The sequence below is a fragment of the Niveibacterium sp. COAC-50 genome (assembly GCF_013184235.1).
Taxonomy (GTDB): domain Bacteria; phylum Pseudomonadota; class Gammaproteobacteria; order Burkholderiales; family Rhodocyclaceae; genus Niveibacterium; species Niveibacterium microcysteis.
The window spans coordinates 1,487,441-1,602,783 of record NZ_JABCJM010000001.1; the positions used below are offsets into that span (position 1 = coordinate 1,487,441).

98 protein-coding genes (1 of these 98 cut by a window edge) are annotated in these 115,343 nt (G+C 63.5%); 47 read left to right on the top strand and 51 right to left on the bottom strand.

What is annotated here, in order from left to right; genetic code table 11:
* Positions 1–77 precede the first annotated feature (77 nt).
* Complete coding sequence (gene asd / locus HH302_RS06605) at positions 78–923, top strand: archaetidylserine decarboxylase (protein ID WP_172200004.1); 846 nt, start codon at positions 78–80, stop codon at positions 921–923.
* Between the two features lie 15 nt (positions 924–938).
* On the opposite strand, the gene HH302_RS06610 is transcribed toward asd, so the two are convergent.
* From HH302_RS06610 to HH302_RS22715, 6 genes are all read right to left on the bottom strand, one after another.
* Positions 939–2,150, bottom strand: a complete 1,212-nt coding sequence (locus HH302_RS06610) for an ABC transporter permease (RefSeq protein WP_172200007.1) — start codon at positions 2,148–2,150, stop codon at positions 939–941.
* Entirely contained in the window at positions 2,150–2,869 is a 720-nt protein-coding gene (locus HH302_RS06615) for an ABC transporter ATP-binding protein (RefSeq protein WP_253945999.1), read from the bottom strand. Before HH302_RS06615 ends, HH302_RS06610 begins: the two co-directional genes overlap by 1 nt.
* On the bottom strand, positions 2,866–4,158 hold the full coding sequence (locus HH302_RS06620; RefSeq protein ID WP_172200010.1) for an efflux RND transporter periplasmic adaptor subunit: 1,293 nt from the start codon (positions 4,156–4,158) through the stop codon (positions 2,866–2,868). Before HH302_RS06620 ends, HH302_RS06615 begins: the two co-directional genes overlap by 4 nt.
* Positions 4,151–5,662 (bottom strand): efflux transporter outer membrane subunit, encoded by a 1,512-nt coding sequence (locus HH302_RS06625; protein WP_172200013.1) that lies wholly within the window; start codon positions 5,660–5,662, stop codon positions 4,151–4,153. The genes HH302_RS06620 and HH302_RS06625 overlap by 8 nt, the downstream gene beginning before the upstream one ends.
* Before the next feature lie 228 nt (positions 5,663–5,890).
* A complete protein-coding gene (locus HH302_RS06630; protein ID WP_172200016.1) occupies positions 5,891–6,784 on the bottom strand; it encodes a DNA-binding response regulator in 894 nt (297 codons plus the stop codon).
* Positions 6,771–10,148 carry an ATP-binding protein gene (locus tag HH302_RS22715; RefSeq protein ID WP_216661768.1) on the bottom strand — a complete coding sequence of 1,126 codons (3,378 nt, stop codon included), beginning with the start codon at positions 10,146–10,148 and terminating at the stop codon, positions 6,771–6,773. The genes HH302_RS06630 and HH302_RS22715 overlap by 14 nt, the downstream gene beginning before the upstream one ends.
* Positions 10,149–10,417: 269 nt before the next feature.
* On the opposite strand from HH302_RS22715, the gene urtA reads away from it, so the two are divergent.
* From urtA to HH302_RS06670, 7 genes are all read left to right on the top strand, one after another.
* Entirely contained in the window at positions 10,418–11,677 is a 1,260-nt protein-coding gene (gene urtA / locus HH302_RS06640; RefSeq protein ID WP_172200018.1) for an urea ABC transporter substrate-binding protein, read from the top strand.
* Between the two features lie 96 nt (positions 11,678–11,773).
* Positions 11,774–12,688, top strand: a complete 915-nt coding sequence (gene urtB / locus HH302_RS06645) for an urea ABC transporter permease subunit UrtB (RefSeq protein WP_172200020.1) — start codon at positions 11,774–11,776, stop codon at positions 12,686–12,688.
* 60 nt (positions 12,689–12,748) lie between these two features.
* Positions 12,749–13,924, top strand: coding sequence for an urea ABC transporter permease subunit UrtC (urtC, locus tag HH302_RS06650; RefSeq protein WP_172200022.1), 1,176 nt, complete (start codon positions 12,749–12,751; stop codon positions 13,922–13,924).
* A 31-nt stretch (positions 13,925–13,955) separates the two neighbouring features.
* The gene (gene urtD / locus HH302_RS06655) at positions 13,956–14,699 is read left to right on the top strand and encodes an urea ABC transporter ATP-binding protein UrtD (RefSeq protein ID WP_172200024.1); all 744 of its coding nucleotides are present in this window, start codon (positions 13,956–13,958) and stop codon (positions 14,697–14,699) included.
* Between the two features lie 15 nt (positions 14,700–14,714).
* Positions 14,715–15,404, top strand: coding sequence for an urea ABC transporter ATP-binding subunit UrtE (gene urtE / locus HH302_RS06660; RefSeq protein WP_172200027.1), 690 nt, complete (start codon positions 14,715–14,717; stop codon positions 15,402–15,404).
* 89 nt (positions 15,405–15,493) lie between these two features.
* Positions 15,494–16,723: a formamidase gene (gene fmdA / locus HH302_RS06665; RefSeq protein ID WP_172200029.1), complete on the top strand. Its 1,230-nt coding sequence runs from the start codon at positions 15,494–15,496 to the stop codon at positions 16,721–16,723.
* A gap of 60 nt (positions 16,724–16,783) precedes the next feature.
* On the top strand, positions 16,784–17,110 hold the full coding sequence (locus HH302_RS06670) for a zinc ribbon domain-containing protein (RefSeq protein ID WP_172200031.1): 327 nt from the start codon (positions 16,784–16,786) through the stop codon (positions 17,108–17,110).
* A gap of 386 nt (positions 17,111–17,496) precedes the next feature.
* Here the strand turns inward: HH302_RS06670 and HH302_RS06675 are convergent, their stop codons facing one another.
* Together HH302_RS06675 and HH302_RS06680 are read right to left on the bottom strand one after the other, a co-directional pair.
* Positions 17,497–18,000: a nucleoside deaminase gene (locus tag HH302_RS06675; RefSeq protein ID WP_172200033.1), complete on the bottom strand. Its 504-nt coding sequence runs from the start codon at positions 17,998–18,000 to the stop codon at positions 17,497–17,499.
* An 81-nt stretch (positions 18,001–18,081) separates the two neighbouring features.
* Entirely contained in the window at positions 18,082–19,155 is a 1,074-nt protein-coding gene (locus HH302_RS06680; protein WP_172200036.1) for a BMP family ABC transporter substrate-binding protein, read from the bottom strand.
* Positions 19,156–19,425: 270 nt separating this feature from the next.
* Here HH302_RS06680 and xdhA point away from each other — a divergent pair, with 270 nt between their 5' ends.
* Genes xdhA through guaD form a run of 8 tightly spaced genes read left to right on the top strand, consistent with a single transcriptional unit; the run spans position 19,426 to position 30,537 of the window.
* Entirely contained in the window at positions 19,426–20,889 is a 1,464-nt protein-coding gene (gene xdhA / locus HH302_RS06685) for a xanthine dehydrogenase small subunit (RefSeq protein WP_172200039.1), read from the top strand.
* On the top strand, positions 20,886–23,198 hold the full coding sequence (gene xdhB / locus HH302_RS06690) for a xanthine dehydrogenase molybdopterin binding subunit (protein ID WP_172200042.1): 2,313 nt from the start codon (positions 20,886–20,888) through the stop codon (positions 23,196–23,198). Before xdhA ends, xdhB begins: the two co-directional genes overlap by 4 nt.
* Positions 23,195–24,217, top strand: coding sequence for a xanthine dehydrogenase accessory protein XdhC (xdhC, locus tag HH302_RS06695; protein WP_172200045.1), 1,023 nt, complete (start codon positions 23,195–23,197; stop codon positions 24,215–24,217). The genes xdhB and xdhC overlap by 4 nt, the downstream gene beginning before the upstream one ends.
* Positions 24,214–25,776, top strand: a complete 1,563-nt coding sequence (locus tag HH302_RS06700) for an ABC transporter ATP-binding protein (RefSeq protein WP_172200048.1) — start codon at positions 24,214–24,216, stop codon at positions 25,774–25,776. Before xdhC ends, HH302_RS06700 begins: the two co-directional genes overlap by 4 nt.
* The gene (locus HH302_RS06705; protein WP_172200051.1) at positions 25,766–26,860 is read left to right on the top strand and encodes an ABC transporter permease; all 1,095 of its coding nucleotides are present in this window, start codon (positions 25,766–25,768) and stop codon (positions 26,858–26,860) included. The genes HH302_RS06700 and HH302_RS06705 overlap by 11 nt, the downstream gene beginning before the upstream one ends.
* A complete protein-coding gene (locus HH302_RS06710; RefSeq protein ID WP_172200054.1) occupies positions 26,857–27,783 on the top strand; it encodes an ABC transporter permease in 927 nt (308 codons plus the stop codon). Before HH302_RS06705 ends, HH302_RS06710 begins: the two co-directional genes overlap by 4 nt.
* Before the next feature lie 55 nt (positions 27,784–27,838).
* Complete coding sequence (locus HH302_RS06715; RefSeq protein WP_172200057.1) at positions 27,839–29,221, top strand: 8-oxoguanine deaminase; 1,383 nt, start codon at positions 27,839–27,841, stop codon at positions 29,219–29,221.
* A complete protein-coding gene (guaD, locus tag HH302_RS06720; RefSeq protein WP_172200060.1) occupies positions 29,218–30,537 on the top strand; it encodes a guanine deaminase in 1,320 nt (439 codons plus the stop codon). Before HH302_RS06715 ends, guaD begins: the two co-directional genes overlap by 4 nt.
* A 33-nt stretch (positions 30,538–30,570) precedes the next feature.
* Here guaD and HH302_RS06725 read toward each other — a convergent pair whose 3' ends face one another.
* From HH302_RS06725 to HH302_RS06735, 3 genes are read right to left on the bottom strand one after another with little or no spacing between them, the layout of a single operon-like run.
* A complete protein-coding gene (locus HH302_RS06725; RefSeq protein WP_172200063.1) occupies positions 30,571–31,347 on the bottom strand; it encodes an ABC transporter permease in 777 nt (258 codons plus the stop codon).
* A gap of 9 nt (positions 31,348–31,356) precedes the next feature.
* The gene (locus HH302_RS06730; RefSeq protein WP_172200066.1) at positions 31,357–32,136 is read right to left on the bottom strand and encodes an ABC transporter ATP-binding protein; all 780 of its coding nucleotides are present in this window, start codon (positions 32,134–32,136) and stop codon (positions 31,357–31,359) included.
* 7 nt (positions 32,137–32,143) lie between these two features.
* Positions 32,144–33,178, bottom strand: a complete 1,035-nt coding sequence (locus tag HH302_RS06735; RefSeq protein WP_172200069.1) for an ABC transporter substrate-binding protein — start codon at positions 33,176–33,178, stop codon at positions 32,144–32,146.
* Between the two features lie 497 nt (positions 33,179–33,675).
* On the opposite strand from HH302_RS06735, the gene HH302_RS06740 reads away from it, so the two are divergent.
* On the top strand, positions 33,676–34,512 hold the full coding sequence (locus HH302_RS06740) for a hypothetical protein (RefSeq protein ID WP_172200072.1): 837 nt from the start codon (positions 33,676–33,678) through the stop codon (positions 34,510–34,512).
* Positions 34,513–34,661: 149 nt separating this feature from the next.
* On the opposite strand, the gene atzF is transcribed toward HH302_RS06740, so the two are convergent.
* The 9 genes from atzF to HH302_RS06785 all read right to left on the bottom strand — a co-directional run bounded on the left by atzF (position 34,662) and on the right by HH302_RS06785 (position 44,281).
* Positions 34,662–36,476 carry an allophanate hydrolase gene (atzF, locus tag HH302_RS06745; RefSeq protein WP_172200075.1) on the bottom strand — a complete coding sequence of 605 codons (1,815 nt, stop codon included), beginning with the start codon at positions 36,474–36,476 and terminating at the stop codon, positions 34,662–34,664.
* Entirely contained in the window at positions 36,473–37,162 is a 690-nt protein-coding gene (locus HH302_RS06750) for a cysteine hydrolase family protein (RefSeq protein ID WP_172200078.1), read from the bottom strand. Before HH302_RS06750 ends, atzF begins: the two co-directional genes overlap by 4 nt.
* 8 nt (positions 37,163–37,170) lie before the next feature.
* Positions 37,171–38,751 carry an ABC transporter ATP-binding protein gene (locus HH302_RS06755; protein WP_172200081.1) on the bottom strand — a complete coding sequence of 527 codons (1,581 nt, stop codon included), beginning with the start codon at positions 38,749–38,751 and terminating at the stop codon, positions 37,171–37,173.
* Positions 38,752–38,761: 10 nt separating this feature from the next.
* Positions 38,762–39,457 (bottom strand): cysteine hydrolase family protein, encoded by a 696-nt coding sequence (locus tag HH302_RS06760; RefSeq protein ID WP_172200084.1) that lies wholly within the window; start codon positions 39,455–39,457, stop codon positions 38,762–38,764.
* A 16-nt stretch (positions 39,458–39,473) separates the two neighbouring features.
* Positions 39,474–40,394: an ABC transporter permease gene (locus HH302_RS06765; protein ID WP_172200087.1), complete on the bottom strand. Its 921-nt coding sequence runs from the start codon at positions 40,392–40,394 to the stop codon at positions 39,474–39,476.
* 10 nt (positions 40,395–40,404) lie between these two features.
* Entirely contained in the window at positions 40,405–41,511 is a 1,107-nt protein-coding gene (locus HH302_RS06770; RefSeq protein ID WP_172200091.1) for an ABC transporter permease, read from the bottom strand.
* A gap of 10 nt (positions 41,512–41,521) precedes the next feature.
* Positions 41,522–42,643 (bottom strand): BMP family ABC transporter substrate-binding protein, encoded by a 1,122-nt coding sequence (locus HH302_RS06775; RefSeq protein WP_172200094.1) that lies wholly within the window; start codon positions 42,641–42,643, stop codon positions 41,522–41,524.
* A gap of 475 nt (positions 42,644–43,118) precedes the next feature.
* Positions 43,119–43,871: a GntR family transcriptional regulator gene (locus HH302_RS06780; protein ID WP_172200097.1), complete on the bottom strand. Its 753-nt coding sequence runs from the start codon at positions 43,869–43,871 to the stop codon at positions 43,119–43,121.
* Positions 43,868–44,281, bottom strand: a complete 414-nt coding sequence (locus tag HH302_RS06785) for an AtzH-like domain-containing protein (protein ID WP_172200100.1) — start codon at positions 44,279–44,281, stop codon at positions 43,868–43,870. The genes HH302_RS06780 and HH302_RS06785 overlap by 4 nt, the downstream gene beginning before the upstream one ends.
* Before the next feature lie 332 nt (positions 44,282–44,613).
* Here HH302_RS06785 and HH302_RS06790 point away from each other — a divergent pair, with 332 nt between their 5' ends.
* Entirely contained in the window at positions 44,614–45,561 is a 948-nt protein-coding gene (locus HH302_RS06790) for a LysR substrate-binding domain-containing protein (RefSeq protein ID WP_172200103.1), read from the top strand.
* A gap of 84 nt (positions 45,562–45,645) precedes the next feature.
* Here the strand turns inward: HH302_RS06790 and uraD are convergent, their stop codons facing one another.
* Positions 45,646–46,164 (bottom strand): 2-oxo-4-hydroxy-4-carboxy-5-ureidoimidazoline decarboxylase, encoded by a 519-nt coding sequence (uraD, locus tag HH302_RS06795; RefSeq protein ID WP_172200106.1) that lies wholly within the window; start codon positions 46,162–46,164, stop codon positions 45,646–45,648.
* A gap of 269 nt (positions 46,165–46,433) precedes the next feature.
* Here uraD and uraH point away from each other — a divergent pair, with 269 nt between their 5' ends.
* Genes uraH through HH302_RS06820 form a run of 5 tightly spaced genes read left to right on the top strand, consistent with a single transcriptional unit; the run spans position 46,434 to position 50,445 of the window.
* Positions 46,434–46,781, top strand: coding sequence for a hydroxyisourate hydrolase (gene uraH / locus HH302_RS06800; protein WP_172200124.1), 348 nt, complete (start codon positions 46,434–46,436; stop codon positions 46,779–46,781).
* Positions 46,782–46,783: 2 nt separating this feature from the next.
* Positions 46,784–47,971 (top strand): urate hydroxylase PuuD, encoded by a 1,188-nt coding sequence (locus HH302_RS06805; protein WP_172200127.1) that lies wholly within the window; start codon positions 46,784–46,786, stop codon positions 47,969–47,971.
* Positions 47,972–47,984: 13 nt separating this feature from the next.
* Entirely contained in the window at positions 47,985–48,935 is a 951-nt protein-coding gene (gene puuE, locus HH302_RS06810) for an allantoinase PuuE (RefSeq protein ID WP_172200130.1), read from the top strand.
* A gap of 2 nt (positions 48,936–48,937) precedes the next feature.
* Positions 48,938–49,942 (top strand): allantoicase, encoded by a 1,005-nt coding sequence (alc, locus tag HH302_RS06815; protein ID WP_172200133.1) that lies wholly within the window; start codon positions 48,938–48,940, stop codon positions 49,940–49,942.
* Positions 49,939–50,445: an ureidoglycolate lyase gene (locus HH302_RS06820; RefSeq protein ID WP_172200136.1), complete on the top strand. Its 507-nt coding sequence runs from the start codon at positions 49,939–49,941 to the stop codon at positions 50,443–50,445. The genes alc and HH302_RS06820 overlap by 4 nt, the downstream gene beginning before the upstream one ends.
* Positions 50,446–51,031: 586 nt before the next feature.
* Here the strand turns inward: HH302_RS06820 and HH302_RS22720 are convergent.
* The 6 genes from HH302_RS22720 to HH302_RS06850 form a co-directional block, all read right to left on the bottom strand.
* Positions 51,032–53,038: a VWA domain-containing protein gene (locus HH302_RS22720; protein ID WP_172200139.1), complete on the bottom strand. Its 2,007-nt coding sequence runs from the start codon at positions 53,036–53,038 to the stop codon at positions 51,032–51,034.
* Positions 53,039–53,043: 5 nt separating this feature from the next.
* On the bottom strand, positions 53,044–53,850 hold the full coding sequence (locus tag HH302_RS06830) for an AAA family ATPase (protein ID WP_172200142.1): 807 nt from the start codon (positions 53,848–53,850) through the stop codon (positions 53,044–53,046).
* A gap of 12 nt (positions 53,851–53,862) precedes the next feature.
* Positions 53,863–55,257, bottom strand: a complete 1,395-nt coding sequence (locus HH302_RS06835) for a cbb3-type cytochrome c oxidase subunit I (RefSeq protein WP_172200145.1) — start codon at positions 55,255–55,257, stop codon at positions 53,863–53,865.
* A gap of 27 nt (positions 55,258–55,284) precedes the next feature.
* Complete coding sequence (locus HH302_RS06840; RefSeq protein ID WP_172200148.1) at positions 55,285–56,133, bottom strand: c-type cytochrome; 849 nt, start codon at positions 56,131–56,133, stop codon at positions 55,285–55,287.
* A gap of 215 nt (positions 56,134–56,348) precedes the next feature.
* Positions 56,349–56,681: a cupin domain-containing protein gene (locus HH302_RS06845; protein WP_172200151.1), complete on the bottom strand. Its 333-nt coding sequence runs from the start codon at positions 56,679–56,681 to the stop codon at positions 56,349–56,351.
* 57 nt (positions 56,682–56,738) lie between these two features.
* A complete protein-coding gene (locus HH302_RS06850; protein WP_216661769.1) occupies positions 56,739–57,194 on the bottom strand; it encodes a MarR family winged helix-turn-helix transcriptional regulator in 456 nt (151 codons plus the stop codon).
* A gap of 634 nt (positions 57,195–57,828) precedes the next feature.
* On the opposite strand from HH302_RS06850, the gene HH302_RS06855 reads away from it, so the two are divergent.
* From HH302_RS06855 to HH302_RS06865, 3 genes are all read left to right on the top strand, one after another.
* Complete coding sequence (locus tag HH302_RS06855) at positions 57,829–58,239, top strand: hypothetical protein (RefSeq protein WP_172200154.1); 411 nt, start codon at positions 57,829–57,831, stop codon at positions 58,237–58,239.
* A gap of 609 nt (positions 58,240–58,848) precedes the next feature.
* Positions 58,849–59,463, top strand: a complete 615-nt coding sequence (locus tag HH302_RS06860) for an HD-GYP domain-containing protein (protein ID WP_172200157.1) — start codon at positions 58,849–58,851, stop codon at positions 59,461–59,463.
* Between the two features lie 405 nt (positions 59,464–59,868).
* Positions 59,869–61,551 (top strand): ABC-F family ATP-binding cassette domain-containing protein, encoded by a 1,683-nt coding sequence (locus HH302_RS06865; protein ID WP_172200176.1) that lies wholly within the window; start codon positions 59,869–59,871, stop codon positions 61,549–61,551.
* 330 nt (positions 61,552–61,881) lie between these two features.
* Here HH302_RS06865 and HH302_RS06870 read toward each other — a convergent pair whose 3' ends face one another.
* Positions 61,882–62,370, bottom strand: a complete 489-nt coding sequence (locus HH302_RS06870; protein ID WP_172200180.1) for a GNAT family N-acetyltransferase — start codon at positions 62,368–62,370, stop codon at positions 61,882–61,884.
* Between the two features lie 169 nt (positions 62,371–62,539).
* Here HH302_RS06870 and HH302_RS06875 point away from each other — a divergent pair, with 169 nt between their 5' ends.
* Positions 62,540–62,983, top strand: coding sequence for a YciI family protein (locus HH302_RS06875; RefSeq protein ID WP_172200184.1), 444 nt, complete (start codon positions 62,540–62,542; stop codon positions 62,981–62,983).
* Positions 62,984–63,240: 257 nt separating this feature from the next.
* Positions 63,241–63,651 (top strand): ProQ/FINO family protein, encoded by a 411-nt coding sequence (locus HH302_RS06880; RefSeq protein ID WP_172200187.1) that lies wholly within the window; start codon positions 63,241–63,243, stop codon positions 63,649–63,651.
* A 141-nt stretch (positions 63,652–63,792) separates the two neighbouring features.
* On the opposite strand, the gene HH302_RS06885 is transcribed toward HH302_RS06880, so the two are convergent.
* Positions 63,793–64,311, bottom strand: a complete 519-nt coding sequence (locus HH302_RS06885) for a cupin domain-containing protein (protein WP_172200190.1) — start codon at positions 64,309–64,311, stop codon at positions 63,793–63,795.
* Between the two features lie 477 nt (positions 64,312–64,788).
* On the opposite strand from HH302_RS06885, the gene HH302_RS06890 reads away from it, so the two are divergent.
* Positions 64,789–66,042: a nitronate monooxygenase gene (locus HH302_RS06890; protein WP_172200193.1), complete on the top strand. Its 1,254-nt coding sequence runs from the start codon at positions 64,789–64,791 to the stop codon at positions 66,040–66,042.
* Positions 66,043–66,169: 127 nt separating this feature from the next.
* Complete coding sequence (locus HH302_RS06895; protein ID WP_172200196.1) at positions 66,170–66,508, top strand: hypothetical protein; 339 nt, start codon at positions 66,170–66,172, stop codon at positions 66,506–66,508.
* Between the two features lie 65 nt (positions 66,509–66,573).
* Here HH302_RS06895 and HH302_RS06900 read toward each other — a convergent pair whose 3' ends face one another.
* Genes HH302_RS06900 through HH302_RS06915 form a run of 4 tightly spaced genes read right to left on the bottom strand, consistent with a single transcriptional unit; the run spans position 66,574 to position 70,801 of the window.
* A complete protein-coding gene (locus HH302_RS06900) occupies positions 66,574–68,382 on the bottom strand; it encodes an acyl-CoA dehydrogenase (protein ID WP_172200199.1) in 1,809 nt (602 codons plus the stop codon).
* A 44-nt stretch (positions 68,383–68,426) separates the two neighbouring features.
* The gene (locus HH302_RS06905; RefSeq protein WP_172200202.1) at positions 68,427–69,089 is read right to left on the bottom strand and encodes an energy-coupling factor ABC transporter permease; all 663 of its coding nucleotides are present in this window, start codon (positions 69,087–69,089) and stop codon (positions 68,427–68,429) included.
* A gap of 18 nt (positions 69,090–69,107) precedes the next feature.
* Positions 69,108–70,040: an electron transfer flavoprotein subunit alpha/FixB family protein gene (locus tag HH302_RS06910; RefSeq protein ID WP_172200205.1), complete on the bottom strand. Its 933-nt coding sequence runs from the start codon at positions 70,038–70,040 to the stop codon at positions 69,108–69,110.
* Between the two features lie 11 nt (positions 70,041–70,051).
* Positions 70,052–70,801, bottom strand: a complete 750-nt coding sequence (locus HH302_RS06915; protein ID WP_172200208.1) for an electron transfer flavoprotein subunit beta/FixA family protein — start codon at positions 70,799–70,801, stop codon at positions 70,052–70,054.
* 177 nt (positions 70,802–70,978) lie between these two features.
* On the opposite strand from HH302_RS06915, the gene HH302_RS06920 reads away from it, so the two are divergent.
* The gene (locus tag HH302_RS06920; protein ID WP_172200211.1) at positions 70,979–71,584 is read left to right on the top strand and encodes a TetR/AcrR family transcriptional regulator; all 606 of its coding nucleotides are present in this window, start codon (positions 70,979–70,981) and stop codon (positions 71,582–71,584) included.
* Here HH302_RS06920 and HH302_RS06925 read toward each other — a convergent pair.
* From HH302_RS06925 to ppx, 8 genes are all read right to left on the bottom strand, one after another.
* Positions 71,571–72,353 (bottom strand): TatD family hydrolase, encoded by a 783-nt coding sequence (locus HH302_RS06925; RefSeq protein ID WP_172200214.1) that lies wholly within the window; start codon positions 72,351–72,353, stop codon positions 71,571–71,573. The two genes, HH302_RS06920 and HH302_RS06925, sit on opposite strands and share 14 nt — an antisense overlap.
* A gap of 7 nt (positions 72,354–72,360) precedes the next feature.
* Entirely contained in the window at positions 72,361–73,149 is a 789-nt protein-coding gene (locus HH302_RS06930) for an enoyl-CoA hydratase (protein WP_172200217.1), read from the bottom strand.
* Between the two features lie 81 nt (positions 73,150–73,230).
* Positions 73,231–74,880, bottom strand: a complete 1,650-nt coding sequence (locus HH302_RS06935; protein WP_172200220.1) for an acyl-CoA synthetase — start codon at positions 74,878–74,880, stop codon at positions 73,231–73,233.
* 51 nt (positions 74,881–74,931) lie between these two features.
* Positions 74,932–75,534 (bottom strand): hypothetical protein, encoded by a 603-nt coding sequence (locus tag HH302_RS06940; RefSeq protein ID WP_172200224.1) that lies wholly within the window; start codon positions 75,532–75,534, stop codon positions 74,932–74,934.
* Complete coding sequence (locus HH302_RS06945; RefSeq protein WP_172200227.1) at positions 75,531–76,475, bottom strand: MlaD family protein; 945 nt, start codon at positions 76,473–76,475, stop codon at positions 75,531–75,533. Before HH302_RS06945 ends, HH302_RS06940 begins: the two co-directional genes overlap by 4 nt.
* Positions 76,475–77,254, bottom strand: a complete 780-nt coding sequence (locus tag HH302_RS06950; RefSeq protein ID WP_172200230.1) for an ABC transporter ATP-binding protein — start codon at positions 77,252–77,254, stop codon at positions 76,475–76,477. The genes HH302_RS06945 and HH302_RS06950 overlap by 1 nt, the downstream gene beginning before the upstream one ends.
* Positions 77,251–78,366, bottom strand: a complete 1,116-nt coding sequence (locus tag HH302_RS06955) for an ABC transporter permease (protein WP_172200233.1) — start codon at positions 78,364–78,366, stop codon at positions 77,251–77,253. The genes HH302_RS06950 and HH302_RS06955 overlap by 4 nt, the downstream gene beginning before the upstream one ends.
* Positions 78,359–79,867, bottom strand: a complete 1,509-nt coding sequence (ppx, locus tag HH302_RS06960) for an exopolyphosphatase (protein WP_172200236.1) — start codon at positions 79,865–79,867, stop codon at positions 78,359–78,361. The genes HH302_RS06955 and ppx overlap by 8 nt, the downstream gene beginning before the upstream one ends.
* A 158-nt stretch (positions 79,868–80,025) precedes the next feature.
* On the opposite strand from ppx, the gene ppk1 reads away from it, so the two are divergent.
* Positions 80,026–82,143 carry a polyphosphate kinase 1 gene (gene ppk1, locus HH302_RS06965; RefSeq protein ID WP_172200239.1) on the top strand — a complete coding sequence of 706 codons (2,118 nt, stop codon included), beginning with the start codon at positions 80,026–80,028 and terminating at the stop codon, positions 82,141–82,143.
* 16 nt (positions 82,144–82,159) lie between these two features.
* On the opposite strand, the gene HH302_RS06970 is transcribed toward ppk1, so the two are convergent.
* On the bottom strand, positions 82,160–84,361 hold the full coding sequence (locus HH302_RS06970) for a bifunctional (p)ppGpp synthetase/guanosine-3',5'-bis(diphosphate) 3'-pyrophosphohydrolase (protein ID WP_172200242.1): 2,202 nt from the start codon (positions 84,359–84,361) through the stop codon (positions 82,160–82,162).
* Positions 84,362–84,424: 63 nt separating this feature from the next.
* On the opposite strand from HH302_RS06970, the gene HH302_RS06975 reads away from it, so the two are divergent.
* On the top strand, positions 84,425–85,195 hold the full coding sequence (locus HH302_RS06975; protein ID WP_172200245.1) for a zinc-dependent peptidase: 771 nt from the start codon (positions 84,425–84,427) through the stop codon (positions 85,193–85,195).
* Between the two features lie 26 nt (positions 85,196–85,221).
* Here the strand turns inward: HH302_RS06975 and malQ are convergent, their stop codons facing one another.
* Genes malQ through HH302_RS06995 form a run of 4 tightly spaced genes read right to left on the bottom strand, consistent with a single transcriptional unit; the run spans position 85,222 to position 93,528 of the window.
* Complete coding sequence (gene malQ / locus HH302_RS06980) at positions 85,222–86,766, bottom strand: 4-alpha-glucanotransferase (RefSeq protein ID WP_172200248.1); 1,545 nt, start codon at positions 86,764–86,766, stop codon at positions 85,222–85,224.
* Between the two features lie 51 nt (positions 86,767–86,817).
* Positions 86,818–88,902 carry a glycogen debranching protein GlgX gene (gene glgX, locus HH302_RS06985; RefSeq protein ID WP_172200251.1) on the bottom strand — a complete coding sequence of 695 codons (2,085 nt, stop codon included), beginning with the start codon at positions 88,900–88,902 and terminating at the stop codon, positions 86,818–86,820.
* The gene (gene glgB / locus HH302_RS06990; RefSeq protein ID WP_172200254.1) at positions 88,902–91,085 is read right to left on the bottom strand and encodes a 1,4-alpha-glucan branching protein GlgB; all 2,184 of its coding nucleotides are present in this window, start codon (positions 91,083–91,085) and stop codon (positions 88,902–88,904) included. The genes glgX and glgB overlap by 1 nt, the downstream gene beginning before the upstream one ends.
* A 1-nt stretch (position 91,086) precedes the next feature.
* The gene (locus HH302_RS06995; protein WP_216661770.1) at positions 91,087–93,528 is read right to left on the bottom strand and encodes a glycogen/starch/alpha-glucan phosphorylase; all 2,442 of its coding nucleotides are present in this window, start codon (positions 93,526–93,528) and stop codon (positions 91,087–91,089) included.
* Between the two features lie 400 nt (positions 93,529–93,928).
* On the opposite strand from HH302_RS06995, the gene HH302_RS07000 reads away from it, so the two are divergent.
* Positions 93,929–94,342 carry a host attachment protein gene (locus HH302_RS07000; RefSeq protein ID WP_172200257.1) on the top strand — a complete coding sequence of 138 codons (414 nt, stop codon included), beginning with the start codon at positions 93,929–93,931 and terminating at the stop codon, positions 94,340–94,342.
* Positions 94,343–94,350: 8 nt separating this feature from the next.
* On the opposite strand, the gene thpR is transcribed toward HH302_RS07000, so the two are convergent.
* From thpR to ispD, 3 genes are read right to left on the bottom strand one after another with little or no spacing between them, the layout of a single operon-like run.
* On the bottom strand, positions 94,351–94,899 hold the full coding sequence (gene thpR, locus HH302_RS07005) for an RNA 2',3'-cyclic phosphodiesterase (protein ID WP_172200260.1): 549 nt from the start codon (positions 94,897–94,899) through the stop codon (positions 94,351–94,353).
* Positions 94,886–95,377: a 2-C-methyl-D-erythritol 2,4-cyclodiphosphate synthase gene (ispF, locus tag HH302_RS07010; protein ID WP_172200263.1), complete on the bottom strand. Its 492-nt coding sequence runs from the start codon at positions 95,375–95,377 to the stop codon at positions 94,886–94,888. Before ispF ends, thpR begins: the two co-directional genes overlap by 14 nt.
* Positions 95,374–96,090, bottom strand: a complete 717-nt coding sequence (gene ispD, locus HH302_RS07015) for a 2-C-methyl-D-erythritol 4-phosphate cytidylyltransferase (protein WP_172200266.1) — start codon at positions 96,088–96,090, stop codon at positions 95,374–95,376. The genes ispF and ispD overlap by 4 nt, the downstream gene beginning before the upstream one ends.
* A gap of 72 nt (positions 96,091–96,162) precedes the next feature.
* Between ispD and HH302_RS07020 the strand changes: the two genes are divergently transcribed.
* The 12 genes from HH302_RS07020 (at position 96,163) to serB (ending at position 110,270) form a co-directional block, all read left to right on the top strand.
* Positions 96,163–97,428, top strand: a complete 1,266-nt coding sequence (locus HH302_RS07020) for a DUF4010 domain-containing protein (RefSeq protein WP_172200269.1) — start codon at positions 96,163–96,165, stop codon at positions 97,426–97,428.
* Positions 97,429–97,491: 63 nt separating this feature from the next.
* Positions 97,492–98,307 (top strand): AmmeMemoRadiSam system protein B, encoded by an 816-nt coding sequence (amrB, locus tag HH302_RS07025; RefSeq protein ID WP_172200272.1) that lies wholly within the window; start codon positions 97,492–97,494, stop codon positions 98,305–98,307.
* Positions 98,297–98,842, top strand: a complete 546-nt coding sequence (gene amrA / locus HH302_RS07030; protein ID WP_172200275.1) for an AmmeMemoRadiSam system protein A — start codon at positions 98,297–98,299, stop codon at positions 98,840–98,842. The genes amrB and amrA overlap by 11 nt, the downstream gene beginning before the upstream one ends.
* Entirely contained in the window at positions 98,835–99,935 is a 1,101-nt protein-coding gene (gene amrS / locus HH302_RS07035; protein ID WP_172200814.1) for an AmmeMemoRadiSam system radical SAM enzyme, read from the top strand. The genes amrA and amrS overlap by 8 nt, the downstream gene beginning before the upstream one ends.
* Positions 99,936–99,989: 54 nt before the next feature.
* Positions 99,990–100,670, top strand: coding sequence for an alpha/beta hydrolase (locus HH302_RS07040; protein ID WP_172200278.1), 681 nt, complete (start codon positions 99,990–99,992; stop codon positions 100,668–100,670).
* 78 nt (positions 100,671–100,748) lie between these two features.
* On the top strand, positions 100,749–101,315 hold the full coding sequence (locus tag HH302_RS07045; RefSeq protein WP_172200281.1) for a putative metalloprotease CJM1_0395 family protein: 567 nt from the start codon (positions 100,749–100,751) through the stop codon (positions 101,313–101,315).
* An 84-nt stretch (positions 101,316–101,399) separates the two neighbouring features.
* On the top strand, positions 101,400–104,834 hold the full coding sequence (gene mfd / locus HH302_RS07050; RefSeq protein WP_172200284.1) for a transcription-repair coupling factor: 3,435 nt from the start codon (positions 101,400–101,402) through the stop codon (positions 104,832–104,834).
* Positions 104,835–105,035: 201 nt separating this feature from the next.
* Positions 105,036–105,755 (top strand): rhodoquinone biosynthesis methyltransferase RquA, encoded by a 720-nt coding sequence (gene rquA, locus HH302_RS07055; protein WP_172200287.1) that lies wholly within the window; start codon positions 105,036–105,038, stop codon positions 105,753–105,755.
* Between the two features lie 134 nt (positions 105,756–105,889).
* Positions 105,890–107,221, top strand: a complete 1,332-nt coding sequence (locus HH302_RS07060) for an HD-GYP domain-containing protein (protein WP_172200290.1) — start codon at positions 105,890–105,892, stop codon at positions 107,219–107,221.
* 93 nt (positions 107,222–107,314) lie between these two features.
* Positions 107,315–108,250, top strand: a complete 936-nt coding sequence (locus HH302_RS07065; RefSeq protein ID WP_172200293.1) for an acyltransferase — start codon at positions 107,315–107,317, stop codon at positions 108,248–108,250.
* A 110-nt stretch (positions 108,251–108,360) separates the two neighbouring features.
* Positions 108,361–109,434, top strand: coding sequence for a 3-deoxy-7-phosphoheptulonate synthase (locus HH302_RS07070; protein ID WP_172200296.1), 1,074 nt, complete (start codon positions 108,361–108,363; stop codon positions 109,432–109,434).
* Entirely contained in the window at positions 109,431–110,270 is an 840-nt protein-coding gene (gene serB, locus HH302_RS07075; RefSeq protein WP_371814598.1) for a phosphoserine phosphatase SerB, read from the top strand. The genes HH302_RS07070 and serB overlap by 4 nt, the downstream gene beginning before the upstream one ends.
* 56 nt (positions 110,271–110,326) lie before the next feature.
* Here the strand turns inward: serB and clpB are convergent, their stop codons facing one another.
* A complete protein-coding gene (gene clpB, locus HH302_RS07080) occupies positions 110,327–112,909 on the bottom strand; it encodes an ATP-dependent chaperone ClpB (protein ID WP_172200299.1) in 2,583 nt (860 codons plus the stop codon).
* Between the two features lie 169 nt (positions 112,910–113,078).
* Here clpB and HH302_RS07085 point away from each other — a divergent pair, with 169 nt between their 5' ends.
* Positions 113,079–113,585 (top strand): phasin family protein, encoded by a 507-nt coding sequence (locus tag HH302_RS07085; protein WP_172200302.1) that lies wholly within the window; start codon positions 113,079–113,081, stop codon positions 113,583–113,585.
* A gap of 17 nt (positions 113,586–113,602) precedes the next feature.
* Here the strand turns inward: HH302_RS07085 and HH302_RS07090 are convergent, their stop codons facing one another.
* Positions 113,603–115,343, bottom strand: the 3' portion of a protein-coding gene (locus HH302_RS07090; RefSeq protein WP_172200305.1) for a diguanylate cyclase. The gene runs 107 nt beyond the window's last position; 1,741 of the gene's 1,848 nt are visible here — the last part of the coding sequence; its start codon lies beyond the right edge, outside the window — the gene reads right to left on this strand; its stop codon occupies positions 113,603–113,605.

Below are 115,343 nucleotides of genomic sequence, written 5' to 3' on the forward strand. Positions count from 1 at the left end.
AGATCTGCGACGCGCGGTGTGACTCCGCGCGCTTCGGCCCGATACAATTGCCAGCTTTACCGAATTCGAGAGCCACCGTGTCTGATCGCCTTGCCGTGTTGCCGCAGTACCTTTTGCCGAAGCAGGCGCTGACGTCGCTCGCGGGGCGCTTTGCTTCGTGGCATGGCGGCAGTGTGACGCAAGCCGTTATTCGTCGTTTCGTCGCACGCTACGGGGTCAACATGGCGGAAGCCGCCAACCCCAATATTTCGAGCTACGCGAGCTTCAATGACTTCTTCACCCGCGCACTGAAGGCTGACGCGCGGCCACTAGCTGAAGCCGACCTGATCTGCCCGGTGGATGGTGCGATCAGCCAGTTTGGCGCCGTCGAGCGCGACCAGATCTTCCAGGCCAAGGGGCACAGCTACAGCACGACGGCACTGGTTGGCGGTGACGCGGCGCTTGCGGCCGAGTTTCAGGACGGCCATTTCGCAACGCTGTATCTGAGCCCGCGCGACTATCACCGCATCCACATGCCCTGCGCCGGTCGGCTGACGCGGATGATCCATGTGCCGGGCGATCTGTTCTCGGTGAACCCGACGACGGCGCGCGGCGTCCCCGGGCTCTTCGCTCGCAACGAACGCGTCGTCTGCGTCTTTGAGTCGGAGCAAGGTCCGTTCGTGCTGACGCTGGTCGGCGCCACCATCGTGGGCAGCATGGCCACCGTTTGGCACGGCGTGGTGAATCCGCCACGCCCCGGCGTAGTCCGTGAGTGGACCTACGCCGACACGCCGGTGGTGCTGGAGCAGGGCGCCGAGATGGGGCGATTCCTGCTGGGCTCTACGGTCGTGATGCTGTTCCCGAAAGGCCCCTTGCACTTCAACCCCGCTTGGGCGCCGGGCGGCGCGCTGCGCATGGGCGAGGCGATGGCCAGCCGGGGTTGAGCCCGGCTGTCGGTCCTACTCGTGGCGCAGCGCTTCGATCGGATCGAGCTGCGCCGCACGCCGCGCCGGCATGAAGCCAAACACCACGCCAACGGCCGCCGCGAAACCAAACGCGATCAGGTTGATGCTCGTGTCGAAATTGAAGGGCACGTTCATCGCGCCGGCCATGGCTGCTGACGCCACCAGCGCCAGCAGCACACCGACCAGGCCGCCGAGCGAAGACAGCGTCACCGCTTCGACCAGGAACTGCCACAGCACTTCGCGTGGCAGTGCGCCGATTGCAAGGCGGATGCCGATTTCCCGCGTACGCTCGGTGACTGACACCAGCATGATGTTCATGATGCCGATCCCACCCACCAGCAAACTCACGCCCGCCACAGCGCCGAGCAGTGATGTCATGACCCGGGTGGTGGAACTGAGCGCCTGAGCGATCTGGCGCGTATCCATCACCGAGAAGTCATCAGATTCATTGGCAGCGAGATTGCGCAGTTCGCGCATCACCGCGCTGATCTCCGCAACCAGCACATCACCATCGACACCGTCCTTGCCGGACACATAGATCTGCCCGACTTGCTGCGTGCCCTGGCGGCCTGCCAAGCGGCGCTGCAGCGTAGTGATCGGAAGAATGATCGTGTCGTCCTGATCCATCCCGAACGAAGACTGGCCCTTCGTCGCAAGGACGCCGATCACCTCGCAGGCCATCGTGTTGACGCGCAATTTGGCACCGACCGGATCTTCGTTTCCGAACAACTCCTTGCGCACCGTGTTGCCGATTGCACACACCGCACGTCCGCTGCGCACATCGGCGGCATTGAAGGCGCGGCCACTGGCGATTTCGCGATTGGCGATCGGGAAGTACTCGGGCGTCGTGCCAATGACGCTGGTCGTCCAGTTCTTCTGCTGGTAGACGATGCTGACGGAGCGGTTCGTGACCGGGGCGACCGATTCGATGCTCGATACGCGATCCGCCAGCGCGCTTGCATCGGTCATCTTGAAGCGCGCCACGCCCCCCTGAGGCATGCCGATGGCGGCACCCGGACGCACGATGATCAGGTTGCTGCCGAGGCTCGCCACCTGTGCCGTCACCGCATCGGTGGCACCTTGGCCAACGGTCACCATCGTAATCACTGCGGCAACGCCGATCACAATGCCAAGCACCGTCAGGAAGGCGCGCATCAGGTTGCGGCGGATCTCGCGTAGCGCAAGAAGTAGGGCGTTCAGTAGCATCACGCGGCCCCTGGCGGCAGTGAGTCCGCGTCGATGCGGCCGTCTTTCACACGAACGACGCGCTGCGCGTGCGCCGCAATGTCCGTTTCGTGTGTCACCATCAGCACGGTGATGCCGCGCTCGGTGTTCAGGCGGGTGATCAACGCCATCACGTCTTCACTCGTTTGCGTATCGAGATTGCCGGTGGGTTCGTCGGCAAACAAAACCAAGGGGTTCGTCACGATCGCGCGGGCAATCGCCACTCGCTGCTGCTGCCCACCCGAAAGCTCTGATGGCGTGTTACGGAGTTTGCCTTCCAAACCCACCGCGGCCAGGGCCTCGGCGGCCAAAGCATCGCGCTCCTTGCGCGGCATGCCTCGGTAAAGCAGCGGCAACTCGACGTTTTCCAGCGCTGAGGTGCGGGCAAGCAGGTTGAAGCCCTGAAAGATGAAGCCGTGATGGTGCCGCCGCAGCAACGAGCGCTGAATGCTGTCGAAGCGCTCGACATGCTGGCCATCGAAAACGTATTCGCCCGTCGTCGGCGTATCAAGGCAACCGAGAATGTTCATCAAGGTGGATTTGCCTGAACCGCTCGGGCCCATGACCGCGACGAACTGCCCGCGCGGGATTTCCAGATCGATACCGCGAAGCGCTTCAAAACGCGCCTCGCCCTGGCCGTAGTTCTTGGTGATGCCGGACAGGCGGAACAGCGGCTCGGGCGCCATGCTGGATTCCGTCATTTCTTGCGAGTCTCCGCGCGCTGCTCGGTAATCACTTCGAGACCATCCTCAATGCCAGCGCCGCTGACTTCGACCATACGGCCGTCGGTGAGTCCCACGGTCACTTTGATCGGCTGCGGGCGCTCATCGCGCAAGACCCATAGGGTTTGCTCACTGCCTTGCGCGAGCGGCCGGTTGCGCGAGGCAGCGTTCGCTGCGGGGCGAGGCGGGCGGGGCGGTTTGGGGATCAGGCTTGAGAGCAGCCCGCCGCCCTCGGTAGCGGCAGCCTCGGTGCGCGGCTTGAAACGCAGCGCCGTGCCAGGCACGAGCAGCACACCTTTGCGCTCGGCGATGCGGATATCCGCAGTGGCGGTCATGCCTGGGCGCAGGGTGAGATCCTTGTTGCTGACTTGCAGTTCGGTCTTGTAGCTCACAACGTTCTCGACCAAGGTCGAGCCGTACTGAACCTTGGTGACCTTTGCCGCGTAGTTGCGATCCGGCCAGGCGTCGACCGTGAACGAGGCGGGCTGATCGTCGTGCACCTTGCCGACGTCAGCTTCGGCCACATCCACTTTCAGACGCATTTGCGCGAGGTCCTCGGCCAGCACGAACAACTCCGGCGCAGTGAACGAGGCCGCTACGGTCTGGCCCGGGTCGATCTTGCGCGTCAGCACCACGCCATCGATCGGCGAGCGGATTGCAGCCTTGCCAAGATCGGTCTCGTTGGTGCGCAGGGCTGCTTCGGTTTCGGCAACACTAGCTCGGGCCGAAGCCACATCCGCCCGAGCACGCGCCGCCGTAGCACGCGCCGTATCCAACTCGCTCTTGGACGGCACCTTGCCGCCCGAGAGTTTCGCCACTTCCTCTTGCCGTGCGAGCGTCGCTTCGCTTTCCACTTGGGTCGCCTGCGCCTGTTCCAGCTTGGCGCGCGCCGCAGCGAGCACGGCGCGGGCCTTTTCGGTCTGATCGCGCAGCTTTGAGATATCGAGCACGGCGAGTGTTTGCCCCTTGCGCACCCGATCATTCGTATCGACGAGCACCTGCGCGACCGTGCCAGAGAGTTCGGAACCCACGGTCACCTGATTCGTAGGCTCCAACTTGCCTGTGGCCGTAACGGTCACCACGAGATCGCCACGCTTGATGGCGACGGTGTTGAACTTTGGCGCGCCATTGCCGGCGACCAGAGCCCGAATCCCAAAGCCGATAGCGCCAAGCACAACGAGCGCGATTGCTGCGACCACGATCACACGGCGGCGCGACCATGCGCCATCCTTGGCGGCGATGTGAAGGATCTTGCGGGTATCAACCATTGCTTGAATCTCCAACGGCGGGCGTCTTGCCCGCTGCTTCGGGCGACCATCCGCCACCCAGTGCCTTGTATAGATTGACCAGCGCTTTGGCGCGCTCGCCTTGTGCCGAGGTCTGCTGATCCTGCAGCGACAGGAGGGTGCGCTGGGTGTCGAGCAGAATCGACAGATCGATCAAGCCCGCCTTGTAGCGTTGCGATGCAAGTTGTTCCGCCTCACGAGCGGCCGCGGTCGCGGTGTCCAGACTCGCCAAACGCGTGTTGGTCGTGCGCCATGCCACGAGCGCGTTCTCGACCTCACTCAGGGCTGTCAGGACCGATGCCTGCCAGGCAATCAGCGCCTGCTGCTGCAAGGCATTCTGAATTGCGATGCTTTGCTTGATTCGGCCCGCATCAAAGATCGGGGCGCTCAGCCCGCCCGCAATGCTGGCCAACACGGCTTCGGGGCGGAACAGATCGCCTGCACTGAGTGCATCGACACCTATCGAGCCACTCAAGACCAGTTTCGGATAGCGGGCCGCCTCCGCTTCGCCAACACGTGCCGTCGCAGCGGCCAATTGGCGCTCGGCAGCGACAAGATCGGGGCGTTGTTGCAGGGTCTGTGCCGGAATACCAAGCCCGAGCGCAAACTGGAAGTCGGGCAGGGCGCGGCACGGCCCCACGAGGCCATCAATTGCACCCGGAGGCTTGCCTGCCAGCAGCGCCAACTGATTCCGAGCCTCCGAAATGCTGCGCTCAACACTCGGCAAAGCCGCTCGCGCCTGCTCGAGGCTGCTCTTGGATTGAGCGACGTCGAGGGTGGAGGTCAGTCCAGCCTGTTCGCGCCAGCGGGTGATCTGGTCGGTTTCATCACGGCTGGCGAGTGTCGCCTGGAGCACCGCCAGCCGATTCTCGGCCGTACGGAGATCGATGTAGGCACTCGCTACGGCCGCCACCAGACTTACCCGGGCTGCATACAGATCCGCCTGGGCCGCATCGACGTCGGCCTCAGCAGCCTCCACAGCACGACGTTTGCCACCGAAGAGATCAATCTCCCAGCTCAAGTCGGCTGAGGCCGAATAGCTGCGAGTGGTGAGCGTCTGATCGTTCGGGCGTGACGCCTGATTCCGCGCATTCGCTGAAGCATCGATTTCCGGCAGTTGCCCGGCCTTGGTCAGCCCGCGTCGCGCACGTACTTCCTCAAGCCGCGCTAGCGCGCTTTGAAGGTCCGTACTGCCCGAAAGCGCAGCGTCCACCAATGCGTTGAGGCTCGGATCATCGAATTGCTGCCACCAACGCGCCAGCAGCGCCGGTGTCGCCGGGCGGCTAACCGAATCGGCAGCTTGCGATTGCCAGGACGGATATTCGAAAGGCGTAGGCGTACGGTAGTCCGGTCCCACGCTGGCGCAGGCAGACAAGCCAAGTGTAAGAATGGCGGCGCAAACACTGCGCGGATTGAACGGTGGCAGACCGGATGCACGTGGCACAAACGGTGCCACGCGAGTACTGCGGTTCTTCAGTAAAGGCATGAATCAAGAATAGCCTTTACGCCCAATCAGAATGCTTCCCGCGCGTAGCAAACGCGAACTCAGTATGGCCAGTTGCGACTGATCGGGTGGGCGCTAACAAACCGATACATCCCAACCACACAGACTGCAATTGACATAATACAGATTATGCGGCTTTTACCTACCGTGGGCAGAGCGTGTACCGGCCATCTGATCCTGTATGCGATTTGGCCCCGCATCGTCCAAACATCACACCTTACCCAAGGCTCGGGCCGCTGCTGACGCTGCCGCCGTTCGCGTTTCCACGCCCAGCTTTTCGAAGATGTGTTCGAGATGCTTGTTTACCGTACGCGGGCTCATGCCGAGGATTTCGCCGATATCGCGATTGGTTTTGCCACGCGCCACCCACAGCAGAACTTCGCTCTCCCGCGCAGTCAGCTCGGCAGCGGCACGCTTGCTCGCGCCTGTGCCCGCGGCGGTAAGCGCGAAGACCGTGATGGCCTGTGCCGACTCGCTCACTCGCCGCGCTTGCAGGTTGCCATTAGAAAGCGATAGCGACGTGCTGGTCTGCTCGCCCGGCCCAGTCAGGAACCCCGCCAGATGAGGCGGCATTCTGAGCCCTTCGGTGAGGTTCAAGCCCGGCTCCAGCGCGCTGAGCAGCTGCCGCGCAGCGTCGTTGCACCACAGAAGTTGCGAGGTTTCGTCCACCGCCAGCATGGCATTGCTGCTGGCGTTCACCGCCTCGCGCGTGGCGCGCACCAGGCGCGCGGTGCGGGTGTGGGCCTGCAGCCGCGCGATCACTTCGGGCGGCGACACCGGCTTGGTGACGTAATCATTACCGCCCACCGCAAAGCCCCGCACGATGTGTTCGGTTTCGCCCAGGCCGGTCATGAAGATCACCGGAACGTCTTCACTCTGGTCGCGGATCCGCTCGCAGGCTTCAAAGCCATCCATGCCGGGCATCTGCACGTCGAGCAGGATCGCTCCCGGAAGGTGTTTGGCCAGATATGCAAGCGCCAGCTCCCCGCTGGCGGCAGTGTGCACCCGAAGGCCAACGGCCCCCAGTTCGAGCGACAGCAGTGCCAACGCATCAGCACTGTCATCGACAAGCAGTACGTCACAGGCTTCTTCAACTGAATGCATGGTCTTGCAAGGTCTGGCTGAGGGTTGCGGTAAGCGCGGCATCATCAGTGCCGATCAGCGCCAGGGAGCGCGCGGCCCAGGGTGCGAGGTCAGGGCTGTCGTCGCCCAATTCTTCAAGCCGCGCCCGCAACGCTCGCGGGTAGCCGCCAGCGGCCAGCGCCAGCAGTTCTCGCAGCACGTCGGGGCCGGGCGGGACGAGGCGTGGCGCTGCCGCCGGCGCGGCGTGCAACCACTCGATGCCCAGCGCACTGCGCACCTGTTCAAGCAGATCCGCCTCGGTCACCGGTTTGGTGACAAAGCCATTGCAACCGCTCTGCGCCCGCGCCTGCTCGGTGTTGTCGTGCGCGTTGGCCGACACCATCACGATCGCGAGTGTGCTGTGCCCGGCTTCGCGCAGTTGGCGGCAGATCACCCATCCGGTCGTGTCACGCAGGCTGATGTCGAGCAGCAGAAGATCCGGCGTGCGCTCGGCCAGCACCGCAAGGCAAGCGGCGCCGCTATCGACTTCTTCGATGAGAAAGCCGAGCGGCTGCAGCATCGCGCGCAGCACGCCACGATGCGCGGCTTCATCGTCCACGATCAGCACATGCTGCCGCCGCCCAAGGTAGCCACAGACCGGCGCCGCCAGCGCACTGACCTCGACACTCGGCAAGGTCGGCAAGGTCGGCAGGTAGAGCCGCACGACGAAACGGCTCCCTTCGCCCCGCTTGCTGTAGAGCTGAATGTCACCGCCCATCAATTCAACGAGCAGACGCGTGATGGTGAGCCCGAGCCCGGTGCCCTCCGCCCCCACCCGGCCGGCGCCACGTTCGAAGGGCTGGAAGATGCGCTCATGCTCGGCCGCATCGATGCCGACCCCGGTGTCGATCACCTCGATGTGCGCAATCTCGCGGCGGTAACGCACACGCAGGCAGACCTGGCCGTGCTCGGTGAATTTGACCGCGTTGCCCAGCAGGTTGATGAGGATCTGGCGCAAGCGCTTGGGGTCGGCATGCACGCGCTGCGGCAAGTGGCCGCGCGCCTCGTAGTGAAAGCTGAGGCCGGAACTCTCGGCGAGCGGGCGGAACATCTTGACGATCTCGGTGAAGAACTCCTCCAGGTGCAGCCCTTCCTGTTCCAACCGCAGCTTGCCCGCCTCGATGCGCGACAGATCGAGCAAGCCATCGACCAGGCTGGCGAGGTGTTCGCCGCTGCGGTGGATGGTGCTCACCGCATCACGCAAGCCGCCGGCCAGCGCCTGCTGGCGCAGGAGCACCTGCGAATAGCCGAGGATGCTGTTGAGCGGCGCGCGCATCTCGTGGCTCATGCCGGTGACGAAGCGGCTCTTGGCAAGGTTGCCGCTTTCGGCGACTTCCTTCGCTTTCTGCAGCGCGGCGTCGGTCTGGCGGTGGGCATCGATCTCACGCTGCAAGAGCTGGTTCTGCCGATCCGATTCTTCCTGCGCGACCACCCTGCTCTCGTTCGCCAGCACCAGCCACCAAGCCGCCACCGCGGTAAGCAGGAAGATCCCGGCGAACACTTTCCAGAACAGCGGCGCGAGGTCGGCCGACACCGGGCCACCGGGATGCAGCAACTCCTGTGCATACAAGAGCCAGAGCATGGCGCCGAACACGCAGACCATGCCGCCAAGCACGAGCGCAAACTGCCCGACGCGACGCGCCATCGGCAGCGACACGCGATGCGGTAGCCAACCGGCCAACAGATCGGCGAGTTGTTCGTGCACCCGCGCGCCGGTCTTGCAGCGGTCGCCACAACGCGCGTCCAGCGTGCAGCATAGCGAACAGATCGAGCCACCGTAGGCCGGACAGTGCGCCATGTCGTCCGATTCGAACTTGTTGCGGCATATCGCGCAGCGCATCACGCGGTGCCGCGGCCCGAAGTCCACCGGCGTGCGCGCAATCGTGTAGCGCTGCCGCGTGAGCAGCGAAATCAGCGGCGCGGCGAGCAGCGACACCAGCAAGGCGATACCTGTGGAGGCCGGGCGCAGGCCCTCGCCGAACAGCCCCACGTAGACCGCCACAGACAGCACCGACGCAATCAACATGGCGCCGAAACCGGAGGGGTTGATGTCGTACAGGTAGGCGCGGCGGAATTCGATGGTTCTGGGCGAGAGGCCCAGCGGTTTGCTGATCACCAGATCGGCCACCACCGCGCCGACCCAGGCCACTGCAAGGTGTGCGTAGAGGCCCAGCACCTGCTCGATCGCTTCGAACACGCCCATCACCATCAGCAGCACCGCGATCAGCACGTTGAAGGCCAGCCAGACCACACGCCCCGGATGGCTGTGCGTCAGCCGCGCGAAGAAGTTGGACCAGGCGAGCGACCCGGCGTAGGCGTTGGTGATGTTGATCTTCAGCTGCGACACGATGACGAACACGCCGGCAAGGAAGATTGCCCCCCCGTGATCGCCAACCACCTCGCGGAAGCCGATCAAGTACATCTGCATCGGTTCGAGCGCACGCAACAGTGGCATTTCGTGCTGCAAGACAAGGAAGGCCAGGAACGCGCCGCCGACCATCTTGGCCGCGCCCATCAGGATCCAGCCCGGCCCGGCCACGATCACCGCCAGCCACCAGCGCAGCTTGCGACCGGGCGTGGGCTCTGGCATGAAACGCAGGAAGTCCACCTGCTCGCCAATCTGCGCGATCAGCGATGCCGCCACCGTGGCTGCCGCACCGAACGCAGCCCATGAGAATTCATCGCTGCCGGCGCTACTGCCGTTGAGCGAACTGAAGGCGACGAAGGCATCCGGATTCTTGATTGCCACCGCGATGAAAGGCAGAACCAGCAGCAGCAGCCACACCGGCTGGGTCCATATCTGCAGACGGCTGATCAGGGTGACGCCGTGGGTCACCAACGGCACCACGATCAGTGCACTGAGCAGGTAGCCCACGCCGCGTGGCAGGCCGAACCAGAGCTCGAAGGCCTGCGCCATGATCGCCGCTTCGATGGCGAAGAAGATGAAGGTGAAGCTGGCGTAGATCAGCGAGGTGATCGTGGACCCGAGATAACCAAAGCCGGCGCCGCGCGCGAGCAGATCCATGTCGAGCCCGTGGCGTGCCGCGCGATACGCGATCGGCAGGCCGGTGAGGAAGATCACCAGGCTGACCACGGCGATCGCCCACATCGCATTGGTAAAACCGTAGCTCAGGGTGATGGCTGCACCAATCGCTTCCAGCGCGAGGAAGGACACTGCACCAAAAGCGGTATTCGCGACGCGGAACTCGCTCCATTTGCGGAAGCTACGCGGCGTGAAACGCAGCGCGTAGTCCTCCAGTGTTTCGTCCGACACCCAGCGGTTGTAGTCCCGCCGCACCTTCATGATGCGCTGTACCGGCTGCGCTTTGGCGACTTCCTGGTCCACCCGTAATCCCTCTGAAACGCGCGCGTCGACGCCAATGTTCACGCCGGAAGCACGCAAGCGGCGTGCCCGATTGCGTGCAGTCTGTGGCGCCGATTCTGGTGTGCGCAGTGCGTATGTGCAGTACGTCAAATGACTTATTTCGCGTCTCCGCCCCTGATCCCAAAGTGCATTCCAACAACGCAGCACATCACGACCGCCGCGGCGGCCAGTGCGGAACAAGAAGTCCGGCTGCGTTGCTTTGAAGCCCGCGTTCATCAGGAGAGACCATCATGCGTGACCACGCTTCGCCCAAGCCCCGATCCCCCCTCCGCCGCCATCTCTTGCAGGGCATCGTCACCCTGCCGCTGATTGGTCTGTCTGCCGTAGGCCAAGCAGCGCCGCCGGCCACCGCAGTGGTGAACACGACCAAGCTGGCGGTGACCGATACCGAAGTCACCGTGGGTCAGTTGCACTCGGCAACCGGCACCATGGCGATCTCGGAGACCGGCTCGATCCAGGCCGAACAACTGGCAATCGACCAGATCAACGCGATGGGCGGCGTGCTCGGCCGCAAGATCAAGGTGATCAAGGAAGACGGCGCCTCTGACTGGCCGACCTTCGCCGAAAAGTCGAAGAAGCTGCTGATCAACGACCGCGTCGCAGCAGTGTTCGGCTGCTGGACATCGGCCTCGCGCAAGGCGGTGCTGCCGATCTTCGAGAAGGAAAACGGGATGCTCTACTACCCCACCTTCTACGAGGGCCTGGAGCAATCCAAGAACGTGATCTACACCGGCCAGGAAGCGACCCAGCAGATTCTTTGGGGCCTCGACTGGGTGTCGAAGGAAAAGAAGGCAAAGACCTACTTCCTCGTCGGCTCTGATTACATCTGGCCGCGCACCTCGATGAAGATCGCGCGCAAGCACATCGAGGGCCACCTTGCCGACAGCAAGGTCGTGGGCGAGGAGTACTACCCGCTCGGTCACACCCAGTTCAACTCGCTGATCAACAAGATCAAGGCCGCCAAGCCAGACGTCATCTTCATCGCGGTGGTGGGTGGCTCGAACGTGTCCTTCTACAAGCAGCTCAAGGCTGCGGGCGTGACGGCCGCGAAGCAGACGCTGCTGACGATCTCGGTCACCGAAGACGAAGTGCTGGGTATCGGTGGCGAGAACATGGCCGGCTTCTATGCCTCGATGAAGTACTTCCAGTCGCTCGACAACGCCAACAACAAGGCCTTCGTGCAGGCCTTCAAGGCCAAATACGGCGCCAAGGCGGTGATTGGCGATGTGACGCAGGCGGCCTACCTGGGCCCGTGGTTGTGGAAGGCAACCGTCGAGAAAGCGGGCAGCTTCGATGTCGACAAGGTCGCCGCAGCGTCCAAGGACATCGAGTTCAAGGGCGCGCCTGAAGGCTACGTGAAGATCCACGCCAACCATCACCTGTGGAGCAAGACACGTATCGGCCAGGCACAGGCTGACGGCCAGTTCAAGGTGGTCGCCGAGTCGCCGGACCTGATCGAGCCGAATCCTTTCCCCAAGGGTTACCAGTAACAGCCTGACCCGTCACCCCGGCCCACGCGGCTCGGGGTGACGGCCGCCTCGCGGCAACGCAAACGCACTTCACTCTGTACTTGGGAGGTAAGCACCATGGCATTCGCCGACATGCTCAACATCGGAATGATGCAAGGCTTCGCAGGGCTTAGCCTGTTCGCGGTGCTACTGCTGATGGGCCTTGGCCTGGCGATCATCTTCGGCCAGATGGGGGTGATCAACATGGCGCATGGCGAGTTCATGACGCTGGGCGCCTACACCATCTTCCTGTTCTCCTCGCTCTCCGAGAGCTTCTTCCCCCAATTCACACAAACGTATTTTCTGGTCGCCATCGTCGCGGCCTTCTTTGTCACTTTCCTGGCGGGCTGGTTCGTCGAATGGGCCTTGATCCGTCACCTTTACAAGCGCCCGCTCGATACGCTGCTGGCCACCTGGGGCGTCTCGCTCGGGATGCAGCAGTGCTTCCGCAGCTTCATCGGCCCCAAGGAAGTCAGCCCTACCCTGCCCGACTGGCTGATGGGTTCCTGGTCGCCGCATGAGGGGCTCGACATCCCGATCAACGGCCTCTTCGTGATGGCCCTGACGCTCGTCGTTACCGGCGGCGTACTGCTGGCCCTCTACAAATCCCGCTGGGGCCTGCGCGTACGGGCCACGGTTGCCAACCGCGCGATGGCCAACGCGATCGGCATCAATACCAAGAAGACCGACCGCCTGACCTATGCCATCGGCTGCGGGATCGCAGGCGTTGCGGGTGCAGCCTTCACCACGATCGGTTCGACCGGCCCCACCAGTGGATCGCTCTACATCGTCGATGCCTTCCTCGTGGTCACCTTCGGGGGTGCTGCCAGTCTGCTTGGCACGGTGGCCTCGGCCTTCGGCATCGCGCAGATGCAATCGATCAGCGAATTCTTCATGACCGGCTCGATGGCCAAGGTGCTCACGCTGATGACCATCGTGGTGATCCTGATGATGCGGCCGCAGGGGCTGTTCGCCTCAAAGATCCGCCGCTAGTCATCGCCCCATGTATCCACCTGGCGCCCGACCTGCACAGCACTTCCGGAGAAACGCATCATGAACAAGATCAAGGCATTCATCGATCAACGTGGCCTCGGCAGTTTCCTCATACTCGCCGCACTGATCCTGGTGGTGTTCCCGCTTGCGATGGACATCTTCCGGCTCAATCTCGTCGGCAAATACCTCACCTACGGCTTCGTCGCCATTGGCCTTGTGATGTGCTGGGGTTACGGCGGCGTGCTGAGCCTCGGGCAGGGGGTGTTCTTTGGCCTCGGGGGCTACGCGATGGCGATGTTCCTCAAGCTCGAAGCCTCTGACCCGATCAGCACGAAGATCCAGTCCACACCGGGCATCCCCGACTTCATGGACTGGAACCAGCTGACCGCGCTGCCGCTGTGGTGGGCACCGTTCAAGTACCTGCCGTTTGCGCTGATCGCGGTGCTGCTGGTGCCCACGCTACTCGCCTTCGTGATCAGCTTTGCGATGTTCAAGCGCCGCGTCGGCGGGGTGTACTTCGCCATCATCACGCAGGCGGTGGCATTGATCCTCTCGGTGCTGATCATCGGCCAGCAGGGTTACACCGGCGGGGTAAACGGCATCACCGATCTGAAGACCCTGCTCGGCTGGGACATCCGCACCAACAGCGCCAAGTACATCCTCTACTTCGCCAACGCCGCGTTGCTGCTCGGCTGCATCTACCTTTGCCTGTGGGTGCAGAAAAGCAAACTCGGCACGCTGTTGCTCGCGATGCGCGACAAGGAAGACCGGGTTCGTTTCTCCGGTTACGACGTGTCGATGTTCAAGGTGTTCGCCTTCTGCCTCGCCGCGATGCTCTCGGCGATTGGCGGCGCGATGTTCACGCTGCAGGTCGGCTTCATGTCACCGAGCTTCGTCGGCATCGTCCCGAGCATCGAGATGGTGATCTTCGCCGCAGTGGGTGGGCGCATGTCACTGATCGGCGCGGTGTACGGCGCCTTGCTGGTGAACTTCGGCAAGACCTATTTCTCCGAGAGCTTCCCCGACCTCTGGCTCTTCCTCATGGCGAGCCTCTTCATCGGCGTCGTGATGGCGTTCCCGAACGGTCTGGCCGGTGTCTACGCCAGCCACGTCAAGCCCTGGCTCGCGCGCCGCAAGGCCACTCAAATCAGATCACAGGCCCTTGCGGTGCCGCCGGCAGACAGCGCGCCGCAAACCGAAGAGGCCGAAATCCCCGGCCTGATCCGCGCCACCTGATCGCATACCTGCTCGTTGAAGGGAGCCTCACATGAGCAATACCGACTTCGTACTCGCGGTGGAAGACCTGACCGTGTCCTTCGATGGTTTCAGGGCGATCGACGCGCTGAACCTGTATGTCGACAAGGGTGAGCTGCGCGTGATCATCGGCCCCAACGGCGCCGGCAAGACCACACTGCTCGACCTGATCTGCGGCCGCACCGCGGTCAGCGCCGGCAGCATCAAGTTCAAGAACGTGGAGATGACGCGGCTGGCCGAATACAAGCGGGTGCGCTCAGGCATCGGTCGCAAGTTCCAGACGCCTTCGATCTACGAAAACCTCAGCGTGTTCCAGAACCTTGAGGTGTCCTTCCCGCGTGGCCGCGGGGTGTTTGGCGCACTCGCCTTCAAGTGCGATCAGGAAGTGCGCGACCAGGTGCAGAGCGTGGCCAACGAGATCGGCCTGGGCGACCTACTCGACATGGAAGCCGGCCTGCTCTCGCACGGCCAGAAGCAGTGGCTGGAGATCGGCATGTTGCTGATGCAGGACCCGGAACTACTGATGCTCGACGAGCCGATCGCGGGCATGAGCGCACGCGAGCGCGAACTGACCGCAGACCTGCTCAAACGCATCTGCAAGAACCGCTCGATGATCGTGATCGAGCACGACATGGCCTTCGTTGCGCAGATCGCCCACAAGGTCACCGTGATGCACCAGGGAAAGATCCTCGCCGAGGGCTCGATGGAGAAAGTCCAGCAAGACCCCAAGGTCATCGACGTCTATCTGGGCCACTGAGAAAGGAACCCCAGCATGCTCAACGTATCCGATCTCGTCGTGTGTTACGGCCAGAGCGAAGCCCTGCATGGCATCTCGTTCGAGGCGAACAAGAACGAAACCGTGGCGATCATGGGCCGCAACGGCATGGGCAAGACCACGCTGTTCAAATCGCTGATGGGCGTGCTGCCCACCCGCAGCGGCTCGATCCAGGTGGCGGGGAAGGAAGTCTCGAAAGACGAGAGCTATCGCCGGGTCGCCAAGGGCATCGCCTATGTGCCGCAAGGCCGGATGATCTTCCCTACCCTCTCGGTCGAAGAAAACATCCAGACCGGGCTGGAGAACGCCGCCATCAAGAAGGTGCCGGACGAGATCTATGCGCTCTTCCCGGTGTTGTGGGAGATGCGCCGCCGCAAGGGCGGCAACCTTTCCGGCGGCCAGCAGCAACAGCTGGCGATCGCACGCGCGCTCGTCACCGATCCGAAGGTGCTGCTGCTCGATGAGCCCACCGAGGGGATCCAGCCTTCGATCATCAAGGACATCGCCAAGGCGCTCAACGAGATCCGCAAGATGCGCGAAATCACGATCGTCGTTTCGGAGCAGGTACTGAGCTTCGCGATGGACGTGGCCGACCGCCTCTTCGTCATCGAAGGCGGGCACCTGGTTCACGAGAGCCCGCGCGCCAGCACCGACGTTGCCCACATCAAACAGTTCCTGTCGGTGTAGCCCGCAGGGCCGCGCAGTCAATCAAGCGTTTTCATCGGGAGTTCCGGGGGCGGCCCCAGCGCCGCGCCCGCTTATCAAGGAGGTGTGCCATGCCTGAAACACTCATCAAAGTCGACCTGAAGCAGTCGCCCTACGAGAACGAGAACATCCACAACCGCTGGCATCCGGATATCCCGATGGCCTGCTGGGTCAAGCCCGGAGACGACTTCGTGCTGGAGACCTACGACTGGACCGGTGGCTACATCCAGAACAACGACAGCGCAGACGACGTGCGCGATGTGGATCTTTCCACGGTGCACTTCCTCTCTGGCCCGGTCGGGGTGCACGGCGCCGAGCCAGGCGATCTGCTGGTGGTCGAGCTGCTCGACATCGGCGCCAAGCAGGACAGCCTGTGGGGCTTCAACGGCTTCTTCTCGAAGAACAACGGCGGAGGCTTCCTCGTCGATCACTTTCCGCAGGCGCAGAAGTCGATCTGGGACATCGAGGGCATGTTCACCAAGAGCCGCCATGTGCCCGGTGTGCGCTACGCGGGCCTGATCCACCCTGGCCTGATCGGCTGCCTGCCCGACCCGAAGATGCTGGAAACCTGGAACACGCGCGAAGTGGACTTCATCGCCACCCAGCCCGATCGCGTGCCGCCGCTCGCCAACCCGCCGTTCGCCAAGACCGCGCACGCCGGCAAGGCCAAGGGCGAGGTGGCCGCGAAGATTGCCGCCGAAGGCGCGCGCACCGTGCCGCCGCGCGAACACGGCGGCAACTGCGACATCAAGGATCTGTCGCGTGGCTCGAAGATCTTCTTCCCGGTCTACGTTGAAGGCGCGGGCCTCTCGGTCGGCGACCTGCACTTCTCGCAGGGCGATGGCGAGATCAGTTTCTGCGGCGCGATCGAAATGGCCGGTTGGGTGCACATGAAGGTCTCGCTGATCAAGGGTGGCATGGCCAAGTACGGCATCAAGAACCCGATCTTCAAGCCCAGCCCGATCACGCCCAAGTACGACGACTACCTGATCTTCGAAGGCATCTCGGTCGACGAGCAAGGCAAACAGCACTACCTCGATGTGCATGTTGCCTACCGCCAGGCCTGCCTCAACGCGATCGAGTACCTGAAGAAGTTCGGCTACTCCGGCGCGCAGGCGTACTCGATCCTCGGCACCGCGCCCTGCCAGGGCCACATCAGCGGCGTCGTCGATATCCCCAACGCCTGCGCCACGCTGTGGCTGCCGACCGACATCTTCGAGTTCGACATCAACCCGAGCGCGGCCGGGCCGGTGAAGTATCTCGACGGTTCGATCGACATGCCGATCTCGCCCGACCTTTAAGCGCATGAGGCCCTCTCCGCGCCGCGGAGAGGGCAAGTCCCACGGATCAGGAGTTGAGCCATGCCTCTCTACGACTACGAGTGCCCGGACTGCGGCGGCTTCGAGACCCTGCGCAGCATCGCCAGCCGCGACGCACCCACCTTCTGTCCGCGCTGCGGTACACGCGCCTCACGGGTGCAGACCATTTCCGCGCTATCGCTGATGGACGGCAATACCCGCAGCGCCCACGCCACCAACGAGCGCGCGCGCCACGAACCCAAGCGATCCAGTACGCATGTTCACGGGCCGGGCTGCGGCTGTGGTAGCGGCATCAGCAAGAGCACCGCAAAAGCGCCCGACGGTAGTAAATCATTCCCGGGAAAACGCCCTTGGATGATCAGCCACTAGAACGCGCTCACCGATAGCAAAAGACCGAATCGCGGTGGGTTCTGAGGACGCACCCACGCTTGAGAACATGGAGGCATGGAGAAATCCCCTAGCTTTCCCTTGGTGCGTACCGCAGACGCTGCATGCCGCGGTCGGGCAGCATGAGGCCGATGCCAGCCTGTGTAATGGCGTCACGACCGACGAGCCTCAGCACATCATGGACCTAGAGCGCAAGTTGCGCGAGCTGCGCAAGGCGAACGAGATCCTCAAGCCGGCCAGCTCGTTTCTTGCGCAGGCGGAACATTGGCGCCAGAGCAGTTCAACGCACATCGAGTGCGTATTCGAAAAATCACGCCCCCAATCGAGCTTGCATGGCTCCGAGTGTACGACCGACGCTACGGTCAGGCCTATCGCGTGCTCCAGAAAAGCCGCTGCATTGCGATGGTCTCGGCGGCAATCTCGAAGACGGGGCCAATCAGCTTCACCGGCTTCTGTGAGTGCGCGAATACGTAGGCGGACGACACGCTGAGGGTCGGGTTTTCGGCGTGGTCGCCGGTCGCAGAAAGCAGCTGGGCTTCGGTCATGCCGAAGACGACACGGCCGATGTTGGCCCAATAGGCGGTGCCAGCGCACATGCAGCACGGCTCGACAGCGGTGTAGAGCGTGCAGCCCCACAGGTAATCCGCGCTGAAGTTCGTCGCCGCTATTCGAGCCAGCGTCGATTCCGCGTGATTCACGGTGTCGATATTGCACTGTTCGAGCAGCACGGTTTCCTGATCGGGCCCGACCAGGATTGCGCCGAAAGGGTGGTGACCCAGGCTTACAGCTCGTTCGGCCACAGCGTTGGAACGCCGAAGATGCCGCAGGATCTGCTCCTGGGTGGGCTCAAGGCCTTGGGCGGGATAGCGCATCGCGACTCCTTTGGGTGATCCAGCGAAAACGCCCGGCAGCACCGGGCGTTTCGTGTCAATGGTGCGAATACAGCCAGCGGCTTACTTCGGCACTGAGCCTTCGACGCCTTCAACGTAGAAGTTCATCTTCGCCAACTCGCTATCCGGCAACGACTTGCCGGCAGCAACGAACTCCTTGCCAGACTGGTCCTTCAGCGGGCCGGTGAAGGGGTGCAACGTACCGCCCTTGATGCCGTCGCGGCGATCTTCGGCGAGCTTCTTGACGTCCGCCGGCACGGCCGGGCCAAACGCTTCGATGTTCACCGCACCCTGCTTCACGCCGTACCAGATCGGCGTCGGCTTCCAGGTGCCAGCCATGACCTTCTCGACCGTCTCGTTGTAGATCGTGCCCCAGTGCAGTACCGAGGCAGCCAGATGCGCCTTGTCGCCGAACTTGGTCATATCCGAGTCCCAGCCGAAGGCATAAACGCCCTTCTCTTTCGCAGCCTGCACGATGGCCGGCGAGTCGGTGTTCTGCATCAGCACATCCACGCCTTGCGCGATCAAGGTCAGTGCTGCTTCACGCTCCTTGCCCGGATCGAACCAGGTGTTCACCCACACCACGCGGGTGGTCACGTTGGGGTTCACGCTGCGCGCGCCGATGGTGTACGCGTTGATGTTGCGGATCACTTCCGGGATCGGGAACGAGCCCACCACACCCAGCTTGCCGTTCTTGGTCATCTTGCCGGCCACCACACCCAGCATGTAGGCCCCTTCATAGGTGCGCACATCGTAGGTGCCGAGGTTCTTTCCGGTCTTGTAGCCCGTCGCATGCATGAAGACCGTCTTCGGGAAGGCCTTCGAGACTTTCTCCATCTGGTTCATGTACCCGAACGACGTGGCAAAGATCACCTTGGTGCCCTTGCTCGCCAAATCGCGGAACACGCGCTCCGAGTCGGCCGTTTCAGGCACGTTTTCGATTCCCTGCGTCTTCACCTTGTCGCCGAACTTGGCATCGACTTCCTTGCGGCCCACGTCATGCGAATAGGTCCAGCCGTGATCGCCGGTCGGGCCGATGTAGACGAAGCCGGCCTGCAAAGGCTCGGCCGCCTGCGCAGCACTACTGATACCCAGGGCCAGCGTGACGCCAGCCACAAGACACTTGAATCGGGACATTGAACGCTCTCCTGTTGGAATTTCGCCGCCGGTCCCGTGACCGGATCGCGGACTGGAATCGACTGTATCGACTCGTCGCCGCGCAACCCATCCCGCAGCGCTTATGAGCGGTATTCGTCCAACGCAGGTCGCACGCTCGAAGCGCTGCCGCCAGACCTTCATAAGCGCAGGCGGATAACCCCTATCCGCCTTGCCCGGCTTCGCACAGCCAGCGCACCTGATAACTTCGAATCACCCCGGCGCACATGAGCTTGCGCGAGAGAAGACACAATGACCGCACGACCGATCCAGTTCTATTTCCGCGGCGCTGTCCAACAAATCAGCGGCAAACCCACCACCCGCAGCGTGCTGCAGTGGCTGCGTGAAGACGCCTGTGCCACGGGCACCAAGGAAGGTTGCGCGGAAGGCGACTGCGGTGCCTGCACCGTGGTGATCGGCGAACGTGATGACAGCGCGCCCAGTGGGCTGAAGGTCACCGCCGTTAACGCCTGCATCCAGTTTCTGCCCACGCTGGACGGGAAGGCCCTGTTCACCGTGGAAGACCTCGCCGACGGCGGCGAACTGCACCCGGTTCAGCAAGCCATGGTTGATTGCCACGCGTCGCAGTGCGGTTTCTGCACGCCCGGCTTTGCAATGAGCCTGTGGGCCGATTACGAAACGCGCTCCGGCACGCCGACCCGCGAACAGACGCTCAGCGTGCTCTCGGGCAACTTGTGCCGATGCACCGGCTACCGGCCAATCATCGACGCCGCGACAGCTGCCCATGCGAGGCCGCGCGTAGCCATGGACCGCGCCCCGGTGCGCGCTGCGCTCGACTTGCTCGCCGCCCTGCCCGCACTTGAATACCAGAGCGACCACACGCGCTTCTTCGCCCCGCGCACCGTCGATGAACTTGCAAGCACCTATCTCGCTCGACCGAGCGCGAGGCTGCTCGCCGGCTCCACCGACATCGGGCTCTGGGTCACCAAGCAAATGCGCGACTTGCCGGATCTGATCTACCTCGGTGCCGTAACCGAGCTGCGCACGATCACGCGCGACGATGATCAACTGGTGATCGGCGCAGGCGCGACGCTGACGGAGGCCTTCGCCGCACTGGTCGCGGCGAATCCCGCCTGGCAAGAACTGGCCGAGCGATTCGCGTCGATGCCGATTCGCAATGCCGGCACCTTGGGCGGCAACATCGCCAATGGCTCGCCCATCGGCGATTCGATGCCCGGCTTGATCGCGCTCGGCGCGAGCGTGTTGCTGCAACGTGGCGACGCGACGCGTGAGATCGCGCTGGAAGACCTCTACCTCGGTTACCAGAAGTCAGCGCTGCAGGCGGGCGAATTTGTGCGCGCGATTCGCGTGCCCTGCGGCCCTGCAGCACCCACGATGTTCCGTACCTGGAAGGTCAGCAAGCGCGCCGATCAGGACATCTCCGCCGTCTGTGCCGGCATCGCCGTAAGCGTGCGCGACGGCCTGATCGAGTCCGCCCGTGTCGCCTTCGGCGGCATGGCCGCGACCCCCAGCCGTGCACCGCGTTGCGAAGCCGCACTGCTTGGCCAGCCCTGGTCGGCCGAGTCGGTACGCGCAGCAATGCTGGCCCTCAGCGCCGACTACATGCCGCTCACCGACATGCGCGCCACCGCCAGTTATCGCAACGCCACCGCACGCAACCTGCTGTGGAGGTTCTGGCTGGAGACCGCAGCCCCAGCGAACGCACCAACCCGACTCGCGGAGGTTTCAGCATGATGGTTCCGCGTGGCGTCATCGGCGCCTCTCTGCCGCACGAAAGCGCGAAGCTCCATGTCAGCGGTCGCGCGCAGTACACCGACGATATGCCGCTACCCGCCGGCGCGCTGCACGCAGCGTTCGGCAGCGCCCCGGTCGCGCACGGGCAAATCACTGCGATGGATCTGGCGGCCGTGCGTGCCGCGCCCGGCGTGGTCAAGGTGCTCACCGCCGCCGACATTCCCGGCGAGAACAACTGCGGGCCGGTGCTGCACGACGACCCCATCCTCGCCGATGGGCTGGTGCAGTACTGGGGCCAACCGCTGTTCCTTGTCGTCGCCACAAGCCATGACGCCGCACGCCGTGCTGCGCGCCTCGCGAAATTCGAGTTCGAGCCCCTGCCTGCGGTGCTGACCGCTGAAGCAGCGATGGCGGCCGAATCCTGGGTATTGCCGCCGGTGGAAGTACGCCGTGGCGATGTGGTCACCGCACTGGCCGCCGCCAAGTACCGGCTGCAAGGCGCGGTGGATCTGGGCGGACAGGAGCACTTCTACCTCGAAGGCCAGATCGCGATCGCGACGCTGCGCGAAGACGACTCGATACACCTGAACGTTTCGACCCAGCACCCGACCGAGATGCAGCACATGGTGGCCCATGCGCTTGGCTGGCGGGCGCACCAGGTCAGCGTTGAATGCCGGCGCATGGGCGGCGGCTTTGGCGGCAAGGAATCGCAATCGTCGCAGATCAGTTGCGCCGCCGCGCTCGCTGCCTGGCACACCAAGCGCCCGGTGAAGTTGCGGCTGGATCGCGACGACGACATGACGATCACCGGCAAGCGCCACGACTTCCGCATCGAGTGGAACGTGGGATTCGATGCCGAAGGTCGGATCGAAGGCCTGGCGTTGACGCTGGCCTCGCGCTGCGGTTTCTCGGCCGACCTTTCCGGCCCGATCAACGACCGAACGATCTTTCACGCCGACAACTGCTACTACCTCGATGCGGTCGCCATCCGTAGCCTGCGCTGCAAAACCAACACGGTATCGAACACCGCCTTCCGCGGCTTCGGCGGCCCGCAGGGCATGTTCGCAATCGAGACCATCATCGACGATATCGCGCGCCACCTCGGTTGCGATCCGCTCGATGTGCGGCGGGTGAACTTCTACGGCGACAGCCGCGGCACGCAGCGCAACGTCACCCACTACGGCATGAAGGTGGAAGACAACATCGCCCCCGCGCTGGTCGAGCAACTGGTGCGCGACTGCGACTACGCCGCGCGGCGGGTGGATATTGCCCGCTTCAACGCCAGTAGCCCCATCATCAAGCGCGGGCTGGCGCTCACGCCGGTGAAGTTCGGCATCTCCTTCACGGCGACGATGTATAACCAGGCCGGCGCGCAGGTGGCGGTGTATTCGGATGGCACGGTGCTGCTCACCCACGGCGGCACCGAGATGGGCCAGGGGCTCTACACCAAGATCCGCCAGATCGTCGCCCATGAGTTCGGCCTGCAGGTGGAGGATGTGCGCCTCTCGCCCACCGACACCAGCCGCGTGCCCAACACCTCGGCTACCGCTGCTTCGAGCGGCACCGATCTGAACGGCAAGGCAGCACAGGCCGCCGCACAGGCGATCCGCGCGCGCCTTTCGGCCTTCATCGCGGCGCGCAACGCGGTCCCCCCGGAGCATGTGCTGTTCACGGGCGGTCGCGTCATCGCGGGCAGCGAGATCATCCCCTTCGTCGATCTCGTCGGGCAGGCCTACCGCGCCCGCATCCAGCTATGGGACGCCGGCTTCTACGCCACGCCCAAGATCCACTACGACCCGCACACGATGATGGGCCGGCCGTTCTACTACTTCGCCTACGGCGCAGCCTGTGCCGAAGTGGCGCTGGACACCCTCACCGGCGAGAGCCGCGTGCTGCGCGCAGACATCCTGCACGACGTCGGCCGCAGTCTGAATCCGGCCATCGACATCGGTCAGATCGAAGGCGGATTCATCCAGGGCATGGGCTGGCTCACCAGCGAAGAACTGTGGTGGAAGCCGGATGGCCGGCTGATGACGCACGCGCCATCCACCTACAAGATCCCGGCGGTGTCCGACTGCCCGCCTGTCTTCAACGTGAAGCTGTTCGAAGGCGAGAACGTGGAAGACGCGATCCACAAGTCAAAAGCGGTAGGGGAACCGCCGCTCATGCTGGGCTTGTCCGTGTTCTTCGCGCTGCGCGATGCCTGTGCGGCTGCGACCGGCGGCCCGGTCGAGCTCTCTGCCCCTGCCACGCCGGAAGCGCTGCTGCGCGCTATCGGCGGCCTCGCCATACCCGCGGAGGCGGCATGAACGAGTGGCTCACGCAAATAGCCCCCCTGCTCGGCGCCGAGGGGCCGCTGGTGTTGGTCACCGTGGCGCAGACCTTGGGCTCGACGCCCCGCGAGGCGGGCGCGACCATGCTCGTGGGTGCGACACAGACGGCTGACACGATCGGCGGCGGTCACCTGGAGTGGGAGGCCACCGCAATCGCACGCGCCCTGCTGCGGGACGGCACCCGCCTGCGCACCGTTCGCTTCTCGCTCGGCGCAAGCCTCGGGCAATGCTGCGGCGGTGCAGTGTGGTTGCTGTTCGAACGCATCGACGCAGACAGCGCGCTCATGTGGCGCCACCGCGCCGCCGCCGTGGCGCGCGGCGAACACCTCGCACGCGCGGTCGCGAGCAGCGATGCCCACTCAGTCTGGTCGCTATGCCCCGCGGGGCGAACCGGCACCGACTTCTCACGCGAGCCCGACGGCCACTGGCAGTTCGAACAACACATCGGCGAGCCGCCGTTCCCGATCAGCATCTTCGGAGCCGGCCACGTAGGCGAGGCACTGGTGCGGGTGCTCGCTCCGCTCGGCGCCCGGATCGCGTGGATAGACACCCGCGAGGATGTGTTCCCCGCTGAACTGCCCGCCAACGTCCGAGCGATCAGCACCGATGTGCCCGAGCAAGCAGTGGTCGACGCGCCGCCCGGCACCTGCTTTCTCGTACTGACGCACAGCCACGCACTGGACTTCGAGCTGTGCATGGCGATCTACCGCCGCAAGGACTTCGCCTACTTCGGCCTGATCGGCTCCGACACCAAGCGTGCCCGCTTCGAGCATCGCTTCACCGAGCGCGGCATTGCCGCGGAGCGCCTCGAAGAACTCACCTGCCCGATCGGTATCGCCGGCATTCAGAGCAAGCTGCCGCAGTCGATCGCCATCGGCGTTGCCGCGCAACTACTGCAACTGCGCGAAACGCGGCTGCTGTTGCAGCACGCTTCGCAACATGCAGCGTCGGCCCTCGCCGACATCCATTGCAAATCCACCGGAAGCCCGCGATGAACCCTGAGCCAGCGTCTCCAATCCCGCTTCACGGCGAGCCGCGTTTGCAGTTGCTCCACATCTCGAAACGCTACCCGTCGGTATTGGCGAATGACGACGTCAGCCTGGTTGTGCGACCGGGCGAGATCCACGCGGTGCTGGGTGAAAACGGCGCCGGCAAGAGCACCTTGATGAAGGTGATCTACGGTGCGGTGAAAGCCGACATGGGCGAGATCATGTGGAACGGCCGTCAGGTCGATATCCCCGACCCCGCCGCGGCTCGCGCGCTGGGCATCGGCATGGTGTTCCAGCATTTCTCGCTGTTCGAAACGCTGACCGTGGTCGAGAACATCGCGCTCTCACTCGGCGGTGAGTTCGATCTCGCAAGCCTTGCGGTCAAGGTCAAGGAAGTGTCGCAGCGCTATGGCCTGCCGCTCGATCCGCTGCGCCATGTGCACAGCCTTTCGGTGGGCGAGCGGCAGCGGGTGGAGATCGTTCGCTGCCTGCTGCAGAACCCGCAATTGCTGATTCTCGACGAGCCCACTTCGGTGCTCACGCCGCAAGCCGTGCGCAAGCTGTTCGAAACGCTGCGCCAGCTTGCCAGCGAGGGCGTCAGCATCCTCTACATCAGCCACAAGCTCGACGAGATCCGCGAGCTGTGCGAACGCGCCACCGTGATGCGCGGCGGCCGTGTCACGGGCGAAGCCGACCCGCGCCAGGAGAGTTCGGCCAGCCTCGCCCGCATGATGATCGGCCGCGAACTACCGCATTGCGAAGCGCCAACTTACGAGGGCGAACGCAAGCCGCTGCTGGAGATCCGCGCGCTATCACGCGAGCCGGACGATGCCTTTGGCACACGCCTCACCGACATTGCGCTCACCGTTCACAGCGGCGAGGTGGTCGGCATCGCCGGCATCTCAGGCAACGGCCAGGCCGAACTGCTCGCTGCGCTATCGGGCGAAACGCCGGTCGCGCGCGACATGGTGCAGCTGTGCGGCGAGGCCGTGGGCCACCGCGATGCCGGCGCGCGGCGCGATCGCGGGCTCTCGTTCGTGCCGGAAGAGCGGCTCGGGCGCGGCGCGGTGCCGGCGATGTCGCTCGCCGACAACGCGCTGCTCACCGCACACCGGCAAGGGCTGGTGCGCCACGGGCTGCGCCGCCTCGCCGCAGCGCGCGAATTTGCCCAACGCTGTATCGAGCGTTTCGACGTGCGCTGCGGTGGTACCGGCGCGGTGGCGCGCAGTCTTTCCGGCGGCAACCTGCAGAAGTTCATCGTCGGGCGCGAGATCATGCAGGCGCCCAAGGTGATGATCGTCGCTCAGCCAACCTGGGGCGTCGATGTCGGTGCCTCGGCCTTCCTGCGCCAGACCCTGCTCGACCTCTCGCGCAGCGGGGTCGGCGTGCTGGTGATCTCGGAGGAACTCGAAGAGCTGTTCGAGATCTGCGATCGCATCGCGGTGCTGGCCGGTGGGCGTCTCTCGCCCGCGGTGCCGCGCGAACAGACCAACGCCGAGGCGATCGGGCTTGCGATGTCCGGCCTCTTTGCCCAACCCACGCCGGAGAGCGCCCATGCTGCTTGAACCCCGCGCCACCCCGTCGCGCTGGATGAGCTATGCCGCGCCGCTGCTGGCGATCCTGCTCACCCTTGGCGTCGGCGCCCTGCTCTTTCTTGCGCTCGGCAAAGATCCGCGCGAGGCCTTCCATGTCTTCTTCATCGGCCCGCTGGCCGACGCCAACGGCTGGAGCGAACTGCTGCTCAAGGCTGCCCCGCTGATCCTGATCGCACAGGGGCTGGCGATCGGCTTTCGGGCGCGCATCTTCAACATCGGCGCCGAGGGCCAGTTGATCATGGGCGCAATCTTCGGCGGCGGCGTCGCAATTGCCTTCCCCGAATCGCAGAGCGCCTGGTTGCTGCCGGCAATGGTGCTGGCCGGCGCGGTTGGCGGCGCCTTGTGGGGAGCCATTCCGGCGCTGCTGAAAACCCGTTTCAACGCAGAAGAAACGCTGACCACGCTGATGCTCGCCTATGTCGCGAACTTCATTCTCTCGTGGCTCGTCAGCGACCCGTGGCGCGACCCGGCCGGCATGAACTTCCCGCAGTCGGTGATGTTCGGAGACGCGGCATTGTTCTCGATGCTGTTTGAAGGGCTGCGCCTGAACACCTCGGTGTTCATCACCGCCGCCGCGGTGCTGTTGTTCTGGCTGTTCGTATCGAAGAGCTTCCTGTCGTACCAGGTCACGGTCGGTGGCCTTGCGCCGCAGGCGGCACGCTACGCGGGCTTTCCGGCCAGCCGCACGGTCTGGCTCAGCCTGGTGCTCTCAGGCCTCACGGCAGGGCTGGCCGGCACAGGCGAAGTCGCCGGCCCGGTCGGGCAACTGAACCTGAACATCTCACCGGGCTATGGCTACGCCGCGATCATCGTTGCCTGGATCGGGCGCCTGCATCCAATCGGCATCGTGTTCGCCGGACTTTTGATGGCGCTGATCTACCTTGGCGGCGAGGCGGCGCAGATGGCGCTGCAAACACCGGCCGCGATCACCGGCATCTTCCAGGGCATGTTGCTGTTCTTCCTGCTTGCCTGCGACGTGTTCATCGACTTCCGCCTGCGCAAGCCACTCGAAAAACGCCGCGCCGCCGCACTCGCCAAAAAGGCCATCGCATGATCGAACATCTGATTCCGATTCTCGCCGGCACCTTGGGGGCTGCCACGCCACTGATCTACGCCGGCCTCGGTGAACTGGTGGCCGAACGCAGCGGCGTCATCAACCTCGGCGTCGAAGGCATGATGCTGATCGGCGCGGTCGCCGGCTTTGCCGCCGCAGTGGAGACCGGCGGCGGCGCGGGCGCCGGCTTCCTTGCAGGCGCTGCCGCCGGCACGCTTGCCGCGCTGTGCTTCGCGGTGCTGACGCTGTCGCTGGCCGCGAACCAGTCCGCCGCGGGGCTGGCTTTGACGATCTTCGGCATCGGCCTCTCCGCCTTCATCGGCCAGCACTATGTCAGCCACAGCCTGCCCGGCCTCAAGCCGGTTGCGCTGCCGCTGTTGTCGTCGATTCCGCTGCTCGGCCCGGTGTTCTTCACGCAGGACATGGGCGTGTACCTGTCCTTCGTGTTCTTCGGCATCGTGTGGTGGGTGCTGGCGAAGACCAAGCTGGGCCTGATGCTGCGCGCGGTCGGCGAATCACCCGAATCGGCGCATGCGCTGGGCTTTCCAGTGTTCGCGATCCGCTATGGCGCCGTGCTCTTCGGCGGCGCGATGGCAGGCATTGCGGGGGCTTACCTCTCGACCGTCTACACCCCGATGTGGGTGCAGAACATGAGCGCCGGGCGCGGCTGGATCGCCGTGGCGCTGGTCGTGTTCGCGACCTGGAAGCCGGGCCGCCTGCTGCTCGGCGCCTGGCTGTTCGGCGGCGTCACGATCCTGCAGTTCCATGCGCAAGCGCTGGGCGTACGGGTACCGTCGCAGTTGCTCTCCGCGCTGCCCTACATCGCCACCATCGTGGTGCTGGTGCTGATCTCGCGCGACCGCAAGCTGCTGCAGCTGAACCTGCCGGCCTCGCTCGGCAAGAGCTTCGTGCCAGGGCGCTGATTCCCAAATCAATCCGGCGACGCCACCTGAAGCGTCGCCGCGCAGGACCTGAGCCATGACGACCCTTTTACTGCAGCACGCCGATGTGCTGCTGACGATGGATGCTGCGCGCCGCGAGATCGCGGACGGCGCAGTGCTGATCCGCGACGGCGTGATCGAGACCGTCGGCACCACCGATGAACTCGCCGCGCTCTGCGCGCACGCCGGTGTGGCGCCGGACGAAACGATCGAGCTGCGCGGCCATGTGCTGATGCCCGGCCTCGTGAACACCCATCACCACATGTACCAGAGCCTGACCCGCGCGATGCCCGCGGCGCAGGACGCGGAGCTGTTCGACTGGCTGCGCGCGCTCTACCCGGTGTGGGCCGGGCTGACGCCGGAGATGATCCATGTCTCGACGCAAACGGCGATGGCGGAGCTGATCCTTTCCGGCTGCACGACTTCGTCCGACCACCTCTACATCTATCCGAACGGCAGCCGGCTCGACGATTCGATCGCCGCCGCGCAGGAGATCGGCATGCGCTTCACCGCGTGCCGCGGCAGCATGAGCGTGGGCCAGTCGAAAGGCGGCTTGCCGCCGGACGAAGTGGTGGAGCGCGAGGACGCGATCCTCGCCGACACCCGGCGACTGATCGAGACCTGGCACGACCCGCGGCGGCATTCGATGCTGCATGTGGCGGTGGCGCCCTGCTCACCCTTCTCGGTATCGCGCGAGCTGATGCGCGAATCGGCCGAGCTGGCGCGCCACTACGGCGTGCGCCTGCACACCCACCTGGCCGAGAACGACAAAGACATCAGCTACAGCCGCGAGGTCTTCGGCATGACGCCGGCCGAGTACGCCGAGTCATTGGGCTGGACCGGCGACGATGTATGGCACGCGCACTGCGTGAAGCTGGACGCGCCGGGCATCGCACTGTTTGCGCGAAGCGGCACTGGCGTGGCGCACTGCCCATGCTCGAACATGCGTCTGGCCTCTGGCATCGCGCCGATTCCGCAGATGCGCGCGGCGGGTGTACCGGTGGGTCTGGGCGTCGACGGTTCGGCATCGAACGACGGCGCGCACATGCTGGGCGAAGCGCGGCAAGCGATGCTGCTGGCGCGCGTCGGCCACGGTCCCGCTGCGCTCACCGCCCGCCAAGCGCTGGAACTGGCGACCCTGGGCGGCGCCCGCGTGCTGGGCCGCGACGACATCGGCGCGATCGCGCCCGGCATGAGCGCAGATTGCGTGGCCTTCAATACCGGGGGCGTCAGCCTTGCGGGCGGCGCGGTGCACGACCCGGTCGCTGCGCTGCTGTTCTGCACCCCGCCGCGGGTGAGCCTGTCGGTCATCAACGGCCGAGTGGTAGTGCGCGAGGGTCAGCTCACGACGATCGACCTGCCTCGTGTGCTCGAACGCCACAACCGCTTCGCGCTTGCCCTCGCTGCGGGGCACGCATGAACCAGCAGATCCACCTTGTCCGTGGCGCGGTACTGCACTTCCTCCGCGATCCGGGGCCGGTCGACGACGCCTCGGCCTGCGAGTTCTTTGAAGACGGCGCACTACTGATCGAAGCCGGCCGTGTCAGCGCTGTCGGCGAATGGGGGCACATCGCCGCCGCGCTTGATCCCGCTGCACGTGAGCATGCGCAGTTGCATGACTACCGCGGCCACCTGATCCTGCCGGGCTTGGTCGATACGCACATCCACTACCCACAGGTTGGGGTGCTGGGTTCATTCGGGCGGCAACTGATCGACTGGCTCACCGAATTCACCTTCCCGGCCGAATCCGCCTTCGCCGACCCGGCGGTCGCGCACCAGTGCGCCGAGTTCGTGGTGCGAAGGATGCTCGCGCACGGCACCACCACCGCATCGGTCTTCGCGACGGTGCATCCGCATTCGGTCGATGCCTTCTTCGAGGCCGCCTCGCACTTTGATCTGCGCATGTTGTGCGGCAAGGTGATGATGGATCGCAACTGCCCGGATTCACTGCGCGACACCGCCGTGAGTGCCGAACACGACAGCCGCGCGTTGATCGAGCGCTGGCACGGCCATGGCCGCCTGCGCTACACGCTGACCCCGCGCTTTGCGCCGACCTCGACGCCGCAGCAGCTGGACGTGGCCGGCGCGATGTACGCCGCGTGGCCGGATCTGCATGTGCAATCGCACCTCGCGGAGAACAAACGCGAGATCGAATGGGTACGCGAGCTCTTCCCGGATCGGCGCAGCTACCTCGATGTGTATGCGCACCACGGCTTGATCGGGCCACGCACGATCTACGGGCACTGCGTGCATCTGGATGAGGCCGAACGCAAGTGGATGGCCGACACCCAAACGGCGGCCGCGTTCTGCCCGACGTCCAACCTGTTCCTCGGCAGCGGCATGTTCGACTACCGCGCCGCACGCGATGCCGGCATGGCGGTGGGGCTGGCGACCGATGTGGGCGGCGGTACCTCCCTCTCGTTGATCCGCACGCTGGGCGAGGCCTACAAGGTGTCGCAGTTCTGCGCGCAGCCGCTGGCGCCGCTCTCGGCCTGGTATCTGGCCACGCTGGGGGGCGCCAGGGCCTTGGGGCTTGAACACTTCATCGGCAACTTTGAAGCCGGCAAGGAAGCGGACTTCGTGGTGCTGGACCTGCACGCCACCGAGGAACTGGCGTGGCGGATTTCGCATGCGTCAACGCTGCAGGAGCGCCTGTTTGCGCTGCAGACGCTTGGTGACGAACGCTGCGTGGTGGCGACCCACGCGATGGGCCGCCCGGTGTATCGGCGCGATTGAACGACGGGGCGCCCGAAACGGCGCCCCGCTTTGTCAGAGTGCCGCGCCGGCGCCGCGATGGGCCCAGCCGGTGAGGCGGCGTTCAAGCGCGGCAAAAAGCTCGTACATCACCACGCCCATCGCGCCGATTACGATCAGCCCGGCGAACACCAGCGGCATGTTCATCGACGAGCTGGCGGACATCATCAGATAGCCAATGCCAAGGTTCGAGGCGACGGTTTCGGAGATGACCGAGCCGACAAAGGCGAGCGTGATCGCCACCTTCAGCGAGGCAAAGAAGTAAGGCATCGCGCGCGGCAGCCCAACCTTGCGCAGGATGTCTAGCCGCGATGCGCCGAGCGAGCGCAGCACGTCTTCCAGTTCCGGCTCCAGCGTCGCCAGCCCGGTCGCCACGTTCACCACCACCGGGAAAAAGGAGATCAGGAAAGCGGTGAGGATCGCCGGCACCGTACCGATGCCGAACCACACCACCAGCACCGGCACGAAGGCGACCTTTGGGATGCTGTTGAAGCCCACCAGCATCGGGTAGAGCGCCTTGTAGACCAACGGTGAGGAGCCCACCACCGCGCCGACCACAAGCCCCACCACCACTGCCAGTGCGAAGCCGACCAGGGTGGTGAAGAAGGTTTGCGTCGCGTGCTCGAAGATCGGCCCCGCGGTAGCAAGGCCGGCCTTGAACACCGCGCTGGGTGCCGGCATGAGGAATTCGGGCACCGCGAAGCTCACGCAGATGCCTTCCCACATGATGAGGATGAACAGGGTGACCGCCCATGGGGCGAGCCGCATCAGGGTCTTCTGGCGAATGGCCATTGCGCTGCCTCAGTGCTTTCGGACGTGGCCGATGTGCTCACGCAAGGCGTGCACATGGCTGGCAAAGTGGTCGGTGTAGGTCAGATCCAGATCGCGCGGGCGCGGCAGGTCGATTTCTCGCCGGACGAGGATGCGGCCGGGGCGCGCACTCATCACGTACACCGTATCGGCAAGGAAGACTGCCTCGCGCAGATCGTGAGTCACCAGAATCACCGTGAAGGGCTGCGTCTGCCAGAGGTCGCGCAACATGCACCACAGCTCTTCGCGGGTGAAGGCATCGAGCGCACCGAAGGGTTCGTCGAGCATCAGCAGGCGCGGCTTGTGGATCAGCGCGCGGCAGATCGAAGCACGCTGCTGCATGCCGCCGGAGAGTTCCCACGGAAACTTGTCTTCGCAGCCCGCGAGGCCCACTGCAGCCAATTGCGCGCGCGCACGTTGCTCGAATTCGGCGCGGTGGCTGCGCAGTTCGCTGCGGTAAGGCTCGACGATCTCCATCGGCAGCATCACGTTCTGCAATGTGGTGCGCCAGGGCAGCAGGTTCGCTGCCTGAAAGGCCATGCCCACCAGATTGAGCGGCCCGCCCACCTGACGGCCATTCACATAGACATAGCCATCGTTGGGCAGGCGCAAACCGGAGACGAGCTTCATCAGTGTCGATTTGCCGCAACCGGATGGCCCGACGACGGCGACGAACTCGCCTTCACGCACATCAAGGTTCACATCCTCGATCGCTCGGGGGCCATCGTCCGTGTAGGCAAGGCTGACGTTCTCGAAACGGACGAAGCTCATTCGCGCCTCACTTGACCATCCGCTCGGCCTTGGCCGGCAGGAAGGCGGGATTGAAGAGTTCAGCGCCGCTCGGCACCTTCGGCAGCGCGTAGGCTTCGGCGGTTTCGGCGATCGAACGCTGCAGGCGCTCCGGTGTAACGCCGCCGAGCCCGTTGGCCTTGACCTCCGGCGTGACCACGTTGGCCGCGAGTGCGAGCTTCAGGCGGCGGGTTTCGAGCGCGGCATCGACCAGCGCATCGCGTTCCTTCACTGTCATTGCGGCAGCATCCGGCGAGGCGATCGTCTCCTTGAGCGCCTTGTTGAACGCACGCAGAAAGCCAGCCACGGCTTTCGGCTGTTCGGCCGCGAACTTCGGCGCGACGATGATCGCGTTGCCGTACAACTCCACGCCGTTGTCGGCGAAGGGCATCACGGCAATGTCCTGTGGCTTCACGCCCCGCGCTTCAAGGTTGAGCAGGCTGGTGAAGTAGAAGCCGGTGATCGCATCCACATCGCCGCGCGCCAGCAGGGTTTCGCGCAGTGCCGGTTCAACCGACTGCCACTTCACAGCATTGGGATCGAGCTTGTTGCTCTTCGCAAACGCTGGCCAGGCCTTGCGGCCCGCATCGAACACCGGCGCCGCGAGTGTCTTTCCGAGCAGGTCGGCCGGCTTGTTGATGGCGGACTTCTTCAGCGAAAACACGGCGGCCGGCGTGCTGTTGTAAACCATATACACAGCCTGGATCTTGGAGCCCGGCTGCTTGGCATCGTATTCAACCAGTGCGTTGAAATCGGCGAAGCCCATTTCGTAGGCTCCGGTCGCCACGCGGGTAACCGCGCCGGCCGAGCCGTTGCCTGCATCGATCGAGACATCCAGCCCTTCAGCCGCGAAGTAGCCTTTCGATTTAGCCAGCAGGAATGGTGCAGCCGGGCCTTCGAAGCGCCAGTCGAGCGTGAACTTCAACTTCAATGCCTCGTCCGCAAGAACGCTGCCACCGTTGAGTAGCAAGAAAGCGGCACCAGCAAGCTCAATGACTGTGCGGCGAGTAAAACTGAAAGGCATCGGGTTCTCCTGAATTGGCAACGTGAGCAGTTGCACCAACTCAGCAATCCGTATGCCACACCCTATTTCCAGTCAAACCGCCCGAGGCAGCCGGCCAACCAATTCAATGACGCCAGTCTGGTGCAATAAAACCCGAATTGCATTTCAATCTGGTGCGCACGGCAAATTGCTGCATCAATTCGGCGCATCGCTCAACCGATGATCACGAAACCGAAAACCGCAATATCCCGGAATCGCATACCAAGCTGCCGCAAACCCAGTCTGCACAAGACCTTTCCGCCTCTGTCGCAAAAACAACGACAATTCACGGAACTCAAACCGGTTAATCCACCGTTAAGGTTCGTGTATTACGGAATCATTATCCCGGGTATAAGCACCCCCACTCCCTTGCACTGCTAGCATCGAATCGAATCAAAGCGCTGCCGGCACGAAGGCCGTGACCGCAGGCGAGTTTCCGATTTCATTCAAAGCCAGCCCGAACAGACAGGGAGATTCACATGAAAGCAAAACTTTCGCTCGGCGTCGCCGCCGTACTCAGCGCAATAGCCGCCGCCCCCGCCTCCGCGGCGGATTGGAGCGATACCTCGGCTAGCTGGCGCTACGGCACGCAGTTCGCCGAACCCGCGATCGACAAGGACATCAAGAAGAACATCTTCGCGCTGACCCATGTCAGCGGCTACAAGTACGGTAGCAACTTCTTCAACGTCGACTTCCTGCTGTCGGATGAAAACGACCCGGCCGCGGGCGGGAAAGGCGGCGCGCAAGAAGTCTATGCCGTCTATCAGAACCAACTGCACCTGGGCAAAGTCACCGGCGCCGATCTGTCGTTTGGCCCCGTGCGTGATATCGCGATCACGACTGGCTTCGACGCCAGCGCGAAGAACACCGACTTCGCGGCGCGCGTCCGCAAGTTCACGTTTGGCCCGACCTTGAAATTCGGCGTACTCGATGGCTGGGTCGACTTCAGCCTGATGTACTACAAGGAAACCAACCACAACGGTATCGTTGGCAAGGATGTGAATTTCGAGAGCACCTACCGCGTAGCCGCCGCATGGGGCATCCCCTTCAACGCCGGCCCGCTGCCGATCAGCCTGAACGGCTTCTTCACCTACACCGGCGAGAAGGGCAAAGATGGATTCGGCGCCGACACGAAGCCTGAAACGCTCACCGACATCTTCCTGATGGCCGACCTTGGCGCGCTGGCTGGCAAGAAGGGCACATTCCTGGCGGGCGTCGGGTATGAGTACTGGCAGAACAAGTTCGGCAACGACCATGAACAGGTTGTCGGTTCAACCGGCAAGACGCCGATGATCAAGGCGGAAGTGCATTTCTGATTCGGATCCGCGATTGGAATGAACAAAGGCCCGCGTTCATGCGGGCCTTTTCTATTTACTCGCCGGGAGAATTACATCGACACCGAACATCAAGCGAAGCCAGCACGGCGCCCCCTTGTTGGAACGAGATTCGGTCGCTGCCGCCGCGCTCAGCGCGCGGCGAGATAGGCGCGCCAGCCGCCGTAACCGGTGATGTCTTCTGCCCCGTCCGCTGCGAACGCTTCACAGACAAAGCCTTGCACACTTGAACCATCTGCAAGCTTCACAACGCCAATACCAAGCGGTGCGGGGATCCCCGCGACGAAACTACCGAATTCGCGCGCAGGCATCTCCCAGACTTCCATCTGCACCGAGCCACCCCCCTCCCCGACTCGAATCATGCCGGGGCGAAACGGTGGCCCGCCGGGTAGCGCGACGAGGCGGTATTCCGGTGCCGACATCACGTCGGCCACAAGACGTGCGGCACGGCTCGTGAGTTGCGTGTTGAGTGGCAGGCCGCTCATGTGGGCGCCGCACACCGCAACACGCACTTGCCCGCTTGGGAGCAAGGGGTTTGCGAATGCACCGGGCATCGGCAGCCCGGTTGCACCAAGTTGCGCCCCCAGCGCGCGCTGCATCCGCGCCGCAAGGCGCAGCAGAGGCCCATCCTGGTGTGCACACGAAAACAGGGTGACGCCGAATGGCAGACCATCGGATTGAAAGCCCACGGGTACCGCGGTGGCCGCATAGTCCAGCAGGTTCATGAAATTGGTGTAGGTGCCGAGATTCGCGTTGAGCCGGATCGGATCCGCGAGCATCTCGGCGATCGTGTAGATCGTGCCCGCAGTTGGCGTAAGCACGCAATCGATGCGTTGCCAGATCGCATCGCACTGTCGCTTGGCGGCTTTCAATCGATAGCCGAAGGTGTAGGCGTCGGCTGCTGACCATCGACGGGCACCGCCGATAATCGCGCGGATCACCGGTAACGGGGCCGCTGGATTGGCGTCGAAGAATTCGCGAATTGCCGCATAGCGCTCCGCCACCCAAGGGCCGTCGTAGAGCAGCTTTGCCGTATCAAGAAAGGGCTGCAGATCAACTTCGACGACCTCGCCTCCGAGCGACTCGATCCGCGCGATCGCTTCACCGAACAAACGTTTCGCTTCGTCGTTGCCGAAGAAGGCCCGTTGTTCGACCGGCGGCACGCCAACCCGGAAACGGCTGGCGCTGCCGAAATCAAACCCGTGGCCTTCAAGCTTGCGGGCGAAACAGTCGTCGGCATCGAAAGCCGCGGCCACGCTGGTCACCGCCTCGGCATCGTCGGCGGTCAGCGCGAAGACCGACACGGTATCGAGCGAGCGGCACGCCGGCACAACGCCGGTTGTGGACAGCCAACCCAGGGTCGGTTTGTGCCCGACCAGATTGTTGAAGGCCGCGGGGACGCGACCGGAGCCCGCGGTGTCGGTGCCCAGCGCGAAGCTGACATAGCCCTTCGCCACCGCAACCGCTGAACCAGAACTTGAGCCACCCGAAATGTAGTCGGGGTTGAAGGCGTTGCGACACGCGCCCCAGGGCGATCGGGTGCCGTTAAGCCCGGTGGCAAACTGGTCAAGATTGGTCTTGCCGATCGGAATCGCGCCCGCTTCGATCAGACGCTGCACGACAAATGCGCTGGCCTGCGGCGTGTAGGCAAACTCGCGGCAGGCGGCGGTCGTCGGCACACCGGCCAGATCGATGTTGTCCTTGATCGCAAACGGGATGCCGTAGAGCGGCAGCGACGCGGGGTCGCGCCCGGCGAGCGCCTGCGCGTAGCGGCGGATGGCGTCATCCGAGAGCCGCGTGATCCACACGCAGTTCGGATCTTCTGCGGTGCGCCGAAGCACCTCGTCCACCACATCTAGCGGTGTCAGCCTGCCTCTGAGATAGGCCGTCTGGAGACTGGCGATATCCAGGCTCTGCGCGTGCAGCTCCGCTTCGGGTTTGCTCATGCGCGCCCCTTTGCGAGCAGCGTTTCTCGGGCACCAGTGAGCGCCGCGAGACTCGCAGTCCAGCCCACGATGCCGCCTTGCGCTCGCACCATATCAAGCGTCGCCTGCTTGAAGTGCGGGAAGTAGCTGGCGGTGGCCTCTTCGACCAACAGGCAGTTGTAGCCGCGGTCGTTCGCTTCACGCATCGTCGTCTGCACGCAGACCTCGGTGGTGACGCCGGCAAAGATCAGGGTATCGACGTTGCGGCGTGCGAGCCAGTCGCCCAGGTCGGTCGCATAGAACGCACCCTTGCCCGGCTTGCGCAACACACGCTCGCCCGCCAGGGGCGCCAGTTCGGGCACGAAGTCGCTACCGACTTCGCCGTCGATCAGGATGCGACCCATCGGCCCGGCATCGCCGATGCGCTTGCCGGGCGCACCGCGCTGCAGCTTGGCGGGCGGACAGTCAGACAGGTCCGGCGCATGTGCCTCCTTGGTATGCACGATGCTCATGCGCACACTGCGCGCCCAATCGAGCAACTGCCGCGCAGGGGCAATGCACCCCGCAAGCTGAGACACATCGTTGCCCAGTGCTTCGCCAAAACCACCCGGCAGCAGAAAGTCGCGCTGCATGTCGATCATGATCAGCGCGCTGCGCGTGGTCTCGAAGCCGAACGGCGCGGGTTGTGCGTCGATGAGCAGTTCCATAGCCCCTCCTAAGCGTGCGCCTCACCGGCCATGTAGCGCCCCAGTGTCGCGACATCGGCGCCGGCGCGCGGGCACTCGTACCCGACCTGCCCTGCGTGCATCACCAGCAGGCGGTCCGAAAGCTCCAGCAGTTCGTCCAGATCTTCGCTCACCAGCAGCACCGCGCAACCGGCATCGCGCGCCGCGCGCAGCCGGGCATGGATCGCCGCCACCGCGCGGAAGTCGAGCCCGAACACCGGATTCGCCACGATCAATACCCGCACCGGGCCTTGGGCGCCGGCGCTCAGCTCACGCGCCAGCACGGCGCGCTGCACATTGCCGCCGGAGAGCGAGGCAATCGGCGCGCCCGGCCCCGGCGTGCGCACACCGAAGTGTTCGATCATGCTGCGCGCCTGCTCGGCGAGCGCCTTGGGCCGCAGCCAGGGGCCGCGTGCGAGCGGCGCTTTGTCGAAACTGCGCAGTGCCATGTTGTCCGCTACACTCATCTCGCCCACGCAGGCATTGCGCAGGGGCTCTTCCGGCAGGCTGCGAACGCCCAGCGCCTGCATCTCGTGGCGCCGCTGGCGGTAGGGCTTGCCGTCGATCGTGACGCTGCCGCTGAGGTGCCGGCGTTGCCCGAGCAGGGCTTCCACCAATTCGCGCTGGCCGTTGCCGGAGACGCCCGCAACGCCGACGATCTCGCCCGCCCGAACGCTGAAGCTCGCCTTGTCCACCGCCGGCACGCCGCGATCACCAATCACGGTGAGCGCGCTGACCCGCAACACTTCGTCACCGGTCGTGTGGCTGGTCGCGGGCAACGACTCGGCTTCGGTCGACGCGTCGTCGGCGCCCATCATTGCGACGGCCAGGCGATGCGGGTCGGTTTCCGATACCTTTGCCCCGGCCACATGCTTGCCGCGCCGCAGCACCGTCACGGCGTCGGCAAAACGCATCACCTCGCGGAACTTGTGGGTGATCATCAGCACCGTCAGCTTGCCGGCCTGCGTACGTGTCTGCAGATAGCCCAGCAGCTCGTCGGCCTCTCCCGGTGTGAGCACGGAGGTCGGTTCGTCGAGGATGATGAAACGGCGCTTGAGGTAGAGCTGCTTGATGATCTCGACCTTCTGCTTCTCACCTGCCGCCAGTTCGCCGGCGAGTGCATCGAGCGGCACGCGGAAGGGCATCTCGGCGAGCATGGCTTCAAGCGCAGCGCGCTCGTGCTTCCAGTCCAGCAGTGCGGGGAGGCGCGGCTGCGCAAGCAACAGGTTTTCGGCCACCGAGAGATTCGGTGCCAGCGTGAAGTGCTGGAACACCATGCCGATGCCCAGCGCGGCCGCTTCGCGCGGGCTGCCGATGCTGCGCTCGCGGCGGTCGACACTGACGCTGCCGCTATCCGCCGGCTGATAGCCGATCAGGCATTTGACCAGGGTGCTCTTGCCGGCGCCGTTCTCGCCCAGCAGCGCGTGGAAGCTGCCCGCGGCGACATGGATCGACACATCGTCGAGCGCGACGAAGTCGCCAAAGCGTTTGGTGAGGTTGAGCACCTCGACTTCTGCCGCCTCGCCTTGCGGGGCTTCAACCCCCGGAACAACGATTGCCGATTCGAACATGGCGCGCGCCTCAGGCGTCCGGCCATGCGGCCAGCGCTGCGAGCACCGCGGCCGAATCCGCCACCGCCCCGAACACGCCGCCTTGCATCAGCACCATGTTGATCGCGGCAAGGTGATTGTTGTAATCGGTCGCGCCGCAACCATCGGTGACCAGCAGGCATTCGAAACCGCGATCGTTCGCTTCGCGCATCGTGGTGTGCACACACACATCAGTGGTGATGCCGGTGAGCACGATATTGCGGATACCGCGGGTATGCAGCACCAGCTCCAGATCGGTCGCGCAGAACGAGCCCTTGCCGGGCTTGTCGATGATCACTTCGCCCGGCAGCGGGTAGAGCTCGGGGATGATGTCCCAGCCCGGCTCGCCGCGTACCAGGATGCGGCCACAGGGCCCGGCGTCGCCAATCCCCGCGCCGATGCGCTGCGAGCGCCAGCGCTTGTTCGCAGGCAGATCCGACAGATCGGGGCGATGGCCCTCGCGGGTGTGGATCACGTGCGCACCGGCAGCACGGAACTTCGCCAGCAGCTTGCCGATGGGTTCGATCGGCGCGCGTGTCAGCGAGATGTCGTAGCCCATCGTGTCGACATAGCCGCCCTTGCCGCAGAAGTCGGTCTGCATGTCGATGATGACCAGCGCGGTGTTCGCGGGCGTCAGCGCACCATCGAACGGCCAGGGATAGGGCTTGGAATCCAGGGTCAGGCTCATGGTCGTGCCTCGGTCATCAGCGATTCAGGGAAAGCTCGCCCGGCGCACCCTTGAGGCTGGTATCGCGCGAACAGGTCAGCGCCATCAGCAGCAGGGTCAGCGCGTAGGGCGCAGCATTGAAGAGGTAGTAGCCGGACGAGATGCCGACGGACTGCAAGGCCGGCCCGATCGCCCCGGCGGCGCCGAACATCAACGCTGCCAGCACACAGCGGCGCGGCTGCCAGCGCGCGAAGATCACCAGCGCAACCGCCATGATCCCCTGCCCGTTCGAAAGCCCCTCGTTCCAGCTGCCGGGGTAGAACAGCGAGAGGAAGGCACCGCCCACGCCCGCCAGCGCGCCGCCGATCACCGTGGCCGCCACGCGGGTCGGGATCACCGCGGCGCCGGCCGCGCGTGCGGCGGCCTCGCTATCGCCAACCAGGCGCAGCGTCAGGCCGAGTCGGGTATTCGAGAACGCCCAGTGCAGGGCAAACGCCAGCACCAGACCCGCGATGAAGAGCGGGTTGATGTCGAGCGCCGAACGCAGCGCGGGCGAATCGCTCCACGCCCCGAGGTGAAACGCGGTGAGCGTGGGCGCCTGCGGCTGTATGTAGGCCTTGCCCCAGTAAAAGGCCAAGCCGGTGCCAAGCAGCATCAGGGCAATGCCGAGCGCGATGTCGTTCACCCGCCGTAAACTCGCGAGCAGGCCGTGCAACAGGCCGAACACGGCGCCGGCACCGGCCGCGGCGAGCACCCCGAGCCACGGCTGGCCGCTATGCAGCGAGGCGGCGTACGCACTCATCGCCCCCATCACCAGCGTGCCTTCGAGGCCCAGGTTGATGCGCCCCGCCTTCTCGGTGATCGTTTCGCCCAGGCTCACGAACAGGAAGGGCGTGCTGACGCGAATCGCGCCACCCAGCATGGCCAGCAGCACCGCAGTGATCGCATCGACGTGCATTGGGGCCTCCTCAAACGCTGACGTCAGTCTTGGCCGCCAGAGCTGGCGTTGGCGAATGCCGCGGCGTTGCCAGCTGCGGCAGCCGCCACGCATGGCCGCGCAGGGTTTCGATCGCGATCAGCACGACGAACAAGATGCCCTGCAGCACCAGCACGGTGGCGTCCGGCATGTCCAGCCGGCGCTGCAGCAAGCTGCCGGCGGCGCCAATGCCCCCGATGAGGATCGCGGCGGGGACCACGGCCAGCGGGTTCTGCCGTGCGATGAATGCGATCAGGATGCCCGCATGGCCGTAGCCGACCAGCACCGACGCGTTGCATGCGCCATGCACCGCCGCGACTTCGATCATGCCGGCAAGCCCGGCCATGGCGCCGCCAGCAGCGCACAGCCCGATCACCCAAGGCGTGACGGCAAGCCCCGCCATTGCCGCGGCGCGCGGGTTGCCACCCACCACGCGCACAGCAAAGCCCCACACGGTGAAGCGCAGGAAGACCCAGGCCAGCAGTGCACACACGACACCGACCGCAAGCCCCACATGGACATCGAGCCCCGGCAGTGCGCCCAGCATCGCTTCCGGCGCCAAGGGATAGGTCGAGGGCTTGTTGAGACTGGCGGGATCGCGCAGCGGACCCTCGACAAAATGATTCATCAAGGCCACTGCGATATACGACAGCAGCAGGCTGGAGATGGTCTCATTGACGCCCCGCCACTGACGCAGCGCACCCGCAAAGCCAATCAGCACCCCACCGGCAAGCATGCCGGCCAAGGCCATGGCCAGCCACAGCAGCAGGTTCGGGCTGCCCGCCAGGGGCACGGCCACCGCCGCGGCGCCCAGCGCACCAAAGGCCAGCGCCCCTTCGCCGCCGATGATCACCAGGCCTGCGCGTGCTGGCAGCGCAACCGCAAGGCCGGTGAGAATCAGCGGTGCCGCGCGCAGCAGGGTGTTCTGCCAGCCGAATGCATCGCCAAACGCACCGGCGAAAATGGTTTCGAGTACCTCCAGTGGCGCCTGCCCTTCCAGCGCCACAAACAGCGAGAACAACATCAACGCGATCGCCAGCGCTGCAACCGGCAGCAGCGCATCGATCAACGGACGTGGGCGGGCAGGCGCGACGCTCATCTGCGTGGCCTCAGACCGAACCGATCACGCCTTCGACGAGGTAGTTCATGCCTTCAAGCTCGATCGCCTGCTGCGCGAAGCTCTTGCCTGCGGCGATCACTTCCTTGCCGGTGTTGTCCTTCAGCGGGCCCTTGAAGATCACGAATTCACCCTTGAGCATCTTCGCCTTCACCTCGTCGGCGGCCTTTCGTGCCTTGTCGCCCACCGCGGCACCGTAGGGCGACATCTTCACGAAGCCCTCTTTCAGACCGCCGCGCACGAAGTTCGGAAAGGGTTTGCCTTCCTGCAGCGCCTTCACGAAGGTGGTGTTGGGGGTCACCCAGTCCCATTCCGCGCCGGTGAGGTAGCCCTTCGGGGCCAGCTTGGCCTGGCTGGCGTGGTAGCCACAGCTGAAGGCGCCACGGCGCTCCGCGGTTTCGACCACGACCTTGGGGCCATCCACATGGCAGGTCAGCACGTCGCAGCCCTGGTCCAGCAGGCTGTTGGCCGCTTCCGCCTCCTTCACCGGCATCGCCCAGTCACCGGTGAAGATCACGCGGGTCGTTGCGTTCGGGTTCACCGAGCGCGCGCCCAGGGTGAAGGCGTTGATGTTGCGCAGCACCTGCGGAATCGGCTTGGCGGCGACGAAGCCGAACTTGCCCGTCTTGCTGGTGAGTCCGGCGACGATGCCGCTCAGGTATTCACATTCATCGATGTAGCCGAAGTAGCTCGCGACGTTCTTAGGGTGCTTGCCCTCCGACCACAGGCCACCACAGTGCGCGATGTGCGCGTTGGGGTACTTCTGCGCCACTTTCAGGACGTGCGGATCGAAGTAGCCAAACGAGGTGGCGAATACCACCGCAGCCTTGTCCTGCACGATCATCGCTTCCATCGACTTCTGCACCGCAACGGTTTCCGGCACTTTCTCTTCTTCGATGACCTTCACGCCGGGCAGCTTCTTCAATGCCGCAGCGGCCTGCGCGTGTGCCTGGTTGTAACCGAAGTCGTCACGCGCACCGACATAGATGAACCCGACCGTGATGCCGCCCGCCGCCAGCGCGTCGCGCACCGACGCGGGCAGCAGCCCCAGCGCAGGCGCCGCCGCCGCGGCCTTGATGAAATTGCGACGCGAAAAGCTGGAACGATCCTGCATGGCGTTTCTCCCTGATCGATGTCATTGGCCGGAGGGCGTATCACTTACGGCGCAGTTCTTGTACGCCGTCTTGTATGCAAGATACGCAAAGCGCGTGCCAGTCTTGCCATCGAAACCACCGCGATGTGCCTGCCAAGGCTGGAGGGCGCGCGGGCAGTACGCAGAAGGCTGAGCGGGCATCACGGGTCGTACGGGATGCGCCTGCGGCGCAATCAGGAGCACGTTGGAACCGCCCGATTTGCGAGCCGCCTTGGTGCGACGCGCACCGTTGGCGTGCTCCATCGCGCAGGAGATCGAGGCGTGACGACGACGAAGGTGTCCGGCGCGGGAGGCCGCACTCAAGTACCGCAAAAGCAGGCAGCGCGACGGCCGCCTTGCCACGTTTCGCGCACAAGGCGACTCCGCCAACGCGAAGAACGGACTTGGTGGCGGAAGCGTCGCGCTTGAGCTGCGCCTACCGAAGCAGCCGACCTGCTTAACCGCGCCCTGTCCGGCGCGCTTCGTAGAGCTTATGCAGCGTGATCTTGCGCACCTCTGCGCGGCTCGCCTCGATGTGGGCCGCAAGTAATGAGGTCGCCCGCTCGCTGCTGCGCCGCCGGATGGCGCGCAGGATCGCGGCGTGTTCCGCGTAGGTGGTCTCGATGCGCTCGCGCTGCGTGAAATCGAGGCGCCGCACGATCCTGATGCGCTCGGTCACGTCGGCATGCACCCGCGCCATCTCGGGATTGCCAGCGGCCTCGACCAGTGCCATGTGGAAGGCTTCGTCCTGCAGCGCCACGCTGCGCCCGTCGTTGTCGCGCTCCGACTCATCAAGCAGCCAATAAGCTTCCAGACGGGTCAAAGCCGAGAGGGATTCCTTGCGATCGCACAAGCGGCGCACCGATTCCAGTTCGATCAACTGACGCAGGTCGTAGAGGTTCTCGAAGCGATCGAAATCGTAGGGGTTCACGCTCCAGCCATTGCGGAAATGAACGCTGAGGAAGCCCTCGCGCTGCAACTGGTACAGCGCCTCACGCACCGGTGTGCGCGATACGCCGAGTCGTTCGGCAAGCTCCGTCTCGGTAAAGCGGTCGCCGGGAAGCAGCCGAAATTCAGCAATGTCGTCCTTGATCGCGGCATAAACCGCCTGGGCTCGGGTCGCCGGCTGTTCCGCAGCACGGGCGCTGGCAACGCTGCGGCGCCCCCTTTTCGACGGCAGCTTGGGCTGCGAGGTATGACGCGCTGTCATGCTTGCGACTCGTTCTTCAGGCTTACATGCGCAGCAACGATGCGCCAGCCACCATGCTCCGGGAGATCCGATCTCACCCAGGTCTGGCTCTGTCGCCCACCGCCTTCCCGATCGGTATAGCGGAACACCAGGTTCACGGTACCCAGATCCGTGCCGTACGTGCTGACCTCGCAACGCACGATCCGCCTTGGCGGGCTCTGCAGCGGCAAACTGGCGCGGAAGGCGACCACTGCGTCGTAGCCGTACTGCTCGTCTGCCAAACCGAAGCGCAGTGTGTTTTCCCCCGGCATGAAGAAACGATCCAACGCAAGGCGATCGTTACCCACCAGGGCCACCTCATAGCGTTCGGCAATCGCCGTCAGCTCATTGCAGATGGCAGGAATATTGATCTGATCCGCAGGAATCGGCATCACTCACCTTGCGTGCAGTTTTGTGTACAAGATAAGAATAACGCAGGTTCCGAGCCACCGCGTCTGGCGCGCGATTGCGCGTTTCGGGATAGCGCCGCGCGCCAACACGCTGCTCGCGGATACCTGCGCCCGCGACCGTCGGCTCACGCGCGTCAGTCCTCGCCTAGCTGCGCATCCATGCACCATACGCCAGCGAAGGGACACCGCCAAAGGCACCACCTCGGTGCCGTGAGGCCAGACGTTTGCCTCATCAATGCATGGGAGATGGCCACCACGTCCGTGGAACGAGACTTGCATAGCTTGCTGCGTTGCAACGTACAAACGGAAAGAACATGGCCAACAACTCCTGGGACACGATGGACGTCCACCTGCTGCGCGTGCTCCACGCAGTGCTGGCCGAATGCAGCGTCACCAAGGCGGCGCTGCGCCTGAATCAGTCGCAACCAGCGGTGAGCACCGCGCTTCGTCGGCTGCGCGATATCACCGGCGACCAACTCCTGGTGCGCTCACGCAACGGCATGACTCCGACCGAACGCGGCGCCGCGCTGCTTGAGCCCGTCAAGCTGGCGCTGGCGCAGATCGAAGCAATCGCAGTACGCCAGGTGCGTTTCGATCCGGCAAAGTCGCGCCGCGTCTTTAACATCGCCACGCCGGATTACCTCAACGCTGTGGTGTTGGGCGAAATCGTCGCGCGACTGCGCAAGTTCGCGCCGCATTCTCAGGTGGTGTTCCACTCGCTCGGGCCCGACAGTGACTTCACACAGGCCCTCGAATCCGGCGAACTCGATGTCGTGATCGGCAACTGGCCACAACCGCCCGAGTTGCTGCGTATGACCCCGCTATTCGAGGATGATCTGGTGTGCGTGATGCGCAAGGATCACCCACTCGCCAATCGCCCACTCACCACCGAACGGTATCTTGAGGCCGACCACCTGGCGCCGACACCCTATTCCGTTGGTCGCCGCGGCGTGATTGACATGCATCTTGCGCGCGAGCGGATCAAACGCAATGTCGTGGCGTATGTCCCCTACTTCGGCTTGGTGCCCTACCTGCTCTTGCAGACCGACATGATCTTCACCGGCCCGCGCGTGTTCGCCGAGCACTTCGCGAAGCTGATGCCGCTGGCAGTAACCGAGGTGCCGATCGATTTTCCGAAGATGGCCTTCTATCTTCTGTGGCACGACCGCACGCACCTTGCAGACGAATGTCGCTGGTTCCGGGAGCAGATCGTCAACGTCGCGCGCAAACCGCAGGAGCACATGCTGACGGTAGCCGCCTAGCAGAACCGGGGCATGCCTGGCGTGCCCCCACCACTCACGGATGCCGCGCCCTGCCTCCACAGCAACGGCGTTAAGTAAGTCGCTTCAGATCACGCGATCAGCGAGGCGCAAGGCGGCGATCCTTGCGATCTGTGTCAGCGCTTCATCGAACTCGGCTTCCGGTGTATTGCCCAGACGCGCCGCGAAACGCTCGATGATCCCGGCACGGTCATAGCCACGAACGGCGAGGATGAACGGGAAGCCAAACTTAGCGATGTAGCGCGTGTTGAGTTGTTGCAGGCGCTCGAATTCTTCGGCGCTGCAGGTATCGAGCCCTGCCCCCGCCTGTTCTCCACGCGACTCCACCGTCAGCTCACCGCGAACCGCGGCGCGCCCGGCAAGTTCCGGATGCGCGCGAATCAAGGCCAGTTGCAGTGCTTCCGGTGCGCTTCGCATTGCAGTGACTAGAGCATCGAGCAAGTCATTGCGATCGGCAAACGGGCGTGCAGACCAAGCAGCATCCGCCACCCAAGGCGAGTGTTCAAAGATGCCGTCGAGGGCTGCAACAAACGCCTCGCGCTCCAGGGCGGACAGGGCGGCAACGGAAACAGGTGTGCAGGGCATTGAGATGTCTTCAGGCATCGGTTGGGGCACAGGCCCGATGGAATCAGACTAGGGAGCCGCAACATCCGCCGCAAGGCGCCAAATCGAATAGCGATATTCGCCAATTGCGGATGACAGGCGGCGGAGCCCGATCGTGCGAGGCGTTTCACCCGTAGGCCGGCGCTCATTCGAACTTGTGGATAGCGGGTATCCACCGATCAGGCGAGCCCCCTTCCTACAATCCCGCCATGTGCCGACTTCCCGCCGGCCTCCCCCAGATCGGAATCAAGATGGGACGACTGACAACCCATGTACTCGACACCGCCCACGGCTGCCCGGCCGCCGGCATGCACTACGCCCTCTTTGCCGCTGACGGCACGACACCGCTTGTGCAAGGGGTGACGAATGCCGATGGGCGCTGCGACGCGCCGCTGCTCGAGGGCGAGTCGCTCGTAGCCGGCCGCTATGAGCTGCGTTTCGAGGTCGCGGCGTACTTCCGTGCCGCGGGCGTGCAGCTCCCCGAACCGCCATTCCTCAGTGAAGTCAGCATCGCGTTTGGCGTGGCCGACACCGCAGCCCACTACCATGTGCCGCTGCTGGTTTCGCCCTGGGCCTACAGCACCTACCGGGGTAGCTGAGCATGGATCACGCATACATCATCGAAATCGCCAGCATGTTGCTCCGCTGGCTGCACCTGATCGTCGGCATCGCCTGGATCGGCTCATCGTTCTACTTCGTCTGGCTCGACAACTCGATCAAGCCGCCGACCGACCCGAAGCTCAAGGAGGCCGGCGTCGGCGGCGAGCTGTGGGCGATGCATGCCGGGGGCTTCTACAACCCGCAGAAGTACCTGGTCGCGCCCAAGGAGTTGCCGAAGGAACTGCACTTCTTTTTCTGGCCGTCGTACTCGACCTGGATCACCGGCTTTCTGTTGATCTCGGTGCTCTACTACTTTCAGGCAGCGACTTGGATGGTCGACCCGGCGGTTGCGCATATCAGCGCGACGCAGTCGGTACTGATCGGCCTTGGCACGTTGGCCGGGGGCTGGATCGTATACGACCTGCTCTCGCGCCTGCTGATCGAACGCAGTCAGCTCGTGTTCGCGGCGATCTACACGCTCTTCGTCGCTGCAGTGGCCTGGGCGCTGACGCACCTGCTGGCAGGTCGCGCCGCATATATCCACGTCGGCGCGATGATCGCCACGACGATGAGTGGCAACGTGTTCTTCATCATCATCCCGAACCAGCGCAAGCTCGTCGCGGCGATGAAGCGTGGCGAAGCGCCCGACCCCACGCTGGGGAAGAAGGCCAAGCAGCGTAGCGTGCACAACAACTACCTGACGCTACCGGTACTGTTCGCGATGATCAGCAACCACTACGCCTTCACCTACAGCCATCCACAGGGCTGGCTGGTGCTGGTGCTGATCATGCTGGGCGCGGCACTGATCCGCCACTTCTTCAACCTCAAGCACAAGGGCGAATGGCGTTGGGAATACCCGGTCGCCGGTGGCGCGATCCTGCTCGCCGTGCTCTGGTGGACAGCGCCGGCGCCGGTCGTGCGCGACGTGTCAAAGCCGGTGCCAACGCTCGCGCAAGTCATGCCTGTGATTCAGGCCCGCTGTACCGCCTGCCATGCTGAGAAGGCGACGATGATGCCGTCCGCCCCCGGTGGCGTGATGTTCGATACCGAAGCGCGCGTCCGTCAGCACGCGCAACGGATCTTCGCGCGCGCCACGCAGACGAAAGACATGCCGCTGGGTAATATCACCGGCATCACCGATGACGAGCGCGCGCTTATCGCCGCCTGGTATCTCGGCGGCACACGCTAGGGTAGGTGCAGCGATGACACACCCGACCTACCCTCGCGACCTGATCGGCTACGGCCGCACGCCACCGCATGCGCACTGGCCCGGCGACGCGAAGATCGCGGTGCAGTTCGTGCTCAACTACGAAGAAGGCGGCGAGAACTGCGTGCTCCATGGCGATGCCGGCAGTGAGCAGTTTCTCTCGGAACTGTTCAACCCTGCGAGCTACCCGGACCGCCACCTTTCGATGGAGTCGGTCTACGAATACGGCTCACGCGTCGGCGTGTGGCGCATACTGCGCGAGTTCGAACGCCGCGGCCTGCCCCTCACGGTATTCGGCGTGTCAATGGCCCTGGAGCGCCACCCGGAACTCACTGCCACCTTCAAGGAGTTGGGCCACGAGATCGCTTGCCACGGCTGGCGATGGATTCACTACCAGACGCTGGACGCAGCCACCGAACGCGAACACATGCGCATCGGCATGGAGATCATTGAGCGCCTCACCGGTGAGCGCGCGCTGGGCTGGTACACCGGCCGCGACAGCCCCAACACCCGGCGCCTCGTCGCCGACTACGGCGGCTTCCTCTACGACAGCGACTACTACGGCGACGATCTGCCTTTCTGGACGCGAGTAACCAGGAGCGACGGCACGACTGCCCCGCAGCTCATCGTGCCCTACACGCTGGACACCAACGACATGCGCTTCTCGCTGCCACAGGGATTCAGCCAGGGCGATGACTTCTTCACCTACCTGCGCGACGCCTTTGATGTGCTCTACGCCGAAGGTGAGGAAGCACCGAAGATGTTGAGCGTCGGCATGCACTGCCGCCTGCTCGGCCGCCCCGGCCGCATGCGCGCGCTGCAACGATTCCTCGACCACATCGAGGCGCATGATCGCGTTTGGGTTTGCCGCCGGGTCGACATTGCACGGCACTGGCATCGTACGCATCCATTCAACACCCACGAGCACGCCGAACAGGAAGCCTGATCATGGCCGTCGTCACGCTGGACCCGGACGCCCCGGACTTTACCCGCCACTTCACCAACCTCGCCGATCCGCGCCTGGGTGCCGAGGCCATCGCTTGCAGCGACGATTTCTTCGCCGCCATGGCGCGCATGCTCGCGCCGGACGAACCAGTCTTCGTTCCGGGCAAGTACGACACACACGGCAAGTGGATGGACGGTTGGGAATCGCGCCGCAAGCGCGGGCCCGGCAACGACTGGTGCGTGGTGCGATTGGCGCGCGCGGCAACGATCGTTGGCGTCGACATCGATACCCGTCACTTCACCGGCAACTACCCACCGGGCGCCTCCCTCGAGGCGTGCCATTGCACGCACGGCGACCCGGACGCCGACACGCTTTGGACTCCGCTTCTTCCCACCGTTGCACTGCAAGGCAACGCTCACCATTACCACTCCATCGCGAGCGACGCGGTGTGGACGCACGTTCGCCTCTCGATCTATCCGGACGGTGGCATTGCACGCCTGCGTGTGTATGGACGCCCCGCTGCAAATCCGATAGCGGGCGCCGAGCTCGACCTCGCGGCAGCCATCAATGGCGCCCACGTTGTCGCCACCAACAATGAACACTTCGGTCGAGCAGCGACAATTCTGTTGCCGGGGCGTGGCGTCAACATGGGCGACGGTTGGGAAACGCGGCGGCGCCGCGAACCCGGCAACGACTGGTGCGTCATCGCACTGGCCGCACCTGGCATCATCCACCGCGTGGAGGTCGACACCGCGCACTTCAAGGGCAACTACCCGGACGCGTGTTCACTTCAAGCCGCCCACATGCCCGGCGGCACGCCACAATCCTTGGTCACGCAAAGTATGTTCTGGCCCGAACTGCTGGCACCGCAAAAGCTGCAGATGGACGCAGTTCAGAGCTTTGAAGAACTCACCAAGCTCGGCGTCGTAACGCACGTGCGCTTCAACATCTTCCCGGATGGCGGGGTCAGTCGATTGCGTCTGTTTGGCAAGGTGGCCTCGGCGTGAAGGTGCTGCCGGTAGAAGAACTCACCCGTGAAGCCTTCGCGCCTTTCGGGGATGTGATCGAGGCAAGTGACTCAGCTCACCACTTCGCCATCAACGGCGGCAACACCGAGCGCTATCACGATCTTGCTCGGCTGGAGCCGGGCGAAGGCGGCCGCATCATCGTCAGTATCTTCCGCGCCCAGCCGCGCCCCCTCCCGTTCGCGGTCACACTGCTCGAACGCCATCCACTCGGCTCGCAGGCCTTCGTACCGCTCAGTCTGCGCAACTATCTTGTCGTCGTCGCGCTGGAGCCTACGCCGTCGGCGCTACGCTGCTTCCTTGCGCACGGCGCCCAAGGCGTCAATTACGCACCGGCCACTTGGCACCACCCCCTGCTTGCACTGGACGAGATCAGCGACTTCCTGGTGCTCGATCGCAGCGGCACGGGAAGCAACTGCGACGAAATCACCCTGACCGAACAAGCCCTTGTCGCACCATTCCGCGGGACATGCCAGCCTTCATAGGGGACGCAACACACATCGATTTAGAGCACGTTCGATACTTGCCCCACGCAGCTCAGCGATGCGCGTTGCGATAAAGCACCTTGTCAATTGGCTGCGACGCAAACAGGTCACCGCGATGGACTGTGCGCTGACCGCTATCTAACATCGGCGCCATAGCGATCCGACTAGTGCCAAGCGCCCGCAGCGCAGCGCTTGCGGTCCTTGGCGTGCCAAGAATGAGCGACATTCCATCGGCTATTTATGGTCTCTCAAGATCGCGCAATCGCGCTGATCGCTCATCTCGACACCCGTCATTCCGCGCACCGAGGTGGTTGATCCATATAGCCGACACGACGCGTCGGTCTGGCGCCCGGAGTCGTCCTGCGCGATTGTGCACTGAGCCTTATCGCTTCCGAGCCATAACGAGCAGTTACGATTGCTTTGACTCGTTCGGTCGGGGGTTACGCGCGATCGTCCGCGTGCGCCACGGCCTGCGTTCCACTCGCTCTGGTACGCAGAGATCGCGGCGGACAATTTCACGCGACTCCAAGGACCTGCCCCGCGCACTAACACACGAGAATCGATCGAATCTGCCATCAGCCCAAGCTCAATGAACAAGCAGCCTTCGCATCCAGTCGAGCAATGCGTTGGGCAAACGGTCCGCGTCTTGTAACAGCGCATATTGATGCGGACCGAAGATGTGCGGCAGATAGGCAGCCGCGTGACGGTCCACCGTCAAACAGAACGCGGATTGTCCGGCGCGCCGGATTTCCTGCACTGCCTGGCGCATGTCTTCAACCCCGTAACGCCCTTCGTAGTCATCGCAATCGTTCGGCTTACCGTCCGACAACAACACGAGCAGCTGATGACGCGCCGGCTGTTGCGCCAGCAGGCGGCTGGCGTGCCGTAGCGCGGCGCCAGCCCGTGTGTAGTGCTCAGGCTCAAGCCCTGCGATGCGCCGGGCGACCGGATCGCCATGGCGTTCGTCAAACCGCTTAACGGTGCGCACCGTGACTTGCTGCGGACCATGCCCGGAGAACGCGAGGATCGCATACGGGTCACCGCTCCCGTCCAACGCCACTGACAGCACGAGCAGCGCTTCGCGTTCGACGTCGACGATGCGCCGCTGGCCTGCGACCCAGCTATCGGTCGACCCACTGACATCGACGAGCACCAGCACCGCGCAATCACGCTGGGCGATACGGCTAGTGCGATAAAAGGCCTGCGCCACGCCAACACCTGCGCGCCGATCGGCATAGGCCTCGATGCAGGCGTCGAGGTCGGGCTCGTCGCCATCCGCTTGCTTGCGCAACACGACGCGCGCCGCCCGCAGCATTTCGAAGCGCTGGCGCACCGCTGCAAGCAAGGTGGCCTGCGCCTTCAGGCAACGGGCTACCCATTCGGCGGACCCTGCTTGCGCCTCAGACTCCCAGACCGTAGCGCCAGGGTCCCGATAGGCCTGGAAGCGGTAGTCCCACTCCGGGTATCGGATGCCGCCGCCCGCTGCAAAGGCTTGTGGCGGACCGGCGTATGCGGTCGGGGTCGGCGCATCGTCAGACAGCAGCACCTCATTGGAACGTTGTGCGCTGCGCACCAGGCGGGCCTGTTCCAGTTCGGACACCGAATCGGCATGCCCCTCGGCGGCGGAGTAGTCGGTATCGCGATCGCCGGGGCGCTGCAGTCCCATCGGGTCTTCAGCGTGCTCTTGCGGCTGCGAGGTCTGGATCATCCATGCGCCGGGTTTCGAATCCTCTTCTTCCGGCTGCGCTGCAAGGACGGTCGGCCGCCTGGCTAGGCGCGCGCTGCGCACCGGAGCACCGCCCTCCTCTTCCTTTGGCGCGGCCTTACCGGGCACATCCGAACTGCCCGGCTCATCGAGCGGCCAATCGCCGGTCCACCAGTCTTTGAGCAACGCGGCTGGATCATCGTCGGGCCACTCGGCCGCCAGCTGCCCCGAAGCGAGCGCGAGGGTTTCAACGGACACCGCAGCAGGCGGCCGTTCCAGCGGAGCCATCAGGCGGTCGCGCAGCCAGCGCTCCAACGAGGCTCGTGCGGTAGGGAAGCGCTCCAGCGACGGCCGCCTTCGCAGCACCTCGGCACGCAACTGCGCCAGCGCGCGTTGCAGCCCAGGGAGCTTGATTATCAGCGCTGCATCCGCCAGTTCAGCCTCGAGCACCAGTGCGAAATCGCGTGCCAGCCCTCCCGCGGGCATTCCATCTGCCCATTCCCTGCGCAGCAGCACGCGCTGCGCTTGTTGCAGCGCCATCGCCCGATACAGTACCGGCGCATCGGCGCTGCTCACCCCTGCCAGCGTGCGTGGCAACCAGATGGCATGTGCATCGGCGGAGGGCACCGTGTCTAGCTGATACGGCCCCTTCTCACGCGAGAAGAGACGCTTGAGTGCCGAAGCGGGGATCGGCGCGCGCGCTACGCGCAGCGGCCACGCGCGCCCATGAATGGCGGATAGTAGAAGATCAAGCCGCGGTGCGAGCTCGAGTAGCGTGGCCGCGTGCTCGGTGCCAGTTACAGCGGCTCGGCGCCGCTTCAGTAGCGCCTGGGCATAGACCGTCGCATGCCGGGCTGCATCGACGATAACGTCTTCGGCTTCGGCCACGGGCTTTACAAGAAGCTGGCGTCGACCAGATCCCGCATCGCACCGAGCAGCGCGGGGTCGTCCGACAGCGGGCCGACCAGCGCGGCCATGCAGGCTTCGGGCAGCGCAATGCCGGCCCGGGCGAGGCGCGCCGCGGCGACCAAAAGTCGGGTGCTGGGCACCTCGGTGAGCCCCCGGTCGCCCAGCGCCCGCAGGCGTTGCGCCAGCGCGACCAGCGCCACGGCGTCGGCGTGGCTGACGCCGCCCTCGCGGATCACGATGCGGGCCTCGAGCTCCGGCGCAGAAAAATCGAACTCGAGCGCGACAAAGCGCTGCCGAGTGCTGGGCTTCAAGTCCTTGAGCATCCGCTGGTAGCCCGGGTTGTACGAGATCACCAGCATGAAGCCGGGGGGCGCGTGCAGAATTTCGCCAGTCTTGTCGATCGGCAGGCTGCGCCGGTGATCGGTCAGCGAGTGCAGCACCACAACGGTGTCCTGGCGCGCTTCGACGACTTCATCCAGATAGCAGATCGCGCCAGCGCGGACGGCGCGGCTCAGGGGACCGTCGTGCCACACGGTGCCTTCATGGTGGATGAGGTAACGCCCAATAAGGTCGCTCGCCGACAGATCATCGTGGCAGGCCACGGTCATCAAAGGCCGGCCCAAGCGCCACGCCATATGCTCGACAAAGCGTGTCTTGCCGCAACCGGTCGGGCCCTTGAGCATCACCGCCAGCTGTTCGGCATGGCAACGCTCGAACACCTCGACCTCTCGCGCGACAGGCAGGTAGAACGGCTCGTCTGCCTGGCCCGTCTCACGCGCGGTTTCAGCCATTGCAGGGTGCCGTCATGCCGGCTTGGGCGAATGCCGCCCGCTGGCGACCGGCGCGCGTGACGCCGGGTCGGACTCGTCTGCGCCGATGAAATCGAAGCTCGGACGGAAACGGAAGAAGTCCCAGATGAAGAGCGCCACGCCGGTCGAGAACACGCTCGCGGTGGCCAGCAGCATCAGGAAGTGCACCTGGATCTTGAGCTGCGCATCGAGATAACCCATGCCGAGGATGCGCTCCAGGTAGACCTGCCCGATGCCCGCCGTTGCGAACGACAAAGTCATACCGAACATGCCGGCGATCTGCAGCCAGAACGCCCAATATCCAACCGCAGTACCTTCTTCACGGCGCCCCGGGGTCAATGCGGGCAGCGCGTAGGTAATCATGGCCATCACGATCATCGCGTAGGCGCCATAGAACGCGGCGTGGCCGTGCATGGCGGTGATCAAGGTACCGTGCGTCCATTTATTGACGCCGGGCCAGGTATGGGCCAACCCCAGCAAGCCGGCACCGAACAAGGTGAACACCGCGCTGCCGATCGTCCAGTGGAGCGCCAAGGTATTCGGATGTGCAAGCCCGGAGCGCCGCATCGCGGTGTAGGCGTACATCGCCATGCCGATCAGGGCTAGCGGTTCGAGCGCGCTGAACAGGCCGCCGATCGGGAGCCAGTACGACGGCACACCGACCCAGTAGTAGTGGTGGGCGGTCCCCATGATGCCGGCGATGAAGACCAGCCCGACGATCACGTAAAGCCACTTCTCCATCACCTCGCGGTCAGCACCCGAGAGGCGGATCAGCAGATAGGCCAGAAAGCCGCCCTGGATCATCTCCCACACGCCCTCCACCCACAGGTGGATGGTCCACCAACGGTAGTAAATGGAGATAACGTAGTTGTTGAAGCTCAACAGCGAAGGCAGGTACAGCACCGCCGCCAGCGCGAGCCCCAGCAGCAGGACACCCTCACTGGTGGTCAGCCGGCTGGCCTTTCGGATCGTCATCAGGATGTTGTAGAGGAACATCAGCATGACCAGGACAATGATCAGTTTCGACACCAGGGGCTGTTCCAGCAGCTTGTTGCCGGTGCCATAGCGGAACAGGTATCCGACGATGGTGCCAACGCCCATGGCGGACCACAGGCCCAGTTGCCAGTAGGCCAGCTTCACGCTGTAAAGCTCCGTGCGTGATTCGTCGGGCACCATCCAGTAGGTTGCACCCATGAAACCGGTCAGCACCCACACCACCAGCAGGTTGGTGTGGATCATCTTGGTCACATCAAAAGGCAGGATGTACAGCAGGGGGTCCGGCCCCAGGTACTTGGCAGCGGATAGCACGCCAAACACGAGTTGCAGGCCAAACAGGGCCATTGCGACCGCGAAGTACCAGTAGGCGACCGATTGGGAACGGTATCTCATCGAGTCTCTCTCCTTGTATCCGGCGGGCTATTTCAACGTGGCCAGATAGGCCACAAGCTGGTCGATCTGTTCAGGTTTCAGCGACGAGGCATAGGTCGAAGGCATGAAACTCTGTCCGTTCGACGAGTACATGGTGCCCGGCACGATGTAGGCGCTTGGGTGTTCTATCGACTCACGAATATAGGAAGGCACGTCCTTGGCACGGCCCTTGTAGTCCGCCGTCGCGATTCGCTGTTGAGCGCGGGTGGCGATGCCACCGAGTGAAGGCCCTGCCATATTCACGCCAGGCGTCACCGAATGGCATACGGCGCATGGCGGAGTCACCGCGCTGAACAGCGCTTGCCCAGAGGCGATGGGATCCTGTGCAGACGCCGCCGAACGGTCAGCGGTCGGCGCAGCAACGCCAGACTCGCGTTTGGCGGCCTGATCGGCGCCCGGAAGCGCGGTTCCGACGACCAGGATCGGGCGCGGCGGCCAGTCTTGGTTATCAACCTTGCTGACCCAGTCGAGGAAGGCAATCACGTCCGTGATTTCGCTCTCCGACAGATTCTGGGTGGGCATGAGGCGGCGGCTGCGTTTCTCGTCATAGAAGCGCGCCGGATCCCGCAGATAGGCCTGAAGGTAGGCAGCGCCACGGTGCTGCGTGATCTTGGTCAGATCCGGTGCGTAGTAAGCGCCCTCGCCAAACAGCGTGTGGCAGTTGATGCAGTTGTACTTGTGCCAGACATCCTTGCCGTGCGCCACGGCTGGCGTGATGTTCTCGGCATGGGTCAGGGTGCCGAACTGGCGGTGACTGTCGATCGTCAGCCCAAGGAAAGCGAGGGCCGAGAGGGCTGTGGCCCCGATTGCGAAAAGGCGGCTTTGACGTTTGTTCATGGATGACTCACACGCCGATGCCCGACCAATGCACGATCGACATGTAGCCGGCATACGCCAGCGCCACGACCAGAACCGCGATGACAATCAGAGCCAGGGCCTTCAATGACCCGTACACCAATGAGGTATGCATAGATCAGCCTCTCTGGGCATCGTGAGTGGGCGGTGGCATGGAAGGCACAAGAAGCGCAAATCCTTCGTGCAACCCAGAACAACTACCGGTGATCGAGCAGCAACGTGACAAGCACTGAGCCATCCTCAACGCCTTTAAGCGCATGAGGTTCGCCCCCCTCCAGACAGATCAGGTCACCCGGGCGCATCAGCCGGCTGCTACCCGCAGCCGTAAACTCAACGATCCCCTCCAGGCACTGAACGGTGAGTTCCCCTGGCACCCGATGCTCAGGAATCACCTTTCCGGCAACCAGAAAGAGGCGGAAGACTTCAAGGCCCTTTGATTTGTACAGCGCCTTGCTGAGTGCGCCTTCGATCTTGCCTTGGCGAGGGCGAATGTCGATCAGTTCGCCCGGTGATGCGTGGTGGATCGCCATGAACGCTCCGTGAACAATGAGCCAACTTCCCTGAGCGCTGCGAGCGATCGCTCTGCTTCAATCGTGCTTGGCAGCAAGCTCATTCAGCAGGGCTGCCAGATTGGGTCCGATCCTGTGAAGTTCATCGAGGTGAGCGGCTGACAGGTCAACAAGAATGCGCTCCGCTTTCGCAGTCAGTCTCAGACGGACCTTTCGCGCATCCTCGACGTCAGGCTCCCGTACAAGCAAATCCATCTTTTCCAATCGATCGACCAGCTCTACTGCGGTGTGATGCCGAACGCATGAATGTTCGGCAAGCTCACCAATACTCATTGGCACGTCGCCCGGCTTACCCTTGATCGACAACAGCGCTTGATGTTGTTGAGGTGTCAAGCCCGCATCGGAGGCGGCCGAACTGCTGAACTCCAGGAAACGACGCAGCGCCAGACGAAACGCAGCCAAGCGTTCGTAGTCCGCCGAGGTGACCGACTTCTCGGGAAGCCGGCCCAATGCGTTCTTCGTCCTCGCCATCATTGAAGTTGAACCCTGCCCTGGACATCGTCCGTACGCGATACGCTCGAACCACCCGCAACCAACGCGCTGCTCTCTAATCCGCACGTACAGCAATCGCTTCAGTTGAAGCGTAGTTCAATATATCGCCCTACGATATATTTAATTTGTGCCGAGGCGGTGGCGGTGTGGTCCGAGCTGCGGGGTCAGAAACCAACGTTGAGTACACGAACGTCGTACAGGGCGCGCAGCGCATGTTCGCCGCATTCGCGTACTCATTCGCGCAGAAGTCCTCCACGCGTTTCGAGCCGGATCCCCAACGAATCGCTTCGTCGATGCCGCGTTGTGGCAGCGCCGAAGCAGCTGCTTTGGCTAACGATCGCTGGCGCCGACCCTACCGTCCGGGAAGTTTTCCAAACACCCCAAGGGACCGCGCAGATTTGGTTGCGATGAGCAGGCCACCGCGGCTGCGCTCGCATGTGCCTTCTTCGGTTACCGAGCTTCAACACAAGGGAAAGACAGGTACTGCGTTTTGCCCAGCCGATATTCGTTCGCTCTGCCTGCAGCAAGGCAGGAAATGGTTCGCGCGGTCGCTTCGTGACTGAGCGCAGGCCAAGCACAAGCTCGGTCACCTTGAGCGCGAGTAAAATGCGCACCCATGCCCTACTTGCACACTTGGGAGCAGCACGGTTTGCTGCGCGAATTTGGCGGTCATGTGACTAGCGCAGAGATCGCTCGCGCAGTCATCGAGAGTCATGAGGCACCGGCGTTTGACGAATACCGCTATGTGATCAACGACTTCCGGGCTACACGTTCAATCGAACTGGACGCCGAGGTCATGGACGAGGTCGCGGCCATGGACCGGGCTGCGTTTCTGACCAATCCGCGTGTACGCGTGGCGGTCGTACAGGGGCCGCAGGCCGTGATGGACACGGTTGCCGCCTACTCGGCATCGCACCTCAGCCCCTACCCTTTGCAGGTCTTTCAAGACATGGAATCGGCGCGTCGCTGGGCCTGCGCGCCGCTCGTCACCACCGCACAGAGCGCGGGCACGCACAGGGATAAGTGAATCGCCCCACCCTCCCCTGGCCATGCTTTACGACCTGCCACTTGGCCTGACGAACTCCCCCGCAACTGGCGCCTCGGGCGAAATTCAAGGCCCGCGGAATCGCGTCACAGATCGTCGTTGAACGCCGAGATCCGCTCGACCCGGAACGTACTCTGCAAGGACTTCAGCTCCGACGAGCAACACGTCTGATCCCCCTGCCCCGCGAACATCAACCGGCCTTGCAGGTGGCGTCGCTCCTGCGTCACGCGCACTCGGTGGATACCCTCGCACGCGCGGTTGCGGCAGCGTTGGCGCTCAAGCCCTCATTGATGACACCCTTCAAGGTCGAGGAAACAGAGCTGACGCAAGAAGACGGCTAGATCTCAGGCTGGCAATCAAGCCAGAACGGCTGCACGACCGGACCGATGGTTCGGCGGCAGTTCTTCGGTTGAGCGCACAATCTCGAAGTGCTGTGCCGATCGGACAAGTTGGTTGTCGAAGACGCAGGGGAGAATTCGAGAGCAAGGTCCCGCTCCGAGGGCCATAGGTCTCTCGTTACGCGGAGTACGCCGCCTGGGGTGAGTGGTCTCACCGTCCCGGGCTGGCACCCACCGGAGAGGTGTGGCAACAATGACGGAAGATCAATTCGCGGCGACGGTCCTCGCCGGCAAAGGTCTGGTGGCGGCGATGCGCGCACGGGACCACACGACCGTTTGGCATCAGGATCGGGTTGCCTTGCTTGCCGAGCACCTTGCGCGTCAACTCGGTGTATCGGACGCCGAGGCCCGTCAAGCGCGGAGCGCAGGCCTGCACCACGACATCGGCAAGATCGCCATCTCCGACGCAACACTGTTCAAGCAAGGCCCCTTGACCCAGGCCGAATGGCTTGAAATGCAGGCGCACGCAGAGATTGGCGAACGCATTCTTCGCGCGACCGAGCACCCCTTGCTTTGCTCAATTGCCGGCTACGTCCGCCATCACCACGAACGGTTTGACGGAACGGGCTATCCGGACGGTTTGCAGGGCAGCGAGATCCCTCTCATCGCGCAGATCGTATCGATCGCCGATGCCTACGACGCGATGGCCGCGGTGCGCGCCTACCGCCCGCCCCGGCCGCATCGCGCGATCATCGCCATCCTTACCAGTGAAGTTGGCCAGAAGTGGGACGGCGCCATGTTCGACGCCCTGGTGCGCTTGTTCGAAGTCGATTCGGAAATCGTCAGCGCGTATCTGGCCAAGGATTAAGCGCGCGCGAAGGCACGAGGAGGACGTTCGCGACCGACAGCCGCCTCGGCACGGAATCGAACGTGCTTGCCTTCGATTCCGCACATTTCTGAGTGGTTTCTTGCTGGGTGCCACACTTTCGCAGGCTCGTCCCGGGCATGAGTCCGTCTTTCCGGTCGAATCCCGAAGACCTGCCCAACCGCGGGTTCCACGGCTACGGGAGCAAGCTCAAGCAGCTCGTGGTCACACACGACAGCGCTCCGCGAAAAACGCCCGCAGCGACAGCCCGCTCCGCGGGCGACCTACAACCAAGTCAATCTGGTGGCAGCGTTGGCTTTGCGTCTGGCCCAGCAGCCGCCACGCAAAAAAACACAGTCGGTTATCGGCAGACGGCTATCATGCCGGTCCTCTTCGAAGTAGTCCCTCATGATTTCCGTTCGTAATGTCACGCTGCGTCGCGGCGTCAAGGTCGTGCTTGACCGCGCATCCGTCACCTTCACCCCGGGCGAAAAGATCGGGCTTGTAGGCCGAAATGGTGCTGGAAAGTCCTCCTTCTTCGGCCTGCTGAACGGCACGCTGCATGAAGACAGTGGCGAGTTCTCCATCCCCGCGGATTGGAAGATGGCGCAGGTGGCGCAAGACATGCCGGAGACCGAGCAAAGCGCGACGGACTTCGTCATCGAGGGCGACACTGTACTGCTTGCCGCGCAGGCAGAAGTTGCGGCTGCCGAAGCCAGTGACGACGGCATGCGCATGGCACACGCCTACATGGATCTGCACGACGCCGGCGCGCATGACGCTGCCGCCCGCGCTCAGGCCCTGATTCTCGGCCTCGGCTTCTCGGCCGCGCAGCTCGATGAACCGGTGAACAGCTTTTCGGGCGGTTGGCGCATGCGCCTGCAACTCGCGCGCGCGCTGATGTGCCCGTCGGACCTGCTGCTACTCGACGAACCGACCAACCACCTCGACCTCGATGCGCTGGTGTGGCTGGAAGCCTGGCTCAAGCGCTACCAGGGGACCATGGTCGTGATCAGCCACGACCGCGAATTTCTCGATGCGGTAACGCAGGTGACGGTGCACGTCGATAACGCCAAGCTGGTGCGCTATGGCGGCAACTACAGCAAGTTCGAAGACATGCGCGCCGAGCAGCTGGTGCTGCAGCAGGCCGCCATGGCGAAGCAGGCCGACAAGATCGCCCACCTGCAGAAGTTCATCGACCGCTTCAAGGCCAAGGCATCCAAGGCCAAGCAGGCGCAAAGCCGGGTCAAGGCGCTCGAACGCATGGAGAAGATCGCGCCGGTGCTGACGGACGCCGAGTTCAACTTCGAGTTCAAGGAGCCGCTCAACGTCCCCAACCCGATGCTGTCGATGCTCGACGCGAGCTTCGGCTACCCGGCGCCGGACGACGCCCCCGCGGGTACGCCGCCAACGGTGATCGTGCGCAACATCAACCGATCCGTCCTCGCCGGCCAGCGCATCGGCATCCTCGGCGCCAACGGCCAGGGCAAGTCCACGCTGGTGAAGACGGTGGCGCACGCGCTAGCGCCGATCGCGGGCGAGATCAGCGAAGGCAAGGGTCTTAACATCGGGTACTTCGCGCAGCAGGAGCTGGATGTGCTGGATCCGGCCGCCTCACCGCTACTGCACATGACCCGCCTCGCCAAGGACACGCCAGCGCACCTGCGCGTGCCGGGGCAAAGTGGTACCGAACAATCGCTGCGGACCTTCCTTGGCACCTTCAATTTCAGCGGGGACATGGTGCACCAGGCCGTCGGCACCATGAGCGGCGGCGAGAAGGCGCGCCTGGTGCTGTGCATGATCGTGTGGCAGCGCCCCAACCTGCTGCTGCTCGACGAACCGACCAACCACCTGGACCTCGCCACGCGCGAAGCACTGGGCATGGCGCTCAACGAATTCGAGGGCACCGTGATGCTGGTCAGCCACGACCGCGCCCTGCTGCGCGCGGTGTGCGACGAGTTCTGGCTCGTCACCAAGGGCGGCGTGGAACCCTTCGACGGCGACCTCGACGACTACCAGCAATTCCTGCTCGACGAGGCCCGCCGTATGCGCGAATTGGCGGCAGCGAAGCTGAAGAAGGCCGCGGCCTAAGGAGGCGGCGGCGCCGCAACGGGTCGCGACCGCTGGCCAAGCCGAGGCCGACAGGCTGTCGCACTTGCCACACTAGGCACGCCCAAGTCGAAGCGGCGCGCGATGAGCACGTCGCACGATCGCCCCGGCCACCGGTGGCTCAGTTGCGCACTGCTCGCCGCCCCCTGCCCTGCGCCATCGCCGAATTGGGCCGCTCGCCCGGTTGTAATGGCCCTCGGCTGACAAGCGCCCGCCTCACGTCAGGTGTGGGCGAGCCGTGCGCCGGAGGAAACGTAGCTGTCGCGGCTGCTTGGTCATTGGTGCCGATTCGCCTGTGCCGGCGGGGTCGGCCTACGCTTCGGACACGTCCTGCGCAACGCCTTCGAGCGCCAGCTCCTTGCGCATGAAAACACTGAGCGGGTGCTCTGGGTAGTCGCCAAAGGCACCGCACCGAACAAACCCTTGCTTGCCATAGAAAGCGAGTGCGGCCGGTTGGTACGGGCCGGTCTCGAGCATGAGGGTACGACAGCCCTTGGCATGCGCAGCATGTTCCAGCACGCACAAGATTGACTGCGCGGCTCCATCGCCCCTGGCCTCAGGCCGAACATACATGCGCTTGACCTCACCATAGGATGTGCCGAGCACAATGGCCCCGCACCCGATTGCCACACCACCGGCAGTTCGCGCCACAGCAAACAGTACGTTGGCTTGCGTCATGGCACCGATGTCCAGCGAATATCTGCACTCCTGCGGATAGAGCGTGTCTTGATAGGCATCGAGTTCGGCGATCAGTGCGATGATCTCCGCCTGATCGGGGGGTTCAAGATTGGTGCGGGTCATCTAGTCCTTTACGGGCATGGGGTCGAAAGTGGCTCCACCTGCTCAAATCGCAAGCACGGGCAGTCAGTTCCGCATTATCCGCAAACGGCAAGGTTTCCGATTTGTCGATCTTCCTGGCGCTCGCTCGTCGTAGCTTTACCAAGGCCAACCCAGATTCGGAGAGCAAGCCATGCGGTTCATCATCACAGCGCAGCAGAGTACGGAGCAGGAAACGACAAAAGAACAGGCAGACTTCGACGTCGAGCTGTTCAAGGCCTACATGCGGTTCAACGAGGACATGCACCAGGCTGGCGTGCTCGTCGCGTCCGAGGGGCTCAATCCTTCGGCGCCGGGCGCCCGCATCGCCGTCGCAAATGGCAAGCGCTACGTTGTGGACGGCCCCTTTGCCGAGTCGAAGGAGCTGGTGGGCGGCTTCTACCTCATCGAGGTGCCCTCACTTGAAGAGGCTATCCAGTGGGCGCTGCGAGCGCCGTCCGGCTTTGGGAAGGACGATGTTCTGGAGGTTCGCCAACTTACTGGCGCCGGGGACCTTCCTCCCGAAATACTCTCACTGATCGCCGAAGCCGCGCCGACATGGAGCGCTTCGGCGTGGCAGTCGCGCGACGCGAAGTAGCTGCGTTCGATAGGCGCCGCCTGACACAGCGGCCGCGGCTGGCCGAGGGCATTCGGCAAGCCGTGGCAGCAAACCTGCAAGGTCGCCCGGGCAGGCAGGTGCTGCTACAGCGGAATCAGAACGATCGAACGGCAGCCCCATCTTTGAGAGCCGTCAATCCCACAAGCCGCGCGCCGTTGGGAAATTGAACAACCGGCCGGCAGGCGGTCGCCTTGAGTGATACCCTGCGTCCGGTTTTAACGCATCGTGCCTTTCGAATGACCACTACACCTCAAGTACAGTCGCCCCGGGAAGTGCTGAAGCTGCTCGCCGGCAAGTATCCGGTTTTGCGCAACTGGCAGCCGTTGGCGATCGGAATCGACAAGCAGTTGATCGCACTGCATCCGGAGTTTGCACCGAAGCACCTGCGGACCGCGCTGCTGATCCACACGCGCGCCTTGCCCTACCTTCGCTCGGTCGCGAAGGCGAAGGAACGCTTCGCACTCGATGGCTCAGCTGCTGGCGAGGTCACCGAGCAGCAGCGCGCGCATGCAACGGAACAGATCAAGGAAGTCCAGCGCAAGCGTGCAGAAGCTCGCCGACAGGCCGAGGAAGCAGAGAAGGCCCGCAAGGCCGAGGAACTGCGCCAGCAAAAGCTGCAGATGCTCGTGTCGAAGTTCAGCGGCTAAGCAGGGGCATCAGGGTGTCCGGCCGCCGTCCGGCTAGCGTTTGAACGTGCCGGCACCCAACACCCCGCTTGAGTCACTACGCACCCGCCCCTCCCCGGGCACCATCACCTTGGCCGCAATGGCCCCGGTGATTGGCGGAGGCTATTCGCCATCCCAATAGTTGAGCGAATCACCTGCCCGACCGACGTACACAAACCGCTGTGGCTTGCCGTCAGCACTCGGCGGCAGTTCGGCGAGGACACCAAATTTTCCCGAATCCGGATACTCGGCGATCTCCGGGGAGAGTTTGGTGCTGACAGCCAGGTAACGCAGTTCCTCCGTGCCAGTGTTCGTAATCTGGTGCGCCGCTTCGCTGCCACCCGGCGGACATGCGATTACGTCACCGGTGCGAATGGCATAGGTGTCCGCGCCAATTCGCACCTCGCCTGAGCCCTGAAGCACGAAGAACATCTCCTCGTTGGCGTGGTGGTTGTGAAACGGGAACGCTCGCTTCCCCGGCGGTACCGCCGTGATGTTGTACCCAAGCTTCTGCGCACCGATCCTCGGGCTGATGTAGGCCATTCGCGCATCGAATTTGTCCGCCGCAGCACCCGTCGGGGCAAATACGGCTGGGCGCGGTTCGAATTCGATGTCAGCAATGTTGATAATGGGTTTCGTCATGGCTGGGCTCCAGAGTGCCGAGTGAGCGGTTGTCGGGGCAAACGGATCGCGCCCCTTCCTTGGCCCGCAGATTTATAGCACCGCCAGTTGAGTTTGGCGCCACGCCGATCCGGCTCCGCGCTCACTGGCTTGCCAGCCCGTGGCGTAACGCGTGCCGCGATGCAGGCCTCTGGTGCCCGAGCGCACGGAGCCTGTGGGGCACGAACGGCAGGCGCGCACAGCACTCTACTGCCCCGGCAGGCTCATACGGGTATGTCGCGGCTTCGATAACATTACGGGGCGGCGCCTTCTGACGAGTGACGTCCGTATGGTGCCGAAATCACTCACTGCGGCGGCCTGATTACACTCTTTCCGAGTACTGTCGCGGCCGTGTCGCAGCTGATCGGTACAATCTCGCCAGGTTCCAACAGAGATATGCCCGCCAAGGGCTGAAAACGCGGGTGCGGCGGCGCACCTCGAATAGCAAAAAGGATGGTCATGAAGTGCGTGGATGATTTTCGTCTCAAATTTGGTCAGCGCGAGGTGGTGCCGATCATCATCGGTGGCATGGGTGTCGACATCTCGTCTGCCGAACTTGCGCTCGAAGCGGCGCGGCTGGGCGGAATCGGCCACATCTCCGATGCAATGGTCCAGACGGTTTCCGACCGCCGCTTCAAGACGAAATTCACGCGCGACAAGCTGCAGCAGTACAAGTACAACGTCGCGAACTCCGACAAGTCCGACGTGCAGTTCAACCTCGCCCAGTTGGCGGAAGCGACCCGCCTGCATGTCGGCTCGACGATGGAGGCCAAGCGCGGTGACGGCATGATCTTCATCAACTGCATGGAGAAGCTGACGATGAACGCGGCGCGCGACACTTTGCGCGTGCGCCTCGCATCGGCTCTCGATGCGGGAATCGATGGCATCACCTTGTCGGCCGGCCTGCACCTTGGCTCATTTGCGCTGATCGAAGATCACCCGCGTTTCCGCGATGCCAAGCTCGGCATCATCGTGTCGTCCTTGCGCGCGCTGCAGCTTTTCCTGCGCAAGAACGCCCGTCTGAATCGCGCGCCGGACTACATCGTGGTGGAAGGCCCGCTCGCTGGCGGCCATCTCGGTTTTGGCCTGACCGATTGGCAAAACTATGATCTGGCGACCATCGTTGCCGAGATCATCGCCTGGCTGCAGAAAGAGCAGCTCGATATCCCGGTAATTCCGGCCGGCGGCATCTTTACGGGTTCCGACGCTGTTGGATTCCTCGAAAACGGTGCGGCCGCGGTGCAAGTTGCGACGCGCTTTACTGTCACCGACGAATGCGGCTTGCCGGAAAAGGTGCGTCAGGAATACTTCCGCGCCAGTGAGGCGGATGTGGAGGTAAATGGCGTTTCACCGACCGGGTACCCGATGCGGATGCTGAAGAGCAGCCCCGCCATTGGTGACGGCATTCGCCCGAACTGCGAGGCCTATGGCTATCTGTTGGACGGTGCCGGCTCCTGTGCCTACATCACGTCGTACAACCGCGAGGTCGCTGCACACCCCGGCGCGCGCCAGATCAAGGTGATGGACAAGACCTGTCTCTGCACACAGATGCACAACTTTGACTGCTGGACCTGTGGCCATTACGTGTACCGCCTGAAGGACACGACCAACCGCCTCGCGGACGGCAGCTACCAGGCGCTTTCGGCAGAGCATGTGTTCAAGGACTACCAGTTCAGCAAAGACAACAAGGTCGCCCTGCCCGCGCAGACCTGATCTTCGTCTGCCGTTTGCAGTGTCAAATGGGGCAATGGTTGCCCCATTTGTTTGAACATCGGCCTTGAACTTCCGTCCGTGTCGTGCCGTTATTGCAGTTCCGGCTCGACAACGTACGGAGGCGAAAATGAAACCTGGCGATCCAACCCAGCGTTCCTTCGGCCAGTTGCTCTACCGTTACTTCTGGCCGTTCCAGTACTTTCGCGATGTGACGCGCGGCTCGCAGCTGGAGCAACTGCAGAACTACCGCTTCAATCGTACGATGCGCCGTTACCTTCCCGGATTCGCGGTGAAGTGGTGTTGCCTATCCGCGCTTTGGTTTGGCGCGGGAGCACTCTGCGAGACGGCGTTATCGGTCGTTGTGCCCGCCGCCTGCTGCTATCTCACCGCGACCGGCTCGTTCATGGTCGTCGTGCAAGTCGCAGTTGCCTGGGTCTGGCTTACGCATTTTCCCGAACGATTCTGAACCGAAGGCGCAATGAAAAAGGGCGCCGGGGTTGCCGGCGCCCTTGCTGAAAGCACTGTTCCGGGTCAGAACAAGGCTTCGTCGAGCGCCATCGCACCCGCCGCACCGCAGCAGACGGTGTGCGATAGGCCACTAACCTGCGACATCACGTGGTCCGCGAAGAAGCGTGCTGTGATGATCTTGGTACGGTAGAAGTCGGCATCGCCTTCGCCCGCCTCCAGTTTGCGCTGGGCAATCAACGCGGCGCGAGCCATCTGCCAACCGCCGCAAACGATACCCATCAGCTTGAGCATCGGCACTGCGGCGACGTGAGCGGCCTTGATATCGGTGCCAAAGGTCGTAAGCACATACTCAACCGCTTGCTCTGCCGCCGTAACGCTGTCCGCCAACGCCTTGCGGATAACCGCGAGGTGCTCGCCCTGGCTGCCTGCCGCGGCTTCCGCCAACTGGCCGTCGAGCCGGCGCATCATGCCGATCACTGCCTTCACGGTGAGCCCGCCTTCACGCGCCATCTTGCGGCCGATGAGGTCGTTCGCCTGAATGCCCGTGGTGCCTTCGTAAATCGCGGAAATTCGGGCATCGCGCAAATACTGTGCTGCACCGGTCTCCTCGATGTAGCCCATGCCGCCGTGCACCTGTACGCCGAGCGAGGCCATCTCGATACCGGTTTCAGTGCACCAGCCCTTCACGATCGGAATCATGAAGTCGGCAAACGCCTGCGCCTTGGCACGCTCGGCCGCATCAGCATGGCAGTGCGCGGTATCCAGTGCCGCTGCAGTCACGTAAGCAATGGCTCGCATCGCTTCCACATGCGACTTCATGGTCATCAGCATGCGGCGGATATCCGGATGCTTGATGATCGCGACCTTGCCGCCACCCTTCACGCCCAACTCCGTGCCCTGTGTCCGCTCGCGCGCGTACTGCACCGCCTTCTGGTAGGCACGCTCGCTGATCGCGAGCCCTTCAAGGCCTACCGAGAAGCGCGCTTCGTTCATCATGATGAACATGTACTCGAGGCCGCGATTGGCTTCGCCAACCAGATAGCCAACCGCGCCGCCCTTGTCGCCGTATGACATCACGCAGGTCGGACTGCCGTGGATGCCCAGCTTGTGCTCGATCGACACGCAATGCACGTCGTTGCGTGCCCCCAGCGAGCCGTCGTCGTTCACCATGAACTTCGGCACCACGAACAGTGAAATGCCCTTCACCCCCTCTGGCGCGTCCGGCAAGCGGGCGAGCACCAGGTGGATGATGTTCTCGGTCATGTCGTGCTCACCGTAGGTGATGAAGATCTTCTGACCGGAAATCAGATAGCTGCCATCGGCTTGCGGCACCGCTTTGCTCCGCACGGCGGCAAGGTCGGAGCCGGCCTGCGGCTCGGTCAGGTTCATCGTGCCGGTCCAGACGCCGGCGACCATCTTGTCGAGGAACTTCGCCTTCAGCTCATCCGAACCGCGCAGCACGAGCGCTTCGATTGCGCCTTGCGTCAGCATCGGCCCCAGCGAGAACGCAAGGTTGGCCGACTTGAACATTTCGGACACCGGCGTGGATGCGAGTTTGGGTAGTCCTTGGCCGCCGAACTCGACAGGGCAACCGATCGCCGTCCAGCCCCCCTCGGCGAACTGCTGGTAGGCGTCCTTCCAGCCCGGGGCGGTCGTGACGGTGCCGGCATCCCACTTGGCGCCGTTGCGGTCGCCGACGACGTTGAGCGGTGCGAGCACGCCGGCGGCGAACTTGCCGCCCTCCTCCATGATCGCGTCGACCAGATCAGGTGTTGCTTCCTCGCAGCCGGGCATGCTGGAGAGTTCCCCCAAACCAGCAAGCTCGTTGAGAACAAACTGCATATCGCGGATCGGTGCAGTGTACTGGCTCATAAATCACTCCCCCCAAAAAACACCGCGGCGAACTGCCGCGCAGATCATTTGTTCAACAGATAGCGGCGATCGTCGAAGCTCGCGACCCAGCCGGGGCAAAAGACCACCAGCAAGGTTGCCGCCATGCCGCTTAGCCACGCCTCGGCGAAACCAAGCAGCAGGAAATACGGCAGATAGTCTTCGAGGATCGGTCCGATCGCAGCGCCCCCCAGCGCCTGAACCAGACTTGCGCCCACACCAACAGCCAGCATGCACGCGGCTGACACCGCACACGCGTTGGCAAATATGAAAACAAACAGGTGGTTCGGCAGCCGTGCTTGCAGCAGCCGATCCGCCACATGGCTCAACCAGGCGGGCAGCACGCCGAGCAAGACAAAATTGAAGGGCCAGGCCGCCAGCTCGGTCGACGTGCCGATCGCGGAAGCGAGGCTGCCGATGGCGATCGCGAAGATTGCCCGTGCGCGGCCAAACGTGAGGACGGCAACCGTTACGCCGAGAAGATGTAGGCGAAACCCCGGCGCCAGATTGGCTTTGAGGCTCCAAAGCAACATCAGCATGACCGCCGCCCCAAGCAAGCGCCCGAGTACCGGCCCGCTAACCAGCGTTCGCCATTCCGCCTGCCGCGCCTCGTAAATCAGCGCGGCAAGGGCCAGCACACCGCCGGCCCAAGCCAGCCCGCCAGGGAGGGTGTCGAGGCTGAAATCCACCGCCCCTCCCTGCCCCGCTTAGTTGATGGCTGCGGTGAGCTGGGGCACCAGCTCGAACAGGTCACCCACCAAGCCGTAGTCCGCAACCTGGAAGATCGGGGCGTCCGGATCCTTGTTGATCGCGACGATCACCTTCGAATCCTTCATGCCGGCGAGGTGCTGGATCGCGCCCGAGATGCCGATAGCCAGATAGAGCTGCGGCGCGACGACCTTGCCGGTCTGGCCGACCTGGTAGTCGTTCGGCACATAACCGGCATCCACCGCGGCGCGAGAGGCGCCCATGGCAGCGCCGAGCTTGTCTGCAAGCGGCTCCAGCACGGCGTGGTAGTTCTCGCCACTGCCCAGGCCGCGGCCACCCGAAACGATGATCTTCGCCGCACCAAGTTCCGGCCGCGCGCTAACGGTAAGCTCGCGCCCCACCAGCTTCGCGACGCCGAGATCCGCGCCGGCAGCGATCGCCTCGATCGGCGCCGAAGCGCCAGTCGCAGCGGCGTCGAACGCCGCGGTCCGCACCGTGATCACCTTGGTCGCATCACTGCTCAGTACCGTCGCCAGTGCGTTGCCGGCGTAAATCGGGCGGACGAAGGTGTCGGCCGATTCCACCGCGATGATGTCCGAGATCTGGGCGACGTCCAGCAGTGCTGCGACGCGTGGCATGAAGTTCTTGCCGAAGGTCGTAGCCGGTGCCAGTACATGGCTGCGCCCCTCAGCCTGTGCGACGACCAGCGCAGCGAGGTTCTCGGCGAGCTGATCCGCATAGTGTGGCGCATCGGCAAGCAACACCTTGCTCACGCCAGCCACCTGCGAGGCCGCTTGAGCGGCGGCGCCGGCGTTGTGCCCGGCCACGAGCACATGGATATCGCCACCGATTGCGGCAGCCGCCGTAATCGTGTTGAGCGTGGAAGCCTTGAGCGAAGCGTTGTCGTGTTCTGCAATTACCAGGATCGTCATGCTCGGGCTCCTCACAGTACCTTGGCTTCGTTCTTCAGCTTGGCGACCAGTTCCTGCACATCGGCCACCTTCACACCGCTCGCGCGCTTCGGCGGTTCTGCCACCTTCAACGTCTTGAGGCGCGGCGCCGGGTCGACCCCCAGATCAGCCGGCTTCAGCGTATCGAGCGGCTTCTTTTTGGCCTTCATGATGTTCGGCAGCGTCGCGTAGCGCGGTTCGTTCAGGCGCAGGTCCGTCGTCACGATCGCCGGCAGCGCAATTTCAACGGTCTCCAGACCGCCGTCGATTTCACGCATCACCACGGCGCGGCCGTCGGTGATCTGCACTTTCGATGCGAAGGTGGCTTGCGGCCAGCCAAGCAGCGCGGCGAGCATCTGCCCGACCTGGTTCGCATCGTCATCGATGGCCTGCTTGCCGAGGATGACCAGCTGCGGCTGTTCGCGCTCAACAACGGCCTTGAGGAGTTTGGCAACCGCGAGGGGTTGGAGTTCGACGTCACTTTCGACGAGAATCGCGCGGTCGACACCAATCGCCATCGCAGTGCGCAGGGTTTCCTGGCTCGCGGTGGTACCGCACGATACGGCCACGGTTTCGGTTGCGATGCCACCTTCGCGCAAGCGAACGGCTTCCTCGACTGCAATCTCGTCGAACGGGTTCATCGACATCTTGACGTTGGCGAGTTCAACGCCGGTGCCGTCGGATTTGACGCGCACCTTGACGTTGTAATCAACGACTCGCTTCACCGGAACAAGGATCTTCAACTCAATCTCCTTCAATCGGATGCGGGATTGGCGCCAGCGGCGCAAAGCACGTCATTATCGCGCCTCCCGGCCAGAACATTGACAGTGTCGGTCTTGGGCCGGACAATCACCCATACGTTCGCGTATGGTTAGCCATACGGTAACGTATGGCCTTTCCCCCTGTCAATCGCGAAAGCAATGGAAAAGACACCCCCGAAATCGCGCGCCTCGGCCGCCACCCGCCCTCCACTTGACCGCAAGGCGTGGATCCAAGCCGCAACCGATGCGCTCGCCGAGGAAGGCCTCGCAGGTTTGCGCGTTGAAGTGCTCGCCAAACGCTGTGGCGTCACCAAGGGCAGCTTCTATTGGCACTTCCGCGATCGGCAGGAGTTGCTCGACGAAGTGCTGAATCTCTGGAAGGAAGGCCGCATCCGCGACGTCAGCAAGCAGGCGCGTGGCGAACCCGGCAAACCCTTGGAACAACTCGTGCGCGTGATCGACGTCTATTCCTCGTCGCGCAACCGCCGAGGCATCCAGATCGAACTCGCGGTGCGCGATTGGGCGCGTCGCGATCCGAAGGCCGCGAAAGTCGTCGAAGAGGTGGATCAATGGCGCCTGAAGAGTGCGAAGGATCTCTTCATCGCGTCGGGCATGGGTGCGCAGGAAGCCGCGAGCCGCTCACTGCTGCTTTACGCCTACTCGTTCGGCCTCAGTCTGATGATCTACGAGCACTTCGATGGCGACGTCGGCGCACTGCGCGCGCAGATAGCCGACTTCATCGCCCGCGGCGCTACGCCCGCCTGAGGTAGCGTTCGAGACCGGGCAGCGCTTCGCAAGCGTTACGCCCGGTCTGATCGATAATCCTTTCGACCGGCTCATTGCGCAGTTCAGCCAGAACCGCGGCGTAGCGCACCAACTCTGCAGGCAGCGAAGGCCCTTGGGGGCGCCAGGCCGGCGGAATGTCAGGCCCGTCGGTTTCCAGCACGATCGATTCCAGCGGCAGTGAGGCCGCCAGCGCGCGTATGCGGGTCGATCCGCTGTAGGTCATCGCGCCGCCGAAGCCAAGCTTGAACCCGAGCTTGATGAACGTATCCGCCTGCTGCCGGCTGCCGTTGAATGCATGCGCAATCCCGCCGCGAACGCGGATACGGCGCAAGTGCTTGAGCACATCGTCCTGCGCGCGCCGCACATGTAACAGAACCGGCAGATCGAACTCCCTCGCCATCACCAGCTGGGCCGCATACACGGCTTGCTGGCGTTCTTGGTCCAATCCCTCGACGAAGTAGTCGAGCCCGATTTCTCCAACGGCAATCGGTCGATGATTGCCAAGCTGGGCTCTCAGCAATGCAAGCGAGTCGTCACCCACACGATCAATGTAGAGGGGATGGAATCCATAGGCCACCGCTATATCATCGGCCTCGCTGGCCAAGCGCGACACCACAGGCAAATTGGCCGGTTCAACCGCGGGCAGTACGAATGACTGCACGCCCGCATCGCGCGCTGAGTCCATCACCGCCTGCAGCCCAGACGCGTATTCCACCGCGTCGAGATGGATGTGCGTATCGATCAGCACGCGGTGCTCAGCGCCCCAGCCAAACGGGCGGCCGCTTCGCGATAAAGGCGTCGATGCCTTCGGCGGCGTCCTCGGCCATCATGTTGCAGGCCATCGTCTCGCCAGCGACCTGGTAGGCCGCTTCAATGCCCATTTCCAGCTGGCTGTAGAACAAGCGTTTGCCGATGGCGATCGCGTGGGGGCTCTTCGCGCAGATCGACTGGGCGAGGCGCGCAATTTCATGATCCAGCGCGTCCGCGGGTACGGCACGATTGATCAAGCCAGCCTGGCTCGCGGCTGCGGCATCGATGAAGTCGCCGGTCACCAGCATCTCGAACGCACGCTTGCGACCAACATTGCGCGAGAGCCCAACCGCCGGCGTGCTGCAGAACAAACCCACGTTGATGCCGGACACCGCAAAGCGGGCCGTATCCGCCGCAACCGCAAGGTCGCACATCGATACCAGCTGACAGCCGGCTGCGGTGGCAATGCCGTGCACGCGCGCAATGACCGGCTGAGGCAAAGCCAGCAAGCTCGTCATCAACTTGCCGCAGCGGGAGAACAGCGCCTGCTGGAAAGCCTTGCTCGGGTTGGCGCGCATTTCCTTGAGGTCGTGCCCGGCGCAAAACGCCTTGCCGGCCGCCGCCAACACGACAACGCGGATCGCGCGGTCTTCGGCAACCGCTTTTAGCGCGTCAGCCAGCGCTCCGATCATTGCCGATGACAGCGCGTTGTATTGGCCAGGCCGATTGAGGGTCAGCGTTGCGACGCCAGCTTCGTCCTGGCGCAGAACATAGGCTTCGGATTCAGTACTCATCGATCCATCCTCAAGACAGTCTTGCCAACGCTGGCGGAGATCGGCCGAAAGCGCTGTCTGTTCAGTGACAGCGCTGCGCCGTCATTCGATCGCGTCCGTCGATTTGGCGCGTTGCCGCAGCACGTACTTCTGGATCTTGCCGGTCGAGGTCTTCGGCAGTTCGCCAAAGATGATGCGTTTCGGGGCTTTGAAACGCGCCATGCGTTCTCGACAGAAGTCGATCAACGTCGCCTCGTCGACCCGCGCATCCTCGCGCAGCTCCACAAAGGCGCACGGCACCTCGCCCCATTTGTCATCGGGCACGGCCACCACAGCAGCGGCCATCACCGCCGGGTGCTTGTAGAGCACATCCTCCACCTCGATTGACGAGATGTTCTCGCCACCTGAAATGATGATGTCCTTCGAGCGATCCTTGATCTTCACGTAGCCATCGGGCTGCATCACGGCAAGATCGCCGGTGTGATACCAGCCACCGTGGAATGCCTCTTCCGTCGCCTTTGGATTGCGCAGGTAACCCTTCATCACGAGGTTGCCGCGAAACATGATTTCACCCATCGTCTCGCCATCGCGCGGCACGGGCGTCATGGTCAACGGATCGATCACCTCGATTGCCTCCTGAGCGTGATAGCGCACACCTTGGCGGCCGTTCAGGCGCACCTGCTCATCCAGTGGCAGATCGGCCCATTCGGTGTGCTTGGCGCAGACCGATGCCGGGCCATAGGTCTCGGTCAGACCATACACATGAGTAACATCGAAACCGATCCGCGCCATGCCTTCGATCACTGCCGCCGGCGGTGGCGCCGCTGCGACAAGCCCCGCCACCGGGTGGTCGATACCGTCACGCCAGCTTGCGGGTGCGTTCGCCAGCATCGAATGGACGATCGGTGCGCCACAGTAGTGGGTCACGCGCTCCTGGCGAATCGCATCGAAGATCAACCTGGCGTCGACGCGGCGCAGGCACACATTTGTTCCGCAATTGGCGGCCATGGTCCACGCGAAGCACCAGCCATTGCAGTGGAACATCGGCAGCGTCCAAAGATAGACCGACTGCGGCGGCATACCCCAGGAGACAATGTTCGACATGGCATTCAGATAAGCGCCGCGGTGGTGATACACCACGCCTTTCGGATTGCCAGTGGTGCCCGAGGTGTAGTTCAAGGAGATTGCATCCCACTCGTCCTCGGGATAGACCAAGGGTTCGCCCGCGGCGCCTTCAGCAAGGAGGCTCTCATAGTCCAGGCTGCCGATCGCCTCGCCAATACCCTGGTACTCGCTGTCGAGCACATCGATGACGAGCAGCTCAGGGCGATTCGCCAGCCGGACGGCCTCACGCACGGTCGCCGAGTATTCGCGGTCGGTGAGCAGCACGCGCGCCTCGGCATGGTTCAGGATGAACGCGATCGCTTCGGCATCAAGGCGAGTGTTGATGGTGTTGAGCACCGCACCGGCACCCGGCACGCCGAAGTGGCACTCGTACATCTCGGGCGTGTTGTTGAGGACTACCGCGACGGTGTCGCTCTTGCCGATCCCGCGGCGGCGCAGCGCGGAAGCCAGCCGGCGTGCCCGTGCTTGGGTCTCTGCCCAGCTGTAGCGGCGTTTGCCGTGCACCACCGCGACGCGATCCGGATAGATCGACGCAGCGCGTTCAAGAAAGGTCAGCGGCGTGAGCGCGACATGATTTGCCGCGCATTGATCGAGCCCACTTGCGTACGGGCTGCCAGGTCGTTCCATGAATCCCCCCGGATCTGATCGCTCCTCCCCCGAAGACGCGATCGTGTTTGACTATCCTGCCGTGCAGCGCCTCGCATCCTGTGTGGCGAGCCACCGCGCCGCCTGTTTGCCGACCATCTCGCTTGCACCGCGCAGGGCTTGCGCCCCTCCGCTGGCATCTGCACTCGGCGCGGCCTGGCGTGCCTCAAATGGCGTTTGCGCAAGCACTTCGTCGGCCCGCTCACCGATCAGCAAGAAGCTGCCGGCGACATAACCCGCGCTGCTGCCATCACGCGCGAACACCTGAACGAACTCGTCGAGCCGAAGCGTCAGCTTGCAGCGTGACGGTTGTGTCGGCCCGCTCAACATGCGCGACACCACGCCCTCAAGCAGCTGTGCCGGCGTAGCCGACCACCGATTGTCAGCATAGTTGAGGCGCCGCGTGGTTTGGTCTTCGGCATAGCGGTATTGCATCGCAAGGCCGCCCAGCGCAGCGTTGCCCAGCACTTCCACGCGGCGCAATGGCAGCGGACTCGGCGCGCTACCGGCAAGGACCGGCAACCCAAGGTCGTGAACAGCGGACGGCCCCGTCTCAGCCGGCAGCGATGTGCAGGCAGCAAGGGTCAGTACGGGAAATACGAAGCCGAGGAACTTGCGCATGGTCAGTATCTTCATGGTCTTGCGGGCGGGCTGTAGCCGCGTTCGCCCGGGCCCGGCGTCGGGTGCGGGCGTCCGAACACGATGGACTGCGGATTGCGCTCCAGCGTGTTGATCAGTGCGGACAGTTCGCCGCTCGTGCGACGCAGGTCATCCAGCGTCTGGCCCAACTGGCCGCCGCCGTCAGCGATCAACCGGGTCTGCACGTCGCTGCCGAGCGCCTCCCAGCGTGAGGTCAGGCTCTGCAGGCCACTCAAGGTGGTGCGCAAGGTCGCCATCGTTTGCGGCAGCTCGCCCGTTGTGCGCTCCAGATTGCCAAGCGTGCGGTCGAGTTTATCCGAGTCGAAGCGCGCGACTACGTTGTCGGCGTGCTCAACGAGTTGCGGCACTTTGGCGAGCGCCTCGTCGAGATGCTTGGTAGTCGCCGCGATGTTGGCGAGACTTTGCTTCAGGTTCCCGCGATTGGTGTCATCCAGCACCAGGGTCAGCCGGTCCGCGACATCGCGGATACGGTTCAAGGCGTTGATCGCCGCTTCCACGGTGTTGGTGTTCGACGGATCGAGTGCAATGCGCGGCAATTCACCCTGCGGCGCCTCCAAGGGGCGCGGGTCGCTGCCGTCGTCTTCAAGCTGGACGTAGATGAAGCCGGTGAGCCCTTGCGTCGCCAATCGCGCGCGGGTTGCATGGGACAACTGCAGGCTGGCGTCGAGCCGCAGGCGGATCAGGATCCGGCGAGGCGTTGAAGGGTCAAGATCAATATCCGTCACGCGCCCCGCACGAATGCCGCGAAAGCGCACTGCCGCTTGCTCGTTGAGGCTGCCGACGCTGCCATCCGTGTAGAGATACACGTCGTAAGTGCGTTCGGTGCGGCCGGCAAACCACCAGAAGGCAGTCGCGGTAGCGAGGCCAAGGATGATCGTGAACAGCCCGACCGCCAGCGCATAGGCGCGGTTTTCCATCAGTCAGTACCCTTGCCGCGGCGCAAGGCATGCATGCTGCGCTCGCTGAGGAAGAAGCGTTGGATGAACGGATGATCGACTTGCACCACCTCGTCCAGCGACCCGGTGGCGAGTATACGTCCCTCGGCCAGCACGGCCAGTCGATTGGCGAGTGCAGCAAGGGTATCCAGATCGTGCGTAACGAAAACCACGGTCAGGTTGAGCGCCTGATGCAGCGTGCGGATCAGTGTGACGAAGGCCGCTGAGCGATCCGGATCGAGACCGGCTGTCGGCTCGTCGAGCAAAAGCAACTCAGGGTCGAGCGCCAAGGCACGCGCCAGGGCGATGCGTTTGATCATGCCGCCAGAGAGTTCGGCGGGCATCCGCCAGGCCGCATCGCGGTCGATCTCGACCATGCCGAGCTTGGTGAACACCAGGTCACGGATCTCCGACTCGGGCAGGCAGCGCATCTCGCGCAGCGGGAACGCGATGTTGTCGAACACGTTCAACGCCGAGAACAGTGCGCCATGCTGGAACAGCATGCCGAACCGGCGCCGCCGCGCGGCAAGTTCATCGCGATCCCCGTCGTGCAAGGATTCGCCGAACAGCTTGATCTCGCCCTCGGTCGGGGCCAGCAGGCCGACAATCTGGCGCAGCATGGTGGTCTTGCCGCTGCCGGAGCCGCCAACCAAGGCCAGCAATTCCCCGCGCTGTACGGTGAGGTCGACGCCACGCAGCACCCAGTGACGGCCGAACCGCGTTCCGATGCCGCAGAGTTCAACAGGCGGTGCGCTGATCATCCGCGCCCCAGCCCAACGTTGCGCGTGGCCAACGCGAACACCGCATCGAGCAAGATCACCAGTGTGATCGCCGCCACAACCGATCGCGTCGTATTGCCAGAAAGGCTCTCGGTGTTCGGTTCGACGCGCAGCCCGAAGTGGCAAGCTACCAGGGCAATCGTCATGCCGAACACGACGCCCTTGGAAATGGCGATCCAAAGGTTCGGCAGCGGAACCGCGCGCGGCAGGTTTGCGATAAAAAACTGAAAGTCCAAGCCAAGCTCGAAATAGGCCGCAATCATGCCGCCGGCCAGCGCAATCGCGCAGGTCCATGCCACCAGCAGCGGCATCGCAATGCCCAGCGCGACGACCTTCGGGAACACCAGACGCAGGTGACGCGGTACGCCCATGGTCGCCAACGCGTCGATCTCCTCCGTCACCCGCATGGTGCCAAGCTGGGCGGTCATCGCCGAGCCCGAGCGGCCCGCCACCAGGACCGCAACAAGCACCGGCCCGAGTTCCCGGATCACGCCGATGCCCAACACATCGACGATGAAGGCTTCGGCGCCAAAGCGCTTGAGTTGCAATGCGAACAGGTAGCTCAGCACCACGCCGATCAGGAATGCGACCAGGGCGGTCACTGGCATGGCTCTAACCCCAGCCTTATGCAAGTTAGCCGAAATCTCAAGCCAGGGAATCCGTCGCGGCGTGCGCAAGACGTAGAGGCACTCGATGACCAATTGCCCCAGCAAGGCAACGAAACTCGCGAGGTGCGACGCAAAGGTCATTGCCAGCACCCCGGTCGCCACGACCCAGGCAAGGGGATCGCGCTTTGGCCGCGCAGCGGGCGCCTCGGCAACGTGCTGATGGAGTCGTTCAAATAGGGCCTGGTACTCCGGAGGGATTGACGACGCGGCCGGGATCGCCCGCTTCCACGCTCGCCACAAGAGCAGGGCGCCGTACGTATCCAGCGCGACGACGTCTTGGAGATCCCAAACCGCTTCGCGTGGCGCTTTCGCGATGGCGGCCCGCAGCCCTTGCGGGGCACGCGCCAGCGTCGCCAGCGTCCAACACCCAGCGAGTCGAACCCCCTGCTCCGTCTGGGCGAGCGTCGGCTTGGCGCGCTCAGGCATCGCGCTTCCCGGTTGGCCCACGACCGACACGCAGGCGGACCGGCATGCCGCAGGCCTCCCATTGCGCCCCCTCCTCCTCAAGCAAGGCAGCGGTCAGTGGACGATCCTGCAGATCGGCAGCCGAGGCGGACAATTGGAAGCCCTTGCGCGAGGCGGTCACGACAAGCTCTGGTGCGGGAGTGAGGTCACGCGTGCGATGCAGGATGAAGGCCACCCGCAGGCATAGCATCAGCATCCAGTCCGTTTCAGTTGGCCCGAGGGGCAATACCCGCTCAAGCTTCCCGCGATGTCCGAGGGCGAGACAAGCCAGCCGCGCCTGATCCTTGCGCGAGAAGCCCGGCATGTCGGCGTTGGCGAGGATGTACGCGCTGTGCTTGTGGTAACTCGAATGCGCAACCGAAAGACCCACTTCGTGCAGCCGTGCCGCCCAGTTGAGGAAGCGGCGATCGATATGGTCCGGGTCCGCGGCCGCGGGCATTGCCTGGATCAGCAACTTGCAGGCGGTATCCGCAACACGTAGCGCCTGGGCCGCGTCGACCTCGTGCCGACGCATGAAGGTCTCGACGGTGGCATCGCGCAGATCGTGGTGGGTATAGCGGCCGATCAGGTCGTGCAGCACGCCTTGCCGCAGCGCACCATCACAGAAGGTAATCCTGTCGAGATCCAATGCCTCCATCGCAGCAGACATGATCGCGAAACCGCCCGGCAGCACCGGCAGACGGTCTGCCCGCACGCCTGCAATGGCCAGGCGATTTACATTGCCTGCCTTGATCAGTTCGTTGCGCAGCTTGGCGATGCCATCGCGGGTAATGCCACCCTCGGAGAAATGGTTCAGTTCGAGGATTTCGGCGATTGCTTTCGCGCTACCGCTGGAAGCAATCGCGAACTCCCAACCGACTTCTCGATAGGTGCGCGAAATGGTTTCCAGCTCACGCATTGCAGCAATTTCGGCGGCACGCAGCCCGGCCTTGTCGATGCGACCGTCGGGAAAGAAGCGCAAGCTGTAGCTCACGCAGCCCATGTAGAGCGACTCGAGTACGATCGGCTGCAAGCCACGCCCGATGATGAATTCGGTCGAACCGCCGCCAATATCGAACACCAATTGCTTGCGGCCCGGATCGGGCAAGGTGTGCACCACGCCGAGATAGATCAGGCGGGCTTCTTCACGACCGGAGATCACTTCGATCGGGAACCCGAGTGCCTTCTCGGCCTGCTCCAGAAAGCTCGTGGCGTTCTTCGCAACACGCAGGGTGTTGGTCGCAACAGCACGCACCTCTTCCGGTTGGAAGCCCCGCAGACGTTCACCGAATTTCCGCAACGCCGTCAGGCCGCGCGCTTGCGACGCGATGTCGAGATGCTTGTCAGCGGACAGCCCGGCAGCCAGGCGCACCGGTTCCTTGAGGTTATCGAGCGCAAAGATCTGGTCTCCGACGACGCGGCCGACAATCAAGCGAAAGCTGTTTGAGCCCAGGTCGACTGCAGCGATAAGCTCGTGTTTCATATGTTTTGCCACCAAGGCGGTTGGAGCTGGCGGCCGATTCTAGCCCGGATGCTCGCCGCCCTGCGTGCGCGACGCGGATTCGCTTGCGGATAGCCTCATGTCAACGAACCGTAACGGAAATGTCACACAATAGTGCATCGCTCAGAACGGACCGTGAAATGACTCGTACGCCCTGGCAACGCCAACACCCTGCCGAGCATTACCTGAATCGTGAGCTGTCGCTGCTGGCCTTCCAGCGCCGCGTGCTGGCGCAGGCCGCGGACCCCACCGTGCCGCTGCTGGAGCGGCTGAAGTTTCTCTGCATCGTATCGAGCAACCTCGACGAGTTCTTCGAAATTCGCGTCGCTGGTGTGCGCGCCCAGAACGCCCTGGGCGCCAACTCGAACGCGCCGGACGCAATCCAGCCGAACGAGCTGTACCCGCGCATCTGTCGGGAAGTGCACGGCATCATTGCCGAGCAGTACTCGCTGCTGAACGACACGATCCTGCCCGCACTTGCAACCGAGGGCATCCGCTTCCTGCGGCGCAGTGTATGGACACCCGAACAGCAGGCCTGGATTCGCGATTACTTCTATCGCGAAGTGATGCCGGTGCTGACCCCGATCGGCCTCGACCCCGCTCACCCGTTCCCGCGCGTGCTCAACAAGAGCCTTAACTTTGCAGTCGAACTCGAAGGGCGGGACGCATTCGGCCGCGTCTCGAACGCGGCGATCGTGCAGGCGCCGCGCGCCTTGCCACGCGTGATTCACATTCCGCCCGAACTCGGCGGCAGCCCGCACACCTTCGTGTTCCTTTCCTCGATCCTGCACGCGCATGTAGGCGCGCTGTTCGAAGGCATGACGGTGCTCGGCTGCTATCAGTTCCGCGTTACCCGCAACAGCGACCTGCTGTTCGACGAAGAAGACATCAAGGATCTGCGCACCGCTCTGCAGGGCGAACTGCAGCATCGCCACTTTGGCGATGAAGTGCGCCTGGAAGTGGCGGACAACTGTTCCGACGCGATGGCGGACTTCCTGTTGCAGCAGTTCGATCTGGGGCGCCAGGAGCTCTATCAGGTGCCCGGTATCGTCAACCTCGTTCGCCTGATGCAAGTGCCCGATTGGGTCGATCGACCCGATCTGAAGTTCCGTCCGTTCAAGCCGGTGGTCCCGAAGGATCTCGACTCGCGTTGTGACATCTTTGCGGCAATCCGCAAGCGCGACCACCTGCTGCACCACCCGTTCCAGAGCTTCGCGCCGGTGATCGACCTACTGCGCAACGCCGCGGACGATCCGCAGGTTCTGGCAATCAAGATGACGGTCTATCGCACCGGCACCGATTCCGTGCTGATGGAGCACCTGATCCGGGCCGCGCGCAAAGGCAAGGAAGTCACCGTCGTCGTCGAGCTGCTGGCGCGGTTTGACGAGGAAGCCAACATCAGCTGGGCTTCGCGCCTGGAGGAAGCAGGCGCGCATGTGGTGTATGGCGTGGTGGGCTACAAAACGCACGCCAAGATGCTGATGGTCGTTCGCCGTGAGGATACCGACAGCGGCGGCGGCGGGGTTTTGCGGCGCTATGTACACCTTGGTACCGGCAACTACCACCCGCGCACCACGCGTTTCTACACGGACTTCGGGCTGTTCACTGCGAATGAAGACATCGGCGCAGACGTCAGCGACATCTTCAAACAGCTGACCGGCCTTGGCCATCCACGCGCGCTCCGGCACCTCTGGCAGGCGCCCTTCACGCTGCAGCCCAGCGTCGTCGCAGCAATCAGGAATGAAGCCGAGATCGCACGCGCTGGCGGCAAGGGTCGCATCATCGCCAAGCTGAACGCGCTGCTTGAGGCTGAGACGATCGAGGCGCTCTACGATGCGAGCGCGGCTGGCGTGGAAATCGATCTGATCGTCCGCGGCCCCTGCGCGCTGCGCCCTCAAGTCCCGGGCCTGTCGGACAACATCCGCGTCCGCTCGGTCGTTGGCCGTTTCCTCGAACACACCCGGGTGCTGTATTTCAGCGCGAACGGTGAGGACCGCGTCTATCTCTCGAGCGCGGACTGGATGGAGCGCAACTTCTTCCGGCGGATCGAGACAGCCTTCCCGATCCTCGACCCGAAACTCAAGCGCCGGGTGATCAAGGAAGGCCTCAAACCTTACTTGGGCGACAACTGCCAAGCTTGGGATCTATCGGGCGACGATGGCAGCTACCGTCGCAAGCAGGGGCGCACGATCCGCCGTTCGGCGCAGGAAATCCTGTTGTCAGAACTCGTCGGTGGCGCGAGCGGCGCCGCGAGCTGAACGACCTACGCGCCGCTCAAGCGCGGCGCGCACGCTCCACGCCTTCAACTTCACCGATCAGGGTCAGCGCACGCTGGCTCTGGCTCGCGTTTCGCACCTCGATCGTAAAGCGCATGAAGGCGCGTCCACCTTTGGACATGGTGTTCACCGCGATCACATTGAGCTTTTCGCGCGAAAGAATCTCTGAAATGTCGCGCAGCAGGCCTTGCCGGTCGTGTGCGTCAACCGCGATATCGATCGGATAGACGTCGCTGACCTGAGCAGCGGTATCTGCCTCGCCCCAGGCGGCCTCGACCACACGCTCAGGATGCTTCAGCGCCACATGCTTGAAGTCGCGGCAATCGCTACGGTGAATGGAAACCCCTTTGCCACGCGTGACAAAGCCGGAGATGGCGTCCGGCGGCGCCGGTTTACAACAGCGGCTCAGGGTGGTCATCAGCCGCCCTACCCCGACGATCAGAATCTTGTCGTCGCGCCCCCGCCCGCGACTCCGCCCGATCACGACATCCGGGGCAGGCTCGGCCGGGCTGACGTCGCCATGCAAGGCAATCTGGATCTGGCGTGTGCCTACATCGCCACGCCCCACCGCGATCAGGAAGGCATCCGTGGTCTTGAAACCGAGCCGTGAGGCGAGATCATCAAGACTGGAATGCGCCTGCCCTTCGCGCTGCAGCTCCTTGAGGGCGATCGTGCGCCCCTGCGACAAGGTTTCAGCCTCTTCCTGCAACGTGAACCAACGCCGCACTTTCGAGCGCGCGTTCGACGTGGCAAGGTAGCCAAGCTGTGGATTGAGCCAATCGCGTGAAGGCCCGCCCTGCTTCGCCGCAATGATGTCGACCACCTGGCCATTGTCGAGCGCGGTATTCAGCGACACCATCTGGCCGTTGATTTTCGCGCCGCGGCAACGGTGTCCGAGGTCCGAATGAACGCGGTAAGCAAAGTCGATCGGCGTCGCGCCACTCGGCAAATCAACCACCCGCCCTTGCGGCGTCATGACGTAGATGGTGTCGTCAAGCGAAGCGTTCTTGTAATGCGATTCCCATTGTGCGGAATCACTGATCTCGTCGCGCCACGAGAGCAGCTGGCGCAACAAGGCGATCTTCTCGTCGTACTCGCCTGTCTCGCGCGCGCCTTCCTTGTAGCGCCAATGCGCAGCAACGCCGAGTTCGGCATGCCGGTGCATCTCCATCGTCCGGATCTGCACCTCAAGCGCCCGCCCGTCCGAGGCCCGCACAGCGGTGTGCAGACTCTGGTAGTTGTTGCCCTTGGGCTTCGAGATGTAGTCGTCGTACTCGCCGGGAATCGGTTGCCAGATCGTATGCACGATCCCGAGGGCGGTATAGCAGTCGCGCACATCGCGCACGAGCACGCGGAGCGCGCGCACGTCATACACCTGGGAGAAGTCCAGATGCTTGGCCCGCATCTTGTTGTAGATGGAGTAGATGTGCTTGGGCCGCCCATACACATCGGCCTGTACGCCGGCAGCGGCAAGGTCATCCTTGAGCCGCGCGATCGACGTCTCGATGAACGCCTCGCGCTCAACGCGGCGCTCGTCGAGCATCTTCGCAATGCGTTTGTAGGTTTGCGGCTCAAGGAACCGGAACGAAAGGTCTTCAAGCTCCCATTTCAGCTGCCAGACGCCGAGCCGGTTTGCCAACGGCGCGTACAGATCCATGCTCTCGCGCGCAAGCTCTTCCTTCGAATCCGAATCATGCTCGGTGAGGTAGCGCAGCGTCTGCGTGCGGCTTGCGAGCCGCAGCAGCACGACGCGGATGTCCTCCACCATCGCAAGCACCATCTTGCGCAGGACTTCGGTCTGGGCTCGTACGTCGGTAGCCGCCGATTGCGCCGCCTTTCGGGTGATCAGGCGCAGGCCGTTGAGGCGCGCCATGCCGTCCGTCAGCCTTGCAACATTGCGCCCGAAGCGTCGTTCGACCTCCTCGCTGGGCTCATCGACGTACTCGACGACCGCAAAGAGCAATGCCGCCAAACGGGTGTCGAGATCGAGCTTGAGTGCAACGGCAATGAGCGCCATTCCCAACGCATGTCGCAGCGTCGGTTCGCCAGTTCGCAGCGTGTGCTCGCCGTATAGCGGCACGATCCAGTCCAACGCAGACTGCAACGGCACCAGGGCGTCGCCGCCGAGCCCTTCCGCCAAGGCTGCTGCGCTTGGGACCGACGAATCGGAGCTATCGAGAGAATGGGCAACTTGAACCATGGGCGCATTATTCCACAAGCCCTCGACCATGCTCCCCGACGCCATGCCAGCTAGACTTGCGGCATGAGATGGCTCAAACGTTTTTGGTCGGCGCCGCAAGCAGATCAACCGGCAGCGGAGGACGTCCTCGCTGAGGCGGAAGCCGCCCTCCCTTTCATTGAAAACTTGACCCCCGACGCGCGGGATCGGCTGCGCCAGATGGCGCTGGATTTCCTGGCCGGAAAGGAGTTTTCTGGCGCTGCGGGTCTTGAAGTAACCGCCTTCATGCAGGCATCGATTGCATTACAGGCCTGTTTACCGGTACTCGAGTTGGGCCTATCGGCCTACGACGGCTGGGTGGGCATCGTCATTTACCCGGGCGACTTCGTGATTCCGCGCCGTACGATGGATGAGGATGGCGTCCTGCATGAATACGACGAAGCGGCGCTCGGCGAAGCCTGGGATGGCGGCCCGGTGGTGCTGGCCTGGTTCGATGACCCCGAGGAGTACGAAGGTGCGAACGTGGTCGTGCACGAGTTCGCACACAAGCTCGACATGCTCAGCGGCGAGGCGGACGGCCTGCCACCTCTGCATGCCGGCATGTCGGTCGAGGCTTGGGATGCCGCACTCGGCGACGCGTACGACGACTTCTGCGATCGCGTCGACGCGGGCGAAGAGACGCAGATTGATCCTTACGCCGCTGAACACCCGGCGGAGTTCTTTGCGGTGGTCAGTGAGGTGTTCTTCGTCGAGCCGGAACTTCTGGACAGCACCTACCCACGCGTCTACGAACAGTTGGCGTTGTTCTATCGACAGGATCCGTTGGCTCGCGGGCAATCAAAAAGGGGCCTATAGGCCCCTTTCCGACTAACGCGGTTCGCTCAAGGCAAAGGCTTGTCAGCCGGCCACTCCGACATGCGCGGGAGCTTGTCAGCACCGGTCCGCGAGGACAAGGCGCAGAGTTCGGCCAGACGACGCGCCGGCTCAGGACCCACATAGTCCCACTTGAAGCGCCAAGTCCAGCAACCGACCTGACCCGGCGTGTTCATGCGGTGATAGCCGTCCAGACCAAGCACGTCCTGGAACTGGTAGATCGCCATGCGGGCAACGGACATCGCAGCCGCACGAATCATCGTCCAGTGAATATCGTGACCGTCGGTTGCCAGGTAGTGACGCGCGAAGTCGCGTTCACGCTCGGTACAGGTCGCCCACCATCCGCGAATCGTGTCGTTGTCGTGCGTACCGGTGTACACAACGGTGTTCGGCACGTAGTTGTGCGGCAGGAAGTTGTGATCCGGGCCTGCAGCGAATGCGAACTCCAGGATGCGCATACCCGGCAGCGCGAAGCTGTCACGCAGATCTTCGACGTCAGGCGTGATGACACCGAGGTCCTCTGCGATGATCGGCAGCTTGCCAAGCGCCTTCTCGATGGCGGCAAACAGCGCCTTGCCCGGGCCGGGAACCCAGCGCCCGTGAATCGCGGTCGGCTCCGATGCGGGGATCTCCCAATAGCCGGCAAAGCCACGGAAGTGGTCGATACGCACGACGTCAGCGAGTGCAAGCTGACGCTTGATCCGCTCGATCCACCATGCGTAGCCATCCTTGTCCATCGCAGCCCAGTCGTACAGCGGGTTGCCCCAGCGCTGGCCGGTTGCGGAGAAGAAATCGGGCGGCACACCGGCAATCACTGTCGGCCACTTGTTTTCGTCGAGGTAGTACAGGTCCGGGCGAGCCCAGCAATCCGCGCTGTGGTGCGCAACGAAGATCGGCATGTCGCCGATCAGCTGAACACCACGCTCGTTTGCGTAAGCCTTGACCGACTTCCACTGACGATCAAAGCACCACTGAACGAACTGCCAGAAGGTGATCGATTCGGCCAGATCCTTGCGTGCCTTGGCCAACGCCTTGGGCTCGCGCTTCGCAACGCCCTTGTCCCAGTCCGGCCAGAGCTTTCCGGCAAAGCGCTCATCGAGCGCCATGAACAGTGCGTAGTCGTCGAGCCAGCTTGCCTCTGCCTTGCAGAACGCTTCGAACGCGGCCTTGTCGGCTGCGGACGCCTTGGCCGCAAAACCCGCGGCAGCCTGGCGCAGCTTCTCATTGCGGAACGGAACGACCTTCGCGTAGTTCACGCGCTCATCGCTGAAACCAACGCGTTCGGCATCGGTGATCGGAGCAAGCCAGCCCTTCGCAACCAGCTCGTCGAGATCCACCATCAGCGGGTTGCCGGCGAACGCCGAGACGCTCATGTACGGCGAATCGGCCGGGCCGATCGGCATCAGCGGAAGTACCTGCCACAGTGTCTGGCCGGCACCAACCAGCCAATCCACAAAGTGATAGGCCGCTTGACCGAGATCGCCACAGCCGTTCGGGCCAGGAAGCGAAGTCGGGTGCAGCAAAACGCCGCTGGTGCGTCTATCAAAGACCATCTGCGAGTCCTTTCTTTATTGTCGTGATCTATCTAGCGGGCCATTTGGCGTTCAGGGGGCGCCAACCGGCAATGAGAAAAGCGCTGCTACGGCGCGATGCGCCAAGGTGTAGCGCGTTGTACAGCTCGCGGGCTGGAAGGGTTCATCCAGATCCGTATCGAACACCCGCTGCCAAGGGCCCGATGGAAGTTCGAACTGAACGGCCTGAACATCGCCATTGAGCAGCAGCGCGAGTCGCGGTCCACGCGTCCCCGGTGACGGGGTAAAGATCGCGCTGAAGCTGTGTTCGTGGCTCTGATTCCAGTCTTCCGCGGTCATCACGCCGCCATGCGGGTTGTACCAAACGAGGTCATAGGGCGCGTGGGCAGCGTCCATGCGACCGCCCCACATGGCATTCGGCATGGCACCGTGGACGCCGCGCAGGCGAATCAGCAATGCGACGAACTCGCACAACTTCTCGTCGAACTGCGACCAATCCAGCCAAGAGATCTCGTTGTCCTGGCAATAGGCGTTGTTGTTACCGCCTTGCGATCGGCCAAACTCGTCGCCAGCCAGCAGCATGGGCGTACCGCGTGAAAGCAGCAGCGTTGCCAGCAGCGCGCGCTTGAGGCGGCGACGCTCCATCAGCACGGCGGGTTTGGTCGTCGGACCCTCTTCGCCGCAGTTCGTGCTGAGGTTGTGAGAATGCCCGTCGCGGTTGTCCTCGCCGTTCGCCTCGTTGTGTTTTTCCTTGTACGAAACAAGGTCTTCGAGGCTGAAGCCATCGTGCGCGGTGATGAAGTTGACGCTGCACAGCGGCGCTCGATGCGAGCCCTGAAAGATGTCGCTCGACGCCATGATGCGCCGCGCGTACTCGCCACGGCTGCGGTTGTGCTGTAGCCAGAACCCGCGTGCGGTGTCGCGAAACTTGTCGTTCCACTCCATCCACGCAGTCGGGAACTGCCCGAGCCGATAGCCGTCGTGGCCAAGATCCCACGGCTCGGCGATGCGCTTCACGGTGGACAGCACCGGATCCTGCTCGAAGGCCACGAAGAACGCGGCATCCGGATCAAAGCCATGCGCCCGCCGCCCGATGGCCGGAGCCAGGTCAAAGCGGAAACCGTCGACGCCAAAGTTATTGACCCAATACCGCAGGGAATCCAGCACCAACTGCGTGACGCGCGGATGCGCCACGTTCACCGTGTTGCCGCAGCCGGTGAGATTCTCGCAATGCGATGGGTCGTTGGGCTGCAGCCGGTAATAGCTTTGGTGGTCAATGCCGCGGTAACAAAGGGTGGGCCCGGTCTCACCTGCTTCGGCGGTGTGGTTGTACACCACATCGATCACCACTTCGAGCCCGGCAGCATGGAGGGTATCCACCATTTCGCGGAACTCAGCCTCGGGCGACGAGGTGGTACGCGACCAGTAACGCGGCTCGACTGCGAAATACGCGAGCGGGTTGTAATTCCAGTAGTTGGTCATGCCGCGCGCAACGACATGCTGCTCCGGAACGCCAAACTGAACGGGCAGCAACTCGATGGTCGTGACGCCGAGCTTCTGCATATGCTCGATGACCGCAGGGTGGCAGACGCCCAGATAGGTGCCACGCAACTCGTCGGGCACCTTGGGGTGAAGCATCGTCAGCCCCTTGACGTGGGCTTCATAGATGACCGTCTGCTCTGGCGGTACTCGAGGGCGAACTTCACCCGTCGAGGGCAAATCAAGGACTACGCGGGCCTTCAGCGCCGACCGGCCATTGTCAGTCGTACTGAACGACCGGTGACCGTCGGGGTGACGCATCTCGAAACCGAAATGCTCGTTCTTCCATCGAAACTCGCCAACGATCTCACGTGCGTAAGGGTCCAGCAGCAGCTTGTTCGGGTTGAACCGATGGCCGCGCTCCGGCTCGTACGGCCCGTGCACCCGGTAGCCATAGACCAAGCCAGGACCAACCGATTCCAGATAGCCGTGCCAGACGTCGCCGGTCCGCGCCGGCATCGGAAATCGCGTGATCTCCGTGGTGCCGTCGTGGTTGAAAATGCAAAGTTCTACCCGGGTCGCATTGGCCGAAAAGAGGGCGAAGTTTACGCCCTCACTATCAGCAGTTGCGCCGAGCGGCCATGCGCGCCCATTTGCGAGTCGGGAAGGAAGATGCATCAGCGCGCGTATTCAAGAACGATCGAAGCCAGCGGCGGTAGCGTCACCACGATCGATTGTGCGTGACCGGCCCACGGCACCGGTTCGGTGACGATAGGCGCGTTGCCGTTACCGAGATTGGACCCGCCGTAAATTTCGGAGTCCGTATTCAAGACTTCTCGATAGCTGCCAGCACGCGGCACGCCAATCCGGTAGCCGTTACGCGGTTCGGGCGTGAAGTTGCAGGCCGTTACAGCCATCGCATCGTCATCACGGCCGAAGCGCGCAAAGACAAGCGTTGACCAATCAGCATTGTGCATGTCGAGCCAGGCGAAACCCTCGCGCTCGCAATCCCGTTGATGCAATGCCGGCAGACGCCGGTAGAGCGCATTGAGATCCTTTACCAACTGCTGCATGCCGCGATGAAGCGGATGCTCAAGGAGGTGCCAGTCAAGGCTGCGATCATGGTTCCACTCCCGCCCTTGGGCAAACTCGCCACCCATGAACAGCAGCTTCTTGCCCGGATGACTCCACATGAAACCGTAGTAAGCGCGCAGATTCGCGAACTTCTGCCACGCATCACCCGGCATCTTGTCGAGCAAAGAGCCCTTGCCGTGGACGACTTCGTCATGCGATAGCGGCAACATGAAGTTCTCGTCAAAGGCATAGACGAGACCGAATGTGAGCTGATCGTGGTGGTAGCGACGATGAATCGGCGCACGCTTCATGTACTCAAGCGTGTCGTGCATCCACCCCATGTTCCACTTGTAGTGGAAGCCAAGCCCGCCAGCGTAGGTCGGCCGCGAAACCGCCGGCCAGGCCGTCGACTCTTCAGCAGCCATGATCGCGCCGGGACAATGCTCGCCAACAACTTCGTTGGCGCGCCTGAGGAACCCGATCGCTTCAAGGTTCTCGCGCCCGCCATAAACGTTGGGCACCCACTCGCCGGCTTTGCGGGAGTAGTCGCGGTAAAGCATCGACGCAACCGCATCAACGCGCAGGCCATCCGTACCCCAACGCTCGATCCAGTAAAGCGCGTTGCCCACCAGATAGTTACGGACTTCCGTGCGCCCGTAATTGAAGATCAGGGTATTCCAGTCTGGGTGGTAACCCTCGCGCGGATCCGAGTGCTCGTATAGGGACGAACCGTCGAATCGGCCCAACCCGTGCGAATCGGTCGGGAAATGGCCCGGCACCCAATCAAGCAGCACGCCTAGGCCCGCCGCATGGGCCGCATCAACGAAGCGCCCGAACCCATCAGGCGAACCAAACCGAGCCGTCGGCGCATACATGCCAACCGGCTGATAGCCCCAAGAACCATCGAACGGATGCTCGGAAATCGGCATCAATTCGAGGTGGGTAAAGCCCAGATCCTTGGCGTACGGAATCAGATCCGCAGCCAATTCATCCCAGTTCAGGAATCGGTCACCGTCTTCAGGGACGCGCTTCCAGGAGCCGAGATGTACTTCGTAAACGCTGATCGGCGCATCGAGCGAGTTGGCCTCTTTGCGGCCATCGGGCAAGGCCCGGCGTGCAGGCAAATTCGCCACCACACTCGCAGTGCGTGGCCGCAACTCGGACCCGAAACCGCAGGGATCCGCCTTGCTCATCAACTCGCCGCTCTGTGCGCGGATCTCAAACTTGTAGAGCGTCCCCACACCGAGACCCGGCATGAAGATTTCCCAGACACCGCATTCCCGACGCAGACGCATTGGGTTACGCCGTCCATCCCACTGATTGAAGTCGCCAACGACTGACACGCGTTGCGCATTGGGTGCCCAGACGGCAAACGCTGTGCCAGCAACACCCTCGATCACCCGCGGATGGGCACCAAGGACCTCAAAGGGACGCAGGTGCGTACCCTCGGCCAACAGCCAGGCGTCTGTCTCGCCAAGGATCGGCGGAAAACGATACGGGTCTTCGATGTCAGACACCGTGCCGTTGTGCCAGGTGACCCTGTAGCGATATGCGAAGACCTCCCGCTTGCGCGGAATGATGCCTTCGTAGAAGCCGTCGGCGTGAAGGCAGTCGAGCGCGACAACATCACGTCCGTCCGCCGTGTCCACGCAAACGACTTCCGTTGCGCCAGGAAAAAACGCTGACAGTCGCAAGCGACCGTCAGCGTCCGTGTGCATGCCGAGCACGGCGAATGGATCACCGTGCCTGGCTTCGAGCAATGCCGCGATGTCGTCGGCTGTCAGCATGTCAGCGAGTCTTTATGCCCCAGATGTTTTTGCAGTATTCGCCAATCGTACGGTCTGACGAGAACATCCCCATGCCGCTGATGTTGTGGACCACCTTGGTCAGCCAGTTGGCGCGATCGCGGTAAGCGGCGTCAACTTGGCGGTGGGTCTCAACGTAGGCTGCGAAGTCGGCAAGCAGGAAGTACTGGTCGCGGCCGAGCAGCGTTTCGACGATTGCCTGATAACGGTTCGGCTCTTCCGGGGTGAAGTAGCCGCTGGCGATCATGTCTAGCACTGCTTTCAGATCGGCGTTCCCCTCGTACCACGCACGCGGATTGTAGCCCTCTTGCGACAGCTTCTCGACTTCTTCGGTGCGCAGACCAAAGATGAAGATGTTGTCCAGACCGACGTTCTCGGCGATTTCGATGTTGGCGCCGTCCCAGGTGCCGACAGTCAGTGCGCCGTTCAGGGCGAACTTCATGTTGCCGGTACCCGAAGCTTCCGTACCCGCGGTCGAGATCTGCTCGGAAATGTCCGCTGCCGGGAAGATCTTTTCTGCCACGGAGACACGATAGTCAGGCAGGAAGACAACCTTCAGGCGATCCTTGATGCGCGGATCGTTGTTGACGGTGCGGGCAACGTCATGGATCAGGCGGATGATCAGCTTCGCCATCTTGTAGGCCGAGGCGGCCTTGCCGGCGAAGACGTGAACACGCGGCTGCCAATCAGCATCCGGGTTCGCGATCATTTCGCGATAGCGCTGAATCACGTGCAGCACGTTCAGCAGCTGGCGCTTGTATTCGTGGATACGCTTGACCTGAATGTCGAACAGCGCATTCGGATCGACCACGATGCCGGTCTCACGCTTGATGTAAGCGGCCAGGCGTTCCTTGTTCGCAAGCTTGACCTTGGCGACTTCGGCGCAGAACGCTTCGTCATCCGCATACTTCTTCAGCTTGCTCAGCTGATCAAGGTCGATCTGCCACTGACCGCGCAGCTTCTTGCTGATCAGCTTGGTGAGGCCCGGGTTGCACTGGCCAAGCCAGCGACGCGGCGTCACGCCGTTGGTCACGTTGGTGAAGCGATCCGGATAGATCTTCGCGAAGTCCGCGAAGATCGTCTGCACCATCAGATCCGAGTGCAGCTTGGCGACGCCGTTGACCTTGGTCGAAGCGACGATCGACAGGTTGCCCATGCGGACACGCTTTTCGCCATCTTCAGCAATCAGCGAAACGCGGCTCAGCAGCGCGGTGTCGCCAGGGAAGCGAGCAGCAACCATCGAGAGGAAGCGACGGTTGATCTCGTAAATGATGTCGAGGTGACGCGGCAGCAGGTACTGCATGATGCCGACCGGCCAGGTCTCGATCGCTTCCGGCATCAGCGTGTGGTTGGTGTAGGAGATGATGCGCGAGGTCTGATACCAGGCATCATCCCAGGTCAGATCATGCTCATCCATCAGCAAGCGCATCAGCTCAGGCACAGCCAGGGCCGGGTGCGTATCGTTCAGCTGGATGGCGGCCTTTTCGTACAGGTTGTCGAGGCTGCTGTAGGCGCGGATGTGGCGCGCGATGATGTCCTGCAGCGAAGCGGTGACGAAGAAGAATTCCTGACGCAGACGCAGCTCGCGACCTTGCGGGGTGCTGTCATCCGGGTACAGAACCCAGGAGATGTTCTCGGCCTTGCTGCGCGTTTCGGCAGCACGGGCGTAGTCGCCGCGGGTGTGTGCCGACAAATCCAGCTCTTCCAGCGCGGTGGCCTTCCACAGACGCAGCGTGGACACGCGCTCGGTACCGTGGCCCGGGATCACCATGTCGTAGGCGCGCGCCATGATGCGCTCGGACGGGGTCCAGACTGGACGGCCATTCACATATTCCACCCAGCCGCCAAACGGCACGATGTAGTGAATGTCGCGACGCGGGAATTCCCACGGGTTGCCGTTTGCGAGCCAGTTATCCGGCGTTTCGACCTGCTTGCCGTCCTGGATACGCTGCGTGAACATGCCGAACTCGTAACGGATGCCGTAGCCGAACGACGGCACGCCGAGCGTTGCGAGCGAATCAAGGAAGCAGGCTGCCAGACGACCCAGACCGCCGTTGCCGAGCGCGGCATCCGGTTCGGTTTCGAGCACGTCGGAAGCTTCAAGCTTCATCTTCTTCATTTCCGACGCGAAGTCCTTGTCGAGGTTCAGTGCGGCGAGCGCGTTGCTCATTGCACGACCGATCAGGAATTCGGCGGAGAGGTAGTAGGCACGACGCGCACCCACGGCGTTGTCGTCATGCTGGGTCTGCAGCCAGCGGGCTGCCAGACCTTCACGGGCGGTCAGCGCGGTTGCGCGCATCCAGTCCGTCGGGGTTGCCGTCGCTTGGGTAGCGCCGACTTCATTCTTTAGGTGACGCTCGACCGAGACGTCGAAGGTGACATCGATACCGCCCTGATCGAGAGGTTCGGAGCCCATCTTGTTCATCACTGCTCCTTGTAGGGACAACAGGCCAGAAATTCGGGGGGACATGGGTTTGACTCCTTTGCGCTTACTGCGCATTTGTCTGCCAAACCGCTCCGGTGGTGCGTGTATCCATAGATAGCACATTTGCTGGTTGCAAAGCTGTCTGTCTGAAGCAACCAAGCAGGTACCGGGGCGGTAACGTGGGGCGGAAGTTACCGGGGTGCCCGATGGCCTTCTTGATCTACATTGCTTGATAAACGGTGTTTATCGCGCTGCATTGCAGCAATCCGACACGGCAAAACCGGCTTTGCTGCCACTCAGGAAGCTGTCACCTGCACATCGCCTTTTCCTTCCTCGAACGAGGGTCTAGTCTGGAATTTCGTGCCATTCGGCGCGATTCGAACCCGTGAGGAGGATTGATATGTCGATTACCTGGGTGCTCGTAGCCAACGCCCGTTCCGCCGCGCTTTATGAGAATCAGGGTCCTAACAAGGGTTTGACCCTGGTCAAACAGATCGAGCCGGAGAGCGATGGCCTGGTCGAGGACCTGTCGATCGGCGCGATGGATCGAAGTGCTTGGCACGGCCCTGGAGACCTGCGACGAAACCGCGCCAAAGGGTTCGCGCATCGGCTTGCGGGCGAACTCAAGAGCGGGCGCAACCACAACCGTTTCTCGCGCGCGGTGCTGGTGGCACCGCCCACCTTCATGGGCTTGTTGAATGCCGAACTCGATTCACCAACCCAGATGAAGGTCAGCGGACGCCTGGAAAAGGATTACACGAAGAACACCCCTGCCGACCTGTGCGGCAAGCTGGGCGACTGCCTGTGCCCGTGAAATAGCCCTCACTCCCCTCCCCCGGCGAGCGGCCATCGCGCGAGCACTTCATAGCGCGAACTGCTCGCCTCTTTTTTTGCTGCGCAGGCCAGGACGAATTCGGCGCAGCACCACGCGGCGGGGTCAGGTTCGGGCAATACGCCTTCGGGACGCGCGTGGCGCAGCAGCGTGATGTGCGGCATCGTCAGCGGTGCGAGCGGGCCAAAGCCCGCCGAATGCAAACCAGCGTGTAGCTGACTGGCGAGCCGAACGAGAGCCGGAGGCACTGCCGACATACCCGCCCAGACAATGCGGTTGTGCGGCCAATGATTGAGCTGATCGAAGCGAACGTCGAACGAGCCGCCGCGTACCACTGCGGCGACTGTCATCAGCCGCCCGAGCGAGGCAGCATCCTGATCACCGACAAAGGCCAACGTGCAGTGCAATGAGTCCGTCGGCATGGCGCGGCCGGCGCGGACCAGCGACGCGTCGTCGCGCATGCTGGCAAGCGCCTTCGCGGCGCGCTCGGTCGGCCAAAGCGCGAAGAAAAGACGAGACGCTGCCTCAGGCGACCCCATCGCGAACCAGCAATGCGACTGCCTCAGCCGCAATACCTTCGCCACGGCCGGTAAAACCAAGGCGTTCGGTGGTCTTGCCTTTCAGGTTTACAGCGTCTGCGGCAACGCCCAGATCGGCTGAAATGTTTGCGACCATCGCCGGCACGTGCGGAAGGATCTTCGGTGCTTGAGCAATCACCGTTGCGTCGAGGTTGCCGACGCGCCAACCGGCCGCATGCACTGAGGCCACAGCCTCGCGCAGCAGAACGCGACTGTCCGCCCCTGCAAAACGCTCATCGGTATCGGGAAAATGCCGACCGATATCACCCAGGCCAGCAGCGCCCAGCACGGCATCGGTGATGGCATGGAGCAGAACATCGGCGTCGGAGTGCCCGAGCAGCCCGCGATCAAAAGGGATGTCGACACCGCCGATAATGAGTTTGCGGCCCGGCACCAGTGCGTGCACATCGAAGCCCTGGCCAACACGGAATGGAATCATTTCTGGAGCTCCGCAGCGCTGCTCAACAAAAGGCGCGCCGCCATTGCGAGGTCATCGGGAAAGGTGACTTTGAAGTTGGTCGCATCGGACGCAATCAAACGCGGGCTCAGGCCGCAGGCCTCAATCGCCCCGGCCTCATCGGTCACATCGGGATACGCAGCAAGTGCCTCGCGCAACATGCCGAGGCGGAACATCTGAGGTGTTTGCGCCTGCCACAGGCCTGCACGGGGGATTGTCTGCGCCACGCGGCCGTCGTCCCCCGCGCGCTTCAAGGTGTCCGCCACCGGCACGGCGAGCAAACCGCCGACAGGGTCATCGGAGAGCTCCTCGATCATGCGACCAACCAACTGGGGCGATACACAAGCCCGCGCCGCATCGTGCACCAGCATCCAAGCGGCCGGATCCGTCTGCTTGGCGACGTCCTGCAAGGCGTTGGCAACACTCTCGGCGCGTGTCGCACCACCACAACGGAGTACGGTGATACGTGGGTCGCTGGGCCATTGGTAGTTGGTCCAGTGTGCGTCGTCGGGCGCGAGCACGACCCAGACACGGCTCAGGGCGCCCACAGCAAGCAGGGCGTCGAGCGTATGCCGGATCACCGGGCGACCAAGGAGGTCGATGTACTGTTTCGGCAGCTCACTGCCCATGCGCGAGCCGCTGCCCGCGGCGGGAATCAGCGCGTGAAAGCTCGGTTGAGGATTGATAAGCGTCATCGCCGAATTCTAGCGTGACGTGCGCTGGCGGCGATGCCGCCGTATGCTGGCAGCCAGAGGGAGGATCACTTCATGGAGTTCGCCCAGACGCCAGTATTGGCCAGCCTTCAGCCCTTGATCGTGAGTGGCGGCATTGGGTTCTTGATCGGGCTTGAGCGTGAACGGAACAGCTCGGCTCAAGCCGGTGTGCGCACCTTCACGCTGGTTGCCCTCCTGGGCGCCCTCTCAGCGCTGGTCGCACAGCAGCTCGCCAGCCCTTGGCTGATTGGCGCAAGCCTGCTCTCGGTCGCGGTGATGATCATCGCGGCCCATCTGCGCCACCCGAACCCGGCGGATTCAGGCACCACCTCTGTGGTCGCGCTGCTCGCTTGCTATCTGCTTGGCGTGCTGGTGTGGCTCGGGCAGACGCCATTGGCCGTGATTCTCGCAGTGCTGATTACCGCCCTGCTGTACTTCAAGACCGAGTTGTCCGGGATCGCGAGCAAGCTGACCCATGCCGAGTGGATCTCGATGCTGCAGTTCGCCACCTTGAGCCTGGTGGTGCTGCCAGTCTTGCCGGACAAGGGGTTCGGCCCATATGGCGCCCTTAACCCCCACCAGATCTGGTGGATGGTGGTCTTGATCTCGGGCGTCAGTCTGGCCGGCTATGCAGGCTTGCGGCTCTTCGGCGATCGCTACGGCACGCTGTTGCTGGGGTTTGCCGGTGGGCTTGTTTCCTCAACTGCGACAACGCTGATCTTCGCCCGCCATGCGCGCGGCGACGCGAAGTTCGCCGGTACAGCGGGGCGCGTGATCCTGATCGCCAACCTGGTGATGCTGGTGCGGCTGAGCCTGTTCGCTGCGGTGGTTGCCCCGGCAGCGCTGTCGCCCGTAGCCCTCATGATGGCAGCTGGCCTGGTGCCGGGCATGCTCTATCTGCTTGCGTCTTGGGGCGCCGCCGCCAGCCCCGGTAGCCTGCCCTTGCCGCAGACACGCAACCCGACCGAAGTACGGGTGGCGATCGGTTTCGCGGTGCTCTACGGCGGCGTGCTGCTTCTATCCACATGGCTGACTGAAAGCGTTGGTACGCGCGGCCTCTACGCCGTGGCGCTGGCCTCAGGGCTGACGGACGTGGACGCAATCTCGCTATCGAGCCTGCAACTGGAGGCGGCAGGCAAACTGGCACCGACTGCAGCGGCGACTGCGATCGCGCTTGCCGCGCTATCCAACCTCGTCTTCAAGGCCGGCACCGCGCTGGTCGTCGGCGGGCGTGAATTAGCGCGACCGGTCGCGATTGGCATGGGTCTGGTTGGCGGCGGTCTTGCGGTCGCGCTGGCCTTGATGCACACGGCGCAGTAGCGCGCCGGCCAGTTTCTATAATTGAATCGCAAGGGCCGCCCTCCGGCCCAATCGGGAGTTGCCATGGCGTCAGCGAGCATCCGTCCCCCCGCAGTCGCTGGATTCTTCTACCCCGGCGATCCGCGAGAGCTCGACGCCATGCTGGAGCAGCTGTTTGCCCGCAACAGTGCGCCCGTGCCCGGCAACTGCCCGAAAGCACTGGTGGTGCCACACGCCGGCTACATCTATTCCGGGCGTACCGCAGCGCATGCGTTTGCTTGCCTCAAGCCTTGGGCCGCCCAGTATTCGCGCGTCGTGATCCTGGGGCCCACGCATCGCGTGCCATTGCATGGCATCGCCCTTCCCGCCTGCGACGCCTTCGCGACCCCATTCGGTGTTGTGCCGGTAGACCAGGAAGCGCTGGCCGGCATTCGGGCCATGCCGGGTGTCTGCGTATATGACGCTGCGCACGCCGCCGAGCACAGCCTGGAAGTGCAGCTGCCATTTCTTCAGGCAGTTCTCGACCACTTCAAAGTGGTTCCGCTGGCGGTAGGGAAAGCGGATGCTCAAACGGTCGCCAGCGTGATCGAGCACCTGTGGGGCGGGCCCGAAACGCTCTTCGTGCTCAGCACGGACCTCTCGCACTACCACGGCTATCGCGAGGCGCAAGAGCTGGACCGCGATACGGTGCGACGCATCCTGGATCTGGAGTCGAATATCGAACCTGAACAGGCCTGCGGCGCCTACCCGCTGAACGGGCTATTGCAGACCGCGGCGCATCACGCAATGCGCACCCAGCTGCTCGACCAATGCAGTTCCGGTGACACGGCCGGTGACCGTGCACGCGTGGTCGGCTACTGCGCGGTCGCTCTGTTTGAAGGGGAACGAAATGCTCACTGAAAACGGATCGCTGCTGGTTGCCCATGCCCGACACGCCATTGCGAGCCGGCTGGGGCTGGATTTCCCCGTACCGGACGATGCGCCGGCCCTGCACAAACCGGGCGCGGCTTTCGTCACCCTCACCCACTTCGGCCGTCTGCGCGGTTGCATCGGTTCCTTGACGCCGCAGCGCGCGCTGGGTGAGGACATTGCCGCCAATGCGGCCGCCGCTGCCTTCCACGACCCGCGTTTCCCGCCCGTGGCACCAAACGAATGGGGCGATCTGCAGGTCGAGGTGTCGGTGCTCGGGCCTACGGAGTGGCGCGTCTGTGCGACCGAGGCTGACGCGATCGCCTGGATACGCCCCGGGGTCGACGGCGTCATCCTTGAATACGGCGCCCACCGCGCCACCTTCCTGCCTCAAGTGTGGGAATCGCTCTCCGAACCGTCGCAGTTCCTCACCGAGTTGCGCCGCAAAGCCGGCATGCGCCTGGAGCACTGGCCGGACACGATGCACGTTGGTCGTTACCAGGTTGAGAAATTCCATGATGCGTGAGCGTGTCGGCCCGCCTGCCGACTACCCCGCGCGCTGGTGGCACTGGCTCGACGATGGTCGCATCCAGTGCGATCTGTGCCCACGCGAGTGCAAGCTGCATGCCGATCAACGTGGCGCTTGCTTCGTCCGCGAGCGTCGCGGCGATGCGATACTCCTGTCGACTTACGGGCGCAGCTCAGGCTTCTGCATCGACCCGGTCGAGAAGAAACCGCTGAACCATTTCTACCCCGGAAGCAGCGTGCTGTCCTTCGGCACCGCGGGCTGCAATCTGGCGTGCAAGTTCTGCCAGAACTGGGACATTTCGAAATCGCGCGACATGGATCGGCTGATGGACCAGGCCACGCCTGATCAGATCGCATCGGCCGCGCAGCGCTACGGCGCAGCCAGTGTGGCGTTCACATACAACGACCCGGTGATCTTTGCCGAGTACGCAATCGACACGGCTGTGGCCTGCCATACGCGCGGCGTTCATACCGTCGCGGTGACAGCCGGGTACATATCGCCGGCAGCCCGCGCCGAGTTCTACGCCGACATCGATGCCGCTAATGTCGATCTGAAAGCCTTCTCCGACGATTTCTACGTGCGGCTGACTGGGGCCCACCTCGCGCCGGTGCTCGACACGCTTGTGTGGTTGCACCACGAATCCAAAGTGTGGGTGGAGATCACCACCTTGCTGATTCCCGGCGCGAACGACAATCCGGCAGAACTGACCGCCATGGCGGACTGGATCCTGCGCGAACTCGGGCCCGATGTGCCGCTGCATTTCACCGCGTTCCACCCGGACTTCAAACTCACCGACCGGCCGCCGACGCCACCGGCGACGCTCTCGCTCGCCCGACGCATCGCCCGAGACGCCGGGCTGCATCACGTCTATACGGGCAACGTTCACGACAGCGAAGGCGGAACAACCTATTGTTCCGGCTGCGGTGTGCCGTTAATCGTCAGAGACTGGTACAACATTCTTGATTATCGGCTCGCCGATCAGGGCTGCTGCATCGCGTGCGGCACGCGATTGGCCGGGCGTTTCGGCAAGTTTGAAAAACCGTTCGGTGCGCGACGTATTCCCGTCCACCTGGGTACGGCCCAGGGCTGAAGGCCAGGGCCGGCGCACCGGGCACCGTTGGCAGAAGGAAGGTTTGCGGTACCCATGGCCGGCTTCATCCATCGCACGACTGAACTGAGCATTCCCGCCAAGGGCGCCTGGCTGAGCGCCCTGCTGTCGCATATCCCGGATGCGAAGGCGCTACTTGTCTGCGTTGCCGCAGCGCCAATCGCGCGGGCCGACAGTCGCGAGTTCGTCTTCACCGAAGTTTTCCGCAAAGCGGGCTACGCCACGCTTCTGCTCGACGGCCTGACTGCATATGAAGAGAAGCGCGACCCGGATGCGCGATTCGATGTACCCAAGCTGACCGAACGCCTGACCCAGGTCATCGAATGGGCCCAGCACCAACCGCAGCTTGGCCAGCTGGCGCTCGCCATCAGCGCCGTCGGAACCTGCGGTGCCGCTGCCGTCAAGACCGCCGAGGTCATCGACCCGCAGCCCTTCGCGCTCGTCACCCGTGCCGGCCGCATCGACCTCGCCGGCGCCGCCCCACTTCGGCGTAACCGGGTGCCCTTGCTTGCCATCGCCGGCGGCAGCGACGACCCGACGCGCGACCCGGCGGCTCACGCCTACCAATTGCTCGAAAGCGACAAGTCCTGGCTTGAGATTTCGCGTGCGAGTGAGCGCTTTATCGAGCCCGGCACACTGGACGAGGCCGCACGCGCCGCCCTGCAATGGGTCGAGCAATGGCGCCCCGCTACGCTCGATCTGGCCAGCAACGGATAATTGCCCAGGCACCACAAGCAGAGTCGTACCCTCGTCAGGCGCCTCCCCACGTTCTAGGCTTAGAACTGGAGGCCCAGAATGATTGGCGGAGTGGATGCCAGTTTCGTCGCGCGTACCTTTGCGTCCGCCCCGACGCAAGGAGCCTCTCGCGCTCAAAAATCCGACACTGCATCGAGCGGCGAACTCAGCGAGGAACAGAAGAAGCAGGTCGAGAAGCTGAAGAAGCGCGACCAGGAAGTTCGTGCGCATGAGCAGGCGCACGTTGCCGCTGGCGGCAACCTGATTCGCGGCGGCGTCAATTTCAAGTACGAGACGGGCCCCGACGGCCAACGCTACGCGGTGGGTGGTGACGTATCGATCGACGTGTCGAAGGCGCGGACGCCACAAGAAACCGTGCGCAAGGCCGAGCAGATCCGCAACGCAGCCATGGCGCCGTCCGACCCATCGGCACAGGATTACAGCGTCGCCGCCCAAGCGGGCCGCCTTGCAGCGAAAGCTCAGGCGGAGATGGCACAGAACACGCAAGAGTCCCAGACCAAGGCAGCCGGCATCAGTTCGGCTGCGGCCAGCGCGGTCAAAGCCTACCAAGCTGCGGAAGAGGCCTTTTCGGCTGTCGCAGGTAACCTGATTGCCGCGCGCGCTTGATTCGCGCCGGGCGTAGCCCGCCGCGGCGGCGCCAGTGGGCACGGCGCGTATAATCCTGCGCCTCGCTCATATGCCCCCGCGCCCATGACCCAGCCGCTCCCGCTTCGCCTGCAGGCGATCGACGCCAGTCCTATTCCGGCCGCCGGCCGCCGCATCGATCTGCCTCGCCTGCATGGCTCTGCCGACGCGCTGGCGCTTGCACAGCTGGCGGGCCAACAGGCGCTGGCCGTCATCACCGCCAATCCGCTCGACGCGCAACGCCTGCGCGATGAGATTGCGTGGTTTGCACCAAATTTGCGGGTACATCTGCTGCCGGACTGGGAAACGCTGCCCTACGACGCTTTCTCGCCACATCAGGATCTCGTTTCGGAACGGCTGGCGACGCTTTACGCGATCCAGCGCGGCGATGCGGACATCACGCTGGTGCCCGCGTCGACGGCGCTTTACCGGCTCTGCCCACCCTCATTCCTCGCCGCGCATACCTTCTTCATCAAGCAGGGTGATCGGCTGGATACCGACGCGTTGCGCGCGCAGATGGTGGTGGCCGGCTACGAACATGTGACACAGGTGGTGCGGCCGGGCGAATTCTCAGTGCGTGGCGGGCTGATCGATCTGTTCCCGATGGGCTCGCAACTCCCTTTCCGGATCGAGCTATTCGACGAGGATGTGGACACGATCCGCACCTTCGATCCGGATTCGCAGCGCACGGTGTACCCAACCAAGGAAATCCGGCTACTGCCGGCGCGCGAGTTCCCGCTCGACGAAAAGGGGCGAACCGCCTTCCGCGCGCGCTTCCGCGAAGTATTCGAGGGCGATCCGTCGCGCAGCCCGATCTACAAGGATGTATCCAACGGCCTCGCACCCGCCGGCATCGAGTACTACCTACCACTCTTCTATGAGCAGACCGCGACGGTGCTCGACTACCTTCCGGCAAACGCAGCGCTGACCCTGCACGGCAACGTGCCCGCCGCGTTTGACGACTTCTGGCGCGAGACCAACAGCCGCTACAAGCTGATGGCGGGCGATCCGGCGCGGCCACTGCTGCCCCCGGCACAGCTGTTCCTGTCTGCCGAGCAGTTCTTTGTGGCCACCGGCGAGCGGCCACGCATCGTCATTGGCGACAAGGGCGCGGGCGAAGCCTCGGCAGCCCTGCCTGAACTGGCGGTCGAGCGGCGCGCTGCGGACCCCTTGCACCGCTTGAAGGGCTTCATCGGCGGTTTCGCGGGACGCGTGCTCGTCGTGGCCGAATCGGCTGGCCGACAGCAGACGCTGCTCGACTACTTCGGCGAGTACGGCGTGGCCGCCAGCGCATCCGCCGATCTGGCTGCGTTTGCTGCTGGCGATGCACCGCTGGCGGTTTTGCACGGTCCGATCGCGAGTGGCTTTGTTCTGCCTCAGGCGAATATCGCACTGGTCACCGAGGCGGAGCTCTACGCCACGCAGGCGCGCACCCGATCCCGGCGCGACAACCGCAAAGCCGCCACGATGGAAGGCTGGCTGCGCGATCTGTCCGAACTGCGCATCGGCGACCCGGTGGTGCATGTCTCGCACGGCATCGGCCGCTATCTGGGCCTCGTTCACCTGGACCTTGGCGAGGGCGAAACCGAGTTCCTCGATCTCGAATACAACGGCGGCGACAAGCTCTACGTACCGGTCTCGCAGCTGCATGTGATCAGCCGCTACGCCGGCGCAGACCCGGACAATGTTGATCTGCACCGCCTCGGCAGTGGCCAGTGGGAGAAAGCCAAACGCAAGGCCGCCCAGCAGGTGCGCGACACTGCCGCGGAGCTGCTGGCCCTGTATGCGAAACGGGCGGCGCGCGAAGGCCACCGCTTCGACTTCAAGCAGCACGACCTGGAAGCCTTTGCCGAGGGCTTCGGCTTCGAGGAAACACCCGACCAGCTCGCCGCCATCGAGGCGGTGGTCGCCGACATGCGCTCGGGCCGCCCGATGGACCGCCTTGTCTGCGGTGACGTCGGCTTCGGCAAGACCGAGGTTGCGCTGCGTGCCGCTTTCATTGCCGTCGCGGACGGCAAGCAGGTGGCGGTGTTGGCGCCGACCACGCTGCTGGCTGAACAGCATTACCAGACCTTCGCCGACCGGTTCGCCGACTGGCCGGTGAAAATCGCCGAGCTCTCCCGTTTCCGCAGTGCAAAGGAACAAGCGGACGCCCTGAAGTTGCTCTCGGAAGGCAAGGTCGACATCCTGATCGGCACGCATCGCCTGCTGCAAAAGGACGTTGAATTCAAGCGCCTTGGGCTTGTGATCATCGACGAAGAGCACCGCTTTGGCGTGCGTCAGAAAGAGGCGCTGAAGACGCTGCGTGCCGAAGTCGACATTCTCACGCTGACCGCCACCCCGATCCCTCGCACGCTGGGCTTGGCGATGGAAGGCCTGCGCGAGTTTTCGGTGATCGCGACCGCACCGCAGAAGCGGCTTGCGATCAAGACCTTCGTTCAGAAGCATTCAAAGGGCGTGGTACGCGAAGCGGTACTGCGCGAGTTCAAGCGTGGCGGGCAGGTGTACTTCCTGCACAACGAGGTAGAGACGATCGAGAACGTTCGCCAGCAGCTGACCGAGATGCTGCCGGAAGCACGCATCGTGGTGGGCCACGGCCAGCTGCCGGAGCGCGAACTTGAGCGTGTAATGCGCGACTTCACGACGCAACGCGCCAACCTGCTGCTGTGCACGACGATCATCGAAACCGGCATCAACATCCCGACCGCCAACACCATCATCATCCATCGCGCCGATCGCTTTGGCCTCGCGCAGCTGCACCAGCTACGTGGTCGCGTCGGGCGATCGCACCACCAAGCCTACGCCTACCTGCTAACCGACCCCCACGCAAAGCCCACACCGCAGGCGCAGAAGCGGCTGGAAGCAATTTCGATGATGGAAGAACTGGGCTCCGGCTTCTACCTTGCGATGCACGATCTCGAGATCCGTGGCGCTGGCGAGGTGCTGGGCGAGAACCAGAGTGGCGAGATCCAGCAGATCGGTTTCTCGCTCTACAGCGAAATGCTCAAGCGTGCGGTGCGCGATCTGCAGTCGGGCAAGGAGCCGGATCTCGCGCAGCCGCTGGACGTGACCTCCGAGATCAACCTGCACGCGCCGGCCCTGCTGCCAAACGATTACTGCAGCGATATTGGCGAGCGCCTGACGCTGTACAAGCGCATGGCTAACGCCGATGGCAATGACGAGCTGCAGGCAATCCAGGAAGAGCTGATCGACCGCTTCGGCGAAATGCCACCGCAGACGCAGACGCTGCTCGACACGCACCGGCTACGTATCGCCGCGCGGCCGCTTGGCATCATCAAGATCGACGCATCGGAAGCGCGCATCAATCTGCAATTTGTACCCAACCCGCCGATCGAGCCGATCCGGATCATCCAGTTGATCCAGAAGCATCGCCACTTCAAGCTGGCCGGGCAGGACAAGCTAACCGTCACGATTGCGTCCGAAACGCTGAAAGACCGTGTCGCGCGGATTCGCGACGTATTGAAGGCGCTGGGCGGATAAGCCCAGCGGGGCGCCTCGCCGTTCGGCTGTGGCGCGTCTCCAGCCGCGTGATCCCCGATTCCGGGCCTGCGTCTTTGCGTATTCGCAAAGCCTGGTTCGCGCCCGCCGCAACAGTGCCGGTGTGCCTTTGCCATGGCGCAAGCGTGGCGGCTGCAAGCGATGCTAACCTGCGAACTCCCCGAAAACACCCGGCCAAAAACGATGACCAACGAAGCCATCGCAGCACAACGGGCTCCCGCCGCCCGTGCGCCTGCAGCGGGCCTGCCCGACTACATGACCGAAGTCTATGACTGGGCCTATGTGAACCCGCGCTGGGTAAGGTTCCTCGATCGCAACGCGGTTGTCAGTACGCTCCTGTTCGGCAATGCAGGTCGCCTGATGCGCGCCTACCTGAAGCGCATCAAGCCGGGCATGCGGGTCTGGCAAGTGGCTCATGTGTATGGCGATCTGGTGCAGCGCGTCGCGCAGCGTGTCGGGCCGGAAGGCCACTTTGACCTGACCGACGTCACGCCGATTCAGATCTCGCAGGCACGAGGAAAACTCGGCGGGATTCCGCAAGCCCATGTCACTGAACATGACGCGTCGACCTGGGCCGGCAGCGCAGACTACGACCTCGTCTGCAGTTTCTTTCTGCTGCACGAAATCCCTGACGCGCTCAAGCACGCGGTGGTCGATCGCATGCTCAGTCGTGTCGCGCCCGGCGGTACCGTTTTCTTCGTCGACTATCACCGCCCTGCCCTGTGGCAACCCGTGGGCTGGTTGCTGCGTCTCGTGAATCACTACCTCGAGCCCTTCGCTTACGCGATGTGGGGCCGCGAAATCCGCGACTTTGCAAGCAACGCGGACGCCTTCACCTGGCACAAGACGACGTATTTCGGCGGCGTTTACCAGGCCGTGGAAGTACGGCGTCGCGAGGCCTGAGCGTTCCGCTCGGTCGCGGGAAGGCCGTGATTGCCGAGGCAACCACGGCCGATTCAACTGCTGCCCCTTGTGCGTACCGCTCAAGCCGGCGACGACGCGGCCGTTGACTGCGGCAGGAGGACAATTTGGCCGTCATGTCGGGATCCACTGAAGCCCATTACATCCACCCTGACCAGTTGCGGATCGGGCTCTACATTCATCTCGACCTGTCGTGGATGGATCACCCGTTCTCGTTCTCGTCCTTCAAGATCCGCAACGACGGCCAAATCGCCCAGCTGCGCGCCCTGAAGCTTCCGCGTATCCGTTACTCCCCGGAACGAAGCGACGCCGAGCCGGCACCGCTTCCGGCTGCAACGCCAAGCCCAGAGGTGAGCACGGAAACGCCGGAGCTGGCAGTCGAAGCGGTAGCGCCCGCCAGCACCGCAGAGGAAGACCCCGCAATTCAAGCCAAGCGCGATCGCGCTGCGCGCCTCAAGGCGAGGCGGGATCTGTTCGCGCGCTGCGAGCGCGATTTCATGCGCGCTACGCACACGGTCAAACTCGTCGCGCAGAACGTCATCAACAAGCCAGAGTGGGCGAAGGAAGAGACCACGGTGCTTGTCGGCTCGCTGGTCGACAAACTGCTGGTCGATGGCGACATGGCCGTCAACCTGATGGCGGATCGAATTGGCGGCGAGGACGTCTACGTCCATTCGCTGAATGTGGCCGTGCTCTCGCTGATGCTCGCGCGTGAGCAAGGCATGGGGCGCGAAGAACTGGTTTCTCTAGGCCTTGGCGCGTTCTTTCACGACATCGGCAAGCTCGATGTGCCGCCCAAGGTGCTCCTCAAGCAGGAGCCGCTGACCCACGCGGAAAACCTGTTGCTGCGCGAACACGTAGTGTTCGGCAGCAAGATTGGCGCCCGGATCGGTTTGACGCCGGAGGTGCTCTCCGTCGTCGCGCAGCATCACGAACATGTCGATGGCAGCGGTTATCCGCGCGGCGTGACCGGCGAACGCATCACGTTGCTGGCGAAGGTCGTCGCGATCGCCAACACCTATGACAACCTCTGCAACCCGGCGAATCCGCAGCGGGCGATGACGCCTCACGAGGCGCTGGCGTTGATGTACGCGCAGTACCGGAATCGTTTTGAAGCCGCGCCGCTCAACACCTTCATCCGCTGTCTCGGCGTCTATCCGCCAGGCACGATCGTGGTGCTGAATAACGACGCCTTCGGCCTGGTCGTCTCGGTCAATTCCAGCCGACCGTTGAAACCCGATGTACTCGTCTACGACGCTGCAATTCCGAAGGATGACGCGATCATCCTGAGTCTGGAGCAGGAACCCGAAATCCAGATCGCACGCACGCTGCGCCCCGGGCAATTGCCGAAGACAATTTTCGACTATCTATCCCCACGCAAGCGGGTCGCATACTTCTTCGACACGCCCAAAGTGGCCGGCAGGGAAGAGTCCGTCAGCAACGCCTGAGCGGCTTCCGGGAACGTTTTGTCGCGAACCGCACTGGCGGCGCTTGTGAGGTATCAACCCGGTCGGGCCTCGATGCCTTAAAATCCGTCGCCTATGACGCGACAACTCCAGCTCCCCTCACCCTCGCCTGTTCAACGCATCGTCGGTTTAGTCAAAGGCTGCATCACCAGCCTCATCGTTGCGTTGAATACCCTGATCGTATTCTCGGCAATGATTCCGTTCGCGCTGCTGAAGGCCGCGATCCGTACGGCCGGCGTACGTCGGTTTTCCGACCGTATTCTGAATGCGCTCGCGGCAACATGGGTGCGCATCAATGGTTGGTGGATCGGTGCCGCACAGCCGATACGCTGGGATGTCGAGGGCGTCGACACCCTGAATCCGCGCGGTTGGTATCTCGTCAGCAGCAATCATCAAAGCTGGGTCGACATCCTCGTCCTCCAGAAGATCTTCCAGGGCCGCATCCCTTTCCTGAAGTTCTTCTTGAAGCGCGAGCTGATCTATGTGCCGGTGATCGGGCTTGCATGGTGGGCACTCGACTTCCCGTTCATGCAGCGCAAAGGCGGCATGAGCCGTGGCAAGACGGACCTCGCGACAACGCGCAAGGCCTGCGAGCGCTTCCGCCTGATTCCGACCTCGGTGATGAACTTCCTTGAGGGCACGCGATTTACGCGCGAAAAGCACCGCACCCAACGCTCCACGTTCAAGCACCTGCTCAAGCCCCGTGTGGGCGGTATTGCGACCGCACTGGGAACGATGGGCGACATCTTCGACGCCCTGCTCGACGTAACCATCGTGTACCCGCAGGGCGTGCCGACCTTTTGGGACATCTTGTCGGGGCGTGTGCGTGAAGTGATCGTGCGGGTGCGGCCGATAGAGATCCCGCGCGACCTACTCGATGGTGACTACGAACGCGACGCCGCCTACCGCGCTCGTATCCAGGCCTGGATCGTTGAAATGTGGACGCACAAGGATCAGCAGATTGACGAACTGTTGACCAAGTTTGCACCGGCCGCCCAAGCGCGAGCCTGAGCTTTTGACCTGAACCGCCTGCGAATCGCGTGGGCGGGCCCTCCGGCGCGGGAGGTACGGCGCCGGATCGCGTAAAATCTCGCCTCCGCAGTTTTTAGCAGGAGAGCGAGATGATCGCCCAAACCGAAAACCTCAATGTGCTCGGCCTCGATCCGATGCCGTCGCCGGCTGAAATCAAGGCGTGCGTCCCGCTTACCGAAGCTGCCGCTGCAACCGTTGTGCAAGGCCGTACCGTGCTCGGCCGTATCCTCGACCGCCAGGATCCGCGCCTGATCGTCGTCGTTGGCCCGTGCTCGATCCATGATCCGGTTGCCGGCCTTGACTACGCCAAGCGCCTGAAAGCGCTCGCCGACGAGGTGTCGGACACGCTCTACATCGTGATGCGGGTGTACTTCGAAAAGCCGCGCACCACCACGGGCTGGAAGGGGTTCATCAACGACCCGCATCTGGACGACTCCTTCCGGATCGTCGAGGGCATGGAGCGAGGCCGTCGCTTCCTGCGCGATGTGGCCGAGATCGGCCTGCCGGCAGCGACTGAAGCGCTCGACCCGATCGCGCCGCAGTACTACGGCGACCTGGTGAGCTGGACGGCCATCGGCGCGCGCACCTCCGAATCCCAGACGCACCGCGAGATGGCCTCCGGCCTATCGACACCCGTCGGGTTCAAGAATGGTACCGACGGCTCGCTGGATGCTGCAATCAACGGCATCCTCTCCGCCGCCGCTGCACACAGTTTCCTTGGCATGAACGATCGTGGCGAAGCCTCGATCATCCGTACCGGTGGCAACAAATACGGCCATGTGGTGTTGCGTGGCGGCGGTGGTCGGCCGAACTACGACAGCGTCTCGGTGAAGCTTGCCGAGCAAGCACTTGCCAAGAGCGGCCTGCGTCAGAACCTGATGGTGGACTGCTCGCACGCGAATTCCTGGAAGAAGCCCGAATACCAGCCGCTCGTGTTGCGCGACGTGGTGCATCAGATCCGCGAAGGCAACAGTTCGATCATCGGCGTGATGATCGAGAGCTTCATCGAAGCGGGCAACCAGCCGATCCCGAAGGATTTGTCCGAGCTCCGCTACGGTTGCTCGGTCACCGATGCCTGTGTCAGTTGGGAGACCACCGAAGAGATGCTGCGCCACGCCCATGAAGTGCTGGCACCAGTCATCGCCGCACGAGGTCGCGGGTGAGCAATATCCTGATCGTGCAGGGGGCGGATGTCGCAACCCCTGCCCTGAAGTCGATTGCCCGCCTCACCGGCGCATCGGCGATCGAGCAGATTCAGCCGAACGCATTTCGCCTCGTTGGCGCCACAGCTCATGCCGAACTGGCCGCACAGTGCGCTGCTGCCGAGCTGGATTTCGGTTGGATCCCCGCGGACCGGAAACTCAGTCAGTTCGGCCTCTTCGTCACCGACATGGATTCGACGTTGATCACGATCGAGTGCATCGACGAAATCGCGGACATGATCGGGGTGAAGCCCCAGGTGTCTGAAATCACTGAAGCCGCGATGCGCGGCGAACTGGATTTCTCCGAGTCGCTCACCCGCCGCGTCGCCTTGCTCGCCGGGCTCGAAGTCAGTGCGCTCGATCGGGTGTATGCCGAACGTCTGGCGCTGAACCCTGGCGCCGAACAGCTGATGCGACGGCTCAAGGCCGCGGGACTGCGCACGGTGCTGGTATCGGGCGGCTTCACGTTCTTTACCGATCGGCTGAAAGAGCGCCTGGGTTTCGACCACACCTTCGCGAATCAGCTCGAAGAGTGCGACGGCAAGCTCACTGGACGCGTCAGCGGCACGATTGTCGACGCGAGCACCAAGCGTAACGCGCTCGAGACCCTGCGCGACCAATATGGCATCGCGCCAACGGCAACCATTGCGGCAGGCGACGGCGCAAACGATCTGGAAATGTTCAGCGCCGCCGGGTTGTCCTTCGCTTTCCGGGCCAAGCCGGTGGTGCGCGCCAGTGCCAGCTATGCGCTGGACTTCAGCGGTCTCGACGGCATCCTGCCCTTGCTGGGCGCCTGAAACCAAAGAAAAGGCCCGGAGGATTCCGGGCCTTTTTTGTCACTTACGCGATTGGCTCAACTCGGCTTCCGGAAGGTGATACGGCCGCCCTCCGCGTCGACGACCACGGTGTCTTTCGCACCGAAACGGCCCTCGAGGATGAGCTTGGCGAGCGGATTCTCGATGTGCTCCTGAATCGCCCGCTTGAGCGGCCGCGCGCCGAACACCGGGTCGAACCCCGCCTTGGCCACTTCGTCCAAGGCTGCGTCGGAAGCGGTGAGGCCAATTTCCAGTCGCGCAAGGCGCTTCTCCAGATACGCCAGTTGGATCTTGGCGATCGAACGGATGTGCGCATCGGCCAGTGCGTGGAAGACCACCACTTCATCAATCCGGTTGATGAACTCCGGCCGGAAGTAGGTTTTCACCTCCTGCATCACCGCGTCCTTCACCGCCTCGTAGGTCTGCCCCGCCATCGCCTGGATCATCTGGCTGCCGAGGTTTGAGGTCATCACGATCACGGTGTTCTTGAAGTCGACCGTGCGACCTTGCCCGTCGGTCATACGGCCGTCGTCCAGCACCTGCAGCAGCACGTTGAAGACGTCCGGATGAGCCTTCTCCACCTCGTCGAACAGAATGACGGAGTACGGCTTGCGGCGCACCTGTTCGGTCAGGTAGCCACCCTCCTCGTAGCCGACATATCCGGGCGGTGCCCCGATCAGGCGGGCGACGGAGTGCTTCTCCATGAACTCACTCATGTCGATGCGGATCAAGTGCTCTTCGCTGTCGAACAGGAAACCTGCCAGCGTCTTGCACAGCTCGGTCTTGCCGACGCCGGTCGGGCCGAGGAAGAGGAAGGAACCGTAGGGACGATTTTCTTCCGACAAACCCGCACGAGAGCGACGAATCGCATCCGATACCCGCTGCACGGCTTCATCCTGGCCGATCACACGCTCGTGCAGCTTCTCTTCCATCTTGAGCAGCTTCTCGCGTTCGCCCTGCATCATTTTGCTGACCGGAATGCCGGTTGCGCGTGACACCACTTCGGCAATTTCCTCTGCGCCAACCTGGGTGCGCAGCAGTTTGTTGGGCTTGGCATCGCCCTCCTTGCCTTCTGCAGCCTTGAGCTGCGCCTCGAGTTTCGGCAGTTCGCCGTACTGAAGCTCGCTCATCTTCTGCCAATCGCCCTTGCGCTTCGCGTCGTCCATTTGCACGCGCAGCTTGTCGATGGCTTCCTTGATGTGCTGGCTGCCAGCCACCTGCGCTTTTTCGGCCCTCCAGATCTCGTCGAGATCCGCGTACTCCTTCTCCAGACGGGTGATCTCCTCTTCGATCAGGCCCAGCCGGCGTTGCGAGGCTTCGTCCTTCTCCTTCTTCATCGCCTCGCGTTCGATCTTCAGCTGGATCAGGCGGCGGTCGAGTTTGTCCATCGCCTCCGGCTTGGAATCGATCTCCATCTTGATCCGTGCGGCGGCTTCGTCGATCAGGTCGATCGCTTTGTCTGGCAGGAAGCGGTCCGTGATGTAGCGGTGGCTCAGCTCCGCGGCCGCAACAATCGCAGGGTCGGTGATATCGACACCGTGGTGCAGTTCGTACTTCTCCTGCAGACCACGCAGGATCGCAATGGTGGACTCCACCGTCGGCTCGTCGACCAACACCTTCTGGAAGCGCCGCTCCAGCGCGGCATCCTTCTCGATGTACTTGCGGTACTCATCCAGCGTGGTGGCGCCAATGCAGTGCAGTTCGCCACGCGCCAAGGCGGGCTTCAGCATATTGCCGGCGTCGATGGCACCCTCAGCCTTCCCGGCGCCAACCATCGTATGGATCTCGTCGATGAAGACGATGATGCGGCCCTCTTCCTTCGCGATATCGTTGAGCACCGCCTTGAGGCGCTCTTCAAACTCACCGCGGTACTTGGCGCCCGCCAGCAGCGCAGCCATGTCAAGCGACAGCACCCGCTTGCCCTTGAGGGTTTCGGGCACTTCGTCATTCACGATGCGTTGCGCAAGGCCTTCCACGATTGCCGTCTTGCCCACGCCGGGCTCGCCGATCAGCACCGGGTTGTTCTTCGTGCGCCGCTGCAGGATCTGGATCGCGCGGCGGATCTCGTCGTCGCGGCCGATCACCGGGTCGAGCTTGCCACTGCGCGCCCGCTCGGTCAGATCGAGGCAGTACTTCTTAAGCGATTCGCGCTGCGCCTCGGCATCCGCACTGCCCACACTGGCGCCGCCGCGCACCGCCTCAATCGCGGTCTCAAGCGCCTTGCGCTGTAGACCGTGCTCCTTGGCCAGGCGCCCCGCCTCACCCTTATCCTCGGTGAGCGCAAGCAGGAACATCTCGCTGGCGATGAACTGATCGCCGCGCTTCTGCGCCTCCTTGTCGGTGAGATTCAGTAGGTTGCCCAGATCGCGGCCGATCTGCACTTCGCCGCCGGCCCCTTGCTGTTTGGCGATACGGTCAAGCGATTGCTCCAGCGCACGCTTGAGCGGCGGCACGTTGGTGCCGGCACGCTGCAGCAGCGAAACCGTGCTGCCGTCGTCCTGATTGAGCAAGGCCAGCAACAGGTGTTGCGGCTCGATGGTCGGATTGTCGTTACCCACTGCGATGCTCTGTGCATCGGCAAGGGCGGACTGGAATTTGGTCGTCAGCTTGTCGAAACGCATGGTGGCATTCCTCCCTGTTTCATTGAAGCGAACAATGGGGGGGCTTGCCGACATTTCAACCACCGCAATTCATCGCTTGACGACTATCAACCGGCCGCCGCCAGATTTTGCAGTGCAGCAATCAAACTGCTATGGTTAAAGAGTGACGCCAACCAAACGGGGAGACACCATGAGCAACAAGACAGACGCAGGTATGCAGGCAGTCCATCAACGCAACCTCGAACTCGCGGCCAAGATGGCGCAGATGTCGTTCGAGAATGCCCGCAAGATCATTGAGTTGCAGGTCAACCTCGCACGTGAGCTGTTCGAAGACGGACTTGCCAACGCAAAGGATGCCACCAGCGTCACCGACCCCGCCGAAGCACTTCAGGTGCGTTCGCGCCTGGCACAGAAAACGGCGGAACGGATGCTTGGCGTAACGCGCGAGATCGCTGGCATGACGGCCAACGCACAAGCCGAATTCGGCAAGATTGTCGGACAGCAACTGACCGGCGGCACCGATCTCGGCGAAGCAATGCAGCAAGCCTTCAAGGGATCCGGCTTCAACCCGGCCGATGCGATGGCGGTTGCGCAAAACGCCTTCGACGCCGCGCGGGGCATGTACGAACAAATCGCCAAAGTGTCGATGGACGCCCTCTCGGCAACGACCCAGGCCGCCACCCGCAAGGCCAAGTGACCGAAGACCGGCCTGGATCAGGCCGGCTCGCCGGGTCTGTCTAGGCTCGGTTCGCTCTGATAAACGCGCCGCTTGCCGGCGCGTTTTGCTCTCAGCAGGGCCGCATCAGCAAGCGCCAGAACAGTTTCGGCGTCGGCTGAATGGGCCGGATAAGCAGCAATACCCGCCGAGTAGCTCAGCCCCAGGATCTGTTCGCCGCCAGCCGCTTCGAAAGACAGCTCCGAAAACGCTTCGAGAATGTCCCGGATCCGCACCGCGGCCGCCTCCGCATCGAGCCCGGTCAGCAACACACAGAACTCCTCGCCGCCAAAGCGGCAGCAGTAGTCCGTGCCTCGCGTGTTTTCGCGCAGCAGCATGGCCAGGCGGCGCAGCACTTCGTCCCCAACGGCGTGCCCATGCAAGTCATTCACACGCTTGAAGGTATCGAGGTCGATCAGGGCGACCGCGACTGGGTGGCCCTCGCGCGATGCACGTTCAATCTCACGTGGCAAAACCTCGGCGAGAAAGCGTCGGTTGTACAAGCCGGTCAGCGGATCGGTAATCACCTGTTCCTGCAGCGCAGCCTGGAGCGCCTGGATCTCATCGAGCCGCTGCGAAAGGCTGTGGTTGAGCGCCTGAACGGTGGCATGGGCACTTTCGGCCGCTTCACGCTTGCGGCGCTCGAAATCACGTTCAACCTGGTTGCGGTAAAGCTCATAGCGCGCCTGCAAGGACAAGCGTTCAGCGTTCGCGGCGACTTTCTGCAACGCGACGTATCGATCGCGATGACGCCGCTCGTACTCATAGGCTGCATCCCACTCCTCGCGATCCGCAAACAGCGAGGCGGCCTCAGAGAAAAGATGCAGCGCATGCGTGTGAGTCAGGAACGCGGGCGGATCGGCCTCCGCCCGGCGCAGTTCGGCGAGCGCCTCATCCAGCCGCCCCTCCGCGCGCAACAGCGCGAGGTTGGAGAGGCGTGTCTGTGGCAGAAGCTGCCCAGGCGCCGCGGTATCGATCGTCGCAATCACCGCATCGAGCCAACTACGGGATTCGTCGAGGCGGCCCAGCGCACGCAACGCGTCCGCCATCATCAGCTGGTAATGCAAGCGGTCGTTGCCGGCGTCGCTCAGGTCGATCAGCGGTGTCAGCGTATCGAGCGCACGCTGCGGGGCACCGAGCTCAATCGCTGCGGAGGCGACGTTGCTCGCGACCAGGTAGTAGCGCTCCTGCATCGCGAGTTGCTGCGCCGCAGCCCACGCCTCGGACAGCAGTGCGTCGGCGCTTCGCAAGTTGCCAAAACGCAAATGCGTGACGCCCAGATTCATCAATGCGAACACAAGTTCCGGCGCGGGCTCGGCCCTTCGTAGCGTTTCAATGCTGCCGTAGCGCAGGCGGAATCCATCCTCCTCCTGCCCTTTTCGGACGAGCAAGCCACCGAGCGTGGACTGCGCCCATGCCTGATCCTGCAATGCGGCCGTCTGGCCACAACCATCAATCCATGCGCGCATGGCCGGTTCGGCCGCGGCATCGTCTGCCATCAGCAGGTCACGCGCCACATGCAGCCGCGCCAGCGTCAACCACGCGGAATCACCGGCCGCTTCAAAGACGCCTGCGAGGCTCTGCGCATAGGCGGTCTGCTGCCGCACGGCCTGCCGATCAAACTGTTCCAGCGCAAGCAGCACGAGGTCGATTCGCGCGGTGTCTACCGCCGCCCCCCGCCGCACAGTGCGCTCGCGAATCGGCAAGGCCAGCCGCCTGACTGTCTGCGGCCATCCGAGT

Excerpts from the sequence above, each read along its gene's own strand:
- HH302_RS06610 (WP_172200007.1), bottom strand. The coding sequence starts at position 2,150 with ATGCTACTGAACGCCCTACTTCTTGCGCTACGCGAGATCCGCCGCAAC.
- HH302_RS06615 (WP_253945999.1), bottom strand. The coding sequence starts at position 2,869 with ATGACGGAATCCAGCATGGCGCCCGAGCCGCTGTTCCGCCTGTCCGGC.
- HH302_RS06620 (WP_172200010.1), bottom strand. The coding sequence starts at position 4,158 with ATGGTTGATACCCGCAAGATCCTTCACATCGCCGCCAAGGATGGCGCA.
- HH302_RS06625 (WP_172200013.1), bottom strand. The coding sequence starts at position 5,662 with ATGCCTTTACTGAAGAACCGCAGTACTCGCGTGGCACCGTTTGTGCCA.
- HH302_RS06630 (WP_172200016.1), bottom strand. The coding sequence starts at position 6,784 with ATGCATTCAGTTGAAGAAGCCTGTGACGTACTGCTTGTCGATGACAGT.
- urtA (WP_172200018.1), top strand. The coding sequence starts at position 10,418 with ATGCGTGACCACGCTTCGCCCAAGCCCCGATCCCCCCTCCGCCGCCAT.
- urtB (WP_172200020.1), top strand. The coding sequence starts at position 11,774 with ATGGCATTCGCCGACATGCTCAACATCGGAATGATGCAAGGCTTCGCA.
- urtC (WP_172200022.1), top strand. The coding sequence starts at position 12,749 with ATGAACAAGATCAAGGCATTCATCGATCAACGTGGCCTCGGCAGTTTC.
- urtD (WP_172200024.1), top strand. The coding sequence starts at position 13,956 with ATGAGCAATACCGACTTCGTACTCGCGGTGGAAGACCTGACCGTGTCC.
- urtE (WP_172200027.1), top strand. The coding sequence starts at position 14,715 with ATGCTCAACGTATCCGATCTCGTCGTGTGTTACGGCCAGAGCGAAGCC.
- fmdA (WP_172200029.1), top strand. The coding sequence starts at position 15,494 with ATGCCTGAAACACTCATCAAAGTCGACCTGAAGCAGTCGCCCTACGAG.
- HH302_RS06670 (WP_172200031.1), top strand. The coding sequence starts at position 16,784 with ATGCCTCTCTACGACTACGAGTGCCCGGACTGCGGCGGCTTCGAGACC.
- HH302_RS06675 (WP_172200033.1), bottom strand. The coding sequence starts at position 18,000 with ATGCGCTATCCCGCCCAAGGCCTTGAGCCCACCCAGGAGCAGATCCTG.
- HH302_RS06680 (WP_172200036.1), bottom strand. The coding sequence starts at position 19,155 with ATGTCCCGATTCAAGTGTCTTGTGGCTGGCGTCACGCTGGCCCTGGGT.
- xdhA (WP_172200039.1), top strand. The coding sequence starts at position 19,426 with ATGACCGCACGACCGATCCAGTTCTATTTCCGCGGCGCTGTCCAACAA.
- xdhB (WP_172200042.1), top strand. The coding sequence starts at position 20,886 with ATGATGGTTCCGCGTGGCGTCATCGGCGCCTCTCTGCCGCACGAAAGC.
- xdhC (WP_172200045.1), top strand. The coding sequence starts at position 23,195 with ATGAACGAGTGGCTCACGCAAATAGCCCCCCTGCTCGGCGCCGAGGGG.
- HH302_RS06700 (WP_172200048.1), top strand. The coding sequence starts at position 24,214 with ATGAACCCTGAGCCAGCGTCTCCAATCCCGCTTCACGGCGAGCCGCGT.
- HH302_RS06705 (WP_172200051.1), top strand. The coding sequence starts at position 25,766 with ATGCTGCTTGAACCCCGCGCCACCCCGTCGCGCTGGATGAGCTATGCC.
- HH302_RS06710 (WP_172200054.1), top strand. The coding sequence starts at position 26,857 with ATGATCGAACATCTGATTCCGATTCTCGCCGGCACCTTGGGGGCTGCC.
- HH302_RS06715 (WP_172200057.1), top strand. The coding sequence starts at position 27,839 with ATGACGACCCTTTTACTGCAGCACGCCGATGTGCTGCTGACGATGGAT.
- guaD (WP_172200060.1), top strand. The coding sequence starts at position 29,218 with ATGAACCAGCAGATCCACCTTGTCCGTGGCGCGGTACTGCACTTCCTC.
- HH302_RS06725 (WP_172200063.1), bottom strand. The coding sequence starts at position 31,347 with ATGGCCATTCGCCAGAAGACCCTGATGCGGCTCGCCCCATGGGCGGTC.
- HH302_RS06730 (WP_172200066.1), bottom strand. The coding sequence starts at position 32,136 with ATGAGCTTCGTCCGTTTCGAGAACGTCAGCCTTGCCTACACGGACGAT.
- HH302_RS06735 (WP_172200069.1), bottom strand. The coding sequence starts at position 33,178 with ATGCCTTTCAGTTTTACTCGCCGCACAGTCATTGAGCTTGCTGGTGCC.
- HH302_RS06740 (WP_172200072.1), top strand. The coding sequence starts at position 33,676 with ATGAAAGCAAAACTTTCGCTCGGCGTCGCCGCCGTACTCAGCGCAATA.
- atzF (WP_172200075.1), bottom strand. The coding sequence starts at position 36,476 with ATGAGCAAACCCGAAGCGGAGCTGCACGCGCAGAGCCTGGATATCGCC.
- HH302_RS06750 (WP_172200078.1), bottom strand. The coding sequence starts at position 37,162 with ATGGAACTGCTCATCGACGCACAACCCGCGCCGTTCGGCTTCGAGACC.
- HH302_RS06755 (WP_172200081.1), bottom strand. The coding sequence starts at position 38,751 with ATGTTCGAATCGGCAATCGTTGTTCCGGGGGTTGAAGCCCCGCAAGGC.
- HH302_RS06760 (WP_172200084.1), bottom strand. The coding sequence starts at position 39,457 with ATGAGCCTGACCCTGGATTCCAAGCCCTATCCCTGGCCGTTCGATGGT.
- HH302_RS06765 (WP_172200087.1), bottom strand. The coding sequence starts at position 40,394 with ATGCACGTCGATGCGATCACTGCGGTGCTGCTGGCCATGCTGGGTGGC.
- HH302_RS06770 (WP_172200091.1), bottom strand. The coding sequence starts at position 41,511 with ATGAGCGTCGCGCCTGCCCGCCCACGTCCGTTGATCGATGCGCTGCTG.
- HH302_RS06775 (WP_172200094.1), bottom strand. The coding sequence starts at position 42,643 with ATGCAGGATCGTTCCAGCTTTTCGCGTCGCAATTTCATCAAGGCCGCG.
- HH302_RS06780 (WP_172200097.1), bottom strand. The coding sequence starts at position 43,871 with ATGACAGCGCGTCATACCTCGCAGCCCAAGCTGCCGTCGAAAAGGGGG.
- HH302_RS06785 (WP_172200100.1), bottom strand. The coding sequence starts at position 44,281 with ATGCCGATTCCTGCGGATCAGATCAATATTCCTGCCATCTGCAATGAG.
- HH302_RS06790 (WP_172200103.1), top strand. The coding sequence starts at position 44,614 with ATGGCCAACAACTCCTGGGACACGATGGACGTCCACCTGCTGCGCGTG.
- uraD (WP_172200106.1), bottom strand. The coding sequence starts at position 46,164 with ATGCCCTGCACACCTGTTTCCGTTGCCGCCCTGTCCGCCCTGGAGCGC.
- uraH (WP_172200124.1), top strand. The coding sequence starts at position 46,434 with ATGGGACGACTGACAACCCATGTACTCGACACCGCCCACGGCTGCCCG.
- HH302_RS06805 (WP_172200127.1), top strand. The coding sequence starts at position 46,784 with ATGGATCACGCATACATCATCGAAATCGCCAGCATGTTGCTCCGCTGG.
- puuE (WP_172200130.1), top strand. The coding sequence starts at position 47,985 with ATGACACACCCGACCTACCCTCGCGACCTGATCGGCTACGGCCGCACG.
- alc (WP_172200133.1), top strand. The coding sequence starts at position 48,938 with ATGGCCGTCGTCACGCTGGACCCGGACGCCCCGGACTTTACCCGCCAC.
- HH302_RS06830 (WP_172200142.1), bottom strand. The coding sequence starts at position 53,850 with ATGGCTGAAACCGCGCGTGAGACGGGCCAGGCAGACGAGCCGTTCTAC.
- HH302_RS06835 (WP_172200145.1), bottom strand. The coding sequence starts at position 55,257 with ATGAGATACCGTTCCCAATCGGTCGCCTACTGGTACTTCGCGGTCGCA.
- HH302_RS06840 (WP_172200148.1), bottom strand. The coding sequence starts at position 56,133 with ATGAACAAACGTCAAAGCCGCCTTTTCGCAATCGGGGCCACAGCCCTC.
- HH302_RS06845 (WP_172200151.1), bottom strand. The coding sequence starts at position 56,681 with ATGGCGATCCACCACGCATCACCGGGCGAACTGATCGACATTCGCCCT.
- HH302_RS06850 (WP_216661769.1), bottom strand. The coding sequence starts at position 57,194 with ATGATGGCGAGGACGAAGAACGCATTGGGCCGGCTTCCCGAGAAGTCG.
- HH302_RS06855 (WP_172200154.1), top strand. The coding sequence starts at position 57,829 with ATGCCCTACTTGCACACTTGGGAGCAGCACGGTTTGCTGCGCGAATTT.
- HH302_RS06860 (WP_172200157.1), top strand. The coding sequence starts at position 58,849 with ATGACGGAAGATCAATTCGCGGCGACGGTCCTCGCCGGCAAAGGTCTG.
- HH302_RS06865 (WP_172200176.1), top strand. The coding sequence starts at position 59,869 with ATGATTTCCGTTCGTAATGTCACGCTGCGTCGCGGCGTCAAGGTCGTG.
- HH302_RS06870 (WP_172200180.1), bottom strand. The coding sequence starts at position 62,370 with ATGACCCGCACCAATCTTGAACCCCCCGATCAGGCGGAGATCATCGCA.
- HH302_RS06875 (WP_172200184.1), top strand. The coding sequence starts at position 62,540 with ATGCGGTTCATCATCACAGCGCAGCAGAGTACGGAGCAGGAAACGACA.
- HH302_RS06880 (WP_172200187.1), top strand. The coding sequence starts at position 63,241 with ATGACCACTACACCTCAAGTACAGTCGCCCCGGGAAGTGCTGAAGCTG.
- HH302_RS06885 (WP_172200190.1), bottom strand. The coding sequence starts at position 64,311 with ATGACGAAACCCATTATCAACATTGCTGACATCGAATTCGAACCGCGC.
- HH302_RS06890 (WP_172200193.1), top strand. The coding sequence starts at position 64,789 with ATGAAGTGCGTGGATGATTTTCGTCTCAAATTTGGTCAGCGCGAGGTG.
- HH302_RS06895 (WP_172200196.1), top strand. The coding sequence starts at position 66,170 with ATGAAACCTGGCGATCCAACCCAGCGTTCCTTCGGCCAGTTGCTCTAC.
- HH302_RS06900 (WP_172200199.1), bottom strand. The coding sequence starts at position 68,382 with ATGAGCCAGTACACTGCACCGATCCGCGATATGCAGTTTGTTCTCAAC.
- HH302_RS06910 (WP_172200205.1), bottom strand. The coding sequence starts at position 70,040 with ATGACGATCCTGGTAATTGCAGAACACGACAACGCTTCGCTCAAGGCT.
- HH302_RS06920 (WP_172200211.1), top strand. The coding sequence starts at position 70,979 with ATGGAAAAGACACCCCCGAAATCGCGCGCCTCGGCCGCCACCCGCCCT.
- HH302_RS06930 (WP_172200217.1), bottom strand. The coding sequence starts at position 73,149 with ATGAGTACTGAATCCGAAGCCTATGTTCTGCGCCAGGACGAAGCTGGC.
- HH302_RS06935 (WP_172200220.1), bottom strand. The coding sequence starts at position 74,880 with ATGGAACGACCTGGCAGCCCGTACGCAAGTGGGCTCGATCAATGCGCG.
- HH302_RS06940 (WP_172200224.1), bottom strand. The coding sequence starts at position 75,534 with ATGAAGATACTGACCATGCGCAAGTTCCTCGGCTTCGTATTTCCCGTA.
- HH302_RS06945 (WP_172200227.1), bottom strand. The coding sequence starts at position 76,475 with ATGGAAAACCGCGCCTATGCGCTGGCGGTCGGGCTGTTCACGATCATC.
- HH302_RS06950 (WP_172200230.1), bottom strand. The coding sequence starts at position 77,254 with ATGATCAGCGCACCGCCTGTTGAACTCTGCGGCATCGGAACGCGGTTC.
- HH302_RS06955 (WP_172200233.1), bottom strand. The coding sequence starts at position 78,366 with ATGCCTGAGCGCGCCAAGCCGACGCTCGCCCAGACGGAGCAGGGGGTT.
- ppx (WP_172200236.1), bottom strand. The coding sequence starts at position 79,867 with ATGAAACACGAGCTTATCGCTGCAGTCGACCTGGGCTCAAACAGCTTT.
- ppk1 (WP_172200239.1), top strand. The coding sequence starts at position 80,026 with ATGACTCGTACGCCCTGGCAACGCCAACACCCTGCCGAGCATTACCTG.
- HH302_RS06970 (WP_172200242.1), bottom strand. The coding sequence starts at position 84,361 with ATGGTTCAAGTTGCCCATTCTCTCGATAGCTCCGATTCGTCGGTCCCA.
- HH302_RS06975 (WP_172200245.1), top strand. The coding sequence starts at position 84,425 with ATGAGATGGCTCAAACGTTTTTGGTCGGCGCCGCAAGCAGATCAACCG.
- malQ (WP_172200248.1), bottom strand. The coding sequence starts at position 86,766 with ATGGTCTTTGATAGACGCACCAGCGGCGTTTTGCTGCACCCGACTTCG.
- glgX (WP_172200251.1), bottom strand. The coding sequence starts at position 88,902 with ATGCATCTTCCTTCCCGACTCGCAAATGGGCGCGCATGGCCGCTCGGC.
- glgB (WP_172200254.1), bottom strand. The coding sequence starts at position 91,085 with ATGCTGACAGCCGACGACATCGCGGCATTGCTCGAAGCCAGGCACGGT.
- HH302_RS06995 (WP_216661770.1), bottom strand. The coding sequence starts at position 93,528 with ATGAACAAGATGGGCTCCGAACCTCTCGATCAGGGCGGTATCGATGTC.
- HH302_RS07000 (WP_172200257.1), top strand. The coding sequence starts at position 93,929 with ATGTCGATTACCTGGGTGCTCGTAGCCAACGCCCGTTCCGCCGCGCTT.
- thpR (WP_172200260.1), bottom strand. The coding sequence starts at position 94,899 with ATGGGGTCGCCTGAGGCAGCGTCTCGTCTTTTCTTCGCGCTTTGGCCG.
- ispF (WP_172200263.1), bottom strand. The coding sequence starts at position 95,377 with ATGATTCCATTCCGTGTTGGCCAGGGCTTCGATGTGCACGCACTGGTG.
- ispD (WP_172200266.1), bottom strand. The coding sequence starts at position 96,090 with ATGACGCTTATCAATCCTCAACCGAGCTTTCACGCGCTGATTCCCGCC.
- HH302_RS07020 (WP_172200269.1), top strand. The coding sequence starts at position 96,163 with ATGGAGTTCGCCCAGACGCCAGTATTGGCCAGCCTTCAGCCCTTGATC.
- amrB (WP_172200272.1), top strand. The coding sequence starts at position 97,492 with ATGGCGTCAGCGAGCATCCGTCCCCCCGCAGTCGCTGGATTCTTCTAC.
- amrA (WP_172200275.1), top strand. The coding sequence starts at position 98,297 with ATGCTCACTGAAAACGGATCGCTGCTGGTTGCCCATGCCCGACACGCC.
- amrS (WP_172200814.1), top strand. The coding sequence starts at position 98,835 with ATGCGTGAGCGTGTCGGCCCGCCTGCCGACTACCCCGCGCGCTGGTGG.
- HH302_RS07040 (WP_172200278.1), top strand. The coding sequence starts at position 99,990 with ATGGCCGGCTTCATCCATCGCACGACTGAACTGAGCATTCCCGCCAAG.
- HH302_RS07045 (WP_172200281.1), top strand. The coding sequence starts at position 100,749 with ATGATTGGCGGAGTGGATGCCAGTTTCGTCGCGCGTACCTTTGCGTCC.
- mfd (WP_172200284.1), top strand. The coding sequence starts at position 101,400 with ATGACCCAGCCGCTCCCGCTTCGCCTGCAGGCGATCGACGCCAGTCCT.
- rquA (WP_172200287.1), top strand. The coding sequence starts at position 105,036 with ATGACCAACGAAGCCATCGCAGCACAACGGGCTCCCGCCGCCCGTGCG.
- HH302_RS07060 (WP_172200290.1), top strand. The coding sequence starts at position 105,890 with ATGTCGGGATCCACTGAAGCCCATTACATCCACCCTGACCAGTTGCGG.
- HH302_RS07065 (WP_172200293.1), top strand. The coding sequence starts at position 107,315 with ATGACGCGACAACTCCAGCTCCCCTCACCCTCGCCTGTTCAACGCATC.
- HH302_RS07070 (WP_172200296.1), top strand. The coding sequence starts at position 108,361 with ATGATCGCCCAAACCGAAAACCTCAATGTGCTCGGCCTCGATCCGATG.
- clpB (WP_172200299.1), bottom strand. The coding sequence starts at position 112,909 with ATGCGTTTCGACAAGCTGACGACCAAATTCCAGTCCGCCCTTGCCGAT.
- HH302_RS07085 (WP_172200302.1), top strand. The coding sequence starts at position 113,079 with ATGAGCAACAAGACAGACGCAGGTATGCAGGCAGTCCATCAACGCAAC.